This is a genomic window from Delftia sp. WY8, assembly GCF_018437695.1.
Taxonomy (GTDB): Bacteria; Pseudomonadota; Gammaproteobacteria; order Burkholderiales; family Burkholderiaceae_C; genus Comamonas; species Comamonas tsuruhatensis.
Genome location: NZ_CP049795.1, coordinates 1,075,357 through 1,186,437 on the forward strand (window position 1 = coordinate 1,075,357; position 111,081 = coordinate 1,186,437).

Annotated in this window: 110 protein-coding genes and 4 tRNA genes (2 of these 114 cut by a window edge); 72 read left to right on the forward strand and 42 right to left on the reverse strand. The window is 66.3% G+C overall.

Translation table 11 applies throughout. The features are described 5' to 3' along the window. The 4 genes from G4D77_RS04820 to hemN all read right to left on the reverse strand — a co-directional run. Nucleotides 1-2,221 carry the 5' portion of a bifunctional diguanylate cyclase/phosphodiesterase gene (locus G4D77_RS04820; protein ID WP_154834742.1) on the reverse strand. 266 nt of this gene lie to the left of the window's left edge, so only the first 2,221 of its 2,487 coding nucleotides appear in the window; the start codon lies at nucleotides 2,219-2,221; its stop codon lies beyond the left edge, outside the window. After that, a complete protein-coding gene (locus G4D77_RS04825) occupies nucleotides 2,218-3,462 on the reverse strand; it encodes a cyclic di-GMP phosphodiesterase (protein ID WP_016453077.1) in 1,245 nt (414 codons plus the stop codon). The genes G4D77_RS04820 and G4D77_RS04825 overlap by 4 nt, the downstream gene beginning before the upstream one ends. 173 nt (nucleotides 3,463-3,635) lie before the next feature. Continuing rightward, a complete protein-coding gene (locus tag G4D77_RS04830; RefSeq protein WP_017406349.1) occupies nucleotides 3,636-4,361 on the reverse strand; it encodes a sulfite exporter TauE/SafE family protein in 726 nt (241 codons plus the stop codon). 5 nt (nucleotides 4,362-4,366) lie between these two features. Further along, a complete protein-coding gene (gene hemN / locus G4D77_RS04835; RefSeq protein ID WP_016445206.1) occupies nucleotides 4,367-5,749 on the reverse strand; it encodes an oxygen-independent coproporphyrinogen III oxidase in 1,383 nt (460 codons plus the stop codon). Nucleotides 5,750-5,910: 161 nt separating this feature from the next. Here hemN and fnr point away from each other — a divergent pair, with 161 nt between their 5' ends. Beyond that, on the forward strand, nucleotides 5,911-6,630 hold the full coding sequence (gene fnr / locus G4D77_RS04840) for a fumarate/nitrate reduction transcriptional regulator Fnr (protein ID WP_016445205.1): 720 nt from the start codon (nucleotides 5,911-5,913) through the stop codon (nucleotides 6,628-6,630). An 81-nt stretch (nucleotides 6,631-6,711) separates the two neighbouring features. On the opposite strand, the gene G4D77_RS04845 is transcribed toward fnr, so the two are convergent. From G4D77_RS04845 to G4D77_RS04885, 9 genes are all read right to left on the reverse strand, one after another. Beyond that, nucleotides 6,712-6,999 carry a hypothetical protein gene (locus tag G4D77_RS04845; protein WP_016445204.1) on the reverse strand — a complete coding sequence of 96 codons (288 nt, stop codon included), beginning with the start codon at nucleotides 6,997-6,999 and terminating at the stop codon, nucleotides 6,712-6,714. A gap of 181 nt (nucleotides 7,000-7,180) precedes the next feature. Further along, entirely contained in the window at nucleotides 7,181-7,495 is a 315-nt protein-coding gene (locus G4D77_RS04850; protein WP_016445203.1) for a FixH family protein, read from the reverse strand. 57 nt (nucleotides 7,496-7,552) lie between these two features. Continuing rightward, nucleotides 7,553-9,007: a cytochrome c oxidase accessory protein CcoG gene (gene ccoG / locus G4D77_RS04855; protein ID WP_046239793.1), complete on the reverse strand. Its 1,455-nt coding sequence runs from the start codon at nucleotides 9,005-9,007 to the stop codon at nucleotides 7,553-7,555. Nucleotides 9,008-9,084: 77 nt separating this feature from the next. Beyond that, complete coding sequence (gene ccoP / locus G4D77_RS04860; protein ID WP_154834743.1) at nucleotides 9,085-10,002, reverse strand: cytochrome-c oxidase, cbb3-type subunit III; 918 nt, start codon at nucleotides 10,000-10,002, stop codon at nucleotides 9,085-9,087. A gap of 27 nt (nucleotides 10,003-10,029) precedes the next feature. After that, complete coding sequence (locus tag G4D77_RS04865; protein ID WP_016445200.1) at nucleotides 10,030-10,167, reverse strand: cbb3-type cytochrome oxidase subunit 3; 138 nt, start codon at nucleotides 10,165-10,167, stop codon at nucleotides 10,030-10,032. An 11-nt stretch (nucleotides 10,168-10,178) separates the two neighbouring features. Then, complete coding sequence (gene ccoO, locus G4D77_RS04870) at nucleotides 10,179-10,811, reverse strand: cytochrome-c oxidase, cbb3-type subunit II (RefSeq protein ID WP_016445199.1); 633 nt, start codon at nucleotides 10,809-10,811, stop codon at nucleotides 10,179-10,181. A gap of 19 nt (nucleotides 10,812-10,830) precedes the next feature. Further along, the gene (ccoN, locus tag G4D77_RS04875) at nucleotides 10,831-12,267 is read right to left on the reverse strand and encodes a cytochrome-c oxidase, cbb3-type subunit I (RefSeq protein ID WP_016445198.1); all 1,437 of its coding nucleotides are present in this window, start codon (nucleotides 12,265-12,267) and stop codon (nucleotides 10,831-10,833) included. 63 nt (nucleotides 12,268-12,330) lie between these two features. Further along, entirely contained in the window at nucleotides 12,331-12,468 is a 138-nt protein-coding gene (gene ccoS, locus G4D77_RS04880) for a cbb3-type cytochrome oxidase assembly protein CcoS (protein ID WP_013803228.1), read from the reverse strand. A gap of 2 nt (nucleotides 12,469-12,470) precedes the next feature. Further along, nucleotides 12,471-14,906, reverse strand: a complete 2,436-nt coding sequence (locus tag G4D77_RS04885; RefSeq protein WP_047327124.1) for a heavy metal translocating P-type ATPase — start codon at nucleotides 14,904-14,906, stop codon at nucleotides 12,471-12,473. 116 nt (nucleotides 14,907-15,022) lie between these two features. Between G4D77_RS04885 and G4D77_RS04890 the strand changes: the two genes are divergently transcribed. After that, nucleotides 15,023-15,466, forward strand: a complete 444-nt coding sequence (locus G4D77_RS04890) for a universal stress protein (protein WP_016445196.1) — start codon at nucleotides 15,023-15,025, stop codon at nucleotides 15,464-15,466. A 108-nt stretch (nucleotides 15,467-15,574) separates the two neighbouring features. Here G4D77_RS04890 and G4D77_RS04895 read toward each other — a convergent pair whose 3' ends face one another. The 4 genes from G4D77_RS04895 to G4D77_RS04910 form a co-directional block, all read right to left on the reverse strand. Beyond that, nucleotides 15,575-17,128 carry a malonate--CoA ligase gene (locus G4D77_RS04895; protein ID WP_061287663.1) on the reverse strand — a complete coding sequence of 518 codons (1,554 nt, stop codon included), beginning with the start codon at nucleotides 17,126-17,128 and terminating at the stop codon, nucleotides 15,575-15,577. A 43-nt stretch (nucleotides 17,129-17,171) separates the two neighbouring features. Then, the gene (locus tag G4D77_RS04900; RefSeq protein ID WP_126311833.1) at nucleotides 17,172-18,359 is read right to left on the reverse strand and encodes a CaiB/BaiF CoA transferase family protein; all 1,188 of its coding nucleotides are present in this window, start codon (nucleotides 18,357-18,359) and stop codon (nucleotides 17,172-17,174) included. 163 nt (nucleotides 18,360-18,522) lie between these two features. After that, nucleotides 18,523-19,491 carry a Bug family tripartite tricarboxylate transporter substrate binding protein gene (locus G4D77_RS04905; protein ID WP_154834744.1) on the reverse strand — a complete coding sequence of 323 codons (969 nt, stop codon included), beginning with the start codon at nucleotides 19,489-19,491 and terminating at the stop codon, nucleotides 18,523-18,525. A gap of 182 nt (nucleotides 19,492-19,673) precedes the next feature. Beyond that, nucleotides 19,674-20,423: an enoyl-CoA hydratase/isomerase family protein gene (locus G4D77_RS04910; protein WP_017405751.1), complete on the reverse strand. Its 750-nt coding sequence runs from the start codon at nucleotides 20,421-20,423 to the stop codon at nucleotides 19,674-19,676. 39 nt (nucleotides 20,424-20,462) lie between these two features. Between G4D77_RS04910 and G4D77_RS04915 the strand changes: the two genes are divergently transcribed. Then, nucleotides 20,463-21,179 (forward strand): GntR family transcriptional regulator, encoded by a 717-nt coding sequence (locus G4D77_RS04915; RefSeq protein ID WP_016453084.1) that lies wholly within the window; start codon nucleotides 20,463-20,465, stop codon nucleotides 21,177-21,179. Between the two features lie 12 nt (nucleotides 21,180-21,191). Here the strand turns inward: G4D77_RS04915 and G4D77_RS04920 are convergent, their stop codons facing one another. The 9 genes from G4D77_RS04920 to G4D77_RS04960 form a co-directional block, all read right to left on the reverse strand. Beyond that, nucleotides 21,192-22,346: an esterase-like activity of phytase family protein gene (locus G4D77_RS04920; protein ID WP_043789635.1), complete on the reverse strand. Its 1,155-nt coding sequence runs from the start codon at nucleotides 22,344-22,346 to the stop codon at nucleotides 21,192-21,194. Between the two features lie 116 nt (nucleotides 22,347-22,462). Beyond that, entirely contained in the window at nucleotides 22,463-23,461 is a 999-nt protein-coding gene (locus tag G4D77_RS04925) for a Bug family tripartite tricarboxylate transporter substrate binding protein (RefSeq protein WP_026062480.1), read from the reverse strand. A 96-nt stretch (nucleotides 23,462-23,557) separates the two neighbouring features. Further along, the gene (locus G4D77_RS04930; protein WP_016445189.1) at nucleotides 23,558-25,003 is read right to left on the reverse strand and encodes a malonyl-CoA decarboxylase; all 1,446 of its coding nucleotides are present in this window, start codon (nucleotides 25,001-25,003) and stop codon (nucleotides 23,558-23,560) included. A 209-nt stretch (nucleotides 25,004-25,212) separates the two neighbouring features. Beyond that, a complete protein-coding gene (gene lgt / locus G4D77_RS04935; protein WP_227740793.1) occupies nucleotides 25,213-26,064 on the reverse strand; it encodes a prolipoprotein diacylglyceryl transferase in 852 nt (283 codons plus the stop codon). 61 nt (nucleotides 26,065-26,125) lie between these two features. Then, nucleotides 26,126-26,590 carry a MarR family winged helix-turn-helix transcriptional regulator gene (locus tag G4D77_RS04940; protein ID WP_016445187.1) on the reverse strand — a complete coding sequence of 155 codons (465 nt, stop codon included), beginning with the start codon at nucleotides 26,588-26,590 and terminating at the stop codon, nucleotides 26,126-26,128. A 109-nt stretch (nucleotides 26,591-26,699) separates the two neighbouring features. Then, nucleotides 26,700-28,490, reverse strand: a complete 1,791-nt coding sequence (locus G4D77_RS04945) for an acyl-CoA dehydrogenase (RefSeq protein WP_154834745.1) — start codon at nucleotides 28,488-28,490, stop codon at nucleotides 26,700-26,702. Then, a complete protein-coding gene (locus G4D77_RS04950; RefSeq protein WP_047327120.1) occupies nucleotides 28,487-29,857 on the reverse strand; it encodes a spinster family MFS transporter in 1,371 nt (456 codons plus the stop codon). Before G4D77_RS04950 ends, G4D77_RS04945 begins: the two co-directional genes overlap by 4 nt. Before the next feature lie 106 nt (nucleotides 29,858-29,963). Then, nucleotides 29,964-32,135, reverse strand: a complete 2,172-nt coding sequence (locus tag G4D77_RS04955) for an acetate--CoA ligase family protein (RefSeq protein ID WP_154834746.1) — start codon at nucleotides 32,133-32,135, stop codon at nucleotides 29,964-29,966. Between the two features lie 164 nt (nucleotides 32,136-32,299). Then, nucleotides 32,300-33,142: a p-hydroxycinnamoyl CoA hydratase/lyase gene (locus tag G4D77_RS04960; RefSeq protein ID WP_061287666.1), complete on the reverse strand. Its 843-nt coding sequence runs from the start codon at nucleotides 33,140-33,142 to the stop codon at nucleotides 32,300-32,302. A gap of 265 nt (nucleotides 33,143-33,407) precedes the next feature. Here G4D77_RS04960 and bfr point away from each other — a divergent pair, with 265 nt between their 5' ends. Continuing rightward, entirely contained in the window at nucleotides 33,408-33,884 is a 477-nt protein-coding gene (bfr, locus tag G4D77_RS04965) for a bacterioferritin (RefSeq protein WP_016445182.1), read from the forward strand. A 312-nt stretch (nucleotides 33,885-34,196) separates the two neighbouring features. Here the strand turns inward: bfr and ilvD are convergent, their stop codons facing one another. Then, on the reverse strand, nucleotides 34,197-36,056 hold the full coding sequence (gene ilvD / locus G4D77_RS04970) for a dihydroxy-acid dehydratase (RefSeq protein ID WP_016445181.1): 1,860 nt from the start codon (nucleotides 36,054-36,056) through the stop codon (nucleotides 34,197-34,199). A 189-nt stretch (nucleotides 36,057-36,245) separates the two neighbouring features. Beyond that, nucleotides 36,246-36,488, reverse strand: coding sequence for a TIGR04438 family Trp-rich protein (locus G4D77_RS04975; RefSeq protein ID WP_016445180.1), 243 nt, complete (start codon nucleotides 36,486-36,488; stop codon nucleotides 36,246-36,248). Between the two features lie 107 nt (nucleotides 36,489-36,595). On the opposite strand from G4D77_RS04975, the gene G4D77_RS04980 reads away from it, so the two are divergent. Beyond that, nucleotides 36,596-36,901: a c-type cytochrome gene (locus G4D77_RS04980; protein WP_047327118.1), complete on the forward strand. Its 306-nt coding sequence runs from the start codon at nucleotides 36,596-36,598 to the stop codon at nucleotides 36,899-36,901. Between the two features lie 106 nt (nucleotides 36,902-37,007). On the opposite strand, the gene G4D77_RS04985 is transcribed toward G4D77_RS04980, so the two are convergent. Both G4D77_RS04985 and acs read right to left on the reverse strand, forming a co-directional pair. After that, on the reverse strand, nucleotides 37,008-37,490 hold the full coding sequence (locus tag G4D77_RS04985) for a hypothetical protein (RefSeq protein WP_016445178.1): 483 nt from the start codon (nucleotides 37,488-37,490) through the stop codon (nucleotides 37,008-37,010). 175 nt (nucleotides 37,491-37,665) lie between these two features. Continuing rightward, entirely contained in the window at nucleotides 37,666-39,666 is a 2,001-nt protein-coding gene (gene acs, locus G4D77_RS04990) for an acetate--CoA ligase (RefSeq protein WP_074922968.1), read from the reverse strand. A gap of 231 nt (nucleotides 39,667-39,897) precedes the next feature. Here acs and G4D77_RS04995 point away from each other — a divergent pair, with 231 nt between their 5' ends. The 4 genes from G4D77_RS04995 to proX all read left to right on the forward strand — a co-directional run bounded on the left by G4D77_RS04995 (nucleotide 39,898) and on the right by proX (nucleotide 44,878). After that, nucleotides 39,898-40,506: a TIGR00645 family protein gene (locus tag G4D77_RS04995; RefSeq protein ID WP_016445176.1), complete on the forward strand. Its 609-nt coding sequence runs from the start codon at nucleotides 39,898-39,900 to the stop codon at nucleotides 40,504-40,506. A gap of 696 nt (nucleotides 40,507-41,202) precedes the next feature. After that, the gene (gene proV / locus G4D77_RS05000; RefSeq protein ID WP_154836389.1) at nucleotides 41,203-42,525 is read left to right on the forward strand and encodes a glycine betaine/L-proline ABC transporter ATP-binding protein ProV; all 1,323 of its coding nucleotides are present in this window, start codon (nucleotides 41,203-41,205) and stop codon (nucleotides 42,523-42,525) included. Continuing rightward, nucleotides 42,522-43,721, forward strand: a complete 1,200-nt coding sequence (gene proW / locus G4D77_RS05005; protein WP_154834748.1) for a glycine betaine/L-proline ABC transporter permease ProW — start codon at nucleotides 42,522-42,524, stop codon at nucleotides 43,719-43,721. Before proV ends, proW begins: the two co-directional genes overlap by 4 nt. Nucleotides 43,722-43,831: 110 nt before the next feature. Further along, nucleotides 43,832-44,878 (forward strand): glycine betaine/L-proline ABC transporter substrate-binding protein ProX, encoded by a 1,047-nt coding sequence (gene proX, locus G4D77_RS05010; RefSeq protein ID WP_061287668.1) that lies wholly within the window; start codon nucleotides 43,832-43,834, stop codon nucleotides 44,876-44,878. 44 nt (nucleotides 44,879-44,922) lie between these two features. Here the strand turns inward: proX and G4D77_RS05015 are convergent, their stop codons facing one another. The 3 genes from G4D77_RS05015 to ptsP are packed head-to-tail and all read right to left on the reverse strand — an operon-like array spanning nucleotide 44,923 to nucleotide 50,206. Further along, on the reverse strand, nucleotides 44,923-46,677 hold the full coding sequence (locus G4D77_RS05015) for a PTS fructose transporter subunit IIC (RefSeq protein ID WP_154834749.1): 1,755 nt from the start codon (nucleotides 46,675-46,677) through the stop codon (nucleotides 44,923-44,925). A 23-nt stretch (nucleotides 46,678-46,700) separates the two neighbouring features. Continuing rightward, entirely contained in the window at nucleotides 46,701-47,666 is a 966-nt protein-coding gene (locus G4D77_RS05020; RefSeq protein WP_154834750.1) for a 1-phosphofructokinase family hexose kinase, read from the reverse strand. Further along, nucleotides 47,663-50,206 carry a phosphoenolpyruvate--protein phosphotransferase gene (gene ptsP / locus G4D77_RS05025; RefSeq protein WP_154834751.1) on the reverse strand — a complete coding sequence of 848 codons (2,544 nt, stop codon included), beginning with the start codon at nucleotides 50,204-50,206 and terminating at the stop codon, nucleotides 47,663-47,665. The genes G4D77_RS05020 and ptsP overlap by 4 nt, the downstream gene beginning before the upstream one ends. 135 nt (nucleotides 50,207-50,341) lie before the next feature. Between ptsP and G4D77_RS05030 the strand changes: the two genes are divergently transcribed. From G4D77_RS05030 to G4D77_RS05050, 5 genes are all read left to right on the forward strand, one after another. After that, complete coding sequence (locus G4D77_RS05030) at nucleotides 50,342-51,328, forward strand: LacI family DNA-binding transcriptional regulator (RefSeq protein ID WP_017407260.1); 987 nt, start codon at nucleotides 50,342-50,344, stop codon at nucleotides 51,326-51,328. Between the two features lie 128 nt (nucleotides 51,329-51,456). After that, nucleotides 51,457-52,143, forward strand: a complete 687-nt coding sequence (locus tag G4D77_RS05035) for a DUF3334 family protein (protein ID WP_016445168.1) — start codon at nucleotides 51,457-51,459, stop codon at nucleotides 52,141-52,143. Between the two features lie 116 nt (nucleotides 52,144-52,259). Further along, nucleotides 52,260-52,769, forward strand: a complete 510-nt coding sequence (locus G4D77_RS05040) for a MarR family winged helix-turn-helix transcriptional regulator (RefSeq protein WP_047217614.1) — start codon at nucleotides 52,260-52,262, stop codon at nucleotides 52,767-52,769. A gap of 1 nt (nucleotide 52,770) precedes the next feature. After that, nucleotides 52,771-53,997 carry a multidrug effflux MFS transporter gene (locus G4D77_RS05045; protein ID WP_154834752.1) on the forward strand — a complete coding sequence of 409 codons (1,227 nt, stop codon included), beginning with the start codon at nucleotides 52,771-52,773 and terminating at the stop codon, nucleotides 53,995-53,997. Nucleotides 53,998-54,111: 114 nt separating this feature from the next. Next, nucleotides 54,112-55,011 carry an alpha/beta hydrolase gene (locus tag G4D77_RS05050; protein WP_016453096.1) on the forward strand — a complete coding sequence of 300 codons (900 nt, stop codon included), beginning with the start codon at nucleotides 54,112-54,114 and terminating at the stop codon, nucleotides 55,009-55,011. Between the two features lie 64 nt (nucleotides 55,012-55,075). Here the strand turns inward: G4D77_RS05050 and fumC are convergent, their stop codons facing one another. Then, complete coding sequence (gene fumC / locus G4D77_RS05055) at nucleotides 55,076-56,467, reverse strand: class II fumarate hydratase (protein WP_016445164.1); 1,392 nt, start codon at nucleotides 56,465-56,467, stop codon at nucleotides 55,076-55,078. A gap of 313 nt (nucleotides 56,468-56,780) precedes the next feature. Here fumC and G4D77_RS05060 point away from each other — a divergent pair, with 313 nt between their 5' ends. The 4 genes from G4D77_RS05060 to murI all read left to right on the forward strand — a co-directional run bounded on the left by G4D77_RS05060 (nucleotide 56,781) and on the right by murI (nucleotide 60,600). Beyond that, on the forward strand, nucleotides 56,781-58,334 hold the full coding sequence (locus G4D77_RS05060) for a fumarate hydratase (RefSeq protein WP_013803260.1): 1,554 nt from the start codon (nucleotides 56,781-56,783) through the stop codon (nucleotides 58,332-58,334). 100 nt (nucleotides 58,335-58,434) lie between these two features. Continuing rightward, entirely contained in the window at nucleotides 58,435-59,067 is a 633-nt protein-coding gene (locus G4D77_RS05065) for a class I SAM-dependent methyltransferase (protein WP_154834753.1), read from the forward strand. After that, nucleotides 59,064-59,651: a GNAT family N-acetyltransferase gene (locus G4D77_RS05070; RefSeq protein WP_154834754.1), complete on the forward strand. Its 588-nt coding sequence runs from the start codon at nucleotides 59,064-59,066 to the stop codon at nucleotides 59,649-59,651. Before G4D77_RS05065 ends, G4D77_RS05070 begins: the two co-directional genes overlap by 4 nt. A 58-nt stretch (nucleotides 59,652-59,709) precedes the next feature. Beyond that, on the forward strand, nucleotides 59,710-60,600 hold the full coding sequence (gene murI, locus G4D77_RS05075) for a glutamate racemase (protein WP_016453100.1): 891 nt from the start codon (nucleotides 59,710-59,712) through the stop codon (nucleotides 60,598-60,600). A 1-nt stretch (nucleotide 60,601) separates the two neighbouring features. On the opposite strand, the gene G4D77_RS05080 is transcribed toward murI, so the two are convergent. From G4D77_RS05080 to G4D77_RS05115, 8 genes are all read right to left on the reverse strand, one after another. Beyond that, nucleotides 60,602-61,213 carry a M48 metallopeptidase family protein gene (locus G4D77_RS05080; RefSeq protein ID WP_017407253.1) on the reverse strand — a complete coding sequence of 204 codons (612 nt, stop codon included), beginning with the start codon at nucleotides 61,211-61,213 and terminating at the stop codon, nucleotides 60,602-60,604. Nucleotides 61,214-61,245: 32 nt separating this feature from the next. Further along, entirely contained in the window at nucleotides 61,246-61,872 is a 627-nt protein-coding gene (locus G4D77_RS05085) for a DUF6806 family protein (protein ID WP_013803265.1), read from the reverse strand. A 328-nt stretch (nucleotides 61,873-62,200) separates the two neighbouring features. Further along, nucleotides 62,201-62,291: transfer RNA gene (locus tag G4D77_RS05090), tRNA-Leu, on the reverse strand. 99 nt (nucleotides 62,292-62,390) lie between these two features. Further along, nucleotides 62,391-62,466 (reverse strand) — tRNA-Gly (locus G4D77_RS05095). A gap of 139 nt (nucleotides 62,467-62,605) precedes the next feature. Further along, nucleotides 62,606-63,370: a metalloprotease LoiP gene (gene loiP / locus G4D77_RS05100; protein ID WP_154834755.1), complete on the reverse strand. Its 765-nt coding sequence runs from the start codon at nucleotides 63,368-63,370 to the stop codon at nucleotides 62,606-62,608. A 383-nt stretch (nucleotides 63,371-63,753) separates the two neighbouring features. Continuing rightward, nucleotides 63,754-63,827 (reverse strand) — tRNA-Cys (locus G4D77_RS05105). A 43-nt stretch (nucleotides 63,828-63,870) separates the two neighbouring features. Continuing rightward, nucleotides 63,871-63,946 (reverse strand) — tRNA-Gly (locus G4D77_RS05110). Between the two features lie 665 nt (nucleotides 63,947-64,611). Beyond that, entirely contained in the window at nucleotides 64,612-64,767 is a 156-nt protein-coding gene (locus G4D77_RS05115) for a hypothetical protein (protein WP_023103941.1), read from the reverse strand. Nucleotides 64,768-64,796: 29 nt separating this feature from the next. On the opposite strand from G4D77_RS05115, the gene G4D77_RS05120 reads away from it, so the two are divergent. The 54 genes from G4D77_RS05120 to G4D77_RS05385 form a co-directional block, all read left to right on the forward strand. Beyond that, nucleotides 64,797-65,549 carry a hypothetical protein gene (locus tag G4D77_RS05120; RefSeq protein WP_023103940.1) on the forward strand — a complete coding sequence of 251 codons (753 nt, stop codon included), beginning with the start codon at nucleotides 64,797-64,799 and terminating at the stop codon, nucleotides 65,547-65,549. Nucleotides 65,550-65,667: 118 nt separating this feature from the next. Beyond that, on the forward strand, nucleotides 65,668-65,880 hold the full coding sequence (locus tag G4D77_RS05125; protein WP_023103939.1) for an AlpA family transcriptional regulator: 213 nt from the start codon (nucleotides 65,668-65,670) through the stop codon (nucleotides 65,878-65,880). 42 nt (nucleotides 65,881-65,922) lie between these two features. After that, entirely contained in the window at nucleotides 65,923-66,798 is an 876-nt protein-coding gene (locus G4D77_RS05130) for a ParA family protein (RefSeq protein ID WP_128730078.1), read from the forward strand. After that, entirely contained in the window at nucleotides 66,782-67,030 is a 249-nt protein-coding gene (locus G4D77_RS05135; RefSeq protein WP_019726333.1) for a hypothetical protein, read from the forward strand. The genes G4D77_RS05130 and G4D77_RS05135 overlap by 17 nt, the downstream gene beginning before the upstream one ends. Continuing rightward, entirely contained in the window at nucleotides 67,023-68,681 is a 1,659-nt protein-coding gene (locus tag G4D77_RS05140; protein WP_023835742.1) for a ParB family protein, read from the forward strand. Before G4D77_RS05135 ends, G4D77_RS05140 begins: the two co-directional genes overlap by 8 nt. Before the next feature lie 15 nt (nucleotides 68,682-68,696). After that, entirely contained in the window at nucleotides 68,697-69,257 is a 561-nt protein-coding gene (locus G4D77_RS05145) for a DUF2857 domain-containing protein (protein ID WP_023093474.1), read from the forward strand. 3 nt (nucleotides 69,258-69,260) lie between these two features. Continuing rightward, the gene (locus G4D77_RS05150) at nucleotides 69,261-70,493 is read left to right on the forward strand and encodes an STY4528 family pathogenicity island replication protein (RefSeq protein WP_028690964.1); all 1,233 of its coding nucleotides are present in this window, start codon (nucleotides 69,261-69,263) and stop codon (nucleotides 70,491-70,493) included. A 318-nt stretch (nucleotides 70,494-70,811) separates the two neighbouring features. Beyond that, nucleotides 70,812-71,591: a PFL_4669 family integrating conjugative element protein gene (locus G4D77_RS05155; protein ID WP_023103934.1), complete on the forward strand. Its 780-nt coding sequence runs from the start codon at nucleotides 70,812-70,814 to the stop codon at nucleotides 71,589-71,591. Continuing rightward, entirely contained in the window at nucleotides 71,588-72,115 is a 528-nt protein-coding gene (locus G4D77_RS05160) for a DUF3158 family protein (protein ID WP_128730080.1), read from the forward strand. Before G4D77_RS05155 ends, G4D77_RS05160 begins: the two co-directional genes overlap by 4 nt. A gap of 73 nt (nucleotides 72,116-72,188) precedes the next feature. Further along, nucleotides 72,189-72,629, forward strand: coding sequence for a single-stranded DNA-binding protein (locus tag G4D77_RS05165; RefSeq protein WP_028690961.1), 441 nt, complete (start codon nucleotides 72,189-72,191; stop codon nucleotides 72,627-72,629). Between the two features lie 281 nt (nucleotides 72,630-72,910). Further along, nucleotides 72,911-74,923, forward strand: a complete 2,013-nt coding sequence (locus tag G4D77_RS05170) for a DNA topoisomerase III (protein WP_023103931.1) — start codon at nucleotides 72,911-72,913, stop codon at nucleotides 74,921-74,923. A 519-nt stretch (nucleotides 74,924-75,442) separates the two neighbouring features. Continuing rightward, nucleotides 75,443-77,050, forward strand: a complete 1,608-nt coding sequence (locus G4D77_RS05175; protein WP_207997089.1) for a DNA cytosine methyltransferase — start codon at nucleotides 75,443-75,445, stop codon at nucleotides 77,048-77,050. A gap of 242 nt (nucleotides 77,051-77,292) precedes the next feature. Next, the gene (locus tag G4D77_RS05180) at nucleotides 77,293-77,850 is read left to right on the forward strand and encodes a hypothetical protein (RefSeq protein WP_023103929.1); all 558 of its coding nucleotides are present in this window, start codon (nucleotides 77,293-77,295) and stop codon (nucleotides 77,848-77,850) included. 330 nt (nucleotides 77,851-78,180) lie between these two features. Next, nucleotides 78,181-78,393 (forward strand): hypothetical protein, encoded by a 213-nt coding sequence (locus tag G4D77_RS05185; protein WP_003290186.1) that lies wholly within the window; start codon nucleotides 78,181-78,183, stop codon nucleotides 78,391-78,393. A 21-nt stretch (nucleotides 78,394-78,414) separates the two neighbouring features. After that, entirely contained in the window at nucleotides 78,415-78,807 is a 393-nt protein-coding gene (locus tag G4D77_RS05190) for a hypothetical protein (protein WP_023103928.1), read from the forward strand. 173 nt (nucleotides 78,808-78,980) lie between these two features. Next, nucleotides 78,981-79,667: a hypothetical protein gene (locus tag G4D77_RS05195; RefSeq protein WP_017512402.1), complete on the forward strand. Its 687-nt coding sequence runs from the start codon at nucleotides 78,981-78,983 to the stop codon at nucleotides 79,665-79,667. Between the two features lie 80 nt (nucleotides 79,668-79,747). Then, nucleotides 79,748-80,485 (forward strand): DUF5983 family protein, encoded by a 738-nt coding sequence (locus G4D77_RS05200; RefSeq protein WP_017512403.1) that lies wholly within the window; start codon nucleotides 79,748-79,750, stop codon nucleotides 80,483-80,485. 97 nt (nucleotides 80,486-80,582) lie between these two features. Further along, nucleotides 80,583-80,861, forward strand: coding sequence for a hypothetical protein (locus G4D77_RS05205; RefSeq protein ID WP_009459701.1), 279 nt, complete (start codon nucleotides 80,583-80,585; stop codon nucleotides 80,859-80,861). A gap of 289 nt (nucleotides 80,862-81,150) precedes the next feature. Beyond that, a complete protein-coding gene (locus tag G4D77_RS05210; protein ID WP_023103925.1) occupies nucleotides 81,151-81,963 on the forward strand; it encodes a hypothetical protein in 813 nt (270 codons plus the stop codon). 124 nt (nucleotides 81,964-82,087) lie between these two features. Beyond that, nucleotides 82,088-82,441: a DUF3085 domain-containing protein gene (locus G4D77_RS05215; protein ID WP_009459699.1), complete on the forward strand. Its 354-nt coding sequence runs from the start codon at nucleotides 82,088-82,090 to the stop codon at nucleotides 82,439-82,441. A 368-nt stretch (nucleotides 82,442-82,809) separates the two neighbouring features. Next, entirely contained in the window at nucleotides 82,810-83,727 is a 918-nt protein-coding gene (locus G4D77_RS05220; protein WP_128730085.1) for a DUF3577 domain-containing protein, read from the forward strand. 57 nt (nucleotides 83,728-83,784) lie between these two features. After that, nucleotides 83,785-84,474: a DUF3275 family protein gene (locus tag G4D77_RS05225; protein WP_023103923.1), complete on the forward strand. Its 690-nt coding sequence runs from the start codon at nucleotides 83,785-83,787 to the stop codon at nucleotides 84,472-84,474. Between the two features lie 94 nt (nucleotides 84,475-84,568). Beyond that, nucleotides 84,569-84,892, forward strand: a complete 324-nt coding sequence (locus G4D77_RS05230) for a hypothetical protein (protein WP_023103922.1) — start codon at nucleotides 84,569-84,571, stop codon at nucleotides 84,890-84,892. 101 nt (nucleotides 84,893-84,993) lie between these two features. Beyond that, complete coding sequence (locus G4D77_RS05235; protein WP_023103921.1) at nucleotides 84,994-85,401, forward strand: hypothetical protein; 408 nt, start codon at nucleotides 84,994-84,996, stop codon at nucleotides 85,399-85,401. A gap of 16 nt (nucleotides 85,402-85,417) precedes the next feature. Then, complete coding sequence (locus tag G4D77_RS05240) at nucleotides 85,418-85,678, forward strand: hypothetical protein (protein WP_023103920.1); 261 nt, start codon at nucleotides 85,418-85,420, stop codon at nucleotides 85,676-85,678. A gap of 80 nt (nucleotides 85,679-85,758) precedes the next feature. Further along, nucleotides 85,759-86,406: a hypothetical protein gene (locus tag G4D77_RS05245; RefSeq protein WP_023103919.1), complete on the forward strand. Its 648-nt coding sequence runs from the start codon at nucleotides 85,759-85,761 to the stop codon at nucleotides 86,404-86,406. A gap of 62 nt (nucleotides 86,407-86,468) precedes the next feature. After that, nucleotides 86,469-87,578, forward strand: a complete 1,110-nt coding sequence (locus G4D77_RS05250; protein ID WP_023103918.1) for a DUF6094 domain-containing protein — start codon at nucleotides 86,469-86,471, stop codon at nucleotides 87,576-87,578. A gap of 50 nt (nucleotides 87,579-87,628) precedes the next feature. Continuing rightward, complete coding sequence (locus G4D77_RS05255; RefSeq protein ID WP_023103917.1) at nucleotides 87,629-87,949, forward strand: hypothetical protein; 321 nt, start codon at nucleotides 87,629-87,631, stop codon at nucleotides 87,947-87,949. A 90-nt stretch (nucleotides 87,950-88,039) separates the two neighbouring features. After that, nucleotides 88,040-88,345, forward strand: coding sequence for a hypothetical protein (locus G4D77_RS05260; protein ID WP_207997090.1), 306 nt, complete (start codon nucleotides 88,040-88,042; stop codon nucleotides 88,343-88,345). A gap of 135 nt (nucleotides 88,346-88,480) precedes the next feature. Beyond that, nucleotides 88,481-90,760: a helicase-related protein gene (locus G4D77_RS05265; protein ID WP_049323496.1), complete on the forward strand. Its 2,280-nt coding sequence runs from the start codon at nucleotides 88,481-88,483 to the stop codon at nucleotides 90,758-90,760. Nucleotides 90,761-90,873: 113 nt separating this feature from the next. Further along, on the forward strand, nucleotides 90,874-91,743 hold the full coding sequence (locus G4D77_RS05270) for a hypothetical protein (protein WP_028690957.1): 870 nt from the start codon (nucleotides 90,874-90,876) through the stop codon (nucleotides 91,741-91,743). A gap of 160 nt (nucleotides 91,744-91,903) precedes the next feature. Continuing rightward, nucleotides 91,904-92,503: a PFGI-1 class ICE element type IV pilus protein PilL2 gene (gene pilL2, locus G4D77_RS05275; protein ID WP_023103913.1), complete on the forward strand. Its 600-nt coding sequence runs from the start codon at nucleotides 91,904-91,906 to the stop codon at nucleotides 92,501-92,503. Beyond that, the gene (locus G4D77_RS05280) at nucleotides 92,500-93,141 is read left to right on the forward strand and encodes a hypothetical protein (RefSeq protein WP_023103912.1); all 642 of its coding nucleotides are present in this window, start codon (nucleotides 92,500-92,502) and stop codon (nucleotides 93,139-93,141) included. Before pilL2 ends, G4D77_RS05280 begins: the two co-directional genes overlap by 4 nt. A gap of 14 nt (nucleotides 93,142-93,155) precedes the next feature. Next, nucleotides 93,156-93,881 carry a TIGR03759 family integrating conjugative element protein gene (locus G4D77_RS05285; protein WP_213757910.1) on the forward strand — a complete coding sequence of 242 codons (726 nt, stop codon included), beginning with the start codon at nucleotides 93,156-93,158 and terminating at the stop codon, nucleotides 93,879-93,881. Continuing rightward, entirely contained in the window at nucleotides 93,863-94,468 is a 606-nt protein-coding gene (locus G4D77_RS05290) for a transglycosylase SLT domain-containing protein (protein ID WP_028690955.1), read from the forward strand. The genes G4D77_RS05285 and G4D77_RS05290 overlap by 19 nt, the downstream gene beginning before the upstream one ends. Beyond that, nucleotides 94,465-95,004, forward strand: a complete 540-nt coding sequence (locus G4D77_RS05295) for an integrating conjugative element protein (RefSeq protein ID WP_017515759.1) — start codon at nucleotides 94,465-94,467, stop codon at nucleotides 95,002-95,004. Before G4D77_RS05290 ends, G4D77_RS05295 begins: the two co-directional genes overlap by 4 nt. 4 nt (nucleotides 95,005-95,008) lie before the next feature. Then, on the forward strand, nucleotides 95,009-97,198 hold the full coding sequence (gene traD / locus G4D77_RS05300) for a type IV conjugative transfer system coupling protein TraD (protein ID WP_023103909.1): 2,190 nt from the start codon (nucleotides 95,009-95,011) through the stop codon (nucleotides 97,196-97,198). Beyond that, nucleotides 97,195-97,944, forward strand: a complete 750-nt coding sequence (locus G4D77_RS05305) for a TIGR03747 family integrating conjugative element membrane protein (RefSeq protein WP_023103908.1) — start codon at nucleotides 97,195-97,197, stop codon at nucleotides 97,942-97,944. Before traD ends, G4D77_RS05305 begins: the two co-directional genes overlap by 4 nt. Before the next feature lie 98 nt (nucleotides 97,945-98,042). Further along, nucleotides 98,043-98,426, forward strand: a complete 384-nt coding sequence (locus tag G4D77_RS05310; protein WP_023465080.1) for an integrative conjugative element protein, RAQPRD family — start codon at nucleotides 98,043-98,045, stop codon at nucleotides 98,424-98,426. Then, nucleotides 98,423-98,656: a TIGR03758 family integrating conjugative element protein gene (locus G4D77_RS05315; protein ID WP_009459672.1), complete on the forward strand. Its 234-nt coding sequence runs from the start codon at nucleotides 98,423-98,425 to the stop codon at nucleotides 98,654-98,656. Before G4D77_RS05310 ends, G4D77_RS05315 begins: the two co-directional genes overlap by 4 nt. Nucleotides 98,657-98,672: 16 nt before the next feature. Continuing rightward, nucleotides 98,673-99,032, forward strand: a complete 360-nt coding sequence (locus G4D77_RS05320) for a TIGR03745 family integrating conjugative element membrane protein (protein WP_023103906.1) — start codon at nucleotides 98,673-98,675, stop codon at nucleotides 99,030-99,032. Nucleotides 99,033-99,044: 12 nt separating this feature from the next. Next, nucleotides 99,045-99,443, forward strand: a complete 399-nt coding sequence (locus tag G4D77_RS05325; RefSeq protein ID WP_023103905.1) for a TIGR03750 family conjugal transfer protein — start codon at nucleotides 99,045-99,047, stop codon at nucleotides 99,441-99,443. Then, the gene (locus tag G4D77_RS05330) at nucleotides 99,440-100,129 is read left to right on the forward strand and encodes a PFL_4703 family integrating conjugative element protein (protein ID WP_023835765.1); all 690 of its coding nucleotides are present in this window, start codon (nucleotides 99,440-99,442) and stop codon (nucleotides 100,127-100,129) included. The genes G4D77_RS05325 and G4D77_RS05330 overlap by 4 nt, the downstream gene beginning before the upstream one ends. After that, on the forward strand, nucleotides 100,126-101,052 hold the full coding sequence (locus G4D77_RS05335) for a TIGR03749 family integrating conjugative element protein (RefSeq protein ID WP_128730091.1): 927 nt from the start codon (nucleotides 100,126-100,128) through the stop codon (nucleotides 101,050-101,052). Before G4D77_RS05330 ends, G4D77_RS05335 begins: the two co-directional genes overlap by 4 nt. Beyond that, nucleotides 101,042-102,472, forward strand: coding sequence for a TIGR03752 family integrating conjugative element protein (locus tag G4D77_RS05340; RefSeq protein ID WP_023464783.1), 1,431 nt, complete (start codon nucleotides 101,042-101,044; stop codon nucleotides 102,470-102,472). Before G4D77_RS05335 ends, G4D77_RS05340 begins: the two co-directional genes overlap by 11 nt. Continuing rightward, the gene (locus G4D77_RS05345) at nucleotides 102,453-102,893 is read left to right on the forward strand and encodes a TIGR03751 family conjugal transfer lipoprotein (protein WP_023103901.1); all 441 of its coding nucleotides are present in this window, start codon (nucleotides 102,453-102,455) and stop codon (nucleotides 102,891-102,893) included. The genes G4D77_RS05340 and G4D77_RS05345 overlap by 20 nt, the downstream gene beginning before the upstream one ends. Further along, nucleotides 102,893-105,760 (forward strand): conjugative transfer ATPase, encoded by a 2,868-nt coding sequence (locus tag G4D77_RS05350; RefSeq protein ID WP_023103900.1) that lies wholly within the window; start codon nucleotides 102,893-102,895, stop codon nucleotides 105,758-105,760. Before G4D77_RS05345 ends, G4D77_RS05350 begins: the two co-directional genes overlap by 1 nt. A 13-nt stretch (nucleotides 105,761-105,773) precedes the next feature. Then, nucleotides 105,774-106,538 (forward strand): DsbA family protein, encoded by a 765-nt coding sequence (locus G4D77_RS05355; protein ID WP_023103899.1) that lies wholly within the window; start codon nucleotides 105,774-105,776, stop codon nucleotides 106,536-106,538. Between the two features lie 178 nt (nucleotides 106,539-106,716). Continuing rightward, nucleotides 106,717-107,211, forward strand: coding sequence for a RadC family protein (gene radC / locus G4D77_RS05360; RefSeq protein WP_023103898.1), 495 nt, complete (start codon nucleotides 106,717-106,719; stop codon nucleotides 107,209-107,211). A 161-nt stretch (nucleotides 107,212-107,372) separates the two neighbouring features. Further along, on the forward strand, nucleotides 107,373-107,819 hold the full coding sequence (locus G4D77_RS05365; RefSeq protein ID WP_017514119.1) for a TIGR03757 family integrating conjugative element protein: 447 nt from the start codon (nucleotides 107,373-107,375) through the stop codon (nucleotides 107,817-107,819). After that, on the forward strand, nucleotides 107,816-108,763 hold the full coding sequence (locus G4D77_RS05370; RefSeq protein WP_023103897.1) for a TIGR03756 family integrating conjugative element protein: 948 nt from the start codon (nucleotides 107,816-107,818) through the stop codon (nucleotides 108,761-108,763). The genes G4D77_RS05365 and G4D77_RS05370 overlap by 4 nt, the downstream gene beginning before the upstream one ends. 9 nt (nucleotides 108,764-108,772) lie before the next feature. Then, nucleotides 108,773-110,167 carry an integrating conjugative element protein gene (locus tag G4D77_RS05375; protein ID WP_128730093.1) on the forward strand — a complete coding sequence of 465 codons (1,395 nt, stop codon included), beginning with the start codon at nucleotides 108,773-108,775 and terminating at the stop codon, nucleotides 110,165-110,167. Continuing rightward, nucleotides 110,164-110,520, forward strand: coding sequence for a hypothetical protein (locus G4D77_RS05380; protein WP_017516006.1), 357 nt, complete (start codon nucleotides 110,164-110,166; stop codon nucleotides 110,518-110,520). The genes G4D77_RS05375 and G4D77_RS05380 overlap by 4 nt, the downstream gene beginning before the upstream one ends. 15 nt (nucleotides 110,521-110,535) lie before the next feature. Continuing rightward, nucleotides 110,536-111,081, forward strand: partial view of a conjugal transfer protein TraG N-terminal domain-containing protein gene (locus tag G4D77_RS05385; RefSeq protein ID WP_023103895.1) — the start only. It continues 975 nt past the right edge of the window; 546 of the gene's 1,521 nt are visible here — the first part of the coding sequence; its start codon is at nucleotides 110,536-110,538; its stop codon lies off the right edge, out of view.

Consider the following 111,081-nt stretch of genomic DNA (forward strand, 5'->3'; position numbering starts at 1 on the left):
CGATGGCCTGGTCGCCCTCGTCGCTGGGCAGGCCGCGCACGAAGCTCTGGTCGATCTTGATCTTGGAGATGGGCAGCTTCTTCAGATAGGCCAGGTTGGAGTAGCCGGTGCCGAAGTCGTCGATGACCATGCCCACGCCCAGATCGGCGATCTGGCATACGCGCAGCGCCATGTCCTGTGCATCCTGCAGCAGGATGCTTTCGGTCAGCTCCAGCTCCAGCAGATGGGGTTCCAGGCCGTAGCGGCGCAGCAGCTCGGTCACGCGCTCGACAAAGCCCGACTGGCGAAATTCCAGCGCCGAGACGTTGACCGACACCTTGATCGGCATGCCCTGCTTCTGCCAGCGCGCAGCCTCCTGCACCGCCTGCTCCATGACCCAGGCGCCCAGCGTGACGATGTAGCCCGACTCCTCGGCCAGCGGGATGAAGACACCGGGCGAGACCACGCCGAATTCGGGGTCGGTCCAGCGCAGCAGCGCCTCGGCCGCGACGATGCGGTCGCTGTCGATGTGCACCTGGGGCTGGAAGTACACGGCCATGCGGCCATGCTCCAGCGCCTGGCGCATGGCATGCTCCAGCTTCATGCGCGACAGCAGGCCCGCGCTCATTTGCGGCTGGTAGAAGCTGAAATGGCCCCGGCCCCGCTCCTTGACGCGGTACATGGCCGTGTCGGCCTGGCGGATCAGCTCGTCCAGCGTGAGGCCGTCGGCCGGGTACTGGGCCACGCCGATGCTGCACTGCACGGAAAAACCCAGGCCGTCGAGCAGGAAGGGCCGCTCCATCTCCTGCAGGATGCGCCTGGCCACCGCTGCAGCCAGCTCGGCGTTGCAGCCGTGCAGGTAGAGCACGAACTCGTCGCCGCCCAGGCGGCACAGGATGTCTACCGGCCGCATGCAGTCGCTCAGGCGCTGCGCGACCAGCTTGAGCACTCGGTCGCCGAACTGGTGGCCCAGCGAGTCGTTGATGATCTTGAAGCGGTCCAGGTCGATGAACAGGATGCTGAACACCGTGCCGCCTGCGCGTGCGGCCTCGATGGCCGCATCCACGCGCTCCGTGAGATTGAGCCGGTTGGGCAGGCCGGTGAGCGCGTCGCTGTAGGCCAGCTGTTCGATGCGCTGCTGTGCCACGCGCTGCTGGGTGAGGTCGCGCATGAAGCCGATGCTCTGCACCACGTCGCCCTGCGCATTGCGCAGCGGAACCCAGGACAGGCGCACGGCGCAGCGCGCACCGCCGGCCTGGCGCAGCCACAGGTCGCCCTCCCAGAAGCCGCCTTGATGCCACTGTATGCGGGCCAGGTCGCCCAGCGTGTCGGATGGGTCTTCGGCGGCTTCGAACAGCGATTCCACCGTGCGGCCCTGCACGGGCATGCCGCCCAGCAAGCGTTCGCAGGCCGGGTTGGTACGTGCCACGTCCATGTGGCCATCGGCGATGAAGATGCCGTCCAGGCTGGACTCGAAGACCCGCGCAGCCAGCTCCAGGCCCGCCTGGGTCTGGGCCTCGGCCGTGATGTCGCGGAAGGAGAAAATGCGCCCCATGGGCAGGCCCCGGCGCAGCTGGGGCACGGCGCGGCGCTCCAGGATGCGGCCGTCGCGCAGGTCCAGTACGTCGGACGCTTCCATCAGGGGCTGGGCCGACAGCAGCTTCAACTGCTGCGCGTAGGACTCGGCATCGCGCACCTGGCCGGCCAGGTGATCAAGGATGGCCGCGTCGTTGCGGCGCACCAGCAACGCCTCGGGAATTCCCCAGAGCGTGGCGAATCGGTGGTTGAAGGCGCGGATGCGGCCATCGGGATCGCACACCAGGATGGCGTCGGCCGCCGACTCCAGCGTGGCGCGCAACTCGCCCAGCAGGCTTTCGAATTCGGCCTCGTGCAGCGCCTGCTCGCGCCTGTCCAGCATGCTGACCAGGAGCACCTCGCCGTCGAGCGCGCGCACGCGCATCTCCACGGGCGCCAGCTGGCCGTCGGCACGGCGCACCTCGGAAATGAACTGGGCGCCGGCCTGCCAGTTGAAAGGGTCGCTCCAGAACGCCTGCTGCTGCGGCGTGGCGGCCAGCACCTGCACGGGCAATCCCACGGCGGCATCGGTCTCATAGCCGGTGACGGATTCGCTGGCGGCGTTGGCGCGCAGCACCTTCAGGCTGCGGGCATCGATCAGCCACAGCGCCTCCTGCAGTGCATCGAGCAGGCGGGGCCAGGCGCGGTTGAGCGCTTGCTTGTTCAAGACGCCACCTTCGGCGGATCCAATTCCACCGCCCGTTCAAAGTAATAGCAGACACGCCGGCGCGGCGACAGATAGTCCAGCGCGTCGCGCGGCAACTGCGCAGGAGCCACGCCCCGGCGTATGCCCAGCGCGGGAAACAGCTCCAGCGCCAGCACGGGCGCCTGGGCGGCCGGCACGCTGGCGTCATGGACCATCACCGAAGGCTTGAGCGGCCGTGATGCATTGACGGACATGACCATGGCATGGCGCCCATCGGTCAGCTCCACCACCGAGCCCGGCGGGAACACGCCCATCATGCGGATGAAGCCATTGAGCACGGGCGCGGCGAACTTGTCGCGCAGCCGGCTGAACAGCATGGACAGCGCCTCGTGCGGCGTGTGCGGCGTCTGCGCATCGCCGGGATTGCACAGGCGGTCATAGGTGTTGACCAGGGCCAGGATCTGGCCCGTGAGCTCCATGTCCTCGGCCACCAGGCTCAGCGGGAATCCCGTGCCGTCGGCCCATTCATGGTGCTGTGCGATGGCGGTGGTGACCTGGGCCGACAGGCCCATGCGCATGGCGATGGCGACCGATTCACCCACATGGCGCTCGTAGCGGTCGCGCAGCGCGTCGGGCACGGAAGACTCCAGGGCCAGGCCGTGCATGCCTTCGGCGCCGGCCACCGGCTTGCCGGCATCGTGCAGCAGCGCCGCCAGGCCCAGGTCGCGCAGCAGCGCAGCCTCCAGGCCCAGGGCGCGGCCCAGCAGCAGGCCGAGCACGGTCACGTTGACGGCATGCACGCTCTGGTTGCTGCCCACGCCATCGGACAGGAGGTGAATCGCCACGTCCTGCGGGCCGGCCAGTTCGGCCAGGCAGCCGTCGACCAGGGCTTCGGTGGGCATGCGCGCCTGCTCGGGCGCGCTGGCAAGGGTGGTTTCGATGGCCACATAGCCACGCTCCACCTTCTGAAAGCGCGCATTGCAGTCCTCCAGCCGGCCGCGCCAGTTGGGCACGGACAGCAGCAGCGGCGCTGCGGGTGAGGGTTCCTCGGCGGGCTCGGCTGCAGCGGCCGCCACAGCGGGCAGCGGCTGCGGCGGCGGAGTGCGCACCTCGGCCGGCCAGGCGTCGCTTTTGTGCGGAACGCAGCGCACCGCCTCCAGGCCCAGGGATTTCAGGGTCTGGATCTGTGCGCTGGAGGTGATCTTGAAGCTGCTGACCGGAAAGGGATGGTTCAGCCATCCAACATCGAGCTGGACAAACATGCCCGGACGGAGGTCTCGGATATCGATGAGGACGGAATGGTTCACGCGCGGCAACGGCCCCGAGGCTGAAGGAATCGGCAAATGTAAGCCGATGATTCGGGCATTATCTCCAGTTCTGAGGGCCTTGCAGGCAATCCGCGACCCTCAGGACCAAGTCTGTCCCCCGCTGTTGTTCATCGGCACCAGAGACTGGGCTTGTAGATCAGGTCCATCCACAGCGCCCACACGGCCACGCCCACCAGCATCAGGCCGGCCAGCCGCGTGCCCCATTCGGCACGCAGGCCGTTCAGGCGCTGGCGGCCCAGCCGCCACAGCCAGGGGCCGGCCACCAGCCACAGCCCGCTGCCCACGCCAAAGGCCGCCATGGCCGATGCGCCCTGCAAGGGGCCACCGCTGAGCGCGGCGACCAGCACGGCCGAATACAGCAGTCCGCAGGGCATAAGCGCCCAGGCATAGCCCGCCGCCAGCGTGCCGCCAGGGGCGGACACCCAGGGCTGCACGCGCCGCCAGGCGGCGCGGCCCGCAGACTCCAGCCAGGCGGGCTGGCGGGCCTGCACCATCATGGCCAGGCCCCAGGCCATCACGGCGACATGGGTCAGCGTCCAGAACGGCTGCAGCGCCGTGGTCTGGCTGGTGAGCCAGGACAGGCTTTCCATGGCCAGCGCCGAGGCAGCGCCCAGGCTGGCATAGCCGGCCAGCCGCCCGCCATGGAACAGCGCCGTGCGCAGCCACAGCCGGCTTTGCAGTCCATGGACGGCGACCACCTGCCCACCACCCTGTACCGTGCCCTGCCCCGCCCCGCCCGTGACCACGCCGCAGGGCGCGGCGCACATGGCAAGGCAATGGGGCCCGCCGACGAGCCCCATGATCAAAGCGGTCCAGAGCAGCGACAACAGCATGGGGCCTAGATGATCCTCGAAAACCGCGCCCGGTTTTTGTCGGCCTGCAGATATCGGTCAAACAGCATGGCCACGCCACGCACGAAGTACCAGCCCATGGGCGTGACCTGGAATCCCTCGTCGCTGATCTGCACCAGCCCCTTGGCCTGCAGGTCCTGAAGCGCCGCCAGCTCGGGGGCGAAGTACTCGCGAAAGCCCAGCAGCCAGGCCTGCTCCATGGGCTCGAACAGCACGGCGCCCTGGCACATGATGGCCATGATGACGGCGCGCCGCACCAGATCATCGCGCGACAGTGCCAGGCCGCGCACCACGGGCAGGTGGCCGGCGTCGATGGCGTCGTAGTACTCCTCCAGCGTCTTGGCGTTCTGGCTGTAGCTGGCCCCCACCTTGCCGATGGCCGACACGCCCAGCGCAATCAGGTCGCAGTCGGGCTGGGTGCTGTAGCCCTGGAAGTTGCGATGCAGCCGGCCCTGGCGCTTGGCCACGGCCAGCGCGTCCTCGGGCAAGGCGAAGTGGTCCATGCCGACGTAGACATAGCCGCCGTCCATGAAGGCCGCGATGGAGCGCGAGAGCATGGCCAGCTTGTCGGCGCCCTGGGGCAGGTCCTCGGCCGCGATGCGCCGCTGCGGCTTGAAGCGCTCGGGCAGGTGGGCATAGGCATAGAGCGCGATACGGTCGGGCCGCAGCGCATTGACCTGGGCCAGCGTGCGCTCGAAGGACTCGGGCGTCTGCTTGGGCAGGCCGTAGATCAGGTCCACGTTGATGGAGGCAAAGCCCAGCTGCCGTGCCGCTGCCACCAGCGCGAACACCTGCTCGGCCGGCTGCACGCGGTGCACGGCGATCTGCACCTGTTCGTCGAAGTCCTGCACGCCGAAGCTCAGGCGGTTGAAGCCCAGCTCCTTGAGCACGGCCAGGCGTTCGACGCTGACGGTGCGCGGATCGACCTCGATGGAGTATTCGCCGCCCGGCTCCAGCTTGAAATGCTCGCGCAGCAGGGCCATCAGCGTGCGCAGCTCATCGTCCGAGAAGAAGGTGGGCGTGCCGCCGCCCAGGTGCAACTGGCTGACGGCCTGGCCCTTGCCGCAATGGGCCGTGTGCAAGGCCATCTCGCGCGCCAGGTAGTCCAGGTAGACGGCAGCGCGATCGTGGTGGCGCGTCACGATCTTGTTGCAGGCGCAGTAGTAGCACAGCGACTCGCAGAACGGCACATGCACATACAGCGACAAAGGCATGGCTCGCGCTGCGGTACTCGATTTGCGGTGTTCAAGTGCCAGGATATAGTCTTCAGCACCGAAAGCCTCCACGAAACGATCGGCCGTGGGGAACGAGGTGTATCGGGGCCCCGGTACGTCGAAGCGACGCAGCAGCTCTGGGGTGACAGCGGTCATGGGTTTTTTCCTCTAATGTCGTCCACTGTGCCGCAGCCCATTGGCCGCGTCCTTGACTCATATCAAGAGTTGTTCGCGGCAGTGCTGCGACAATTTGATCCAACTCATCGCCATCCACGAGGTCACCGCCGGCGCACTGCTGCGCCGCTGATGTTTACTCCATGAACCTTCAGACCATCAAAGCATCCTGTTCCAATTGCAACCTGCGCGAGCTGTGCATGCCCATGGGCCTGGATGCCGAGCAGATGCAGCGCATCGACGACATCGTGGCCACGCGCCGCAAGGTCAAGCGCGGCGGCCTGCTGTTTCGCAACGGTGAGTCCTTCACCTCGCTGTACGCCATCCGCACGGGCTTCTTCAAGACCTGCGTGGCCACCGAGGACGGGCGCGACCAGGTCACGGGCTTTCAGATGGCCGGCGAGATCATCGGCCTGGATGGCATCGTCAACGACCACCACACCTGCGATGCGGTCGCGCTGGAAGACGCCGAGGTCTGCGTCATGCCCTTCGACAAGCTGGAGGACCTGTCGCGCGAGGTCACGGCCCTGCAAAACCATGTGCACAAGGTCATGAGCCGCGAGATCGTGCGCGAGCACGGCGTGATGCTGCTGCTGGGCAGCATGCGTGCCGAGGAGCGCCTGGCCGCCTTCGTGCTCAACCTGGTGCAGCGCCTGCACGCCCGGGGCTTTTCCAAGTCGGAACTGGTGCTGCGCATGACGCGCGAGGAAATCGGCAGCTACCTGGGCCTGAAGCTGGAGACGGTGAGCCGCACCTTCTCGAAGTTTGCCGAAGAAAACATCATCGAGGTGCGCCAGCGCCATCTGCGCATCCTGGACACGGACGCGCTCAAGCGCATCGTCAACAGCCAGCAGTGCCAGTGAGGCCGCAAGGCCCCGCCCCCCGGCAATGAACAAGGCCCGCGATCGCGGGCCTTGTTCATTGCCATTGCAGTGCACGCAGGTTCAATCGCGCCCCAGGCCCTGCATGGCCAGATTTGGGTCCGGCTCGGAGACCACGCCGTCGTTGAGATCGTGCGTGGAGCGTCCCAGCATGGTGGTCATGAGGCTGGACAGCATGGTCACGCCCCAGAAGGCGAAGAAGGCCAGCGTGTAGATTCCCTGCCGCGACCAGCCCAGGTCGCCGAGCCAGTGCAGCTCCAGCGGGTCCACGAAGGCGAATACCAGCATCTCCATCACGGCGGCGGCCAGAAAGGCCGGCCAGGCAATCCACATCCAGCGTTGGGCCAACATCAGCGATCTCCTTGAGCTGTCGAGGGGTGGCTTTCATTGTGCGCGCCGCCCGCGCACCGTGCCAAGCCCTGCGCACCCTGCACTGCCTGTAGGAAACCCTTGGCCCTCGCGCATGCTGGAGATGCCATCCACCATGCAAAAAGGCCGCGACTGCGGCCTTGTGCACGGCATTTTCCTGCGTTCAGCGGTCCGTGGGATGGTCCTGCGCGGGCGTGGCCGCGTGGTTGCGGCCGGTGACCGCGGGCGCCAGGCTCTTGGGCACTTCGCGCACGCCATCGGCACGCTCGTTGATGGTGATGCCATTGCGGTAATAGTCAGGATCGATCACGGGATCGGCGCCATTGATCGCAATGACGGCCGTGACCACGCCAGCCACCACGACGGCGGCCGGGCCGGCCACCACGAGCCAGACATGGGCGAACTTCCACCAGGGCTTGCCGGCGTCCGGATGCGAAGGGGCCGTGGCGGGCGCGGAGACTGCGGGACTGGAAGACATGGATAACCTCTTTCTTTCAAACAGCCGGCGCAGCCTGGGCGGCGCCGGCCAGACATATCACCGGGGCACCAGGAAGACGGCCTTTTCGGACGCGCGTCCCGCGCCTGAATGCACGGCATCGATATCGAAGAATACGGTGTGCGAGCCCGGCTCGGCGGAACCGTAGGGAATCTGCAGCCGCGCCGCAATGCCGCGCGTCTCGGCAGGGCCGACCTCTACCTCCTGCTCGGACGCCAGCTCCAGCCCGTCGAGGCCATGGGCGCTGATGCGGTAGCGCTGGGCCTGCTCGGTGGCATTCATGATCTGCAGGCGGTAGACATTTTCCAGCTTGCCGCCCGCGACGATGCGCGACAGCGATGCCCGGTCGCGTATCACGTCGACCTTGACCGACTGGCGCAGCGCCAGGCTCACGATCATGGCCATGCTCAGGCCGATCAGCACGGCCGAGTAGACCAGTACGCGCGGACGGAAGATGCGGCGCAGCACCTGGGCCCGCCGCCACATGCCGGCCATGGCGTTCTGCGTGGTCAGCCGGATGAGGCCGCGCGGATACTCCATCTTGTCCATGATGGAATTGCAGGCGTCTATGCACAGACCGCAGCCTATGCATTCGTACTGCAGGCCGTTGCGGATGTCGATGCCCACGGGGCAGACCTGCACGCACATCTTGCAGTCGATGCAGTCGCCCAGGCCCTGGGCCTTGTAGTCAACCTTCTTGGTGCGCGGCGCGCGCGGCTCGCCCCGGCCCGTGTCGTAGCTGACGATCATGGTGTCGCGGTCGAACATGGCGCTCTGAAAGCGCGCATAGGGGCACATGTACTTGCAGACCTGCTCGCGCATGTAGCCGGCGTTGCCATAGGTGGCGAAGCCGTAGAACAGCACCCAGAAGACCTGCCAGCTGCCCTGCAGCGCCAGCAGCTCGCCGCCCAGCTCGCGGATGGGCACGAAGTAGCCCACGAAGGTGAAGCCGGTCCACAGGGCAATGGCAATCCACAGCAACTGCTTGAGCGACTTCTTCCAGAGCTTTTCAAAAGTCCAGCCGTTCTTGTCCAGGCGCATGCGCGCGCTGCGGTCGCCCTCGACCTTGCGCTCCACCCACATGAAGATTTCGGTGTAGACCGTCTGCGGGCAGGAAAAGCCGCACCACAGGCGACCGGCCACGGCCGTGAACAGGAACAGCGCCAGCGCCGAGATGATCAGCAGGCCCGCCAGGTAGATGAAATCCTGCGGGTACAGCACCAGCCCGAACAGGTAAAAGCGCCGCGCACCCAGGTCGAACAGCACCATCTGGCGCTGCCCCCATTCCAGCCAGGGCAGGCCATAGAAAACCAGTTGGGTGAGAAACACCAGAGCCCATCGCCAGCGTGCGAAGACACCGCTGATGGAGCGCGGGTAGACCTTCTTCTCGGACTCGAACATCGACACCAGCTGGCCCGGGTCCGGGTCGGCAGGCGTGATCGGAATGACTTTGCGGGGAGGCTTCCCGGCATCATCCCCGTTCTCGGGCTTCATGGTGGGTTCCTTGGTTTTTTGGAATATCTGAAAACTCAAAAGGCAAAAAGGCGGCGCCGCAGCGCCGCCCCCTGTCCTTATTGACGGACTGCGCCGTCTTTGTGCGACATGCCCCAGACATAGGAGGCAAGCACCGCGATCTGCGCCTCGGTCAGCTTGTCCTTCTGGGCAGGCATCTCGTTGTGCTTGCCGTTGTTGATCATGGCCGTGATGGCGGCCTCGCCCCAGCCGTGCAGCCAGATGTCATCGGTCAGGTTGGGCGCGCCCAGGGCCTGGTTGCCCTTGCCGTCCATGCCATGGCAGGCGGCGCAGGCCGTGAACTTGGACTTGCCCAGCGAAGCCTTGAGCGAGTCGTGCGGGCTGCCCGACAGGCTCAGCACATAGTGCGAGAGGTTGCGCACATCGTCGGGCGTGCCGACGGCAGCGGCCATGGGCGGCATGATGCCGATGCGGCCCGCCGTGATGGTTTCCCTGATCTTGTCGGGCGTGCCGCCATGCAGCCAGTCGCCATCGGTCAGGTTGGGGAAGCTCTTGCCGCCGCGTGCATCCGAGCCGTGGCACTGCGCGCAGTTGTTCATGAACAGGCGCTCGCCGATGGCCATGGCCTGGGGGTCCTTGGCCATGTCTTCGGTGCTCATGCTCGTGAACTTGGCGTACAGCGGCTCCAGGTCCGCGCGGGCCTTGGCCATCTCGTTTTCATAGGCGCCCAGCTGCGTCCAGCCCAGCTTGCCCGCGAACGAGCCCAGGCCCGGATAGGCCGCCAGGTAGGAGAAGCCGAACACCGAGGTGATGATGAACAGCCACATCCACCACTTGGGCATGGGGTTGTTCAGCTCGCGCAGGTCCTCGTCCCAGACGTGGCCCGTGGTGTTGTCGGCCGAGGGGACCACCTTCTTGCGTGCGGTGAGATACAGCAGCAGCAGGCAGCCGATGATGCCGCCCAGCGTGATCGCCGTGACATAGATCGACCAGAAGTTGTTTACGAAATCGCTCATGGGAAGTTCTCGTTCTGGTGGAGGGACTCAGTCTTGCTCGAACGGCAGCTGGGCGGCCTCTTCGAAACGGGCCTGGTTGCGGCGGGCGAACGCCCACCACCAGATACCGATGAAGCAGGCCAGAGAGGCCAGCGTGGCCACGATGCGCATGGTGGTGATGTCCATGTCGCTCTCCTTTACTTGACCGAACGGCCCAGCACCTGCAGGTAGGCGATGACGGCGTCCATTTCCGTCTTGCCCTTGACCTGCTCGGCGGCGCCGCTGATTTCCTCGTCGCTGTAGGGCACGCCCACCTTGCGCAGCGCGCTCATGTGCTGGGCGACCACGGTGTCATCCACCTTGTTCTTCTCCAGCCAGGAGTAGGCAGGCATGTTGGACTCGGGCACCACGTCGCGCGGGTTGTTCAGGTGGATGCGGTGCCATTCGTCGCTGTACTTGCCGCCCACGCGGTGCAGGTCGGGACCCGTGCGCTTGGAACCCCACTGGAAGGGGTGGTCGTAGACGAACTCGCCAGCCACCGAGTAGTGGCCGTAGCGCATGGTCTCGGCGCGGAAGGGGCGGATCATCTGCGAGTGGCAGTTGTAGCAGCCCTCGCGCAGATAGACGTCGCGGCCCATCAGCTGCAGCGGCGTGTAGGGCTTGAGGCCCGCCACCGCTTCCGTGGTCGACTTCTGGAAGAACAGCGGAACGATTTCCACCAGGCCGCCGACGGCGACCACCAGCAGGGTCAGCACGATCAGCAGGAAATTGTTGGTTTCCACCTTCTCGTGGGAAAAGCTCTTGGGAGCGCTATGGTTGTGATCGGACATGAGTAATGCTCCTAGACGCTCAGGCGTGGGCCACGACGGCAGGCACGGCCACCTTCACGGAACGGCCGGAGATCGCGGTCTTCCAGGTGTTCCACAGCATGACCAGCATGCCGCCCAGGTACAGCAGGCCACCGGCCACGCGGATCACGTAGAACGGATAGCTGGCCTTGACGCTTTCGACGAAGGTGTAGGTCAGCGTGCCATCGGGATTGACGGCGCGCCACATCAGGCCCTGCATCACACCGGCGATCCACATCGCGGCGATGTACAGCACGATGCCGATGGTGGCCATCCAGAAGTGCAGCTCGATGGCGCCCACCGAGTGCATCTTGGTCTTGCCGAACAGGCGCGGGATCAGGTAGTACAGCGAGCCCATGGTGATCAGGCCCACCCAGCCCAGGGCGCCCGAGTGAACGTGGCCCACGGTCCAGTCCGTGTAGTGCGACAGCGCGTTGACGGTCTTGATGGACATCATCGGACCCTCGAACGTGGACATGCCGTAGAACGACAGCGACACGATCAGGAAGCGCAGGATGGGGTCGTCGCGCAGCTTGTGCCATGCGCCCGACAGCGTCATCACGCCGTTGATCATGCCGCCCCAGCTGGGAGCCAGCAGGATCAGCGAGAACACCATGCCCACGGACTGCGTCCAGTCGGGCAGCGCGGTGTAGTGCAGGTGGTGAGGACCCGCCCACATGTAGGTGAAGATCAGCGCCCAGAAGTGGACGATGGACAGGCGGTAGCTGTAGACCGGACGGCCAGCCTGCTTGGGAATGAAGTAATACATCATGCCCAGGAAGCCTGCGGTCAGGAAGAAGCCCACGGCGTTATGGCCGTACCACCACTGCACCATGGCGTCCTGCACGCCGGCGTAAGCCGAGTAGCTCTTCATCCAGCCGGCCGGAATGGCCGCGCTGTTGACGATGTGCAGCAGCGCCACGGCGATGATGAAGGCGCCGAAGAACCAGTTGGCCACATAGATGTGACGGACCTTGCGGATGCCGATGGTTCCGAAGAACACGATGGCATACGAGACCCAGGTCACGGCGATCAGCAGGTCGATCGGCCACTCCAGCTCGGCGTACTCCTTGCCCTGGGTGTAGCCCAGCGGCAGGCTGATCGCGGCGGCGAGAATGACGATCTGCCAGCCCCAGAAGGTCAGGCTGGCCAGCTTGGGCATGAACAGCCGCGTCTGGCAGGTGCGCTGCACCACGTAGTAGCTGGTTGCGAACAGCGCCGATCCGCCAAAGGCAAAGATCACGGCGTTCGTGTGCAGCGGACGCAGGCGTCCGTAGCTCAGCCATGGAATGCCGAAGTTGAGTTCCGGCCAGGCCAGCTGCGAGGCGATCAACACCCCGACAGCCATGCCCACCACTCCCCAGACGACGGCCATGATAGAGAACTGCCTTACGACGGTATCGTCGTAATAGACAGCGTTGTTATTTGAACTATCCATCGTGCACCCCTTAGATTGCTATCAAAGTGTTACTTTCTTCGCTGTCGGGCGTGTTGACCCACGTCAATCGTCCCGAAGAATGCGTTCGCCCTCTTGTTCCACGCTCTCGAATTGCCCGCGATAGACGGCCCACCACAGGGCCGCGAGGATGGCGAGCACAAGCACCACCGACAGCGGGATCAGTAAATAGAGAATGTCCATAGTCAGAACCTCCCCACCGTTGCGGTGGAGCCCGTCGGCATGGTGACGGACGCTGCGGGCGCAGCAGGCGTGCCCGTGTGATTCGTCAAGGCCAGTGGAAGGCTGCGCGCAAGGCGCGCGGCGTTGAGCACCACCAGCAGCGAGCTCAGTGCCATTCCCAGGCCGGCCACCCAGGCAGGCATAAAGCCCGCCAGGGCCAGTGGAATCGACACCGCGTTGTAAGCGGCAGCCCAGGCCATGTTCTGCCGCACCACCTGCAGTGTGCGGCGCGACAACAGACATGCCTGGAGCACCAGTTCCAGGCTGTCGCCCAGAACAACGAAATCTGCGCGCGATTGTGCCAGCGGCACTGCTCTACCAAAAGCAAAAGAGACATGCGCTCCAGCTAAAACTGGGCCGTCGTTGAGGCCGTCGCCCACCATGGCCACATGGTGGCCGGCTGCCTGCGCCTGCTGCAGCCGCTCCAGCTTATCCTGCGGGCTGCAGCCGCCGTGGGCCTGGGTGATGCCCACGCGCGCCGCCATGGCGCGTGCGGCGTCCTCGCGGTCGCCGGACAGCAGCATCACGGCGATGCCCTGCTTCCCGAGCGCCTGCACGACGGCGGCGGCTTCGGGCCGCACGTCCTCGCTGAGTACAAAGCGCGCCAGCGTATGCCAGCCCTGTTCGGTCTGCTCGGCCAGCAACACGCCCTGCACGGGCTGCTCGCCCGCCACGCCCGCATGCAGGGCCGATCCCAGGCGCAGATGGCGGCGTCCTCCCGGGCCCTGCACCCAGGCGTCCAGGCCCAGGCCTGCCACTTCCTGCATGGTGTCCAGCTTCCAGTGCGTCGCGGCATGGGCGCCAGCCTGCGCGATGGCGCGCGAGGCCGGGTGCATGGACTGGCGCGCCAGCAGCGCCGCCAGCGCCAGCACCTCGTCGGCATCCTCGCCGCGCGCAGGCTCGAACGAGGACAGCGCCAGGCCGTCGCGTGTGAGCGTGCCGGTCTTGTCGAACACCAGGGTGTCCACAGCGGCCAGCGCTTCCAGGCCCTGCAGGTTGCGCACCAGCACGCCGCTGCGCGCCAGCGTGCCGGCGGCCGTGAGCATGGCCACGGGCGTGGCCAGCGACAGCGCGCAGGGGCAGGTGACGATGAGCACGGCCACGGCCACCATCATGGCCTTGCCGGGATCGGTGGGCCACCACCAGATGGCAGCGCCCAGCGCGGCCAGCAGCACCACGACCAGGAAGGGCCGCGCCACCTTGTCGGCCAGCTGGGCCAGGCGCGGCTTTTGCAGCGAGGCGCTTTCCATCAGGCCCACGATCTGGGCGAAGCGCGTGTCGGCCCCCACGCCGTCCACGCGCACATCGACCACGGCGTCCAGGTTGTAGCTGCCGGCCGTGACGCTGTCGCCCTCGGCACGCAGCACGGGCGTGGACTCGCCCGTGAGCAGGGCCTCGTCGGCATGGGTGCGGCCGCGCACGATGGTGCCGTCGGCCGGGAAGGCCTCGCCGCTGAGCACGCGCACCAGGTCGCCGGCACGCAGGCGGCGCGTGGCCACGCGCTCGAAGTGGCCGGCCGCGTTCTCGCGCAGCACGGCATCCGGCAGGCGGTTCATCACGGCTTCCAGCGCGCCGGCCGTGCGGTCGCGCAGCCGCAGCTCCAGCCAGCGGCCGGACAGCAGGAAGAAGACGAACATGGTCAGCGAGTCGTAGAAGACTTCCTCGCCGAAGGGCCCCGAAGGATCGAAGGTGCCCAGTGAGCTGATCACGAAGGTGATCAGCATGCCCAGCGCCACGGGCAGGTCCATGCTCACGCGGCGCTGGCGTATGTCGCGCAGCGCGCTGGAGAAAAAGGGTCCGCAGCAAAACAGCACCACGGGCAGCGAGATGACCCAGGAGGCCCAGCGCAGCAGCGTCTCCATCTCCTGCGACAGGTCGCCGGGGCGGGCCACGTAGGCGGGCCACGCATACATCATCACCTGCATCATGCAAAAGCCGGCCACCAGCCAGCGCCACAGCGCACGGCGGCTTTCGGCCTGGCGGCGCTCGCGCGCAAAGGCATCGCGCGCAGGAAGCGCCTGGTAGCCGGCGCGCCGCACGGCCTCCATCCACTGGGATGGAAGCACCTGCTCGTGGCGCCAGGTGACTCGCGCGCGGCGCGTGGCTGCGCTGACTTCGGCCTTCTCCACCCCGGGCACGGCCCGCAGCGCATCCTCGATGGTCAGCGCGCATGCGGCACAGTGCATGCCCTCCAGAACGACGTGCGAATCCCAGGCAGGGAAATCGGTGGGTTCTTTGGAAGGGTCGGCGGGAGTTGCGGGGCCTGCGGGCCGTCCGAACGAACTCCACTCCTGCGGATCATCCAGCAGCCGGGCCGTGGCCTGCTGCGAGGGCGAGAGACCTGAATCAGGCGCCGCCACCGCCGCCTCGCTGGATGGGGCTGCAATGGTGTGGGGCATGGTTCTTAGCGTAATCGGGGGGCATGATAAGCGTATTGACATTAATCAACCGTTAACTCATGGTTGGGTCTATGCTGACTTCGTCCCACCCATCAGCACACACGAAAGGAGCACGCATGTACAACCGCATCCTGATCGCCACCGACGGTTCCGAGCTTTCCGACAAGGCCGTGGACAGCGGCCTGGGCCTTGCCGCCTTGTGCGGCGCCAGCGTGATCGTCGTCAAGGTGGTCCAGCACTATCCGCGCAGCTACTTCGAAGGCGGCGAAACCGTGGATCTCAAGCAGATCGAACGCATCGAAGGCCAGTGGACGGCCAACGCGCAGACCGTGCTGGATGCCATCCACGCCAAGGGCCAGGCGCTCAAGGTCCACGTGACCACGGAGATCGTCAAGTCCGACCTGGTGGCCGAAAGCGTGATCGACGTGGCCAAGCGCCGCGACTGCGACCTCATCGTCATGGCCTCGCACGGCCGCAAGGGCCTGCAGCGCCTGCTGCTGGGCAGCGAGACGCAGCACGTGCTCACGCACACCCACATTCCCGTGCTGGTACTGCGCTGAAGGGTAGCGGCAGCTTCGGCTTTCGCTGCACAAAAAAAGGCATCGGCGGCGCCGATGCCTTTTGCTTTTTCAATCAGGCCAGGGCGCGACCCGCGCCTTGGCGACCACTCAGGCGAACAACTGCTTGTGCTGGTCGCGCAGGAGATTCTTCTGCACCTTGCCCATGGTGTTGCGCGGCAGCTCCTGCACCACGAAGCAGCGCTTGGGAATCTTGAAATTGGCCAGCTGGCCCTTGAGCGCATCGACCACCGCCTGGGGCTCGAGCGAAGCGCCAGGACGCGGCACCACCACCACCACGCCCACCTCGCCGAAGTCGGGGTGCGGCACGCCGACCAGGGCGCTTTCGGCCACGCCGGGCAGCTCGTTGATGAAGCCTTCGATCTCGGCCGGATAGACGTTGTAGCCGCCCGAGATGATCAGGTCCTTGCTGCGGCCCACGATGCTGACATAGCCCCGCTCGTCGAGCTTGCCCACGTCGCCCGTGCGGAACCAGCCATCGGCCGTGAACTCCTCGGCCGTCTTCTCGGGCATGCGCCAGTAGCCCTTGAACACGTTGGGGCCGCGCACCTGGATGTTGCCGATCTCGCCCACGGCCACGGGCTGGCCTGCGTCGTCCACGATGCGCACGCCCACGCCGGGCAGCGCAAAGCCCACGGTGCCGGCGCGGCGCTCGGACTGGCCGCCGTTGCGGTCATCGGCACGGTAGGGGTTGGAGGTCAGCATGATGGTCTCGCTCATGCCGTAGCGCTCCAGGATGACGTGGCCGGTGCGCTCCTGCCAGTCGCGGTGCGTCTCCACCAGCATGGGTGCCGAGCCCGAGATGAACAGCCGCATGTGGGCCGCCGCCTCGCGCGTGAGCCGCGCATCGGCCAGCATGCGCACGTAGAGCGTGGGCACGCCCATGAAGACGGTGGCGTCACGCATGCGCGAGATCACCGTGCCGGGTTCGAACCTGGCCAGCCAGATCATGGGACTGCCGTTGAGCAGCGCACCATGGATGGCCACGAACAGGCCATGCACATGGAAGATGGGCAGCGCGTGGATGAGCACGTCGCCGTCCTGCCAGCCCCAGTAGTCCTTGAGGGTCTCGGCGTTGGACAGCATGTTGCCGTGCGTGAGCATCGCCCCCTTGCTGCGGCCCGTGGTGCCGCTGGTGTAGAGGATGGCGGCCAGGTCGTCCTCGCCGCGCTCCACCACCTCTTGCTCGTCGCCATGGTGGGCGGCGCGCTCCAGCAGCGTGCCGCTGCGGTCGTCGCCCAGGGTGTAGACATGGGCCACGCCCGAGGTGAAGGCGATCTTGGACACCCAGCCGAAATTGGCCGGCGTGCAGACCACGACGGCGGGCTCGGCATTGCCCACGAAGTACTCGATCTCGGCGGCCTGGTAGGCGGTGTTCAGCGGCAGAAAGACATGGCCGCTGCGCAGCGTGGCCAGGTAGAGCATCAGCGCTTCCACCGATTTGTCCACCTGCACGGCGATGCGGCTGGCGGGCGGCAGCTGCAGCGACTGCAGCAGGTTGGCCATGCGCGCGCTGCCACGGTCCAGGTCGGCCCAGCTGTAGAACAGGCTGGCGCCGTCAGCGCCTATGGCCTCTACGGCCCACTTTTGCAGATCCTGGGGAAAGGCGGCGCGCAAGGCAGCGAACAGATTGCGGTTGGTCATGGCTGTGAAGAAGAAGGAAGAATCCGCTGGGGACCGGGAAATCTCAGGCACGTTCATGGATTGGCGAAGGCGGCGCCACGGACAGCTCGCGCAGGATGCGCTCGCGGTCCGCGTCCAGCGCGGGCGGCTGCCTGCGCACCAGGGGCTGGCCGAGCGAGGCCTGCAAGGGATTGCCCGCCACGCGCAGCGTCTGGCCGCTGGGGGTCTGCACCTGGGCCAGCATGCCGCGCTCGCGCACCTGGGGGTGCTCGACGATGTCGGCCACGCTGTTGTACTCCCCCGCCGGGATGCCATTATCAGTGAGCAACCCCAGCCAATGCGCCCTGGGACTGTCCCGCAGGCGCGCCTGCAGCGCGGCCTTGAGCTCGGCCTGGTGCTCGCAGCGCAGGGCATTGCCGGCAAAGCGCGCGTCCTCGGCCAGTTCGGGCAATTGCAGCAGGCCGCAGAGCTTGCGAAACAGCGCATCGCTGCCCACGGCGATGACGAACCAGCCGTCCTGCGCCGCGAACACATCGAAGGGCGCCATGGAGGGATGCCGCGTGCCGATTGGCCCCGGCACGCTGCCCAGCGCGCCCAGGCGGGCCACGGGGTTCTCCAGCAAGGCCACCTGGCAGTCGAGCATGGAGACATCGACGCGCTCGCCCTGCCCCGTGCGCGAGCGGCGCATCAAGGCCGCCTGTGTGCCGATGACCGCGTACAGGCCCGCGCCCAGGTCGCCGATGGACACGCCCACGCGGCAGGGCCCGGCGTCCGGGTGGCCGGTCACGCTCATCATGCCGCTCATGGCCTGCACCACCATGTCGTAGGCGGGAAAGCCGCTGTAGGGACCCGTCTGGCCAAAGCCAGAGACCGAGGTCATCACCAGCCGGGGATGGCGTGCATGCAGGGTCTCCCAGCCATAGCCGAGCTTGTCCATGGTGCCGGGGCGAAAGTTCTCGACCAGCACATCGGCGCCTTGCAGCAGGCGCTCGAAGACCTCGCGGTCCTGGGGCTGCTTGAGGTCCAGCGCAATCGACTCCTTGTTGCGATTGACCGAGAGGAAATAGGCCGAGCCCCCGTCCACGAACGGCCCGATGCCGCGCGCATCGTCGCCCGTGCCGGGCTGCTCCACCTTGATCACGCGCGCGCCCAGGTCGGCCAGCATCTGCGTGCACATGGGGCCGGCCAGCACGCGCGTGAGGTCGATGACGGTAAGGCCTTGCAGCGGCAGGCCCGTGGCTTGTTCATTCATAGGGATTTCCATATCGTTATCTATTGCTTGACGCGACACCCACAACCCGTGGGACCGGCGGGGCCCAAGACCAGGACACCGAGGAAGGGCCGCTCCCGCACCGAGGGTGTCGTCGCCCCCGCGAAGCGAGAGGGGGAAGGCACGTGGCGCCTCAGGGGGGGTCTCACTGCAGCCCGGCGCCGGAACGCTGGGTCAGGGCCTTGGACTCCTGCCCTTCCTTCAGGGCCCAGGCACGGAATTCCTCTAGGGATGCCGAGGGCGCGGCCAGATTGCCCTGCTTGGCCAGCCTGGCCTTCACATCGGGGTCTTCCAGCGCCTTGGTGCTGGCATCGAACAGCTTCTTCGCCACGTCCTCGGGCAGACCCGCCGGGGCGAACAGGCCGAACCAGAACGTGTAGTCAAAGCCCGGCACGCCGGACTCCTTCATGCCCGGCAGATCGGGGAACAGCGGCGAGCGTTCGGCCGTGCTCACGGCCAGCATGCGCAGCTTGCCCGCCTGGGCGAGCGGCAGCACGGAGGGCGGCGTGCCGAAGGTCAGGTCCACATCGCCAGCGGCCACGGCCTGTATCGATGGCGCCCCGCCCTTGAACGGCACATGCAGCATGCGCAGGCCGCCGCTGGCGCCCGCGAACGACAGCGTGGCCAGGTGCGTGATCACGCCTGCGCCCGAGGAGGAATAGCTGAGCTTGTCGGGCTGGCTGCGCGCCAGCGCCACCAGATCGCCCACGCTCTGGCCCGGAAAATCCTTGCGCACGGCCAGCAGCATGGGGGCCGAACTCCAGCGCGTGATGCCCGTGAAATTGCGCGCGCCTTCATAGCGCGCGCTCTTGTAGAGCAGCTGGTCCGAGCCATAGATGTTGGCGCTGCCCAGCAGCAGCGTGTAGCCGTCGGGCGCTGCACGCGCCACATGCTCGGAGGCCAGCGTGGTGCCGGCGCCCGGGCGGTTGTCCACCAGCAGGGGCTGGCCCAGGATCTTGCCGACCTTGTCGGCCACGATGCGCGCCACCGCGTCGGCGCCGCCGCCGGGAGGAAATCCCACGACCAGCGTGACGGGCCGGGTGGGATAGGACTGGGCCATCGCGCCACCGGCCAATCCGGCCAGCAGCAACGACAGTGCAAAACGCTTGAACATGGCTTGTCTCCTCTTTATTGATACCCCCTGAGTCGCTGCGCGCCTTCCCCCAAAGGGGGACGACACCCTCGGTGCGGGAGCGGTCCTTCCTCGGAGTTCCCGGGTTGGGCCGCGCCGGTTCCGTGGGCTGTGGGCGGTAGGCAGCACCACGGGCAATCTGCGTGTATGCGGGAGGATGCGGTTCAGCGCCCCTTGAACTCCGGGCTGCGTTTCTCGCGCCAGGCCCGGCCGCCCTCCTGCAGGTCTTCGGAGGCGATGCTGCGCTGCACCTCGCGCGTGATCTCGGCCACGTCATGGCGGCCGCGCGCAATCAGGTTCAGGTGCTTTTTCATGCCGAACAAAGGGATGGGCGCCATGGCGGCCAGCGTGCCGGTGAGCTGGGCCACGGCCGCGTCGAAGGCGGCGGGTTCGGCCAGATGGGTGAGGAATCCGCAGGCCTTCATCTCCGGGGCCTGGATGCGCTCGCAGGTCAGGAACAGCCGCTTGGCCGTGTCCAGGCCCAGGCGCGAGACATAGCGCTCCAGCCCGCCCGCGTAGAAATGCAGGCCCAGGCGCGCGGCCGGCATGAACATTTCGGCCGCCGTGCTGCCCACGCGAAAGTCGCAGGCCAGGGCCATGTCGGTGGCACCGCCGTAGACGCCGCCGTGGATGGCGGCCACGGTCACGGCGCGGCATTGCTCGATGGCGTCCACCATCTCGCCGAAGCTGCTGCCCTCGGTCTGGCTGCCTTGGATCTCTGATATATCATAGCCACTGCAAAAGTACTTGCCCTCGCTGCGCAGCACCACCACGCGCACATCGTCGCGGCGGTTGATAAGCTCCACATGCGCGACCAGCGTGCCCAGGTCTTCGGGGGCCAGCTTGTTGGCCGCTTCGGGGCGCTGCAGCGTGATGGTGGCCAGGTGATCCTGGATGTCGAGTCTGGGTGTCATATGTATCAGTCAGTCAATCAGATATATTTGAATTAGAAAATGCTTCCAGCCAAGCAGCCATTGGAGAAAACCCCGGCCACGTCCAGCCTGCAGGAGCGTATACGGCAATCGCTGGAAGACGAGCTGCGCTCAGGCGCCATGCAGCCCGGCGATGCCATCGACGAACCGGCCCTGTGCGAGCGCTTCGGCGCCTCGCGCACGCCCGTGCGCGAGGCGCTGCTGCTGCTGGTGGCCAAGGGGCTGGTGGAGATCGTTCCGCGCTCGGGCATCTATGTGCGGCGCCTGGATGCGCGCGAGCTGGTGGCCATGATGGAAGGCCTGGCCGAGCTGGAAGGCGTGCTGGCCCGGCTGGCCGCCACGCGCATCCATGCGCAGCTGCGCGAGCGGCTGCAGGCGGCGCTGGCGCACACCGCCGCCTGCGCCCAGGCGCAGGATGCCCAAGGCTATGTGCAGGCCAACATGCAGTTGCACGAACTGATATACGAGGCCAGCGGCAACGACTTCATCGTGGAACAGACCCGGCTGCTGCGGCTGCGCATCACGCCCTACCGGGGCCGCATGTTCGAGAAGCCGGGCCGGCTGGCGCGCTCGCAGCAGGAGCACGTGGCCGTGGTGTCTGCGATCTGCGCGGGCCAGGCGGAGGTGGCCGCCGAGGCCATGCGCCAGCACATCTGCGCAGGCGGCAGCGCCTTCACCGACATGGTGCTGGGCGCGCCCGCAAGCGCAGGCTATGAACGCCCGCGCAAGCCGAGATAGCCCGAAGAGGGCTCAGGGCCGCACTTCGAAGGCCAGGAACTGCGTGACCTGGTTGTCCGCGAAGTTGTTGTCGGCCACCAGCACCAGGGTGCGGTTGCCGTTGGCCAGGCGCGGGCCCCAGGAGATGCCTTCGATGTTGTCCAGCTTGACGCCCTGGTAGGTCACGGGCATCTCCAGCAGCAGCTCGCGCTTCATGGGCTTGTAGCTGGCGCCCACCAGGCTCTTGAAGCTGCGCACATCGGTGGTGTCCGGCTCGATGGTGGCGCGCGTCAGGCGGATGGTGTTGCCTACGCCGTCGGCAAAGGCGCGCTCGATGGCGATGAACTCGTGGTTGGAGACCGCCAGCAGCTCGGGCAGGCCGTTGTCCGGCGGAAAGCTGCCGCTGGCGGCCTTGTCCAGCGGAATCTTCGGCAGCTGGTAGACGTACTGCGCGCCGGACTTGCCCGTGGCCGGATCGAGCTTGAGGACGCGGACCACGCTGCCCGCCGCCAGCGTGGTGAGGGGGCCGTCTTCCACCAGCGCATCCTCGTTGGCCGTGAACACGCTGCCGTCGGGCGTGACGGCCAGGGCCTCGAACAGCTTGTTGTTGCGCCCTCCGCTGGTGGTGTTGTCCACGTAGTTGAAGGCCGCAGGCGTCTCGAAGTCGCGCACGAAGCTGCCGTCCACCCTGATCTCGCGCACGAAGGGCTGGAACAGGCTGGCGGGGTCGGTGCTGAAGTTGCCCTCGCTGGACACGTAGAGATTGCCGTTGGGCGCCACGCGGATGCCTTCGGGGTCCACGGTGCGGCGCGTGCCGGGCAGGGGCTGGCCGTCACGGCCCTTGAGCGTGACCATCTTGCGGATGGTCACGGCCTGGATGGCCTTGTCATCGAACTGAATGCCCAGGTTGTAGAAGCGCGGCGTGCCGCGCTCGCCGCCGCGCTCATCGGAGATGGCCCAGTAGCTGCCATCGGGCGCGCGGTCCAGGCCGGAGATGCCGCCGAACTCCACGCCGTCGAACAGTGTCTTGGTCTTGATGCTGTAGTCGCCGATCAGGCGCAGCGAGCCGATGGTCTCGGGGCCGTCGTCGCTGCCGCCGCAGCCTGCCAGGCCCGTGGCCGTGCCGAAAGCCAGGACCAGCGCGAGCAGCACGGATGCGGGCGAGCGGACCTTGTCTGCCTTGTTCATATTCCCTCCCAGGATGGATCTCAGAAGGGATGGACCGTAGCCAAGGCCCGTGACAGGGTGGTGACATGCACGCGCATGCCGCCGCCCTGCCCCCGCCCTGACCGGCCCCTCGTCCGCTACTCCAGCTTGGCGCCCGAGGCCTTGACCACCTGGGCCCAGCGCGCGATCTCGCCATGCACCATGGCCGCGAACTGCTGCTGGTTCATGCCGCCGTAGTCGGCGCCGTTGCGCGCCCAAATGGACTTGATCTCTTCGGCCGAGCCTATGCGCTGCACCTGGTCGATGACCTGGGCCTGCACCGCCTGCGGCGTGCCTTTGGGCGCCCACAGGCCGTACCAGGTGGTGACCGTGTAGTCGGGCAGGCCGGACTCGGCCGCGCAGGGCACGTCCGGGAAGGCGGGGTTGCGCTTGTCGCCCGAGACCATCAGCGCACGGATGCGTCCGCTCTTGATGTGCTGGGCCGAGGAGCCCAGGCCGTCGAACATCATGTCCACATTGCCGGCGATCAGGTCCTGCAGCGCCGGGCCTGCGCCTCGATAGGGAATGTGAGTGATGAAGGTATTGGTCTGCAGCTTGAACAGCTCTCCGGCCAGATGGTGCGATGTGCCCGCGCCCGCCGAGGCGTAGTTGAGCTTGCCCGGCCGCTTGCGCAGGTCGGCCAGCAGCTCCTGCACGGTCTTGCCCGGCACGTTGCGCGGGTTGACCACCAGCACCTGGGGCACGCTGGCCAGCAGGGCCAGCGCGACGAAGTCGCGCTCCAGGTCATAGTCCAGGCGGGGGTACATGGACGGCGCAATCACATGGTGGGTGCCGCCCATGAAGAAGTTGTAGCCGTCCGGCGCCAGCTTGGCCGCGTAGCTGGCGCCCAGGGTGCCGCCTGCGCCGCCACGGTTGTCGATCACCAGGGTCTTGCCCGCGCTCTTGGCGAACTGGGCCGAGAACGGGCGGGCAAAGGCATCGGTGCCCCCGCCGGCCGGAAACGGCACGACCAGGTTCACGGGTTTGGACGGCCAGTCCGTCGCGGCGCGGGCTGCCATGGGCAGGGCCAGCGCGGCCATCGAGGCCCCGGCCGCGCGCAACACCGCGCGCCGTCCCGTGGGGTGGGAAGCTTGCATGACTTGTCTCCTTGTCGCCTCTTTGAGGCTGTCTTCGTTGTCAGGCGCAGCAATCCCTGTGCAAGAAAAGGAGCACGGCCTGCGCCGCGCCCCTTTTCATTTGCACAGGGCTTCGATGTCCGAGGACACCGGTATGCGGCCCTGCGCCAGCAGGCCGCGATGCTTGTCCAGGCGCTTGAGGTCGTAGAGATAGTTGACCATCAGGCCCAGCGACTGCTTGAGTCCCTTGGCCGACAGGTCGGCCGCCCAGTTGAGCCGCTCCACGCGCGCGCCGTTGCCCAGGTGAAAGCGCGCCACCGGGTCCAGCGGCCGGCCCTTGGCCGTCTCGCGCCCCAGATAGTGGGCAGCGCAGAACAGCAGGGCGCGGCGCACGGGCGCGTCGGGCTTGAGATCCTGCGGCGCATCCAGCGCCGCCAGCAGGTGCTCGGCCCCCATGCCGCCCGCCTTGAGCTCGAAGGCCTTGCGCTGGCGCTCGTCCATCTTCTCCAGGATGGCGTCGCCGTGCTTGGCGATCCAGGCGCGCAGGCCCGGAATGGGCGACAGCGTGGCGAAATGGCGCAGCCGGGGGAATTCGCCCGTCAGCGTCTCCACCACATGCTTGATCAGCGAGTCGCCGAAGCTCACGCCGCGCAGGCCGGTCTGGGTGTTGCTGATGGAGTAGAAGATGGCCGTGGTGGCGCGGCCCAGGTCGGAGGCTGCGGCGGTCTCGTCCAGCAGTGGGGCAATGCTGTCGGACATCTTGTCCACCAGCGCCACCTCCACGAAGATCAGCGGCACGGTGGGCATGCGGGGGTGAAAGAAGCCGTAGCAGCGGCGGTCGCTGTCCAGGCGGTTCTTGAGATCGGCCCAGCTGCGGATGTCGTGCACGGCCTCGTACTGGATGAGCTTTTCGATCAGCGAGGCCGGCGAGTCCCAGCTCAGGCGGCGCAGCTCCAGCAGGGCCACGTCGAACCAGGTGGAAAACAGATGCTCCAGCTCGGCATCCAGCGCGGAAAAGCGCTGCTGCTCCGCCTTGGGCAGGGCCAGCAGTTCGGCACGCAGGTCCACCAGAAAGCCCATGCCGCCCTGGGGCTGGGCAAACCGCTGCAGCAGCCGCGTGCGCGGCGACATCAGCGCGCGGCGCAGATCCATTTCGGCATGGCCGCGCTCGGCGTCGCTGGTGGCCGTGTCATAGCGCTTGCGTGCGGTCATCAAGGCGTCGGTGTCGGGGCCGAACTGCTCGACGATCAGCGCCCAGAAATCCTGGCGCGCCGGCAGTTCGGCCTGGGCATACCAGTCCATCAGCTGCTGCGCGTGGCGGCCGCCCTCGACATCGCTGAGCGCTGCGTCGGCGGCGGCCTGCAGGTCTTCCATGAGCTTGCGCAGCTCGCGCGGGGACAGCACTTCCTGGCCTCGGCGCAGGGTGGCCTGCAGGCGCTGGGCCGTGCCACGCGGCGCGGGAGCCTTGGCTGCATCGCCTTCGGCCTTTTTTGCAGGCGCAGCGGCCTCGGTGCTGCGAAAGCGGGACACATTGCGGGCAATCCAGTCGGTAGCCAGACCCATTCAGACACTCCTCCATATCAAGCGGTCACGGGACTGTCATGCCGCCAACGGGCCAATGACAATCCCTTGCTGCTCACATTATGGGAGTCTGTACGCCAGCGCGTGTACGCCGATGTCGCGTTCTTGTCTTCGGGCAATCCCCAGCACGCGCGCGCCACGCCAAAAAGAAAGCGGGCCCAGGGCCCGCTTCGCATTGTGTCCAGCCAGGTTCAGGCCGGCTTGCCCGCATGGGCATGGGCCGGATAGGCCGGACGCCCCGCCGCCCAGAGCCACATGGCAATGCCGCCGATCACCATGGGCACGCACAGCCACTGGCCCATGCTCATTCCCAGCGACAGCAGGCCCAGGAAGTCGTCAGGCTCGCGGAAGTACTCGGCAATGAAGCGGAAGGCACCATAGCCGGTCAGGAAGACCGCCGCCACCTGGCCCGGCTTGTGCTCCTTGCGTGCATACAGCCACAGCAGCACGAACAGCAGCAGGCCTTCGAGCAGGAACTGGTAGACCTGCGAAGGATGGCGCGGCAGCATGGAGCCGCTTTGCGGGAAGACCATGGCCCAGGGCAGCTCGGGACTGGCAAAGCGGCCCCACAGTTCGCCATTGATGAAGTTGCCGACACGGCCCGCCGCCAGGCCCGTGGGCACGCAGGGCGCGACGAAGTCGGCCACCTCCAGCCACGAGCGTGCGCGCGAGCGCGCGAACCAGACCATGGAGCCGATGACGCCGATCAGCCCGCCATGAAAGCTCATGCCGCCCTGCCAGACGTAGAAGATTTCCAGCGGATGGCTGAGGTAGTAGCCGGGCTTGTAGAACAGGCAATAGCCGAGCCGCCCGCCGACGACCACGCCGAGCACGCCCAGGAAAAGAATGTCTTCCACGTCCTTGCGCGTCCAGGCGCGGTCGCCCTGCATGCGCACGAAGGGCGGGTGGCGCAGCCTGCGCGTGCCCAGCCAGAGGAAGAGGCCGAAGGCGGCCAGATAGGTCAGGCCGTACCAGTGCACGGCGAGGGGCCCGATCTGCAGGGCCACGGGATCGATCTGCGGGTACATCAGCATGGTCGGCATTGTGCCGCAGCGCCGCATGGCCGGCGCCGGCCAGGGGTTGGAAAGATGGCGTCCCGCCCGCTCAGCCTTGCGGGCCTTCCTGGATGGCCGTGAGCTTGTCCAGGGCAGACAGCAGATGGCGCTGCTCGGTGGCGGTGAGCAATTGCTCCAGTTCGTCTTCCAGCTGCACCACCACGCCTTCGGCCCGCGCCTGCAGTGCGCTGCCGTCGTCCGTCAGGTGCAGCTGCTGCAGCCGGCGGTCGCGCGGATCGGGCTGGCGCCCGATGAGGCCGCGCTGCACCAGGCGCTCGACCACGGGCACCAGGTTGGAGGGCGAGATGTCCAGCGCCTCGCCCAGCTGGCGCAGGTAGATGCCCGGGTTGGCGTGGATGAGCACCAGGATGGAGAACTCGCTGGGCTTGAGGTCCAGTTCGGCCACGCGCCGCGCAAACAGCTTGTGGATGTGGATTTCCGCGCGCGTGAGGCGGTAGCCCAGAAAGCGCTGCAGGCGCGACTGGTCGACGGCGGGTTCGAAGGAGCTGTCCATGGACACGGATCCGGAAGAGGAAGAAGGCGCAACGAAGCAAGGCCGCACCGGCGCCTGCGGTTCTGCAGGGCCGGTGCGGCGTTCCATCATAAAAGCCCCGGCAGCCCGCTCAAGCCACGGCGGCTGGCAGCGGCGTACAGGCAGCGGCCTCGGTGCGGCGCAGCCAGTGCTCCGCATCCAGCAGGCCATGCGCAAAGAACCAGGCCGCGCTGTCCGCCTTGGAGCGGCGCAGCGCCGGATCGGCCAGCGGCAGGCTGACGCGCGCCGCGCGCGCCCAGGCAAAGGCCATGCACAGCGTGCCGACCAGTCGCAAGTAGTCCTCGGCACAACGCGCCAGCAATTGCCTGTCGCCGGCAGCGCCGGTACACAGCTCGCCCGTCAGCGCTTGCATGCGCTCGGCCCAGCTGCGCAGCGCGCCTGCAAAGCCGGTCTCCATGCCCGCGGCGTCGCAGGCATCGGCCTCTTCACGCAGCACCTTCAGCAGCGGCGCCAGCACGGCACCGCCGCTGGAGGCCACCTTGCGCTGCAGCAGGTCCAGCGCCTGGATCTGGTTCGTGCCTTCGTAGATCATGGCGATGCGGGCATCGCGCAGCGTCTGCTCGATGCGGTACTCGTGCACATAGCCGTAGCCGCCGAAGACCTGCAGCGCCTCGCTGGCCAGCGCAAAGCCCCGCTCGGTGAAAAAGGACTTGACCACGGGCGTGAGCAGCGAGGCCAGCGCATGGGCCTGGGCGCGCTCCTCGGCATCCGGCGCCTGTTCGGCCAGGTCCAGCTGGTGCGCCACCCAGCCTGCAATGGCGCGCATGCCTTCGGTCCAGACGCGCAGGTCGGCCAGCATGCGCTGCACGGCCGGCTGCAGGGCGATGGGGTCGGCGGGGCCCTGCGCATCGGCAGGCCGGGGCTGGGCGCGCATCTGGCGGCGCTCGGCCGCATAGGCGCGCGCCAGCTGCCAGGCCATCTCGGCATGGCCCAGGCCCTGCAGGCCCACGTGCAGGCGGGCCGAGTTCATCATCACGAACATGGCAGCCAGGCCCTGGTGGGGCTGGCCCACCAGCCAGGCCTGCGCGCCCTCGAAGCGCATGGCGCAGGTGGCGCTGCCCTTGATGCCCATCTTCTTTTCGATGCCATCGCAGTGGATGGCGTTGGGCAGAAAGCTGCCGTCGTCCCGGGGAATGCCGCGCGGCGCCAGGAACAGCGACAGGCCGCGCGTTCCCTCAGGCGCATCGGGCAGGCGCGCCAGCACCAGGTGGACGATGTTCTCGCTCATGTCCTGGTCGCCGCCCGAGATGAAGATCTTGCTGCCGTCCAGGCTGTAGCTGCCATCGCTCCGGGGCCTGGCCTGGCTGCGCAGCAGGCCCAGGTCGGAGCCGGCCTGGGGCTCGGTCAGGCACATGGTGGCCAGCCAGCGGCCGCTGACGATGTGGGGCAGGTAGGTGGCGCGCAGGTGCTCGTCGCCATGCGCGTGCAGGCAGGCATAGGCGCCGTGCAGGATGCCCGGATACATGGTCCAGCCATGGTTGGCCGAGGCCAGCATTTCGTGCAGCGCGGCGTCCAGCAGCTGGGGCAGGCCCTGGCCGCCAGCGTCGGGGGCGCAGGCCAGTGCGGGCCAGCCTGCCTCCACGAAGGCTGCATAGGCGGCGGGAAAGCCGTCGGGCGTGCGCACCCTGCCCTCTTGCAAGCGGCAGCCCTGCAGGTCGGCCGGGCCGTTGAGCGGGGCCAGCACGTCGGCGCAAAAGCGCCCGGCCGCCTCGACCACCATATCGGCCGTCTCCTGGTCCAGGGCTTCATGGGCCGGCATGCGGCGCCAGTCGCCCTCGGCGCCCAGCCAGTGCTGCTGGACGAAGCGGATGTCCTGCAGCGGCGGCTGGTAGTGCGAGCAATGTGATGCCTGCGCGCTCATGCCCGGCCCTCCGTGGCAGCGACCAGGCGGCGGTAGGGACCGATGGCGCTGGCCAGGCACAGCACGGACAGCAGCGCGGCCAGTGCGGACACCAGGCCCAGCGACAGGCCCACGAGCTTTTCGTCATGGAAGACGAAGTCCGTGAAAAAGGCCACGAGGAAGGGACCGAGGCCCAGCCCGATCAGGTTGATCAGCAGCAGGTAGATGGAAGTCACCTGGCCGCGCAGCTGGTTGGGCGTGACCGCCTGCAGGATCGGCGGCGCCAGCGCCACCGGCATGCCCAGGAAGAAGGTGGTGGCCGCCACGGCCACCAGGGCCACCGTGGGCGTGGGCGCAAAGGCCAGCACCAAGCCGGTGATGACGAGCACGCCGGTGGCCACCAGCGAGATGACGATCGATCCCACCTGCTTGCCGCGCGCCGTGAGGTAGTCGGCCAGGAAGCCGCTGAGCAGCATGCCGCCAATGCCGAAGGTCAGGATGATGACGCCGTAGGCCGGGCCGATCTCGCCGGGCGTCCAGCCCCACTGGCGGATGAAGGTGGCCGGCAGCCAGGCCGTGACGCCGAAGGTGATCATGGCCGTGATGCCCGGCGCCAGCAGCAGCGGCAGGAAGGCGCGCTTGTTGCGCAACACATGGGACAGGTCGGGCGCCGGTCCCGCGGGCGCGGCCACTTTGGCGGACGCGGCCCGGGCCTGCAGGCCCCGGCGCAGCGGCTCGCGCACGGTGTACATCAGCGCCACCAGCGGAATGCCGGGCAGGGCCACGAAGATGAAGGCCGCCTGCCAGGGCTTGAAGCTGCCCAGCAGCGGGAACACCACCTCGCCGGCCTGGCTGGTGGCCTGGATGACCAGGCCGCCCACGATGAAGGCCGTGGCCGAGCCGATGTACACGCCCGAGGTGTAGATGCTCATGGCGCGTGCGCGGCGCTCGGGCGGGAAGTAGTCGGCCAGCATGGAATAGGCCGCCGGCGACAGTGCCGCCTCGCCCACGCCCACGAACATGCGCGCCACGAACAGCGAGACGAAGCCCGTGACATAGCCGCCCGCCGCCGTGGCCACCACCCAGATCGCCATGCCGATGACGATGAGGTTGCGGCGGTTCCAGCGGTCGGCCAGGCGCCCCAGGAAGATGCCGACGAAGGTGTAGAAGATGGCGAAGGCAAAGCCGTGGACGATGCTGAAGACCCAGTCCGACAGCTGCAGATCCTTCTTGATGGGCTGCACCAGCAGGCCCAGGATCTGCCGATCCACGAAGGACAGGGTGTAGGCCAGCAGCAGGATGATGGTGACGTAGTAGGCATAGCCGAGTCCGTTCGACTCGGTCGGCGCGGGCGTGGACACGCGGCCCGGCGGGTAAGGCAGGCTCATGGAGACCTCCTGTGGAGGAAGGGAAAGCGGAAAAAAGAAAGCGGGAAAGCGAGACAGGGCTGCGCATGAAAAGGGCCGGCGCACCGCGCCGGCCCTTGCGCGGGCATCAGCCCGCGCTGTGCTCGACCAGCATCAGCGCATCGAGCGCCACCACGCCCTGCCCTTCGGGCAGCACGATGACCGGGTTGAGGTCGATCTCGCGGATGGCCGGCGTGCCGCGCAGCACCTGGCCCAGGCGCACGATGAGTTCGGCCAGCGCCTGGCGGTCCAGCGCCGGGGCGCCACGGTAGCCGTGCAGCAGCGGCGCGCCCTGCAGGCGGTCCAGCTCGCGCAGCACCTCGCTGGTGGACAGGTCGGCGTCCAGCAGGCGCGCGTCGCGCATGATCTCGGCCGTCACGCCGCCCAGGCCCGCCAGGATCACGGGGCCCCACTGCGGATCGTTGCGCGCGCCGATGATCATCTCCAGGCCACGCCGGCCCATGGCCTCGACCAGCACGCCGTCCAGCGCAATGGCGCTGTCATAGGCGGCCACATTCGCATGCAGCCGGCTCCAGGCCTCGCCCATGGCCTGCGCATCGGCAATGTTCAGGATCACGCCGCCTGCATCGCTCTTGTGGCTGAGGTCGGCCGACTGCGCCTTGAGCGCCACGGGCCAGCCGATCTCCGCCGCAATCGCCACGGCCTGCTCGGCCGAGGTGGCCAGGCGGCCCTTCGCAAACGGCACGCCGGCCTGGGCCAGCACGGCCTTGGATTCGTACTCGGGCACCACCGTGCGGCCTGCGGGCAGAGCCAGTGCGACGGGCTGGGCATCGGTGCACTCGAAACTGCGCTCGCTGAAGGCGGTCAGGCGCTGCACGGCGCGCAGGGCACGCTCGGTGCTGGGGAAATACGGCACGCCCAGCGCACGCATCTCGGCGATGAACTCGGCAGGCACGGCCGCGCCCTCGTCCAGGCCCGCCACGATGACGGGCTTGGCCGGCCGCAGCTCGCGCACGGCGCGCAGCACGGGCGGCATCTTGATGCCGCAGGTCACCGGGTCGCCCTGGATAAGGCCGACGATGATGGTGGAAAAGCGCGCATCGCCAAACAGCGCATCCAGCGTGCGGAAATACAGGTCCGGCTCGACCAGGCCCTGGGCCGTGAGGTCCAGCGGGTTGCTCACGCCCACGAACTCGGGCAGCGCAGCCCGCAGCGCGGGCGAGTCGTCGTCGCCGATGGCGGGCAGCGCCAGGCCCAGCTCCTCGGCCCAGTCCAGCGTCAACGCCTTGAAGGCACCGGACTCGCCCAGCACGGCAACTCCAGCTGCAGCTGCTGCACCGGCTGCACCAGCCGATGGCAGCACCGGGCAGCGGATGGCGATCTCGGCGATGTCGCCCAGCTCCTCCAGCGTCTCGGCAAACACGGCGCCTGCGCGTTCCAGCTTGGTGCGCATCAGCGCATAGTCGCCGGCCATGGCGCCGGTGTGCGTGGCGGCCGAGGCGCGCGCCGCGCTGCTCTTGCCCGGATGCAGCAGCACCACCGACTTGCCCAGGCTGCGCGCACGGGCCACGGTGGCCAGAATGCGCCCGGGCTGGCGGAACTGCTCGACGATCATGGCGACCACGCGCGTGGAAGGCTGCTCCAGCAGGAAGTCCACATAGTCCTCGGCATGGCTGGCGGCCTCGTTGCCCGTGGAGATGGCGTGCGACAGCGGCAGCGCGCGGCTGGCCAGCGTGGTGCACAGCACGGTCATCATGGCGCCGCTTTGCGAGACCACGCCAATGGCGGGCCGCGCGGCATCGACCTGCTGCGCGTCGATATTCACCTCGACAAAGGTCAGCGGCACGCGCTGCAGGTAGTTGATGCAGCCCAGGCAGTTGGGGCCCTCCACCACCATGCCGGCCTCGGCGGCGATGCGTGCGATCTCGCGCTGCTCGGCCATGCCGCGCTCGCCTGCCTCGGCAAAGCCGGCCGAGAAAATCACCACCGCGCCCACGCGCCGCGCCGCCAGCGCGCGCACCGTGTCCAGCACAAAGGGCTGGGGGATGGCCAGCACGGCCACGTCAACGCCCTCGGGCAGCTGGTCCACCGAAGCCAGGCAGGCCCGGCCGGCGATCTCGCTGCGCTTGGGATTGATCAGGTGGATGTCGCCAGCGAAGCCGTTGCGCTCCAGATTGCCCAGCACCGATGCGCCCAGCGCACCCGGCGTGGCCGAGGCGCCGACAATGGCGATGGAACGCGGCCTCAGCAGCCTGCCGATGTCGGGCCGCACGGCGGCCGCCTTCTCTGTCGTTGTCATTCTTGTCTCCAATGATTAAAGCTGGGAGGCCTACCGCGCGTGGTGGACGCTGCCCAAGCGAGGGACACCGAGGAAGGGCCTAAGCCGGCCGCGCCGCCCCGCACTGAGGGTGTCGTCCCCCTCCCTCGCGAAGCGAGTTAGAGAGGGGGAAGGCGCGAAGCGCCTCAGGGGGTGACTTGCTTGCTCAAGTCGTAGGTTCCGAGACCTGGCTTGTAGGTCTTGTCGTCCAGGAACTGGCGCATGCCTTCCTTGCGGCCTTCGTTGTCGAAGCTGTTGGCGGCTTCCTGGGCACGCACCAGATAGTCCTCGGCGTTGTCGTAGCTCATGTCGCGCACGCGGCGGATGGCGTCCTTGGTGGCCTTCAGGGCGATGGGGTTCTTCTGCAGCAGGGCCTCGGCCACTTCGGTGACGCGGGCCTGCAGGCGGTCGGCCGGCAGGGATTCGTTGACCAGGCCCCACTCGGCCGCCGTGCGGCCGTCGATGTTCTCGCCGAGCATGGCGTGGTACATGGCGCGGCGAAAGGACAGCAGCTCCACCGCCACCTTGGAGGCGCCGCCGCCGGGCAGGATGCCCCAGTTGATTTCGGACAGGCCGAACTTGGCGTCATCCGAGGCAAAGGCCAGGTCGCAGGCGAACAGCGGGCCGTAGCCGCCGCCGAAGCACCAGCCGTTGACCATGGCGATGGTCGGCTTCTGGAACCAGCGCAGGCGGCGCCACCAGCCATAGCTCTCGCGCTGGGCCTTGCGGGTGCCGGCCAGGCCCGTGGCCTCGGTCTCGCGGAAGTATTCCTTCAGGTCCATGCCGGCAGTCCAGGCCGTGCCCTCACCGGCCAGAACGACCACGCCCACGTCGTCACGGAACTCCAGGTCGTCGAGCACGCGCATCATCTGGCGGTTGAGCTGGGGGCTCATGGCATTGCGCTTTTCGGGGCGGTTGAATTTCACCCAGGCCACGCGGCCTGTGACGGTGCAGGACACGGTCTGTTCTTCGGTACGTTCGGTGCTCATTGCGCTTCCTTGTGCAAAAGGGAAATGGGAGGTTGGACACCGATGCTTCGGATCCATAATCGTTATGATAAATAACTATTATTCGACATAGCAATACAGCGTTTACCCTAGGCCCCGCCTCCACCCAGACCGGTGGCGATGCGAATGCTTCTGCGTCGCGCATGCATGCAATGCGCGGCCCGCGGGGAATTGCGGCAGGCGTTTTGGCCGATCCGGGGGTTCACGCGATACTTGCGGTGTTCAACACAGTCAGGAGAAGAAGAACATGCAAGGCCAGCCAGAAGTCATCGAATGCCTCATAGAGCTGCTGCGCGGCGAACTTTCCGCACGCGACCAGTACTTCATCCACTCGCGCCAGTACGAGGACCAGGGCCTGCTGCGCCTGTTCGAGCGCATCGGCCATGAGATGGAAGAGGAAACCCAGCACGCCGACGCCATCCTGCGCCGCATCCTGTTCCTGGGCGGCCGCCCCGACATGCGCCCGCATGAGTTCACGCCCGGCGAGACCGTAGAAGAGATGCTGCGCAAGGACCTGGCCACCGAATACCGCGTGCGTGACAGCCTGCGCTCGGCCATGGCCCTGTGCGAGCGCCACGGCGACTACAACAGCCGCGACCTGCTGCTGGCCCAGCTGCGCGACACCGAAGAAGACCACGCCTACTGGCTGGAGAAGCAACTGGGCCTGATCGAGAAGATCGGCCTGCCCAACTACCTGCAAAGCAAGATGGGCGAACCGGCCTGAATGAAGCTCCCCCTGAGGCGCTTCGCGCCTTCTCCCTCTCTCGCTTCGCGGGAGGGGGACGACAGCCTCGCGGCGGGGCGGCCCTTGCTCGCTGTCCCTTGTTTTGGCCGCGCCAGTTTTTCAGGCACTTCCCATAAATGAGAGTGGGCTGTTTGCTCCACGATGAAACGGCAAGCCGGTCGCCCCACGATGAAACAAGAGCCCTCAAGGGCCTGAGAGAAGAGAAAAGAAAAGGGATGGAAAGCCGCAAGGCCTTCCATCCCTTTTCATTTCCATCGGGTGCGCACCGCCGGGCGGCGGTGCAGCCCGGTGTCAGTCGTCCAGCAGCGACAGGTCGCGCACGGCGCCCTTGTCGGCCGACATCACCAGCTTGGCATAGGCCTTGAGCGCGGCCGAGACCTTGCGCGGGCGCGGCTGGGCGGGCTTCCAGCCCTTGGCATCCTGCTCGGCGCGGCGGCGGGCCAGTTCCTCGTCGGAGACCAGCACGTTGATGCTGCGGTTGGGAATGTCGATGCGGATGCGGTCGCCGTTCTTCACCAGACCGATGGCGCCGCCAGCGGCAGCTTCGGGAGAGCAGTGGCCGATGGACAGGCCCGAGGTGCCGCCCGAGAAGCGCCCGTCCGTCAGCAGCGCGCAGGCCTTGCCCAGGCCCTTGGACTTGATGTAGCTGGTCGGGTACAGCATTTCCTGCATGCCGGGGCCGCCCTTGGGGCCTTCGTAGCGCACGATGACGATGTCACCGGCCTTGACCTTGTCGTCCAGGATGTTCTGCACGGCCTCGTCCTGCGACTCGGTCACGTGGGCCGTGCCCTCGAACACATGGATGCTTTCGTCCACGCCGGCCGACTTGACCACGCAGCCGTCCAGGGCGATGTTGCCCGTCAGCACGGCCAGGCCGCCCTCCTTGGAGAAGGCGTGCTCGTAGGACCGGATGCAGCCTTCGGCACGGTCCAGGTCCAGGCTGGGCCAGCGCGTGTTCTGGCTGAAGGCCACCTGGGTGGGGATGCCGGCCGGTCCTGCCAGGTAGAAGTGCCGCACGGCTTCGTCCTGGGTGGTGGTGATGTCCCACTGCGCCAGGCCTTCGCCCAGGGTCTTGGCGTGCACGGTGGGCACGTCGGTGTGCAGCTTTCCGGCGCGAGCCAGCTCGCCCAGGATGGCGAAGATGCCGCCGGCGCGGTGCACATCCTCGATGTGGTACTTCTGCGTGTTGGGCGCGACCTTGCACAGCTGGGGCACCTGGCGCGAGAGGCGGTCGATGTCGGCCATGGTGAAGTCGATCTCGGCTTCACGGGCAATGGCCAGCAGGTGCAGGATGGTGTTGGTGGAGCCGCCCATGGCGATGTCCAGCGTCATCGCGTTCTCGAAGGCCTTGAAGCCCACCGAGCGCGGCAGCACGGATGCGTCTTCCTGCTCGTAGTACTCGCGGGCCAGCTCGACGATGCGGCGGCCGGCGCGCTTGAACAGTTCCTCGCGGTCGGCATGCGTGGCCAACACCGTGCCGTTGCCGGGCAGGGACAGGCCCAGGGCCTCGGTCAGGCAGTTCATGGAGTTGGCGGTGAACATGCCCGAGCACGAACCGCAGGTGGGGCAGGCCGAGCGCTCGACCTGGGCGACCTGCTCATCGGTGTAGTTGGAGTCGGCCGCGATCACCATGGCATCGACCAGGTCCAGCTTCTTGAACTCCAGCGTGTGCGTGGTGGGATTGGCCAGCTTGGTCTTGCCCGCTTCCATGGGGCCGCCCGAGACGAAGATCACGGGAATGTTCAGCCGCATGGCGGCCATCAGCATGCCGGGGGTGATCTTGTCGCAGTTGGAGATGCACACCAGCGCGTCGGCGCAGTGGGCGTTGACCATGTACTCCACCGAGTCCGCGATGATGTCGCGGCTGGGCAGCGAGTACAACATGCCGTCGTGGCCCATGGCGATGCCGTCGTCCACGGCGATGGTGTTGAATTCCTTGGCCACGCCGCCTGCGGCCTCGATCTCGCGCGCCACCAGCTGGCCCAGGTCCTTGAGGTGGACGTGGCCGGGCACGAACTGCGTGAAGGAATTGGCGATGGCGATGATGGGCTTGTCGAAGTCGCCATCCTTCATGCCGGTGGCACGCCACAGGGCGCGCGCACCAGCCATGTTGCGGCCGCCGGTGGAAGTCTTGGAACGGTATGCGGGCATGGGCAATCCAGTTGTCTGTCGTCTCGGTCCGTCCCTGGTCCTGTGGGGAAGGCCAGGGTCTGGGCGAAGATTATGGCGCAGCACCCGCCGCACCGCTGGGGCGCAGGAATGCCCCGGCCGGCGTGGACCGCCCCTTTGCAGACCCCAGGCATCGCCTGCGACGAAGCCTGCTGCGCAATTCAGATCCGATCAGCGGCGCGAACGCGTGCCCGTACCCATGGCTTCCTTGTTCTTTTCGATGCGCTTCAGGCGCCGCTGCTCGATCTTGTCGGCCGCGCGCCGCTTGGTGTAGCCCGACATGTCCGCCCAGGCCCACCAGGCCGCCGTCAAGCCATAGGCGCCCAGGATGACGTACCACGACCAGGTGGCGACAGGTTCGATATCGGCCAGCTTGAGCAGGGTGAGCAGGACCGCAATTCCCAACAGATACATCACTTCTCCTTCGCCACAAAGCGCTTCACACGAGGTAACGCATCACGCATGCGCGCCCACTACAATGGTTCGCATAATTATTCCCGACAACACCCCAGGAACTCATGATGAAGCAGACATTGATTGCATTTGCCCTGACCGTCGCCGTCGTGGCCCCCGCCATGGCCGACCAGGCACTTGCCACCTCCAAGAACTGCATGGCATGCCACGCAGTGGACAAGAAGCTGGTGGGCCCCTCCTACAAGGATGTGGCCGCCAAGTACGCCGGCCAGAAGGACGCCGTGGACAAGCTGGCAGGCAAGATCATGAAGGGCGGCAGCGGCGTCTGGGGCCCGGTTCCCATGCCCGCCAACCCCCAGGTCAACGAAGCCGATGCCAAGAAGCTGGCCGCCTGGGTGATGTCGCTGAAGTAGGCTCCGCCTTTCCTTCGGGGCCCCGCCTCAGGGCCCGCAAAAAAACCGCGCAACGCAAGTCGCGCGGTTTTTTCATGGTCCGCCGGTGAATCCGGGCCCGGCCCCCTTACCTGTAGTCCGCAGCGCCCGTGCCGGGCTGCTGGTGCAGGCGTACCTGCTGCTCCAGCTGCCCCACATAGGCGGCCGTGCTGTTGTCCGACTCCTGGGCGCGCTGCACCAGATGGGCCTCCAGCGCATCCAGCCGCGCCATCAGCACCTCCTTGTCACGCGCATGCAGGTCTTCCAGCACGGTGCGCAGCTCGGTGAAGCGCGAGGCCTCGGCCTTGTCGGCCAGGTCGCGCTGGGCCTGCATTTCCTTGGCGTGTCGGCGCGCCTCCATCAGCACCGAGCCCTGCAGCCACAGCACATAGGCGACGAAGAACACGCCCAGCAGGCAGGTCAGCGCCAGCATCAGCACGCCCAGCGGCGCCTGGACATCGGTGACGCCCAGTGACACGACGGATGGCGCGGCCAGCGTGTTCCAGTTGAATGCCGCCAGCAGCGCAATCAGGGCCACGGTGATCAGCAGCGACAGGGTTCTCAGATTCATGGTGAAAGGCCTCCCTCGGCAGTGGTGAAAGCAACAGCTTCGGTTGTACCGCAACCATCATGCCTGAGCTGTCGGCCCACACAAAATAGGACTGCAAGACAGGGCGCCGCCCGCAGTCCGGCCAAGAAAAAACCGGAGCCAGGGCTCCGGTTCTTCACGGCGGTCGTGTCGGACCTCAGTTCGTCTCGGCCAGTTGGTCGAGGATGGCCGGGTTCTCCAGCGTGCTCGTGTCCTGCGTGATGGCCTCGCCCTTGGCAATCGAGCGCAGCAGGCGGCGCATGATCTTGCCGCTGCGCGTCTTGGGCAGGTTGTCGCCGAAGCGGATGTCCTTGGGCTTGGCGATGGGGCCGATTTCCTTGGCCACCCAGTCGCGCAGCTCCTTGGCGATCTGCTTGGCTTCCTCGCCCGTGGGGCGTGCCCGCTTCAGTACCACGAAGGCGCAGATGGCCTCGCCGGTCAGGTCGTCGGGGCGGCCCACGACGGCGGCCTCGGCCACCAGATCCGTCTTGGCGACCAAGGCCGATTCGATCTCCATCGTGCCCATGCGGTGGCCGGAGACATTGAGCACGTCGTCGATGCGGCCGGTGATGCGGAAGTAGCCCCGGTCCTCGCTGCGCACGGCGCCGTCGCCTGCCAGATAGGTCTGCCCGCCTAGTTCGGCCGGGAAATAGCTCTTCTTGAAGCGCTCGGGGTCGCCCCAGATGGTGCGGATCATGCTGGGCCAGGGCTTGGTGACCACCAGCAGGCCGCCTGCGCCGTTGGGCAGTTCGTGGCCGGTCTCGTCGACGATGGCGGCCATGATGCCCGGCAGCGGCAGCGTGCACGAACCCGGCACCAGCGGCGTGGCGCCAGGCATGGGTGCGATCACGTGGCCGCCGTTCTCGGTCTGCCAGAAGGTGTCCACGATGGGGCAGCGCTCGCCGCCCACATGCTTGTGGTACCACATCCAGGCCTCGGGATTGATGGGCTCGCCCACGCTGCCCAGCAGGCGCAGGCTGGACAGGTTCCAGTTCTTCGGATGCACGGCGGCATCGCTGTCGGCGGCCTTGATCAGCGAGCGGATGGCCGTGGGCGCCGTGTAGAAGATGGTGCAGCCGTGGCGCTCGATCATCTGCCAGAAGCGGCCCGCATTGGGGAAGGTGGGCACGCCCTCGAACACGATCTGCGTGGCGCCAGCGGCCAGCGGGCCGTAGGCCACGTAGGTGTGGCCCGTGATCCAGCCGATGTCGGCCGTGCACCAGAACACGTCGCTGGGCTTGAGGTCGAAGGTCCACTCCATGGTCTGCTTGGCCCACAGCACGTAGCCGCCCGTGCAGTGCTGCACGCCCTTGGGCTTACCGGTGGAGCCGCTGGTGTAGAGGATGAACAGCGGGTGCTCGGAATCCACGGCCACGGGCGCGCACTCCGTGCTCTGGCCGGCCAGGATCTCGCTGAAGGTCTTGTCGCGGCCCGCCGTCATGGCACAGGCCGTGGCCGTGCGCTCGTAGACGAAGACATGGCGCACGGCCTCGCAGCCGCCCAGCGCCAGCGCATCGTCCACGATGGCCTTGAGCGGCAGTTCCTTGCCGCCGCGCATCTGGTAGTTGGCGGTGATCACGGCCACGGCGCCCACGTCGACGATGCGTTCCTGCACCGCCTTGGCCGAGAAGCCGCCGAACACCACGCTGTGCGTGGCGCCGATGCGCGCGCAGGCCTGCATGGCCACCACGCCCTCGATGGTCATGGGCATGTAGATCAGGACGCGATCACCCTTTTGCACGCCCTGGGCCTTGAGCGCGTTGGCGAACTGCGAGACGCGCTCCAGCAGCTCGCGGTAGCTGACCTTGGTGACCTCGCCGCCATCGGCCTCGAAGATGATGGCCGTCTTGTGCTCGACGGCCGTGCCCATGTGCTTGTCCAGGCAGTTGGCGCTGGCATTGAGTTCGCCATCGGCGAACCAGCGGAAGAAGGGGGGATTGCTGTCGTCCAGCACCTGGGTGAAGGGCTTGGACCAGACCACGTTCTCGCGCGCCAGGCGGGCCCAGAAGCCCTGGTAGTCGTTCTCTGCCTCGGCGCACAGCGCCTTGTACTGCTCCATGCCGGAGATGCGGGCCTTGGCGGCAAAGTCTGCCGGCGGCGGGAAGACCCGGTTCTCCACCAGTACCGATTCAATGGGGGATGCTGTTGCGGTGCTCATGCTTGCTTGTCTCCTGGGCTGGCCAAATAAAAATTGTGGTGTGACTGTCGGGGGCCGGTCTTACATGCCACTGACTGAAACACCCTTGGGCGCGTCTACCTGGGGATTCCCCGCAGTTCCTGGCTGTCACCGGCAATGGCCTGTTTCGCCGCTAAAATCGCGCGCCCGTTTTCCACGGCCATTGTCCCCTCCCATCCACGCCCCCACGCAAGACAAGCGCGACCGACCACCATGGCCCGCCAGCAAAACTCCAACCGAGCCCCCGGCTCCCCCCTGCGTCCCCTGCCCTCCCTGATCTTCGCCAGCCGCTGGCTGCAGCTGCCGCTGTACCTGGGCCTGATCGCCGCCCAGGGCGTCTATGTCTGGCACTTCCTGCTGGAGCTGTGGCACCTGATCGAGGCCGCCTTCGGCAACCAGGAAGCGCTGCAGGCGCTGATCACCAGCATCGGCTACAAGCACGATGCGCCCATCGGCGCGCTCAACGAAACCATCATCATGCTGGTGGTGCTGGCGCTGATCGACGTGGTGATGATCTCCAACCTGCTGATCATGGTCATCGTGGGCGGCTACGAAACCTTCGTCAGCCGCCTGGGCCTGGACAGCCACCCCGACCAGCCCGAGTGGCTGGGCCATGTGAACGCCTCCATCCTCAAGGTCAAGCTGGCCCTGTCCATCATCGGTATCAGCTCCATCCACCTGCTCAAGACCTTCATCAACGCAGGCAGCTACGACGTCAAGGTGCTGATGTGGCAGACCATCATCCACGTCACCTTCCTGGCCAGCGCCCTGGCCATCGCCTACACCGACAAGCTGATCAACAGCACGGCCGGCAACCACTGAGCCGGCGACATCCCACACCGAAGCCCCGCAGCGCCAGCCGCTGCGGGGCTTTTTTCATGGGCGGGCGCAGGCACGCTTTTTGCCGCAGATCGGGCCTGAAGCTTTCCTCAAGCTGACGCTTGACCGATTTTATTCATCGATGACAGCATATGCCTTGTGAATCATGATCTCTATGCTCTCATTAAGTGAGCAAATACTGACCGAATTGCAGCCCTCAAGGGCTTGAAACAGCCCGAAACAGGCCTTTTCCGGCTCATGCGTTTTGACGCAGTAAAACCTGTTTTATATAATTTCGGCTTCTTTACAACCTGCCAAGCAGGTCATCGGCACCGTCTTCACGGCCTGCCGATCCCTCCGGCGGATCGTTGTGCTCCCGGCACAGCCCCGTCAACCGGGCCGAAACTCGGTCCTGATGTTGTGGGGCATCGCGCTGGCTGATCTTCAGCCACGATGCCCGCCTGAGACACCGCGCGCGCTTGCCGCCGGCTGCTCTCGACCTCTGGCTCTTGCGCACCGCTTCGCGTGCCATCCGAGCCGTCTCGGGTGCTTTCGCACCTGTTTGAATTCCAGCAACGGGGGACGGCCGTCCCCTGCAGCGAACGGCATCAGGGCTTCATTTTTGGCTTGCGCGCCAGCGTCTTCGCCCGTCGAGGACGCTGGACTGTGTTCCATCTCACCCAAAAGGAGAACGCCACAGTGGCCAAGCAGATCATCATCGATCATGTGTTCAAGGTTTTCGGGGACGACCCCAGGACCGCACTCGAGCTCGTCCAACAAGGCCTGAGCAAACAGGAGATCCTGGAGCGCACGGGCCAGTCCATCGGCGTGTTCGACGCCGACTTCACCATCGAGGCCGGCGAGATCTTCGTCGTCATGGGCCTGTCGGGCTCGGGCAAGTCCACCCTGGTGCGCATGCTCAACCGCCTGATCGAGCCCACGGCCGGGCGCATCGTGGTCGATGGCCAGGACATCAATGCCCTGAGCGAGCGCGATCTGCGCGCGCTGCGCCGCAAGGACATCTCCATGGTGTTCCAGTCCTTTGCGCTGATGCCGCACATGACGGTGCTGGACAACACGGCCTTCGGCCTGGAGCTGGCCGGCGCCGACAAGGCCGAGCGCCAGAAGCAGGCCCAGGCCGCGCTGGAGCAGGTGGGCCTGGGCGCCTGGGGCGCAAGCTATCCCGACGAGCTGTCGGGCGGCATGCAGCAGCGCGTGGGCCTGGCCCGGGCGCTGGCGTCCGATCCGTCCATCCTGCTGATGGACGAGGCCTTCTCGGCCCTGGACCCCATCATCCGCACCGAGATGCAGTCCGAGCTGCTGCGCCTGCAGCAGATCCAGCGCCGCACCATCGTCTTCATCTCGCATGACCTGGACGAGGCCATGCGCATCGGCGACCGCATCGCCATCATGAAGGACGGCCAGGTGATCCAGGTCGGCACGCCCGACGAGATCCTGCGCAGCCCCGCCGACGACTATGTGCGCAGCTTCGTGCGCGGCGTGGACGCGGCCTCGGTCTTCAAGGCCGGGGACATTGCGCGCCAGGCCCTGACCGTGGTGTCGGAGCACAGCGACCGCGGCTGCCGCGCCGCCCAGCGCCTGCTGGAAGACTCCGACCGCGACTACGCCTATGTGGTCAACGCGCGCCGCCGCTTCCTGGGCGTGGTGTCCTCGCAATCGCTGCGCGACGCACTGCATGGCCGCCCCGGCATGCTGGGCTTGAGCCACGCCTTTCTGCCCAACGTGGAGCCGCTGTCCGCAGGCACGCCGGTGGCCGAGCTGTTCGGCCCCGTGGCCGCTGCGCCCTGCGCGCTGCCGGTGACCAGCGACGACGGCCAGTTCATGGGCGTGGTCAGCCGCACCACCATGCTGCGCTTCCTGGACCGCGACACGCCGCCCGTGCCGCCGCCGCAGGAGATCGTGCCGCCCGTCACGCTCAACCCGCATTTCCCGGCCTCCAACGCCCCCACCGTCGCGCCGACCGTGGAGCCGATCGAACAACAACAAGGAGATGCCGCATGAGCGACGCCAACAACAGCCTGAACCCGAACACCGCCGCTGCCGCCACCGATCCCTGGGCCGATGCGAGCGCAGCCCCTGCTTCCACCGACTCCCCAGCCTCTGCAGCCTCTACAAGCGCCGATCCCTGGGCCACCGCCGCCACGCCGGCACCCGATGCCCCGGCCGATCCCTGGGGCGCCGCCAGCGGCGGTGATGCTGCAGGCGGTGACTGGCTGGGCGCCTCGGCCGGCTCGGGCGTTCCCGAAGACGCCCATGCCAGCCTCTGGCACCAACTGACCACGGACGGCCTGCCCGTGCAGGGCTGGATCAACAGCGGCCTGGAATGGGTGGTCCACCATTTCCGCCCCTTCTTCCAGGCCGTGCGCACGCCCATCGACGGCACGCTGTCGGGCATCACCGATGCCATGCTGGCCCTGCCCTGGCCGCTGCTGATCCTGATCCTGACCCTGGTGGCCTGGCAGTTCGCGGGCCGCGCCATGGCCATTGGCGCCGCCGTTTCGCTGGTGGTCGTCGCCATGCTGGGCATCTGGCCCGAGGCCATGGTGACGCTGTCGCTGGTGCTGACCTCGCTGGTGTTCTGCATGGTCATCGGGCTGCCCGTGGGCATCCTGCTGGCCTCCAGCGACCGTGCCCAGCGCTGGACGCGGCCGCTGCTCGACGCCATGCAGACCACGCCGGCCTTCGTCTACCTGGTGCCCGTGGTGATGCTGTTCGGCATCGGCAACGTGCCCGGCGTGATCGTGACCATCATCTTCGCGCTGCCGCCGCTGATCCGCCTGACCAACCTGGGTATCCGCCAGGTGCGCCCCGACCTGATCGAGGCCAGCCGCGCGTACGGCGCCTCGCCCTGGCAGCTGCTGTGGAAGGTGCAGCTGCCGCTGGCCATGCCGTCCATCATGGCCGGCGTGAACCAGGCGCTGATGCTGTCGCTGTCGATGGTGGTGATCGCCTCCATGATCGCCGTGGGCGGCCTGGGCCAGATGGTGCTGCGCGGCATCGGCCGCCTGGACATGGGCCTGGCCACCGTGGGCGGCCTGGGCATCGTGCTGCTGGCCATCGTGCTGGACCGCATCACCCAGGCCATGGGACAGACCACCCGTGGCGGCGCGCGCTGGTGGCACAGCGGCCCCGCCGGCTGCATTGCCCGCCTGCTGGGCGCCGGCAGCAAGCCAGTTCATCGCGGCAGCACCAGCTGAACGCCTTGCCTGCGGCGCGGACGGGCCTTCTGCCGCGCCGCCTTCCCGAAAAACGGCCAGCCCCGCTGGCCGCCCGCTCCCCTTTCATCACACAACGGAGGAACCCGAGGATGATCCAAGCCCTGAACCCCAACCGACTGCAGGCCAACGCACTGCGCCACTGGCTGCGCGCCGGCGCCATCGCCACAGGCATTGCGCTGGCCTGCGCCAGCGCATGGTCGGCCGACGAACAGCCCGGAAAGGGCGTGAAGGTGTTGCCACTGAAGAGCTCCATCGCCGAAGAGAGCTTCCAGACCCTCATCGTCATGAAGGCCCTGGAGAAGCTGGGCTACGACGTGCAGCCCTTCCAGGAGGTCGAGTACCCCACGGCCCACGTGGCGATTGCCAATGGCGATGCCACTTTCCTGGCCACGCATTGGAACCCGCTGCACGCCGACTACTACAAGAACGCGGGCGGCGACGCCAAGCTGTTCCGCAAGGGCGTGTACTCGGACAACGCCGCCCAGGGCTACCTGATGGACAAGAAGACGGCCGACCAATACAAGATCACCAACCTCGGCCAGCTCAAGGACCCCAAGATCGCCAAGCTGTTCGACTCGGACGGCGACGGCAAGGCCGACCTCACCGGCTGCACGCCGGGCTGGGGCTGCGAGGCCGTGATCGAGCACCACCTGACGGCCTACAAGCTGCGCGACACCGTGACCCACAAGCAGGGCACCTACTCGGCGCTGATCGCCGACACCATCTCGCGCTACAAGGCCGGCAAGCCCATCCTCTACTACACCTGGACGCCCTACTGGGTGAGCAACGTGCTCAAGCCCGGCAAGGACGTGGTGTGGCTGGAGGTGCCGTTCTCCTCGCTGCCCGGCGAGCAGGCCAAGCTGGACACCAAGCTGCCCAACGGCAAGAACTACGGCTTCGTGGTGAACAAGCAGCAGATCATCGCCAACAAGGCCTTCACCGACAAGCATCCCGATGCCGCCAAGTTGTTCGAACTGATGCAGGTCCCCGTGGGTGACATCAGCGCACAGAACCACATGATGAGCCAGGGCCAGAGCAAGCCTTCGGACATCAACCGCCATGTGGACGGCTGGATCAAGGCCCACCAGAAGACCTTCGACGGCTGGCTGGAACAGGCCCGCGCCGCAGCCCGCTGAACGCTGCGGGGGAGCCGCGCCAGGCGCTCCCCCGGCTTCCTGCTTCAAAGGCCCGCTTCGGCGGGCCTTTTGAACATGCGCAGGGCGATGGCCGTGACCACCACGCCTGCCACCAGCGCCACCGCATACATGGCTACATGGGTCACGGCATTGGGAATGGGCGCGACGAAGATGCCGCCATGCGGCACCTTCAGTTCCACCCCCGCCAGCATGGACACGGCACCGGCCACGGCCGAGCCCAGTACCAGGGCCGGGATCGTGCGCAGCGGATCGCGGGCCGCATAGGGAATGGCCCCCTCGGTGACAAAGGCCAGGCCCAGCACGCCGGCCGAGGCGGCGCTGCCGCGCTCCTCGCGCGTGAAGCGGTCGGCAAACAGGCGCGTGGCCAGGGCCAGCCCCAGCGGCGGCGTCATGCCGGCGATCATGGCTGCAGCCATGGGCGTGTAGACCTGGCTGGCGATCATTCCCGTGGAAAACGCATAGGCGGCCTTGTTCACCGGCCCGCCCATGTCAAAGGCCATCATCGCGCCCAGCAACAGGCCCAGCAGCAAGGCACTGGCGCCCTGCATGCCGCGCAGCCAGGCGCTCAGCCACTGCAGCAGCTCGGCCACGGGCGCACCGACCAGATAGAACATCAGCAGCCCCGTGAACAGGCTGCCCAGCACGGGCAGGATGAGCATGGGCAGCAGGCCCTTGAGCGCCTGCGGCAGCCGGATGTGCGCCGCCATGAAGGCCACGCCGTAGCCTGCAATGAAGCCGGCCGCAATGCCGCCGATGAATCCCGCCCCCATGCTGGACGCGATCATCCCGCCGATCATGCCCGGCGCAATGCCGGGCCGGTCGGCAATGGAATAGGCGATATAGCCGGCCAGCGCCGGCACCATCAGCGCAAAGCCGCCCTTGGCGCCGATCTGGAACAGCGTCCATCCCAGCGTGCCCTGGTGGGCATCGTCATGGACATAGATGCCGCCCAGCGCAAAGGCCATGGCGATCAGAATGCCGCCCGCCGTGACGAAGGGCAGCATGAAGGACACGCCGGTCATCAGGTGGCGATAGGCACCACCCTGGGTCCGGGCCGGCGTGGGCGCGGCGCCGCCTGCCGCAGCAGCGCCCACGGCGACACCATGCACGGCGGCTTCGGCCAGCGCCTTGGCGATCAGCCCCGAGCCGTCGCGTATGGCCGGCTTGGTGCCGCTGCGCAGCAGCGGCTTGCCCGCGAAGCGCGAAAGATCGACCTCGCGGTCGGCGGCGATGATGACCAGGTCGGCCTCGGCAATCTCCTGCGGCGTCAGCGCATCGAGCGCGCCCACCGAGCCTTGCGTCTCCACGCGCATGGCGTGGCCCAGCGCAGCCGCGCCGCGCTGCAGCCCCTCGGCCGCCATGAAGGTATGGGCGATGCCCGTGGGGCAGGAGGTGACGGCCACGATCCGCTTGCCCGTGCGCTTGCCCAGGCTCTCGCCCATGCGCTGTGCTGCGGGACTGGCGGCAGCGCAGCGTGCAAGCACGCCGGCCGGATCATCAAGCGCCTCGCGCAGGCTGCAGCGCTCGACGGTGGCCTGCACGAAGCGGGAGGCATCGGCGGCGGTATCTGCATCGTCATGGGTGCCGGCATCCCCCACGATCAGCAATTGCCCGGCCTGCGCGGCCGCATCGGCCGCATGCGGCCCGATCACGCCGCCGCTGGCGCGCACTTCCACAGCCAAGGGACGCTGTCCGGCCGCATGGCGCAGGGCTTCGGCGGCCAGCAGCGCTTCGGCGTCGTGCCCGGCGGCTGCGATCACCACAAAAAGAGGGTTCATGAGAGCTCCTGAAGAATGGGGGATCAGGGCCACTGGCATGGCTCCAGCAGCACGCTGGCAGCCAGGGCCTGGACGCGGTTGGCATCGACTTCGCGCGCGGGCGCGGCCTGCAGCCAGGCCAGCGCGCTGGCCGTGGACAGGCGTGCGGTGTCCGCCAGATCCAGTCCGCGCAGTCGCGCGGCCACCATGCCCGCGACCATGGCATCGCCCGCGCCCACGGAGCTGCCGCGTGCCCGCTGCGGCGGCCGCGCGATCACCGCGCCTTGCGCGGTGGCGAACAGCGCGCCCTCCTCGCCCATGGACACCACGGCCAATCCCAGCCCCCTGTCCAGCAGGCGGCGCGCGGCGGCCAGCAGCGCGTCGCGGCCGTCCAGGCGCTGGCCTGTGGCGGCCTGCAACTCCTCCCGGTTGGGCTTGATGGCCCAGGGCATGGCCGCATGGGGGGCCGTGGCCAGGGCGGCGGCCAGGGGGGCCTCGCTGGTGTCCAGCAGCACGTCGGCACCGGCGGCCACGGCCTGGGCCTGGAGCCGGGCCCAACTGTCCGCAGGCAGGCCGGCCGGCAGGCTGCCCGACAGCACCACGGCCAGGCCGGGCCGCAGATACCGGGCCAGCGTGGACATGACGGTGTCCAGATGCGCTTCGGCCAAGGCCAGGCCCGGCAGGTTGATGTCCGTGGTCTGGCGTCCGCCGTCGGCCACCAGCTTGATGTTGGTGCGCGTCTGGCCCGGCACGCGCAGGCAGGCGTCGGCAATGCCGCGCTGCGCGAACAAGGCCTCGAACATGCCGGCGTTGTCACTGCCCAGCACGCCCAGCGCGGCCGTGGGAGCGCCCAGGCCCGCCAAGGCGGCGGCAACATTGATGCCCTTGCCGCCCGGCGCCTGCACGCTGCCCAATGCGCGCTGCACCTGGCCGGGCAGCAGCGCATCCAGGGTCACAAGCTGGTCTATGGCCGGGTTCAGGGTCACGGTGATGGCTTGCGGGGCGTTCATGCCGTCACCTCCTTGGCCAGTGCCCGCACCTGCGCGGCATCCTCGCAGCCGAGCGCCCTGTCTGCGAGCGCCTGCAACTGCCGCAGGCTGGCCGCACGCAAGCCGGCCTTGACACCAGCGATGTCGTTGGGGGTCATGGACAGCTCGCCCACCCCCAGCCCGGCCAGCAGCAGCGCACCGAACGGGTCGCCGGCCAGTCCGCCGCAGACGCCCACGGGGCGCGCGCAGGTGGCAGCGCCCTGCACGGTGGCGCGCACCATCCGCAGCACGGCCGGATGCAGGCTGTCCGCCTCGGCCGCCAGTTGCGGGTTCTGGCGGTCCATGGCCAGCACGTACTGGGTCAGGTCGTTGGTGCCTATGGAGAAGAAATCGGCATGGCGGGCCAGTGCGTCGGCCTGCACGGCGGCAGCGGGCACCTCGATCATGATGCCCAGCGGCAGGACCGGGGCGTCCAGTTCGGCGCGCAGCCGCTCGCAGGCCGCGCGCAGCGCCAGCAGTTCCTGCACGCTGGTGACCATGGGAAACATCACGGACAGCCTTGCGCCATCGCGGGCCGCCCGGTACAGGGCGCGCATCTGGGGCTCCAGCAGGTCGGGGCGGCGCAGCAGCAGCCGCGCGCCGCGCACGCCCAGGAAGGGGTTGTCCTCGCGCGGCAACTCCAGGTGGGCGACCTGCTTGTCGCCGCCGATGTCCAGCGCGCGAACGATCAGCGGCCGGCCCTCCAGCGCCTGCGCCATGGCGCGGTAGGTTTCGTACTGCTCGTCCTCGCCGGGCGTGCTGCCGCGCTCCAGGAACAGGAATTCCGTGCGCATCAGGCCCACGCCCTCGGCGCCCTGGGACAGGGCCAGCGGCACCTGCCCGGGCAGGTTGACGTTGGCGCAGACTTCGATGCGCACGCCATCGGTGGTGATGGCAGGCAGGCTGCGCTGCGCGGACACGCGTTCCTGCAGTGCCTGCTGCTCGGCCATGTGGGCACGCGCCGAAGCCAGGTCCTGCTCCGAGGGATCAAGGTAGATGCGGCCGTTGGCGCCATCGACGATGGCCAGGGCCCCATCGGCCATGCCCAGCACGCCGCCGCCTGCCGCCACGGCGGCCGGCAGCCCCAGCGTGCGCGCAAGTATGGCCGTGTGCGAGGTGGGACTGCCCTGCGCCGTGACCAGCGCGGCCACGCGCGCCGTGTCCAGCTGGGCGGTTTCCGAGGGCGAAAGATCGGCCGCGACCAGGATGCAGCCGCCTTCCGGCAGGCCATCCGGCCCCGCCGCTGCCAGCGAGGGCTGCAGTTGCACCAGCACGCGCCGGCCCACGTCGCGCAGGTCGGCGGCACGCGCGGCCAGCGCGGGGTTGTCCAGCGCCTGGAGACGGGCAGCGCCCTCCTCCACGGCCTGGTCCCAGGCCCAGGCCACGCCGTGGCCCTGGACCATGAACTGGCAGGCGCGCGTGAGGAGACCGGTGTCGCCCAGCCACTCGGCCTGCGCGCTGAAGATGGCCGCATCGCCTTCGCCCAGGCGGCGGCGGGTGTCGTCATGCAGGGCGCGCAGCTGGCCCTGTGTCTCGGCCAGCGCCGCATGCAGCCGCGCACCGCCCACGCTGAGCGGCTCGGGCAGGTCGGGGATCTCGGCGGCCTCCACACGCCACTGGTGGATGCGGGCCACGGCCAGCCCCGGGCTGGCGCCCAGGCCCACAAAGGCAGGCCGCGCCAGCGGCGGCAGCCAGCCCGTGGCGGGCGATTCGGCCGCCTTGCGCGCAGCGGCGTCGGCATCGGCACGTTCCTGGGCCACCAGGGCCTGGGCCACGGCGCACAGGCGCTGGACCGCGGCCCTGGCGTCGAGCCCCTCTGCCGAGACGGTGACCTTGTCGCCTTCGCGCAGTCCCAGCTGCAGCAGGCTGGCCATCTGCCGCGCATCGGCCACCTCGCCGCCATGGCGCACCTGCATGCGCGAGGCAAAGCCGCGCGCCGCCTCCGCCCAGCGCGTGGCAGGCCGTGCATGCAGGCCGTTGGGATAGGCAATGGTCCATTCGCACGCCTCGGCCAGGTCCACTGCCGCCGGGCGGGCGGCAGGCGGCGCCGGGTCCGTCTGCCCCTGGAGTGCATCGATGACCTGCTGCGCATCGCCGGTGGTGAACAGCGCCTGCAGCCGGGGTGTCTGCAGCAGGCCGGCCAGGCGGCGCAGCAAGGTGATGTGGGCATCGGAGCGTGCCGCCACCGCCACGACCAGATGCACGTTCTGGCCGGCATTCCAATCCAGGCCCTCGCGCACCTGGAGCACGGCCACCGCGTCGCGCAGCACCAGGGCCCGGTCTTCGGCGCGGCCGTGGGGAATGGCCACGCCGTGGCCCAGAAAGGTTTCGGCCTGGGCCTCGCGCGCCTGCATGCCGGCGGCATAGCCAGGGGCCACGCAGCCGCTGTCCTGGAGCAGCCGGGCGGCCTGGTCAATGGCGTCGGCCTTGTCGCGCACCCTGGCGCCCAGGCGCACGGCGATCTGCAGGCCCGCAGAAGCGGTGGGGGCAACCGCCGGGAGGGATGAATGGGCATTGTTCATGGCGCGGATTGTGGGAACGTTCCCAACCATCAGTCAATCTGCACTGCAACATAACCTGGCCACCATCCGGCCATACCACGGCATTTCTTTGGAGTTATCCTCTGCGGCACATCACAACCAACGGGAACGATTGCATTGAGCATCAGCATCAACGATGTGGCCCGTGCGGCCGGGGTTTCCAAATCGACGGTGTCGCGCGCGCTGGCGGGCGGCTCGGTCAGCGAAGAAGTCCGGGCGCGGGTCGCGGCCGCCGTGCAGGCCACGGGCTACCGGCCCAATCTGATGGCACGCCGGCTGCGCGCGCGCGACGCAGGGCCCATGGGCGTGCTGGTGGCCGACATACGCAACCCGTTTTTCACGGCCCTGATCCGCGCGGTCGAGGCCGAGGCCTATCGCCAGGGCCGGCGCGTGCTGTTGTGCAATACCGACGAAGACCCGCAGCGCGAAGCCATGTACCTGCAGCTCATGCAGGAAGAGCGCATCGCGGGGCTGATCTTTGCGCCCACCCAGGCCAGCCTGCACAAGCTCGAGCGCATGCAGCTGGAGTTTCCCGTTGTCCTGGTGGACCGGGCGGGCGCCCCGGCCTTCCATGACAGCGTGGTGCTGGACAACGCCCAGGCCTGCGCCACCCTGGTCAGGCATCTGGTGGAACAGGGCCGCCGCCGCATTGCAGGCGTCTTCGGCAGCACCAGCAGCACGGCGCGCGAGCGCTGCGACGGCTATCTGGCCGCCATGCGCGATGCAGGCCTGGAGCCCGACTTGCGCCAATTGCCCCCGACCAGCGATGCCGCCGAGGCCGAAGTCACGCAATGGCTGCGCCAGCCGCAGCGGCCCGACGCCTTCGTGGCCAGCAACGGCCTGCTGCTGGAAGGCTGCCTGCGCGCGATACGCGCAGCCGGCCTGCGCATACCCGGCGATGTGGCGCTCGCCGGTTTCGACAACGAGCGCTGGACAGAACTGGTGGCCCCCGCCATCACCGTCATCGAGCAGCCGATCGACGCCATGGGCCGAACGGCCTTCAGCCTGCTGATGGAGCGGCTGCATGCGCCCGAGCTGCCCGTGCGCAAGGTGGTCATGCAGGGGCGCTGCATCGTGCGCGAGTCCACGCAGGCGATTCGCTGAGCGCGGCTTTCGGGGCCGCCTGCCAAGCCCCGCCCCAGGAGGGGGCACATTGGACTTTCAATGTTACAAACAGTCGCAAACAACGGACTTGCACCCATAATCGCTCACAATTTTGTCCCGTTGACCTCATGAACCAGCCCCAACATCCCATCGTCCATGGCACGGAAGACGTGCTGATCAGCCTCTGCAACTCCGTCTCGCGCGTGCTCCAGGTGGCCACGCAGTGCCAGATCCAGTATTCGGGCATGGTGCAGCGCATCACCAAGACCAGCCTCAAGCCCGACATCGGCTGCTTTGTCCTGGTGGACGGCGGCTTTTCGGGCCTGGTGATCATCAACTTCTCGGCCGCCGCCGCCATGGAGCTGTACCGCAGCTACATGCTGAGCATGGGCATGGGTGAAGAGGACCTTGCCAGCTCCTACACCTCCGACGATGTCAGCAACGTCATGGGCGAGCTGATGAACCAGGTGGTGGGCGACTTCACCAGCAAGGTCCAGCGCGAGCTTCAGACCTACATCACCCAGAGCCAGCCCAAGATGATCCGCCTGAACAAGCAGGTCAACCTCAGCGTGGACGCCAACCTCGACTCCCCCGAGGCGCGCCGCGTGACCTTCTACACGGGCAACAACAACATCTTCTATCTCGAGCTGGCCATGGACCGCACGGAGTTCATCAAGGTGGTGGATTTCGAACCGCAGGAGCGCCCCGACCCGGACGCCCTCATGGCGCAGGCCAACGCCAGCGCCCCCGCCGCAGCGCCTGAACCGGCCGGCAGCACGGACACCGACGAACTGCTCAAGTCCCTGGGCATGTAGGCCCCGCCTCCCCTGCGGGGGCCAAAACCCTGACGCCTGCGGATGTATCAGGCGGCTCCGGGAAACGATATCGTTGACATGCAGATAATTGGAATGCCAACTATTTGAATGCCACGATGTCTTCCCTTCCCGACCAGTCCCCGCCCGCGCAAGCCGATGCCGCCAGCGTGCAGCGGCATTTCATGTTCACGCTGGGCCAGGTCAACAAGCAATGGCGCCGCACGCTGGACAGGCTGCTGGCGCCCATGGGCCTGACCCAGGCGCTGTGGATGCCGCTGATGCATCTGGCGCGTTCGCCTGAAGCCATGCGCCAGAAGGATCTGGCCCATTCCCTGGCGCTGGACAGCTCCTCGGTCGTGCGCCTGGTGGACGGCCTGGCCGCCCAGGGCTGGATAGAGCGCGTGGACGACAGCGACCGCCGCGTCAGGAAAATCCAGCTCACGCCAGCCGGCCATGCCCAGGTCGAAGCCGTGCAGGGCCTGCTGCAGCAGGCCCGCGCCCAGGTGCTGGGCGCCGTGCCGCCCGAGGAACTGGACGCGGCCTACGCCACGCTGCAGCGCCTGCTGGAGGCCATGGCCGCCGAGCCCGCCTGCGACACGGACCTGCCCGACGAGCAGGCTGCCTGAGATGGCTGCCGAGCACTCTTCGCTGCCACCCGCCCAGGACCATACAGCGGCCAGCCGCAAGGCGCCGCTGTGGCTGCTGGTGGTCGTGACCATCGTCGGCACGCTGGCCATGCACATGTTCCTGCCCGCCCTGCCCGATGCGGCACGCCAGCTCCAGGCCGGCGCCAGCCAGATGCAGCTGACCATCACGGTCTACATCCTGGGCCTGGGCGTGGGCCAGCTGATCTATGGCCCGCTGTCGGACAGCCTGGGGCGCCGCCCCATGCTGCTGGCCGGACTCATCCTCTATGCGCTGGCCAGCCTGGCGGCCTTTCTCGCCCCGTCCGCCCCCTGGCTGATCGGCGCGCGGCTGCTCCAGGCGCTGGGCGGCTGCGCGGGCCTGGCCCTGGGCCGCGCCATTGCGCGCGATTCGAGCACGCCCGAGAACGCCGTGGGCAGCCTGGCGCTGCTCAACCTGATGATGATGATCGGCCCCGGCATCGCGCCGGCCATCGGCTCGGCCATCGACGACGCCCTGGGCTGGCGCGCCATCTTCGGCACGCTGGCCGTGGTCGGCGGCGTGACGGCCTTCGGCATCTGGAAGCTGCTGCCCGAAACCGGCCAGCCCACGGGCCGCCTGCACCTGGGCACCATCCGCGACGACTACCGCAGCCTGCTGCGCTCGCCGGCCTTCGTGGGCTTTGCCATGGGCGGCGGCTGCGCCACCACGTCCATCTATGCCTTCCTGGCGGCGGCGCCCTTCGTGTTCATCGAGCAGCTGCATTCCACCAAGCATGAGGTGGCCATCTACCTGGGCCTGCTCATGGGCGGCATGGCCGTGGGCAATGCGCTGGCCCGCCAGCTGATACGCCACTGGCCCCTGGAGCGGCTGATGCTCAACGGCAATCTGCTGAGCCTGGCCAGCGCGGCCATGCTGCTGTTGCTGGCCCTGTTCAACCAGCTCACGCCGGCCATTGTGGTGGGGCTGATGGTGCTGTTCGCGCTGGGTTCGGGCCTGACCAGCCCTGCGGCGCTGGCCAGCGCGCTGAGCGTGCATCCGCGCCTCACGGGCTCGGCCGCCGGTGTCTACGGCAGCACGCAAATGGCCGTGGGCGGCCTGTGCACCTTGGGCGCCAGCCTGGGCAGCAACCCCGCGCTGTCGGCCGCGCTGGCCCTGGTCGTGGCGTGCGTGGTGGGGCAGTTGGGCTTTCGCAGCGCGCTGCGCCACGCGCAGCGTGCGCCCGGCTGAGCACCATGGTCCCCGAGGCGACGGCCCGGCCGCGCGGAGCGCAGGCGGGGCCAGGGCCTCGATTACATTGGCGCAGCCGTGGGCCCTTGCCACGGACCACAGGAGACAAAAAACATGCGCCAACTTTCCTTTTCCATCGTCCTGCGCCAGGCCGCCTCCGGCACGCTGGCGGCCGCCGCGCTGCTGGCCGGCCCGGCCGCCCAGGCCGGCTCCATCGAGGCCGCCGAGTTCAAGAGCGCCACGCTGCAGCGCAGCTGGACCTACAACGTCTACCTGCCCACGGGCTACGACGCCCAGTCTAGGCTGCGCTACCCCGTCATGTACCTGCTGCACGGCAACGACGGCCAGCGCAACGACTGGCCCGTCAAGGGCAATCTGCTGCGCACGGTGGACCAGCTGATCCAGAACGGGGAGATCCCGCCCGCCATCATCGTCATGCCCGACGCGGGAACGACCTGGTACGTGGACCTCAAGGAGCCCATGGAGACGGCCTTCTTCCAGGACCTCGTCCCCCATGTCGAGAAGAAGTACCGCACCCTCACCAGCCGCGATGGCCGCGTCATCGGCGGCCTGTCCATGGGCGGCTACGGCGCGCTGCGCTACGTGCTCAAGTACCCCGAGAAATTCCAGGCCGCCGCCCTGCTGAGCCCCGCCATCTACAACCCCGAGCCGCCCGCCGATTCCTCGGCACGCTCGGTCAAGGTCTTTGCCGAACCCAATACCGGCGGCCAGTACAGCACCACGGTCTGGAAGAGCTACAACTACCCTGTGCTGTGGGACAGCTTTCTCGCCCGCAAGATCAGCGTGCCCATGTACATCAATTCGGGCGACGACGATGAATTCATGATCGAGTCCGACGCCGCCCAGCTCTACGCCCAGCTGCGCAGGAACAAGCAGCCTGCCGAGCTGCGCATCGTCAACGGCAAGCATGAATGGCCGGTCTGGGAAAGCACCATCGGCGACGCGCTCAAGTACGTGTTCCGCACCGTGCGCCGCCCGCAGGCGGACAACTGAGCCAGGCCATGAAGCAAAAAAAGGGGAGCCGGCCGGCTCCCCTTTTTGATGGCATCAGCAGGTCCTACAGATTGCCGACCATCTTGGCAGGGATCACCCACGCGTCGAACTGTTCGCCGGTCAGGTGGCCGGAAGCCACGGCGGCTTCGCGCAAGCTGGAGCCTTCCTTGTGCGCCTTCTTGGCGATGTAGGCCGCCTTGTCGTAGCCGATGTGCGGGTTCAGCGCCGTCACCAGCATCAGCGAGCGCTGCACCAGCTCGGTGATGCGCTCGCGGTTGGGTTCGATGCCAACGGCGCAGTGGTCGTTGAAGCTCTTCATGCCATCGGCCAGCAGGCGCACGCTCTGCAGGAAGTTGTGCGAAACCATGGGGCGGAACACGTTCAGCTCGAAGTTGCCCGAGGCGCCGCCGAAGTTGATGGCCACGTCGTTGCCGAAGACCTGGGCCGCCAGCATGGTCACCGCCTCGCTCTGCGTGGGGTTGACCTTGCCGGGCATGATGGACGAGCCGGGCTCGTTCTCGGGGATGGAGATCTCGCCCAGGCCGCTGCGCGGGCCGGAGGCCAGCCAGCGCACGTCGTTGGCGATCTTCATCATGCTGGCGGCCAGCGTCTTGAGCGCGCCGTGGGCGTGGACCAGGCCGTCGCACGAGGCCAGGGCCTCGAACTTGCTGGGCGCCGTCACGAACGGGTAGCCGGTGAGCTGGGACAGCTCGGCCGCCACGCCCTCGGCATAGCCCTTGGGTGCATTCAGGCCCGTGCCCACGGCCGTGCCGCCCAGCGCCAGCTCGTACAGGTGCGGTAGCGCGGCGCGCACATGCTTTTCGCCATGGGCCAGCTGGGCCACCCAGCCCGAGATTTCCTGGCCCAGCGTCAGCGGCGTGGCGTCCTGCAGATGGGTGCGGCCGATCTTGACGATGTCGGCATAGGCCTCGCTCTTGGCCTGCAGCGTGTTGCGCAGCAGGGCAATGGCGGGCAGCAGCTTTTGCTCGATGGCCGTGACGGCAGCCACGTGCATGGCGGTCGGGAATACGTCGTTGCTCGACTGGCTCTTGTTCACGTCGTCATTGGGGTGGACCAGGCGCGATTCGCCCCGCTCGCCACCGAGGATTTCGCTGGCGCGGTTGGCCAGCACCTCGTTGACGTTCATGTTGGTCTGCGTGCCCGAGCCGGTCTGCCAAACTACCAGCGGGAACTCGTCCGGGTGCTTGCCGGCGATCACCTCGTCGGCGGCGGCCAGGATGGCCCGGGTCTTCTTCTCGTCGAGCAGGCCCAGCTTGTGGTTGACGGTGGCCGAGGCCTTCTTGACCTGGGCCAGCGCGTGGATGATCTCGCGCGGCTGCTGCTCGCCGCTGATGTCGAAGTTCTGCAGCGAACGCTGCGTCTGCGCGCCCCAAAGCTTGTCTGCGGGGACGGCTATGGGTCCGAAAGTGTCTTTTTCCTGGCGGGTCGCGGTCATTGGTGTGGACTCCTTGGTGAAAACAACGCGGCGCAGTTGGCTGGAGGCAGGTCGGCGGGCCGCGCGCTGCGTGGCTCGGGGATGTCTGGCTGGCGGGGCCGCAATGGCAAAAACCCGCCCATGGTAACTCCGCAAATGGGAACCTCTCGCATCCATCCCCCACTGAGGTGTCGCCGAGGCGGGCTTGTCCAGGCAAACCCCTCGACTCTTGTACAAGACTGCACCCCTCGCGTGCACTTTCCGCCGCGCAGCGCCGATAATCGCCCCCGGGATTCCCCTCCCCTGTTCCCCCGATCAAAAAGACACCCCACCGATGACCACCACGATCCGCCAGCAGGACCTGATCGATTCGATCGCAGGCGCCCTGCAGTACATCAGCTACTACCACCCCGCCGACTACATCGCCCACCTGGCCCGCGCCTACGAGCGCGAGCAGAGCCCGGCGGCCAAGGACGCGATGGCCCAGATCCTGACCAACTCCAAGATGTCGGCCACCGGCCACCGCCCGATCTGCCAGGACACCGGCATCGTCAACGTGTTCCTGAAGGTGGGCATGGACGTGCGCTGGGAAGGCTTCACGGGCGGCCTGGAAGACGCCATCAACGAAGGCGTGCGCCGCGGCTACAACCACCCCGACAACACGCTGCGTGCCTCGGTCGTGGCCGATCCGCTGTTCGCGCGCAAGAACACCAAGGACAACACGCCTGCCGTCATCAACGTGCAGATCGTGCCCGGCGACAAGCTGGACGTGACCGTGGCCGCCAAGGGCGGCGGCTCGGAGAACAAGTCCAAGATGATCATGATGAACCCCAGCGACAACCTGGTGGACTGGGTTCTCAAGACCGTTCCGACCATGGGCGCGGGCTGGTGCCCGCCGGGCATGCTGGGCATCGGCATCGGCGGCACCGCCGAGAAGGCCGTGCTGCTGGCCAAGGAAAGCCTGATGGAAGACCTGGACATGTACGAGCTGCAGGCCAAGGCCGCGCGCGGCGAGAAGCTCGACCAGGTCGAGGAACTGCGCCTGGAGCTGTACGAGAAGGTCAACGCCCTGGGCATTGGCGCGCAAGGCCTGGGCGGCCTGGCCACCGTGCTGGACATCAAGATCAAGATGTACCCCACGCATGCGGCCTCCAAGCCCGTGGCCATGATCCCCAACTGCGCGGCCACGCGCCACGCGCACTTCGTGATGGACGGCTCCGGCGCGGTCTACATGGACGCGCCCTCGCTGGACCTGTGGCCCAAGATCGACTGGGAGCCCGACTACAACAAGTCGCGCCGCGTGGACCTCAACGCCCTGACCAAGGAAGAAGTGGCCAGCTGGAAGCCCGGCGACACACTGCTGCTCAACGGCAAGATGCTCACGGGCCGCGATGCCGCCCACAAGCGCATCCAGGACATGCTGGCCAAGGGCGAGAAGCTGCCCGTGGACTTCACCAACCGCGTGATCTACTACGTCGGCCCCGTGGACCCGGTCAAGGACGAAGCCGTGGGCCCCGCAGGCCCGACCACGGCCACCCGCATGGACAAGTTCACCGACATGATGCTGGAGCAGACCGGCCTGATCGCCATGATCGGCAAGGCCGAGCGCGGCCCGGTGGCCATCGAGTCCATCAAGAACCACAAATCGGCCTACCTGATGGCCGTGGGCGGCGCCGCCTACCTGGTGTCCAAGGCCATCAAGAACGCCAAGGTCGTGGGCTTCGAGGACCTGGGCATGGAAGCCATCTACGAATTCGACGTGGTGGACATGCCCGTGACCGTGGCCGTGGATGCCGGCGGCACCAGCGCCCACATCACCGGCCCTGCCGAATGGCAAAAGCGCATCGCATCCGGCGAGTTCAAGACCATTGAGATTGCCTCGGCCTGACGCCGGCGCCAAGCGCAAAGAGGCCGCCTTCGGGCGGTCTTTTCATTGGCGCGGGCATTTGTGACAGACTGCCCGCTGCCTGCAACACTGCCCATTCAACATGACCACCGCGCTCGTCCTCATCGCCCTGCTGGCCGTGACCAGCCTGGCGTGGCGCCTGTCCTCCCGCCGCCATGTCCTGCCCTGCCCGTCCTGGCTGCGCTGGATGGTCGAGCTTGACAACCCCTTCGCGGCCAGCAACAAGGCCGCCTTCATCGTCGGGCAACTGCAGATCCAGCCAGGCATGAAAGTGCTGGACGCGGGCTGCGGCCCGGGCCGCGTCACCCTGCCGTTGGCACGTGCCGTCGGTGCGCAGGGACAGGTGCTTGCCGTGGACCTGCAGCCGGCCATGCTCGAACAGGTGGCGGCCAAGGCGCGCGCGCAGGGGCTGGAGAATGTGCGCACCCAGGCGGCGGCGCTGGGCCAGGGGCAGCTGGCAGCCGAGCAGCACGACCGCGCCGTGATGGCCGCCGTGCTGGGAGAGATTCCGGACCGCCAGGCCGCGCTGGCCGACGTGTTTCAGAGCCTGCGCCCCGGCGGCCTGCTGGCCGTGGCCGAGCTGGTCTTCGACCCGCATTTCCAGCGCCGCACCAGCGTGGAAAAGCTGGCAGGCAAGGCAGGCTTCATCCCCCACTCCTTCCACGGCCATGCGGCCGCCTATCTGCTGGTGCTGCAGCGCCCTCTCCAACCATGACCACCACACATTCTCCTGTAGCGACCCTGCGGACACCGCGCCTGATACTGCGCCAGTGGCAGGCCGGCGACCGGCAACCCTTTGCCGCGCTGAATGCCGACCCACAGGTCATGGAGCACTTTCCGGCACTGCTCAGCCGTGAACAAAGCGATGCCATGGCAGACAGGATCCAGGCACTGATCGAGGAACGCGGCTGGGGCTTCTGGGCGGCAGAGCACCTTGCCAGTGGCGAGTTCATGGGCTTCATCGGGCTGCACACTCCCGCCGCGTCTTTGCCGTTCCCGCCCTGCGTGGAAATCGGCTGGCGGCTCGCCCGGCCTTTCTGGGGCCAGGGCCTGGCCAGCGAAGGCGCGCGGGCGGCGCTGGAGCACGGCTTCGGCGCGTTGCATCGGGAGTCCATCGTCTCGTTCACCGCGCTGTCCAACCTGCGTTCGCAGGCCGTGATGCAGCGCCTGGGCATGGAGCGCGACGCCCATGACTTCGACCATCCGGAGGTGCCGGTAGGCCATGCGCTGCGCAGGCATTGCCTGTACCGCCTGACACATGCCCAATGGCTGCAGCAGCAAGCCATGGCCCGAGCATGAACGCGCCCGAGCGGGCATACTGGGCGCCGCCTCCAAAAGCCTTTATCCGCATCTCCACATGACCTCCCCGGCCTCTCCCATCGGCGTCTTCGACAGCGGCATCGGCGGCCTCAGCGTGCTGCAGGCGCTGCGCCATGAGCTGCCGCATGAGCGCTTCATCTACCTGGCCGACAGCGGCTATGCTCCGTATGGCGATGCACGCGGCGACGCCTTCGTGCAGCAGCGCACGCGCACCATTGCGCGCCACCTGTGCGAGCAGCACCAGATCAAGGTACTGGTGATCGCCTGCAATACGGCCACGGCCGCTGCCGTGGACATGCTGCGCGCTGAAATGCCCGAACTGCCCCTGATCGGTGTGGAGCCCGCCATCAAGCCCGCTTCGCTATCGAGCCAGACCGGCCACGTGGGCGTGATGGCCACGCGCGGCACGGTGAGCAGTGCGCGCTTTGCCCGGTTGGTGGCCGACCATGGCCAGCGCGTGCAATTTCATGTCCAGCCCTGCGACGGACTGGCCAAGGCCATCGAGGAAAGCACGGAGCAGCCCGTTCCCGCCGACCCCATGGCCACCGAGGTCGCGCGCCTGTGCGCCAGGTATGTGAATGCCCTGGGCAGCTTCGGACAGAAGACGGGCGAGATGGATTCCCTGGTGCTGGGCTGCACCCACTACATATTCGCCCGCGAGCAGTTGCGCACGCTGCTGGGGCCGGACATCCAGTTCATCGACACCGGTGCCCCGGTGGCACGCCAGACGCGGCGCGTACTGGAACGACTGGGCACCCTGGCCAGCGAATCAGGCCCCTTGCCCGCGGCAGAGGGCCAGGTCCAGCTGATGACCACGGGATCGCTGCAGGCCCTGCAGGCTGCGGCATCGCGCTGGCTGGATCTGCCCGCGCAATGCTGCTCGTCCGTTCAGGTCGGCGAATCCAGCGCCATCCCCACGGCCGCTTGAATCACGGCTGCGCCTGCCACAGGCGCCGGCCCGAGTGGTCCATCCAGCTCAGGTACAGCCGCAGCTCGAACTCCAGCTGGTGGTAGTCGGGCTCCATGTGGGTGCACAGCTGGTAGAAGGCCTTGTCGTGGTCGGGCTCGCGCAGATGGGCCAGCTCGTGGACGACGATCATGCGCAAAAAAGCCTCGGGCGCTTGCTTGAACAGTGCGCCGATGCGGATCTCATGCCGGGCATTGAGGCGGCTTCCCTGCACCACGGTGCGGCGCGTGTGCAGCCCCAGGGCGTTGTGGACCACATGGATGCGGCCGTCGTAGGCCACCTTGTTCAGCGTGCCGGCGTTGCGCAGGTGCCGGCCCTTGAGGGCATCCACGTAGTCATAGAGGCTCTTGTCCGTGCGCACGGCATGGGCCTCGGGATGCTTGCGCAGCAGCCAGGCCTCGGCCTTGTCATCGGCCAGCCAGCCACGCACCTGTGACTGCAGCGCGGCCGGGTAGGCGGACAGGTAGGGAAGCGGCAGTGCACCGCCAGCCACCTCGCGCCGCTGCTCGCGCTGGCGGCGCACGGTCTCGGTGACTGCTCCGGAATACTTGGGCGTGCTGGCCTGTGCCGCCATGGCTGTACGCTGCGCGGGGCAGCGCCTTGCGCTCAATGCAGGTGGCGGGGCCGGCGGTTGCCGCCGTGGCCCGAACCCGATCCGCCCATGCCGCGCGGCGGCTTGCCGATCTCCAGCGAGCTGACCAGGGCGTCGAAGCGCTGGGAGAACAGCTTGTCGATCTCCTGCACCACGCCACCCAGCTCGGAGCCGTCGAAATGGCGCTCCATCAGGTTGACCACGTCCTGCACCAGCAGGTCGCGCTGCACTTGCATGATGGCCGCGGGCGTCGGGCCCACGAAGAGCATGACGAAGTCGTCGCGCGACTCGGCCTCTTCGGACTCCTCTTCCTCGTCGAACTCGGTGTCGTAGAAGGTCACCTCGATGGCAGCGCCCTGCTCGGCCAGCTCGTTGATGCCCATGCACATGTCGTCCAGCGACTGGCGGAAGTCCTCATCGCCGCGCACCGTCCAGCACACCTGGAGCAGGCGCTCCTTGGTATCGAACTGGATGCCAGGCTCTTCTTCGTAGACGCTGCCAGCGCCATCGGCCAGGGAGCGGGCACCCGCATACTTCCACAGCGGGCCCAGCGCTTCCTGCAACTGCTCGTAGGTCGTGTCGGGGCGCAGCAGCACCTGGCCGTGCACGTGGATTTCAAATGGAGCGTTGTAATTCGACATGTTCTCGTCTGGGATGAGTTTGGCCACACCTGTCACGCCGCACCATGTGCCACGATCAATGTCAACGGAACGCATGCAGGCATCGCCATCACTGTCTGCCCGAGCCGCGCCATCCAGGCAAGCAGCCCGGGGCCTGATGAAGGGATTCTCGCACGTAATGCAGCCGGCAAGGACTTGGCGGCGCATGGCCACAATGCGGTGCTGCAAGAGCACGAAGCCAGCAACATGCACTGCGCAGCACCGCGAAACATTGCGCAACCGCAGCATTCGCCTCAACGCAAAATTGCTACAAAGATTGCAGCATCAGAACGTTGCTGCACATAGCTCATGGTGCCCCGAGCCGGGATCGAACCGGCACGCCCCTGTTCGGAAGCGGCGGATTTTAAGTCCGCAGTGTCTACCAATTTCACCATCGGGGCCCTGCGCCGCAGCGTCACAGGCCAACGCAAGCTGCTCATGCCTGCGAACTGCAGCACCAACGAAAAAGGGAAGCGTTACCGCTTCCCTTTTTTCTGAATTGGAGCGGGAAAACGGGTTCGAACCGTCGACCTCAACCTTGGCAAGGTTGCGCTCTACCAACTGAGCTATTCCCGCATATCTGTCAAGCTGTGCGCCTCACAGAGCAGACTTGAATTCTAGCGCAGATTTCCGGCACTCCGGACCAAGTCCGGAAAAAATCCACGTCGAAGCGGATCGATGCCCACCCGCACAGCAGCCCGCTCCATGCCGTCGCTTACTTGCCGTCGATGCGCTCCTGCATGCGCTTGGCGCGCTGTTCAGACGGGGGGTGAGAGCTCAGGATGGAGCTGCCGCCACTGCCACCGCTGAGCTTGGCCAGCTTCTGGAACGATGTGACCAGGCCCTGGCGACTCATCTTCTTTTCCGTGAGCAGGTCAAAGGAATAGTCATCAGCCGCCGACTCCTGGGACTGGGAGAACTGGGCATTGATGAACTTCTCACCCAGATCTCCGGCCTGCGAGCGCGACAGCGAGGCCAGCGCCGAATTGCCGCTATTGGCTGCAATCGAGCGCGCAGCCGATGCCGCATAGGCCGTTTGCATGCGCTTCTTGCTATGACCCAGAGCCACATGCCCGATCTCATGGCCAATCACGCCACGCAATTCATCGTCGTTCATCAGATCCATCAGGCCGCTGTAGACGCGAATGCAGCCATTGGCCATAGCCCAGGCATTCACGTCCTGCGTCATATAGACCTTGTAGACAGCCTTCTTCCCATTGACAGCCTGCGGCATGCCGGCAATCACCTTGTTCAGCCGCAGCGTGTACTTGCTCTTTGCATCTGCCACCTTGTTCTGGGCATCCATGGCTGCGCAGGAATCATTGGACAGCGTGACCACGTCGTCATCCGTGAGCGTCATGGCCTTCATGGCCGTGGAGCCCGAATCCAGCAACCCGCCCACATCGGCAGACTCCATGGTTTTACAGCCCGCCAGCACCACGCCGCTGGCAACAATCGCCGTCAATAACTTGATCTTCATAATCCCTCCCGATAAATGAAGCGCGCATCATATCCACGACGCGCCAATTCAATCTACCGGCAATGGCAACCCATTTGCAATTTCTTGCAATTTCTCAATGGATAAGCAATGCCAAATTTCAACAACGACTGCTCATTCAAAACAAATGGAAACAACTAAATTCACCAAATCAGCAATGAATGACCAAAACAGGCATGCAGCCATGCTATCGATCCACAGAGCGTGAAGCACTGCCACGGCACTGAATCGGAAGAGAAGAAGATGCGCCAGCCAAGTCGAGGCCCCTGCGGAGACATGGCACCAAGGACGAACAACGATCCGTGATGCAGAAAAAGAAAAAGGCCCCGAAGGGCCTTTTGAACACTGTGTCTGCAATGAATTTTTGGAGGCGCGAACCAGAGTCGAACTGGTCTAACCGGATTTGCAATCCGGGGCATAACCGCTTTGCTATCGCGCCAAGATCACTATCAAACATGCAGCATTGCTGCAGTTTCTAAAACTGGAGCGGGAAAACGGGTTCGAACCGTCGACCTCAACCTTGGCAAGGTTGCGCTCTACCAACTGAGCTATTCCCGCAAAAATTCAAGCAACCAACCGTCACCTGAATCGGATGTGCACTAGGCACATCCAAAACTGGAGCGGGAAACGAGACGTGTACTAGGACAGTAAGTCGTTGTTTCCCAATCACTTTCTTCGTTGGGCTGGCCAGCGAAGACCTCAATTGTAGCCTTGTTTTTCGTCCTCGGCAACAAATTCGTCCAAAGAGTTCCACAGACGTCCAAAGAGCTGCACTCAGCACACCAGACCCACGATCGGTACATCGTCGTAGGCAACTCCCTCGAACTCATCATCCACGCCCGGTCGTCTGCCCCGCATCCATCACCGCGAAGACGATCAGGCAGATGGTTCTGGTGATGGCACAGCTCGGATGCCACCTAGGAACGCCTGCACCACAACTCACAGGCGACCTTCTGGTCAAGCTCCTTTGAAAGAACGCGCACGCTGGCCACCGCGTTTCCGCACACGATTCTTTGTCGATATATCAGGATGACGGGACAAGCATGACAGGTGCGGGTTTGCTGCGTCCGGCTGGACATTCGAGGACGATTGCGGCCCCCTCACGTTTCCTGAGACCGCTGGCATATCAGGTCATACCTAGACGGTTTTGCAGAAACCGTAACTTCTCACGACCCTGATAGCGTGAGCGTCACTGTCGAGCCTACGTCCCGATGCTCGACCTTCTAATCGATGAATTTTTGCACATCGAGCACACGACGACTACCAGTTGCGCGAACTGGTGAGAAGTATTCAAACCACATGACGAAGCGGCCTTCGGTGCCCACTTCCTGCACAGACGACAGGCCGACCATGAGGTCGGTAACAAAGGAGTCGGTCATGTAGTTCTTCTCCTGGAAGGAGACGGAGCATGCACGAGAACAAGAATGATGCACCAACATCAAAGGTGTTCTATCGCCCGATCGAAGCGTCCATCCGCTGGGCCGGGTTGCTGCGATACGAGCAGGTGATCCTGGCTTCGATTTCGTCGCCAAGGCGCCTGCCGCAGTCGTTGGACTGCCCACGTTGTGCCGAGCTGCGGCTTTGCACCGAACGTATCTTCGACGGCATCCTCAATGGAGAACTGCCCTTCGGGCAGAACGGCATCACGACGCGCGATTCAACGCTGATCGACTCCCCTGATCTGACGGTGCGCCACGTCGATCTGAAGCGCTGGATGCGCCAACACTATCCCGAGCAGCGACCGGGCTTCCTCTTCTCCCGAAGCGAGCGCATCGCCCATCCCTTCATCTCGGTGGAAACTGGGCAGGCGATGCTAGTCGAGCGCCTGGCCCTGAAGTCCACCTTGGACCAGTACAAACGCCAACTGCATGAGTTGCAGGAAAAGCACGGAGCGCTTCTCAAGCAGATGGTGCCCTCTGCTGGCACACAGCGCCTGATCAGTGATCGCGCCGAAGCCACCTACCTGAACATTATCGGCAGCATGCTGGACCTGATGCTCGGCCAGTCGCCTTCGGGCGTGCCGTACTCCAGCTTCAAGACGCAGGAGGCGGTGGTCAGCGCATTGGTCGCCCATCACAGCGGCGCCATGGGGATCGCGGAGCGGACGCTAAACGGCAAGTTCGCCACGGCCAGACGCCGGCTGCGTAGCGCGGCAGTCTGAGGTTTTCCACCTTGTATGTGCAATCGCGGAGATTGCATTTGCAATGTCTTTTCGCGTCCATGTCTATTGAATGGAGGTCACGCCAACAAACGCCACTGAGCGTTCAGGAGTGACCGCCATGTCGCAAACACCTGCACTGCCCGCAAGCGAGCGCCGCATCCTGCGGCTTGATGAAGTCGAAACCAAGTCGGGTTTCAAGCGCGCCCACATCTACAACCTGATGCGCAAAGGCCTTTTCCCGAAGGCGCTGCGCCTGGGCGTGCGCGCGGTCGGTTGGGACTCCATCGAGATCGATCAGTGGATCGCCGAGCGCGTCAACAACCGGGTCTGACCCGTTCTCCAGCGGACTTCCCATCCTCACACGGAGAACGCCATGCAGGTCGTATCCATCATTTCAACCAAAGGTGGCGTCGGCAAGACCACCACAGCCGCGAACCTCGGCGGGCTTGCCGCGGACGCGGGGCTGCGTGTACTGCTGCTCGACCTCGACGTGCAGCCCACCTTGTCCTCGTACTACGAGCTAGGCCACCGCGCACCTGGTGGCATCTACGAGTTGCTGGCCTTCAACGAGCGCGACCTCGGACTGCTTGTGTCCCGCACGATCATCGAGGGCCTGGACTTGGTGCTCTCCAACGACCACCGAGGCGAGCTGAACACTTTGCTGCTGCACGCGCCGGATGGGCGCCTGCGGTTGCGCCATCTCTTGCCGGTCCTGGCGCCTCTCTATGACCTGGTGCTGATCGACACTCAAGGCGCGCGCTCGGTGCTGCTGGAGATGGCGGTGCTCGCCTCCAACCTCGCGCTGTCGCCCGTGACCCCGGAAATCCTCGCGGCGCGCGAGCTGCGGCGCGGCACCATGCAGTTGCTCGAAGACATTGCGCCCTACCGGCACCTGGGCATCGAGCCTCCACCTCTGCATCTGCTCATCAATCGCGTCCACCCTGTGTCAGCCAATGCACGGCTGATCCAGCAGGCCCTGCGCGATCTTTTCCAGGACCACGCCGGCATCCGCGTGCTGGCCACCGACGTGCCGGCCATCGAGGCGTATCCGCGTGCAGCTACGCGCGGATTGCCAGTGCATCGGGTCGAATACCGCCAGCCGCCGGGCAGAGTCGCCCTCGCCGCGCTCGACACCATGCGCGGCCTCGCAGACGAACTATTTCCGCAATGGCGGCACCGATTTGCCATGGTGTCCGGCCGTCCGCCACACCCTCTTGATGCCGGGAGGTCCCATGGCGAACGCACATGAGCTAGCCCGAGGCCACAAGCGGCTTCGCGCCCTGATCGAGTTCGCGGTTGGCGAAGGTTGGCACGTCAAACGCACGCCTGGCGGCCACCTCAAGTTCACCAAGCCTGGCTGCGCCGCGATCTACACCAGCTCGACGGCAAGCGACCACCGGGCGACCCTGAATGCCCGTGCGCAAATCCGCCGCGCCGAGCGCGAGGCCCGATACCAAGCGCAGGGAGGCGGCCATGGCTGAGATCACCTCCCAGCAGATGGCTGGCAAGCTGCTCGCGGCCGGGTTCGAGCGCAGCGGCCCGTCAGCCTCGACCTTGAGCGACCCGATCGCCGACACCCCCATGGTCGTGACCCTAGATCAGTTGCGCCCCTACGACCACGATCCCAGGAAAAAACGCAACCCGGCCTACGAGGAAATCAAGGCGTCCATCCGCGAGCGCGGTCTGGACGCAGCGCCGGCCATCACTCGCCGACCAGGTGAGTCCCACTACATCATCCGCAACGGTGGAAATACTCGGCTGGCGATCCTGCGCGAACTATGGTCAGAGACCAAGGACGAGCGGTTTTTCCGTGTATCGTGCCTGTTCCGGCCGTGGCCCAGCCGCGGCGAAGTCGTCATGTTGACCGGCCACTTGGCCGAGAACGAATTGCGCGGGGGCCTCACGTTCATCGAGCGCGCCCTCGGCGTCGAGAAGGCGCGCGAGTTCTACGAGCAAGAAAGCGGCACCACCTTGAGCCAGTCCGAGCTGGCCCGCCGCCTCGCCGCCGATGGCTTCCCGGTACAACAGTCGCACATCAGCCGCATGAACGACGCGGTGCAGTATCTCCTGCCCGCGATCCCCACCGTGCTCTATGGCGGTCTCGGTCGCCATCAGGTCGAACGCCTGTCGGTCATGCGCAAAGCCTGCATGCTCGCGTGGGAGCGCTACGCCAAGGGTCGCCCACTGGTTCAGGACTTCGACGAATTTTTCCAGGAAGTGCTGTCGCAATTCGACGTCCAGGCCGACGAGTTCTCCGCGCAGCGTGTACAGGACGAGCTGATCGGCCAGATGGCCGAGATGCTGGGTGTCGATTACGACGTGCTCGCCCTGGACATGACCGAATCCGAGAGCCGGCAGCGCGCCTTGGTCAGCGACCCAACGCCGCCATCGACGCCGCCTGCGTTGCCGGAGCCGGGAACCATCGCGCGCCCACCTGCCAACACTGCGCCACCCATCGCAGGGGCTGCATCCGCAGCGCCGCCTGCAGGCCGACCTGCGGCAACGCCTTCGACGCGCGAGAGCGACACGGATGCCAGCCAGGCAAGTCCGGCCAACCCTGCGGTGGGTGGCGATCTGCTTCGGGAGCACATCGTCTCGCCGGCACCGACGACCGAACGGCTCCAGTCCATTCAGCGCATGGTCGCCGACCAGTTGGGTGATGCGCTGCCGCTCGACTTCTCGGCGAGTGTCTTGCAGTCCATCCCTGTGCAGGCTGGCGGGCTCTATCCGATCTCCGATGTCTGGTACATCGATCCCGGCGTGGACACAGCCGAGCGCCTGCGCATCCACATCGCACAGTTCGCCCGCGAAATCGCGGGCGAGGCAGACCTGGACGAGTGCATTGATGACCGTGCAGAGGGTATCGGTTTCGTCTGCCGGGCCCGCACCCAAAGCTCGGCACCGCTGGGCCGTGCCGTCCTCGCGCTGTTAGCGTGCCTGGCCGGTCAGCGGCCCGCCGACGTCGGCCTGCACGACGGGCAAATCGTCATCGAACTGCCGGCGCTGCTGCACGGCCAGGGTGATGCGGCCCAGCGATTGAGCGATACCTCGCTGGTCAAGCTGTTCCGGCTGCTGCGGCTGGCCCGGCGCCTGCTCGACCTTGAAGCCGGCGCTGCAGGCGTTGGAATGTGAGCGAGGGAGGCCAGCATGTCCGCACCACACCCACTCAACCAGGCCGTCATCGCCCAGGCCCTCTATGACCTGCGCAATGGGCAACTGCGCCGGTGCAAACTGATGGGGTTTGGCGAGGAAGAACTGGACGCCCTCAAGCATCCCGCGCTGATCAGCGTGCTCGCCAACGCTAACGTCTCCTGGTGCTCGGTGACGGTCAACCGCGAAGTGCTCCGGCGACTGCTCAAGCAGGCGCAGGACGTGGAGAAGGAAATCGCCACGGTCGATCGCATGCTCAGGCTGGGCGCGAGCACCGAGATGGTCAGTCGGTTCTATGGCCTGACCCACCAGGAGGTGGCGCTTCGCCGCGAAATCCTCGGCCTGCCGAAGCGCAAGGGCCGCCACCCCGTGCTGGACGAGAAACAGGACACGGAGCTGTGGCGGCAATGGAAGGCCGTGACCGGCAGCAGGAATGTCGATCTCGAAGACGAAACCTCCATCCTCGACGCTACCATGGACTTGGCCGAAGGCATGTCGCTGCCTCTGTCGGTGGTCTGGGCCTCGATCAAGAGCTGGGTCGATCAGGGATTGGGTTGAGCCATGGCCGTGGACGACACCGCACCACGCCGTGGCCCCGTCGCACTCGCGGATCTGTTCGATGCTGCCCTGAAAGACCTCGCGCCCAAGCCCAGCCCCAGTGCGCCAGCACCCGTGCCTACGCCGACGCCCGCCACGTCAGGCGATGCCTTCCTCTTCAGCGGCAACCGGCACGAGACCGTGCCGCGGCGGCTGTTCCTCGACCGTCGCCTGACGCCGCTGGAGCGCAACGCCTGGCAGGTGTTCCGGCTGATGCTCAACGACGACGGCATGACAGCCTTCCCGACGTATGAGCAGCTTCGACCCTGGCTGGCGTCGATGCCCTGCGCCGGGCAGGCCTCGCATGAAACCGTGGCCCGAGCGTTGACGCTGTTGCGCCTCACCCGATGGTTGAGCCTGGTACGGCGACGGCGTGACCCCAAGACCGGCCGCATCCTCGGCAACCTCTACGTTCTGCACGATGAACCACTGACGCCCTTCGAGGCCATGCAGCTCGACGCCGACTACCTGGCACTGGTCAGCCAGTCCCTCGGCCATTCGGCCAAGGCTGTCCAGATGGTCGGTCTGAACACCCTCAAGGAGATCGCGGAAGATCCGATGCTCTCCGGACGCACACTGCCGTCGCGGCTACAGGTCCTGGCCGAACGCCTCGCCAGCCAAGGCATCACGGCCGCCGAAAGTTATCCACAGGAGGATGCCGCCCACGATTCCGAAGAAGGAGCATCGAGCCTTCTTCGGAATGCGGACGACCCGTCTTCGGAATCCGAAGCAGGGGCGAAACCCGCGCCAGACGCCTCTCTTCGGAATCCGAAGCAGGCCCGTACAGTACGTAGTAGTCGTATTAATGAAGTACGTACTACCGCGCAGGCGCGCGCGCTGGGCGATCTGCAATGGCCCAAGCGCTTCACGGAACTGAAGGCAGAGCAGCAGACAGGTGCCAGGGTGGCATTGCAGCAGGTCGATGCCGCGCTGAGACAGGCCGTGCTGGACGACTGGGCCGCACGATGCAGCAGTCATGGCATCCGCAATCCTGCGGGGTATCTGTTCGGCATCATCCAGCGCGCCATCCATGGCGAGTTCAATGCCTGGGCCAAGAAAGACGCGCCATCGGCACCCGTCCCGCCAAACGAGCGGCCACCAGCAGCACCGCCACCTCAGCCGCAGGGTAAGCCAGTGCCGCCGGAAGTCGCCAAGCAGCACATCGAGCGGCTACGCAATCTGCTCGCCAGCAAGTGAGCCGGCATGCAAGTCGGTGAAAGTAGATGCCCATGGCCGCCAATAGAGCTATCCCCTGGGGATAGTTCCGCTGCTGGGCACAACGCCAAGTTGTCGCAGGCCTGGGATCGACCATCTGCCGCAGCATCGGTGTTGCCTACCCTGATCCCGGCGTGCAGCGTTCGTTGACGCTCCATGGAGCTATCCCCTGGGGATAGCTCGCGCCGCATGCAACCGCCGCGCCCTAAACCGGGGCCCGCCGGGATTCGGATTCTTGACTGACTGCCTTCCGCTTCCTGCCGAAGCTGGCCGCTCCTTTTCCAACAACGAGCGGACACCATGGCAACCAATGAACCTCTGCAACTGAATCTCGGCTCCCTGCGCAGCGCGATGTCGCTGACCCTGCACACCCATCACGCTTCCCGCATCTGGCACGGCCGCGCCGCCGCCGAGGGGCGACCGGGCATCGTCGGCCTGAACGGCTACATCGCCCAGATGAACAAGATGCGGCGGGGCTCGGAGCAGGACGACCCGTACTCGGACTGGTGGATGCTGCGCATCGAGGACAAGCTCGACCAGACCAAGGTCACGCTGCAATCGCTGCGCGAGCAGGTGGACCAGGCGCTGGCGAGCGTGCCACCGGCGCTCAGCCTGGGCGAAAACCTCAACGTGCAGCCGGTCAAGCTCCCGCTCTTCGTCAACGCGCAGCTCGGCTTTGCCGCGGTCTATCTCCTGGCCGACTACGACGACATCGCCCGCAAGCTGATCCTCGCCCACCACACCGCGCTCATCGACCGCAGCACCTTGGAACGCTGGCTCAACGAGGGCGCGCATGCGCTGCGCAGCCTGTTCTCGCTGGCCCAGCAGTATCGCTACTCGGGCTGCACCCGCGACGATTTCGCGGCGAAGAACGCCGCTGCGCGAGTCGCGCTGGAGAAGTACGGCGAACTGCCGCAGGAGGTGCTGGAGGGGACACGCCGCTCGAAGTTTGCGCCACCCGTCGTGCGCCGTGGCCTGCAACAGCGTGGCGACGGTCCTGCCACAGCGCCTCCGCCCAGCGACGAAGCCGCCACCGCAGAGCCGCCCGAAGCGCCAGCCGGCGAGGACGAGCCCGCATGAACGATCTGAACCAACCGACCCGCTACTTCCGGGGCCTGCAACAGGGTGCCTTCATGAGGCTGGAACACGCGGCCTATCTAAAAGGCCTTTTAAAGCCTTTTAAGGGTAAAGGGGACTTCGAGGCCTGGGCCAGCCAGTGCTTCGCCATGCGCGACGAGTTGATTGCCTTGGCACAGCGACAGGTGCTGGAACAGGCATGCGGGCACCCCTTCCACCTGCTGCCCATCGAACTGGCCCAACAGACCACTGGCGCAGGAACCGTCTTCTTGCGCTGGCGCAGACACGACAGGTCGGCCATGGGCGTGGCGCTGTGGCGGGAGCTGATCGCCAGCAGCAGCACGCCCGTCAACCTGCTGGCCGACCTGCACGCGATCGAACTGCAGCGCATCACGTTGAACATGCAGATCAGCCTGCTGCACACCTTGGGCAGGCAGGCGCAGGAATGCGCCATCAAGGCCGCCGAGGCGGACGACGCCTACCTGCACCGGCTCACGTCCGTTCCTGCCGCAATGCGCGATCGGTGATTGCGCCGGGCATCCCAGCACGCGCCCGGCGCCGACGAGGCACGGGTATTTCAACCACCACGGAGATCACACCATGAGCACGCATTTTTCTGGCGAAGGCAACATCGGCTCGCCACCGGAGTACCGCGAATTCCCCAACGGCAATGACGAACCCAGCCGCTTGCTGCGCCTGAACGTCTATTTCGACAACCCCGTACCCAAGAAGGATGGCACCTTCGAGGACCGCGGCGGCTTCTGGGCGCCGGTGGAAATCTGGCACCGCGACGCCGAGCACTGGAAGGACCTGTACCAGAAAGGTATGCGCGTGCTGGTCATCGGCCGCATGGAGCGCGAGCCTTGGACGGACAACGAAGATCAGCCGCGCGAGACCTGGCAGATCAACGCGCGCAGCGTCGGCATCCTGCCGTACCGCATCGAGTCCGTGGCCCTCAGTCCGAAGCCGCAGGAGGCAGAACCGAAGCCACAGGCTGCCCAGGAATCGACCGCGCCGAAGGAGGCGAAGCGCAGGAAGTGAACCGGCATGGAGGGCGGCCGCCGTAGTGCTTCGCCGCCCTCCATGCACCCCGCAAGCTATCCCCTGGGGATAGCTCCATCAACGTCCATCGACTTCCACGCTCCCGCAAATCGCGGCTACTGGTCCGCACACCTGCGGCCACGCGCCATCCCCGCCCGAGCCATTCCATCGGCGTGAAAGCGGTCGCCGGCGCATGCGGCTTGTTTGCTGCTACCCCAGGTGGCGCTCGGCATCCTCGATTCCAGCAACTCCATGAACAACGGGAATCGGGATGGACGGACATGCGGCTGTTCTTGTGCGAGAAGCCCTCCCAGGGCAAAGACATTGGCCGAATTCTCGGTGCCACGCAGCGCGGTGAAGGCTGCCTCAACGGTTCCGGCGTCACCGTCACCTGGTGCATCGGCCATCTCGTCGAAGCGGCAGCCCCCGAGGTCTATGACGCGGCGCTCAAGCGCTGGTCGCTGGAGCAGTTGCCCATCATTCCTCAGCACTGGCGGGTCGAGGTCAAACCTAAAACCGCCACGCAGTTCAAAGTCGTCAAGGCGCTTCTGGCTAAGGCGACCCAGCTTGTCATCGCCACAGATGCCGACCGCGAGGGCGAGTTGATCGCCCGCGAGATCATCGACCTGTGCGGCTACCGCGGTCCCATCGAACGGCTGTGGTTGTCGGCGCTCAACGATGCGTCCATCCGTGCGGCACTCGGCAAGCTCCGGCCATCGGCCGAGACGCTGCCGATGTACTACTCGGCGCTGGCGCGCTCTCGGGCGGATTGGCTCGTCGGCATGAACCTCAGCCGCTTGTTCACGGTGCTGGGACGGCAGGCCGGCTACGACGGCGTGCTGTCGGTAGGCCGCGTCCAGACCCCCACGCTCAAACTGGTCGTGGACCGCGACCGCGAGATCACCGCCTTCGTGTCCGTGCCGTACTGGGCCATCGACGTGTCCCTGTCCGCCGGTGGCCAGACTTTCGCCGCGCAGTGGGTTCCCCCGAAAGCATGCACCGACGACGCCGGCCGCTGCCTGCAGCAGCCCATCGCGCAGCACGCCGCGCAGCAGATCCGCGCCGCGGACAGCGCCCAGGTGGTGGCGGTCGAAACCGAGCGCGTGCGGGAAGGCCCGCCGCTGCCGTTCGACCTGGGGACCTTGCAGGAGGTGTGTTCCAGGCAGCTTGGGCTCGATGTGCAGGAGACCTTAGACATTGCTCAGGCCCTATACGAGACGCACAAGGCCACGACGTACCCGCGCTCCGATTCGGGCTACCTGCCCGAAAGCATGTTCGCCGAGGTGCCAACGGTCCTCGACAGCCTGGTCAAGACCGATCCCTTGCTGCGACCGATCATGGACCAGCTCGACCGCACTCAACGCTCACGCGCCTGGAACGACGCGAAGGTGTCTGCTCACCACGGCATCATCCCGACGCTCGAACCGGCGAACCTCTCGACCATGAGTGAGAAGGAACTGGCAGTGTATCGGCTGATCCGGGCACATTACCTGGCGCAATTCCTTCCTCACCACGAGTTCGACCGCAATGTGGCGAACCTCTCCTGCGGCCAGCAGACGCTGGCGGCCACCGGCAAGCAGGTCGTCGTCAAGGGGTGGCGCCTGGTGCTGGCCGAACCGCAATCCGAGGAGGATGGCGACCCTGCGGCGCGCAGCCAGGTACTGCCCGCGCTGCGCGAGGGCCTGGCATGTCAGGTGGCCGACGTCGATCTGAAGGCGCTCAAGACGCTGCCCCCTCGGCCCTATACGCAGGGCGAGTTGGTCAAGTCCATGAAGGGCGTCGCCAAACTGGTCTCGGACCCGCGCCTGAAACAGAAGCTCAAGGATACGGTCGGCATCGGCACCGAAGCGACGCGGGCCAACATCATCAGTGGCCTGCTGACGCGGGGCTACCTCGTGAAGAAGGGCCGCGCCATCCGTGCCTCGGATGCGGCCTTCACCCTGATCGACGCGGTGCCCACAGCGATTGCCGACCCAGGGACAACCGCCGTCTGGGAACAGGCGCTGGACATGATCGAAGCTGGACAGCTCACGCTGGACGTATTCATCGGCAAGCAGGCTGCATGGATCTCACAGTTGATCGCGCAGTACGGCAGCACGTCCCTGTCCATCAAGGTTCCCCACGGACCGCCTTGCCCACAGTGCGGCGCACCGACGCGCCAGCGCACCGGCAAGAGCGGCCCATTCTGGTCGTGCAGTCGCTACCCCGACTGCAAAGGCACGCTGCCGGTCGAATCCGGCACGTCCAAGCGTGGTGCCTCGCGCCCGCGCCGCAGCGGCCGCAAAGGCTCCTGACCGACCCCGTTCCCCGTGAACCGTGCCCGCCATCGGCGGCGCGGCCTGTGTTCCGCACGCCCTGCGGGACGCCCAGCGCGCAACGCCTTCTTGTCCGTGTGCGCGTCCCGCTTGGTCATCCCCGGCCGCGGGACCTGAAGGTAGCTTCTCCGCGAACCGCCTCCTGCGCGTTCTGCTGATCTGCATTTCTCCCGCCTCTGCGAAGGGTCCCCCGGTGGCTTGCCAAGCTGCGCGAGCCACCCGGAGACCCTTCGTGGTCAGCGGTATTCGGTGCCGGTGCCCGCCGGCGCAAAAACGGGCTCCCTTTGTGCGCGGATGTGCGCCAGACGATGCCGGCGCGAACCACGACATGCGCCGGGTGTGATTGCTGATGAGCAGACGGTTCTAGCGACGACCGGGCCTGCACCAGCCCACGGGTGGTTCTGTCCTCCCGAGCCGAAGGCCGCAGGGCCTTCGGCGCCTTTCTCCTGCCTATCAACGTCCCGGCCCGCCCCGGGCCACACGAACAGGAGACCCGACATGAACCCGCAACCTTGCACCCTTCGCGGTGCGCCCCAGGCCGCGCCACTGCTGTACGGCAGCGTGTGCAGCGGCATCGAGGCCGTGAGCCTCGCATGGCAACCCCTCGGCCTCAAAGCCGCGTGGTTCGCCGAGATCGAGCCGTTCCCGAGCGCCGTGCTCGCCCACCGTTACCCCCATGTGCCCAACCTGGGCGACATGACCGCGATCGCCCGTCAGGTGCGCGCCGGCACCGTGCCGGCGCCCGACATCCTGGTCGGCGGCACGCCGTGCCAGTCGTTCAGCGTTGCCGGCGCGCGCCAGGGGCTGAACGACCCGCGCGGCGCCTTGACCCTTGCCTATGTGGAGCTTGCAAATGCCATCGACCAAACCCGCCACCAAGACCGCCGCCCGCCGGCAACGCTCGTCTGGGAAAACGTCCCCGGCGTCCTCAACGACCGCAGCAATGCCTTCGGGCATTTCCTGGGCGCACTGGCCGGAGAAAGCCGTGCGCTCCAGCCGCCAGGGGAAAAATGGGCGCACGCTGGTTGTGTGTCTGGACCCCGCCGCCGCATCGCCTGGCGCGTGCTCGACGCTCAATATTTCGGTGTCGCCCAACGCCGCAAGCGCGTGTTTCTTGTGGCATGTGGTGGTGATGACCTCGATCCCTCCGAAGTACTTTTTGAGCGCACAGGCCTGCGCGGGGATTCTTCTGCGGGCCGCGCGCCGTGGCAAGAAGCTGCCCGCGCTGCTGGACCGGGTGCTGCAGCAGCAGGCGGATACGCAGGATTCGCTGGACTGAACCAGCCCTACGGCAAGGTCACGACGACGTTCGGATTCAGCGGCGGCATTGGCCCCGTCGATGTTGCGGCATGCCTGATGGCCGCGGGTCCCAAGCACGACATCCGCACCGAGACGTTCATGGTGCAGTCCATCGCCGGCAGCATCGCCCACACCCTCGACACCGCCAACAACGGCAAGGGCAGCAGCGAGGACGGTACGGGAAAGGGCGTGCCGATCATCGCCTTCACCGCCCAGGGCAGCGGCGCGGACGCCACGATCGACCTGACGCCGACGCTGCGTGCCGGCGGGCATCGCAACAGCCATGCGAACGCAGGCGTCGTGCCCGCCATCGCCTTCGCGCAGAACAACCGCGGCGAAGTGCGCTTCGAGTCGGGCCATGGACAGGTGTCTTGCACCGTCCTGTCCAACGGCAAGCCGGGCTACGGTGTGCCGATGGTGGCCTGCGTTGCCCTGCGGGGACGGACGCAGGGTCTTGCTGCCGAACTGGGCGGAAGCGTTGCGGCGGCGTTGCGTACCAGCGGCGGCGGCGCAGACAAGCCCCATGTCCTGGCCCCCGACTTCGAGGCACATTTCCGCTACGACTGGAATGAATCCGGTGCAGAGGACTGGTCGCAATGGCGGGTGCGGCGGCTGATGCCCATGGAGTGCGAGCGGCTGCAGGGCATGCCCGACGACTACACGCTGATCCCGTATCGCGGCAAGCCTGCCGCAGACGCTCCGCGCTACAAGGCGATTGGCAACTCCATGGCCGTCCCGTGCATGGCTTGGCTGGGCAACCGGCTGGTGCAGTGCCTGCACAAGACGGACTCGACCGCTTCGGATTGATCGACGACGCAGCCTGCCGGCCGCGCCATTCTCCCCCTGCATTGCCGATGTATCGGCAGCAGCCCGCAGCCAGGGTGTCAAGGCTGCCGTGGGTTCCGCCCACGCCACCCACCAGTTCGCTTCGGCATCTCACCGGCGAACGCTGCCCACCGGGGCATCGATGCCTCCTTTCTCCAACCCACGGGATGGTCGCCACGTCCCGTCAGGGGCATGTCGCCACCCGGTCGATTTCAGGACTTCCCATGGACACCATCACCAAGCAAGACCGCATCACGCTGAAGAACCTCAAGGTCGCCGACTTCGCCAGCGAGGAAACGCTGTGCTTCACCGCGACCATCGTGTTCGACGGCACTCCCATCGCCGAGGCCCGCAACGACGGGCATGGCGGCTCGACATTCCTCCGCGCGCTCAACGGCAAGACGACGCTGCTGGCTCAGGCCGAAGCCTTTGCCAAGGGCTTGCCGCCTGCGCCGCTCGATCTAGGCCAGGAGGGTGAAGACCCTCATTACATCGACATGACGCTCGACTTCCTGGTCGATGAACTGGCCGATGCCATGCACGCGGAGCGCAAGGTGCGAGCCGCCTTCAACCGCGACATCGGCAACAAGGTGCTGTTCATCAAGGACGGCAAACTGCTGTTCATCAAAGGCATCAAGCTCAAGGCTATCGCCGACCGCAAGGCGTACTTCGCTTCGCTGCGCACCAGGCAGGCCCAGCCCATCGTCATCCTCGCCGAGCTTCCGCCCGAGCGGGCATTCGACCTGTGGAAGCAGCATGTCCTGGGCGACAAGCCCGATTGACCCAGCGCCACCGCACCCTCCTGACAGCCCCGTACTCGATGCGGGGCTTTTCTTTTCCTGTGCTCATCAATCGGGGCTGGGCCGAATGCCGTTTTCCAACTGACGCGGCGCAGCCCTCGCACGAAGCTGCCTGCATGTTCGCTGATTCGTCAGCACATGCCAGCAGCCAGGGTTCCAGGCTGCCGCGGGTCTCTCCCGCGTCACCCACCAGTCCGCATCGCATCAATTCTGCGGATGAGCGTCCCCGTGACGCTGATGCTTTTTATCAACCGCGTGCGGGAGCTGCCATCCCGTGAGGGACAAGGCCCCGCTTTTCCAAGGAGCCCGTCCATGTCCCAGCAAGCCTCTTTCGGCCAGTTGGCCCTGACCTACTGCGGCAAGTTCCTGCCGCTCGAAGTCTTGCAAAGCGCCGCCGGCCACTACATCGGCACGCGCGATACCGAAGGTCCCGTTTCGCGGGAATCCCGCGAGTACTTCCGCAGCTATGCCGCGGCTCAACGCGCCCTCGAAAGAGGCGGCTGGTCCCAGCTCGCCATTCCCTGATCCAACTGGAGAAATCACGTCATGAACCAGCTACTGCCGCGGGAAGTCGTCGATCAGATCATGCGGGAAGAGCAGCATTTCGCTGCCGCGCCCCAAGCCTTCTTCGAGGCCTGGAAGCGCGGTGTCGAGATTGCTGGTCCCGAGTGGTTCGGCGACGGCACCCGTGAAGGCCTGAACCAGGCCAACACCAAGTGGGATTTGCGTCCCGACATGCTGCGGCTCAACGATGCCCTCGGCGTCCTGAGCAGCGGCGAACGCATGTTCCTGTCCGCCATGGTCAGCTTCTACAACGCGCGCGAGGGCGGTGCCATGCTCAAGCGCTGCCGCTTCCACGGGCTGTCGGACTTCGACGGTCTCGATCTGGAACGCCGCAAGGTCATCGCCGACCTGCTGGTGAACTACAGCGGTTGGTGAGCCGGTCTCCGGCACGCCACTGTCCTCTCGATCCCCCCGTGAGGGACATGCGCCCATAAGGCCATGTCCCTCAATTTTTCTTCCCCATCGCCCGACGCCAACGGCCTTGGGCTATTCCCTGCGGATGCCATCGTCCGCATGGGCTGGCTCCGCTCTTCTCGAAAGGAGCCAGCATGGCAAACAACTACTACGAAGGCACGGGCGTTCTCGTGCTCAACCGCGTTACTCCCGTCATCAAGGCACTGTTCGGTGCTTTCGCGCTCGACGAAAACCATCCCGGCAATGGGCAGGCCTACATCGCCCAGATCGCCGAAACCAATGATCCACGCTGGACAGATGTGCTGGACGGTCTGGAAAATCTGGCCACACAACTCGGCATCCCCATGCCCGACGACGAAGAGTTGTCGATTCCGCCTCTGCTTGAACGGCTGGCCGCGCACTTCGGTGCTGACCAGGACGGGGAGCTGGAGAACCTGATCGAGCACCACCAATTCGAGGACGGCGCCGACCTGGAAGCCCTGCTTCTGATCGCTACCCGCTTCGATGACGGCCATAACCTGACCGCCATCCAGTTTGAGGGCTGCTGGTATTGCAGCAAGCCAAGGCTATTCGAGTTCGGCGGCAACGGCTGCTACCTGAGCCGTGAGGTCCAGGTCTTCAGAACGTCCTCGCAGGCGCTTCAACTCGGCGATCAACTGCGCAACACCATCCTGGCCGCCGACATCGAAGAGGCCTCAGCGTTGATCGCGCTGGAGGCCGCCAACCTGCTTGCCGGCATCACCGATGAGCAATTTCGCCTAAATGTGCGCCATCGCATCGCCGAACGGCTGGTTCAGACGCCAACGATCAGCGCCGACTGACGCATTTTCCACTTTCAACCCGCCGGGTCCAATTCCCGGTGGCGGAGATTGGCCCCAATATTCAAATCTGGAGAGTTCCCATGTCCCAGAAACCCAATCCCTTTCTCCGCGGCTACTGGAATCTGAAAATCGTCCGCACGCTGTGCATCGGCTACGACGACGGAAGCCCGCATGTCTGGCGAATCATCCACGCGAGTCAAAAGCACTTTTCCGACGAGGAACTGATTTCATCCTCGTGCATCGTCACCAGCGATTTCGCCGTGGTCAGGAATGGTCCCGAACCCGTGAGTGCCGAGGTGCTGGCCGAATGCGATACCGCAGAAGGTGTCAGCGGCGAAGGTGTAATCGGTGCCGTGGTCTATGCCATCCATGGCGACGACTTCGACGGTCGCCCCATCCACGTCGGCGACGCCTATTCGGCAGAGGCAGCGCGGGAAGTCGTACAGCGCCTGAGTTTCGAGACCGGCTACTACAGCCGGTGCTGGGAAATCAGCAGCGCACACATCAGCCAAGAAACCGGCCAATACCTCGCCAACCTGGCAGACCTCGCTACGCCGGAGGCATTCCTGTTCATCGCGTTCCGGGTTCCGTACAGCCCGGCGATCGGCATCAAGCTGATCTCCACTCCCTGGACGGACAAGAACCTGGACCACGCCGAGGGCATCAGTGCGGAGCAGCTTCGCCAGGAGCACCGAAGCAAGGGTATGCCGGATGACCTGGCGAACGTCATTGAACTGGCTGGCCAGGCCGACGTGCGCATCCTGATTCTCGACGCCGACGCACCCGTGCTGTTGGGCCTGCCGTTGGCCGAATCCTAGCAGCCGCTCGACGCAACATCCTTCCTCTTTGTTCTCCCCCATACCGGCCCGTCTCCCTCCCGGAGCCGGGCTGGTCCATTTTCATAGGAGCAACCTCATGTTCCCCGACCTCATCTCGCGCACGCCAGACTTCGAGCACCAGCTCGGCGCCTGCGTCAATGCCATGGGCCAGGACGACGCCATCGGCCAGATCCTGGTATTCGAGCGCATGAGCGGCACGCTGCACATGCGCCATATCGCCAGCGCCGACCTGGTGGACACCGACATTGACGACTACGAAATGGTCGTCTTCGACGGTGGCAACACCAGCGGCGATACATGGAAGCATGTCTTCTTCCCACGTCAGCGCGAGCACTACTTCGTGTACGAAGCCTGACCCAACCAAGCCCCTTTTCGAGGGGCTTTTTCTTGTCCGCAGCGCAGGAAAGCGGGTGCGACGCTGTGCGATTTCTTGCAGGCAGGCCGCCCATTCCAGAGCCATCCTTGCTCCATGTTCGTCGGCGTTGCCGACACATGCCCTGGCAGCCGAGACCTTCAAGGCTGCAAGTGCGGGAAACCGTGCTGGTCGTTTCTTCCTATGGACGTACCCCGTCCGTTCACGCCACCCACAAGGGACCTCTCCCTTGCGGGCGGGGAATCCCTTGTTCTTCCTCAAGGAGATTCCCATGGACCGTTCCCTCATCAAATCCATGATGCCTTCGCTTGTCGCGGGCCATGTCCCTCGCAACGTGCGTTCGTTCAAATACCGCGTATTCGATGATCAGCCGCAGTCCTCGACGTTGGGCTTCGCCATTGACCCTCAGCCCTTCAACGGCAAGGTAGTCTCCGCGACCGACGATGCCATCGTCGTCAAGCTCAAGCCTTCCGAGTTCGCCGTGCTCGATCCCAACCTGGTGACCACCGTTCCCAGCGAGGGCGCCAAGGTCCATGTCCAACCCTACGCCCGGCGACGTTTCGACGGGCTTCGCGCGGACACCCCGGAAGTCGTCACCGAGAAGACTTCGGATGGCACGCCTTACACCATCACGAGGCATATCCTTGGCAAAGCACCCGCCAAGCTGCCCATTCCCGAGCCGCAGTGCATGGAGCTGGGCCAACTCATCGAGCAGTTGGAGGAGATGCCCGCGCCCGACGGGTTCCGGTGCATCACCCACATGCTGGTCGATGCAGGTGCCCGCGACTTCGCCTGGGTCGATCCCAAGCCCTCCAGGATCATCGAGACCCCGCCGGCGATCAGCTTCACGGTCTCAACCACCAAGTTCGAGGGTCAGGTGACGATCCTCTACGACCGTGGCGGCGACACCTACGTGGTGGAGCTGCACCGCGACGGTGAGTTGGTCGATAGGCACGACGAGGTGTATTTCGACATGCTCGGTGAAGTGCTGGAGCGGCTCATCGACGACGGGCGCTGGCGCCTGATCGACGTGAGCGTGATCGACGCCAAAGCCTTTCGGCAACGTCAGGCGGTTCCAGCCTGACGTGCCAGACAGGAAGCCTAGCGGCACGACTGATCAGTCCACAGCCTACCGGCGACTGCCCCACAAGCCTTCCATCCGTTTCGGTGGAGGGCTTTTTTCTTCATCCATACAGGAGATTTCAACCATGTCACTGCGATTCAGAGGCTCCGACCTGCGCCCCGTGCTTGCCGAAGCCATCGCCAACCAATGCCGCGTCGCCCTGGCCAAGGACCAGGGCGTGTACTTCCTCGCCGAGCGCGGAGAGCGCCGCCCCGATGGCCGCGTGAAGCTGCTGGCCTATGCCGTCGGCTGCAACCCGGATACCGACCCGTTCGATGACTGGTGGGAACTGGCACGCGCCGAGCTTGGCGGCGACGACTTCGGCGAGTTCTTCGACCCGAAAGACAGCGTTTTCACTCGCATTCTGCAAAGCTCAGATGATCTGGAGCTGTCCGCCACCGCTACGTATCTGTCGCTGGCGGCGGTGGAATCGGCGTAGTCCAAAAATGTCCGCATACCCCTTGAAGCCCCCATTTCGGGGGCTTTCTTTTGGGCGGAACTGGGCAGCCTGGAAAAAATGGGAAGCGCCCGGATGCCGATTGATTGCTGTCGCGCGCGCGAGGCCCGGCCATGCTGACCCCATGCCTGCTGACGTTGTCAGCGACATGCCAAGCAACCATCGGTCTTCAAGGTTGCGTCGCAGTTCCCACTGCGTGACCGAGCCAGCTCGCACCGCATCCATCCGCGAGCGGCCACCAGTCTCTGGTGGCGGATGCTTTCGCCTTATCGACCCACCGCGGGGTTACGCACCTTTCCCCGCATGCGTGGGGCTGGTGTGTCTCCGCTTCTTCCCTATGGAGATTCACCATGAACACCACGTCCAACGAGAAATCGTATTTCGACCTCCACACCTCGGGCATCGGCTACATCCAGCGTGTCCGTGAAGTGCCTGTCCGGGGCGGCCGCCGTGCGCAGCCTTTCCTGGCATGCACCGTTGCCGCGCTGGTCGGCCCCGCCAGGGACCCCAGCTACCGCTACTTCGACGTCAAGGTCTCGGGTGCCGAGGCCAAGAACCTCGTCCAGCGCTACATCGGCGTTGACGATCCCAAGCAGCGCCCGCTGGTGCGCTTCCGCCTCGGCGACCTGTGGGGCGATGCGTACATCCGCGACAAGGGCGAGCGCAAGGGTGAAGCCGCCGCGTCCCTCAAGGCGCGACTGCTCAAGGCCGAGCCGCTTGACCGGGCCGAACTGGCTTCCATCAAGCAGCACGAGCTGATCACCCGCGGCATCGGCTACCTCAGCCGTCCGAAGGACGTCACCCCCAAGGATGGCGATCCGTTCCTGTCGTGCTGCGTCGCGGCTCTGGCCGGGCCTGTCGGTGAACCGGACTATCGGTACTTCGACACCATCGTCGCCACCCCTGAAGCCGAGCACCTGGTTCGCCGGTGCGTGCAGGCCATCGAAGGGGACCGCAAGGTGCTGATCGCCTTCAAGTTGAACGACATGAAGATCGATCCGTACATCCGCACCAAGGGTGAGCGCGCCGGGGAGCCGGGAGCGAGCCTGGAATCGACGCTGATCCACATCGGTCTGATCAAGATCGACGGCACCCAGGTCTATCCGACGAGCCAGGCGCAAGCCGAGGAGTCGCAGGCCGAGGACGCACCCGCGCCCGAAGCCGAGGACGCCGCCGACACCGCTGCCGACCAGCCTATCGAGCCCGCCGAGCGCGAGCCCGCAGGTGAAGTCGAAGAGCAGGAGCCGGCATTGGCTGCTTCGTTCTGATCCGGCATGGCCCCTCACGGGGCCTTGCCTTTTTCCTATTCCTCAAGGAGAAGCATCATGGCAGTCACATCGGCACCCGAGAAATCGGCCACTCCCATCATCGTCCCGGGCCAGCTCGCGCTGCGCACCATTCATGGCCGCAACGGAAAGTTCAATGTTGGCAAGCTCGAATGCCAACTCGGAAAATTCACGATTAAAGACGCGGAGTTGGAGCAATACCCCGAGGGCAAGTATCAAGGGGAGTTCGTCCTTCGCTACATCTTCCTCAAAGGCTATCCGATCAGCGACGGCAGCATGCGTTTCGAGATGCGCGCCAACCTGGACGGTATGACACTTTTCGGCATCGACAAGCTGAGCAAGGCCGAAGCACATAGCTTCGCCCCGCAGGAAGTCGATCCGCTCGATGAAGATCAAGGGACACAGCCTGCGACAACGCCGGCCAAACCCGCCAAGGCATCCAGGTCCGCCAAACCTGCACCCGTGCAGACGTCCGCGGACCCGCTGGTCGATACCACGCCCTTCGGCGTGGACGCGCCGCCTGCTGCGGCTGCTGCCCCCGGCAGCACCGAGGATGGCGACGCCGCGCTGTTCGGCCTGTTGTGGCCGCTGGGCGAGTCTGTGAAGCTGGATTCGACCATCGACCGCCGCGCCCTGCGCGCCCAGATCGCCCGCCTGGGCGAACTGGGCTACGCGCTGGACTTCAAGACGCAGGAGTGGAGCCGCCAGGCCGAACTGCAACCTGCGTGATTGCAGACACCGCATCCGCGGTGTTCTTCATCCACCCGCTGGGGTTCCTTCCCCATGCGGGGGTGGCCTCGGCTTTCTTCTGGAGGTCTCCATCATGTCCACCATCACTTGCGATACACCCCGTTCCGCGCTGGACGAAACCGCGTGGCGCGCCGTTTGCAAGACGGCCGCCGAGCATGCCCAACGTGGTTGCGGCCTGTCCTGGGATCACTGGGTCACGCTTTTCAGCTCGGAGATCGACGCGCAAGCCAGTCGATTGCCGGAAAGCCAGCGCGTTCATGCGCTGGAAATCGCGACCCAGGAATGGGACTACGCAACACCTGCCGAACGGCAGGAAACCCAGGACTGGCTCGCTGAAAACGGCTGCTGTTCGCATGGGATCACGCTGGGTTGCTGCCCGGCCGGTTGCGGTTCCTAGCCCGCACTGCATTCCATCGCCGCACACGCGGCATTCCATCACCCGCTGGGGGTTCTTCCCCACGGGGAGGCCTCTGGCTCTACTTCTTCAGGAGGCCTCTCATGGGCTGGTATTTCTCTCCCCAATCGCGGTCTGAACTGATCGCCGAACTGATCGCACCGCAGGAGACCGAGCGCGCCAGCGTGAAGGTCATCGCCCACACGCTGCGCGGCAACGTCCTCTGGTCCGTCGCGGAAGTGACGGCCAGGGCCGAAGGCGTGCATCGTGATCTCGCACCGGGCCAGTCCCTGCGCTACATCCGCTGCGATCTTCTGGAGCGCAGCGGCAACCAGTGGGGCTACAAGCCGCTGGACGAGTCCATGCACCCGTACTACTACTCGTGCCCGCTGTCCTATCTGGACCTCGCACCGGAGCAGTCCGCCGACTGGCGTGCAGGCGTTCGCGCCTACCACGCGCGGCGTCGTACACCCACGGTTGCCACGGCACCCGCCGCGGCACTATTGGCCTGAGCCAGGAGGAACCAACATGGACCCGATCCTGGCTGCGCTCCCCGCCTCGCTGTTAAAGCTCGTTGAAGGCAGTTTGTCCAACGACGAAGTTTCCTCCGACGAGGAAATGCTGGCGTACTTCATCGACAACGGCCTCACCGAGGAGCAGGCACGGCAGGCGCTGACCTATCGCGACCAGTACCTCAACAACATCTACCTGGACGGCTTCACGCCGATCACCGCGGTGGACGAGGCGCTTCACTTCAACCCGCACACCCGGCAGTTCGAGCCGGACTGAGCGGTTTTCTTCCCCCCCCCCCCCGGGGCAGTACCTGCCCCGACAGGCGGTGCTGTTCCCGCTCATCCGAGGACACCACCATGCCCGCAAACACTTCTTCCACGCTGTACCGCATCGACGAATGCCCGGACGTGATGGCCGACGCCTGCGTTGGCGATGACCAGGGCAACCTGATCTTCCTGTCCATCTGGGCACGCGACACCGCCGTCCAGCAATTCCTCGCTCGCCTGACCCTCGGGCGCGACGAGCAGGGACTGGACCAGTTCCACGTCATCACCGACCAGGGCGGCAGCGTCCCGGTGTTCATCGGCAACGTCGATCGCCTGGAAAAGCGCATGACCCGCGCCTACCGGCGAACGCTGTTCGGTTCGCTGTCCAACGTGTGGCTGTTCGACCGGCGCTGCGTCAAGCCCGACAAGGCCAACGCCAGCGCATTGGCACTGCTGCCGCGCGACAGCGCCCACCGGCTTGACCGCCTGTGGATGCTGGTGCGGGACACCTGCCCGTTGCCGCTACTCGACCACTGGCGCGAGACCGTGCTGGAACTGCTGCAAAGCCGCGAGATGCTGGCCCGCCTTCCGTTCGCCCTCGGGCCGCTGGAAGGCCATCGGCTCGCCATCGACGTGCCGGCGCTGACCCTGGCGCTGGGCTCCCTGATCCGCAGTGACGCGCTCACCGCCTATCCCTATCCGACCAAGATTTGGACGCCGGAAGCGGTAGCGGCTTGACCCCCTCGGAGGCACGTCTCGGCGTGCTTCCGTCTTTCATCCCCGCCAACCAGGAGACTTCCATGGCCCTCATGTTCCCGCGGCTCGCCCGCAATTTCGCCAAGAACGGGTACTACCCGACCGACGAACCCACGCTCGAAAGAGCCCTCAACGCACTGATGCCCAGCGACGGGCCGATGTGCATCCTCGATCCCTGCGCCGGCGAAGGCGTGGCGATCGCCGAAGCCGCCTATGCCCTCGGGCGTGACCAGGCCAAGGCATTCGCGGTCGAGTTCGACGCGGAGCGGGCACGCCATGCCCGAGGCTTGGTCGATCACTGCCTGCACGCGGACCTGATGGACACGATGGTCTCCAAACAGTCCTTCGGGTTGCTCTGGCTCAACCCGCCGTATGGCGACCTGTCCAAGGACGTCAACGGCAACATCGGCTATCAAGGTCAGGGACGTGCCCGCCTCGAAAAGCTGTTCTATCAGCGTTCGCTGTCGCTGCTGCAGTACGGCGGCATGCTGGTCTTCATCGTCCCCGGCTACGTGCTCGACGCGGAGCTGGTTGGTTGGCTGACACGCCACTACACCGATCTGCGGATCTACCGAGCGGTGGAAACGCAGTTCAAGCAGGTGGTGATCTTTGGCCGAAGGGTGCGCCAGCGCGAGCAGGCCCCCGATGGCGTCAAGGCCGTGCGCAACCTGCTGCTGCAGGTTGGGCTTGGCGAAGTCGAAGCCGAGGAACTTCCGAGCGAGTGGCCGTTCCTGCCATACATCGTCCCCGCCAGTCCGGCCGAGCCGGAGCATTTCTTCCGCGTGACGATGGAGCCTGAACAGTTCGCCGACGAGGTTGGCAGGCTGCAAGGCCTCTGGCCGTCGCTGGACACGCACTTGGGGGCCGCGCAGCAGTCGCTGCGTCCACCGGCGCGAGCCTTGTCCCACTGGCATCTCGCCCTGGCCTTGGCCGCGGGCGCGATCTCCGGCGTTGTGCGCTCCCAGACGGGGCGCGTGCTCGTCGTCAAAGGTGACACCCACAAGGACAAAACGCTCCAGCGGGAATTCACCGAACGCGAAGACGGCTCCATCGCCGAGACCCGCATCCTCACCGACAAGTTTGTGCCCGTCATCCGCGCGTGGGACATGACGCCTGGCTCCGCGACACGGGGCGAGGTGTTGACCATCCGCTGATCCACCGGACGCGCTGCCGTCCTGCTGTACCACATCGAAGGAGAAACACCATGTTCCCGAATCCGTTCAAGCGGCCAGCGCCGCACAAGCAACCGTTGTTCGCACCGAGTACGTTGAAGTTGAGCGAGAAGGTGCATTGGCTGGCCCGAAGAGGCCTGATCGACCCCTTAGCCTATGTCCAGCGCCATGTGCGCGGGGACTGGGGCGAGATCGATGAGGCCACACGCCAAGCCAACGACGTGGCGATCCAACAGGACAACCTGATGATCTCGCAGTTCAGGATCACGCCGGACCTGGCGCTAATCGTCAAGACCAGCGAGGACCACCAGACCACGGTGATCCAGCTTCCCGAAGAGCGGGACCTGATCTGACGTCCCCACATCGTCATCCTCATTCTCCTGACGGAGCCACTTCACTCCGGCAGGGGTGTCGTTGCTCAATGACTCATCAAGGAGGAGCCCATGGCATCACATCGCATCGAAACCTACTGTCAGAACCTGGCGTTCCCCATCGGGGCGCTTATCTTCAGCAAAGGCATTGACCGCCTGGTCCGCTCGGGTCGCCTCGACCCGATCCCGTACTTCAGGCGCCACACCCGTGGCGACTGGGGCGACGTCAACGTCCAGCAATGGCAGGCCAACAGCACCGCGCTTCAATCAGGCGCATCGCTGGCATCGCACTACGTGATCCATCCGGGGCTGGCCATTCGCATCGTTACCGACGCGGAGCGCCACGTCACCGTCATCGTTCTGCCGTCCGAGGACTGAGCACGGTTCAGCCGCTGGCCACCCAGGCCAGCACCTTCAACCACCGTCGGCCACGCGTCGATTTACTTCCCACCACGGGGCATGCCACTGCCCCGCTGGGGGTGGTGCATGCCCCTTTTTCTTTGGAGCATCACCATGTCCCTCGATCTCGAAACCAATGCCGCTGAAGCCGCGCCCGTACAGGGCGAACTGCTCGACGCGGAATCTTCCCCTCTGACCCTGAGCCTTCAGGATTTCGTCGGCGAGTTCGGCGACGAACTGCTCGACGCCCTCAACAGCGCCAACCCGCCGGTCTATACCGGCCAACCGCAAGCACATCGCCAGCTCATCGTCGCCAGCCTCAAGCGCAAGCTGTTCCAGGCCCAGGCCGAAGTCGTCCACGCCGCCGCGGAGCTGCTGATTGACCGTGGCGAGCGCGCCGCGATCGTCAATGGCGAGATGGGCTGCGGCAAGACGACCGTCGGCATCGCCACGGCCGCTGTGCTCAACGCCGAAGGCTACCGCCGGACCTTGGTTCTCTCGCCCCCGCACCTTGTTTACAAGTGGCGGCGCGAGATCCAGGAGACAGTAGCGGGCGCGAAGGTCTGGGTGCTCAACGGCCCCGATACCTTGGTCAAGCTCATCAAGCTGCGCGAGCAGTTGGGTGTGCAGCCGACCGGCCAGGAGTTCTTTGTCCTGGGGCGCGTCAGGATGCGGATGGGGTTCCACTGGAAGCCTGTCTTCACCCAGCGGCGCACCCGCCACGGCGACGTGGCGGCCTGCCCGGACTGCGGCACGGTCATCACCGACCTCGACGGCGAGCCGGTCAACCCGGTCGCGCTCGAAGCCGAGGAGTACCGCAGGAAGTGCAGCCATTGCGCAGCGCCCCTGTGGACGCTGATCCGCCCACGCAGCCTGTCCGGCAGCGACCAGTCCTCGGCCGTGCTGAAAGCCTTGAAGCGCATCCCGACCATCGGGGCAGTCACCGCGCAGAAGCTGATGCAGAAGTTCGGAGACGGCTTCCTGGCCTCGATGCTCGGCGACAACATCCATGAGTTCATCAACCTCATGGACGGCAACGGCGAGCTGGTGTTTTCCGACCGTCAGGCCACCCGCATGGAACGTGCGATGGCCAACATGGAGTTCGGCTTTGGCGAAGGCGGCTACCAGCCGTCCGAGTTCATCAAACGCTACCTGCCGCAAGGCACGTTCGACCTGCTCATCGCCGATGAGGCGCACGAGTACAAGAACGGCGGCAGTGCCCAAGGCCAGGCCATGGGCGTGCTGGCAGCGAAGGCTCGCAAGACCTTGCTGCTGACTGGCACGCTGATGGGCGGCTACGGGGACGACCTGTTCTACCTGCTGTTCCGAGCCCTTCCGGGGCGGATGATCGAAGACGGCTACCGCCCGACCACGAGCGGCAGCATGACCTCGGCCGCGATGGCGTTCATGCGCGATCACGGGGTCTTGAAGGACATCTACTCCGAGAGCACCGGCACGGCGCACAAGACGGCCAAGGGCACCAAGGTATCGGTGCGCACGGTCAAGGCCCCGGGCTTCGGCCCCAAGGGCGTCTTGCGCTGCATCCTGCCGTTCACGATCTTCCTCAAGCTCAAGGACATCGGCGGCAACGTCCTGCCGCCGTATGACGAGGAGTTCCGCGAAGTCGCGATGGACACGGCGCAAGCCGCGGCCTACCGCGATCTGGCGGGTCGGCTGACCGCGGAGCTGAAACAGGCTCTTGCACGACGCGATACGACCTTGCTGGGTGTGGTGCTCAACGTGCTACTGGCCTGGCCAGATTGCTGCTTCCGGTCGGAGACCGTGGTGCATCCGCGCACGCGCAACACCTTGGCGTTCGTCCCGGCTCAGTTCAATGAGTTCGAGATCAGCCCCAAGGAGCGTGAGCTGATCGACATCTGCAAAGAGGAGAAGGCGCAGGGCCGCAAGGTGCTGGCCTACACGGTCTATACCGGCACGCGCGACACGACCAGCCGGTTGAAGGTGCTGCTGGAGCAGGAAGGCTTCAAGGTGGCGGTGCTGCGCGCAAGCGTGGATGCCAGCCGCCGCGAGGACTGGATCGCCGAACAACTGGACCGTGGCATCGATGTGCTCATCACCAACCCCGAGCTGGTTAAAACGGGACTGGACCTGTTGGAGTTTCCGACGATCGTGTTCATGCAGTCGGGCTACAACGTGTACTCGCTGCAGCAGGCGGCACGCCGCTCCTGGCGCATCGGGCAGAAGCAACCCGTGCGCGTGATCTACCTTGGCTACGCCGGCTCCTCGCAGATGACCTGCCTCGAACTGATGGCCAAGAAGATCATGGTCTCGCAGTCCACCTCGGGCGACGTGCCCGAATCAGGGTTGGACGTCCTGAACCAGGATGGTGATTCGGTCGAGGTCGCACTGGCCCGGCAACTGGTCGCCGCCTGATCCCCACGCCAACGCTGGCCTAACGCCGCCGGCTTTCCGCTGTTCCCACCTTGCAGCCACGTCCACGGTCTCCGTGGGCGTGGCTGCGCTTTTTCGATCCCAAGGAGATTTCCATGAACACCAATACCCAAGCAACGACCAAAGTCGTCAGTGCTCGCCTCACGCTGGACGTGACTTACCTGCTCAACGGCGAGGCCGAATCGGAAATGCTGGCACGGCTGCGCAGCATGTGCGAATACGCCATCGATGAGGGTCTGCTGACCGGCGAGACCGCCGCGGAAGTGGATAAGTGGTCGATCGATGTGTCCGAGCAGCCCTCGGAAGCTGAGAGTGACACCCTGGTAACCGAGATCGCCTCCTTCATGCGGCAGCGCATCGAAGACGGCAATCTGAACGCTGAAGACATCCCCGTGCGCCTGGCGCGCTACGGCCTGATGGCTCCCGAGGCATTCGCCGACGAGATGCGCGAGCGCATGGGTATGGCCGACGAAGAACCCGAGAGTCAGGCTGTCATCCCTCCGACCGAGCCTGCTGAAGGCGGCGAGATCGAGATGCAAGTCGCTGTCGCCTGCGTCGATGCTTCCGGCACCCCCAACATGCCGGTCTTCAAGGTCAGAACCACCCAGGAGGAATACGACCAGGGTGCTCACTACCACAAAGCCAAGGATCTGGCCGAAGAAGCCCGGTACGAAGGGCCGTTCGTCTGCTTCGACGCTGCCGAATATGGCCCCATCCTGTCGGCCGCCCGCGAACTGGGTCTTGTCCCGCAGGTCGTCGTGGTCGATATGACCGACGGCCAGATCCACTCCATCCGCTGCGACACCGGCGAGATCAAAGTCGTCTGCTACGACACCAGCGATACCGACGAGTACTCGGTGGCGATGGCGGACCGGCCGCTCGGCGAGAACGGCCAACTCGTGCGCTGCTGGGCGCATGCCCAACTGGCACAGGTCGATCCTGGCCTGAAGCTGGCTCGGGGTTGATTCGGCAGGGTCCGACCTGCGCTCTCATTGGCCCCTTCGGGGGCCTTTTTCTTTGGAGGGAGGCTGTCGGAAAATCGGACGGGGCGTGATTCGCATTGTTTGCTGCCGCGCACGACCCCAGCGGCGATGGTGAGGGCTCGATGTTTCAGGACGCCGAGCTATGTGCCCCTCTCCACCCTGGTTTCACCATCCCGAACGCCGCCTGCTGACGGGATTTCTCGGCCTGCTTTGGTCGGTACTGGCTGGCGGCTGCGCGACAACGACTGCGCCGCACGCACCCGATGCCTTCGAGGAAGTCTCGATCGCGCCCGAACCCGAAGCGCCCGAGTACATCCCCGTTGTGCGCTATGGGCGCTACACGTTGGTCGAGCTGGCCCCCACGGCGGCGCAGCGCGACCTGCTGTTGCAGACCATCGATGTTTCGATGCCGGCGGATGCCCGCGTCACGGTCGGCGATGGGCTGCGGCACGTGCTCAAGCGCAGCGGCTACAGCCTGTGTCAAACGGCACATGCCGTGATCGAGTTGTATGCGCTGCCGCTGCCGGCGGCGCACCTGCATCTCGGTCCCATGACCTTGCGCGACGCGCTGATCACCCTAGCTGGTCCGGCCTGGGAACTGCACGCGGATGACCGCGCACGACAAATTTGCTTCGAGCGGCCCGGCGACAGCATGGCCGTCGAATCCATGCCTGAACCGGCCGCCGCCGATGCGGTGCAGACCTTCCCACTGATGCCCTCCATTCCAGGCGGCCAGCCATGAACACTCCCCAATCTTCGCGGCGCCCGGCTGCCGCCGTGGTGGCGCAAAGCCTGCTCTGGCTCTGGCTGCTCGGTCTCAGCGTCATCGTGGCCCTCGGCTACCAGGCGATGAGCGACCAGGCCGACGAGGAACGGCTCGACTCCCGTTTGCAACGCCTCGAAGCGCAGGCGGTGGCCTTGGCCGAGACCATCGGAACCATCCAGCAGCGTCCGCAGGTCGCAACGGCGGCGGACCTCAAAGACACCCGCCAAATCCTGGAAGCACGCGCTTCCCAAGTTGAGAAGACATTGAGCAGCTACGCAGCAGCCGACGACCTTCAGGCGCTGCGCGCGGAGATCGAGCAGATCAAGACGCGTCAGACCGCCGCGCGTGCAGCAACACCCGCCCAGCCGCGCACATCGAGCAAGCCCGCCGCCAAGCCTGAACCGCCGCCACTGCCGTTCCGCATCGTCGGCGCCGAACTGCGCGCCGGCCAGCTCAGTGTGTCCGTCGCGCCGAGCAGCGGGGACTTCACGCCCGACCAGCTTCAGGTGCTGTTGCCCGGTGATGCGGTCGGTCCATGGCGCTTGCAGGCAATCGATGGCAGCGCTGCGGTGTTCCAAGCCGGCGAACAGATCCGTCGCGTGGCGATTCCCTGATCGGAGCACACGACATGAAGCCGTCGATCATCCTTTCCGCACTCCTACTGGCTTCAGTCCAGTGGCCCGCGTGGGCGCAACAGCCAGCCACAGCTCCAGCCCGCAATGCGCAGAGCCAGGAGCGCCCGCTGGCCGCCCGCGTCCTGGACGACCGAGTAGCAAGCAACTGGGGGCTCCAACCCCAGGAATGGGCGCGTTACCGCGAGCTGATGGATGGGCCGCTGGGCATCTACTCGCCAAACCTGGACCCGCTGTCTGCCCTAGGCATCGAGGCACGCACCGACGATGAACGGCGGCGCTATGCAGAGCTGCAGGTGCAAGTCGAGGCACGCCGCGTCGAGAAGCTGCTCGCCTACCAACGTGCCTACGACGAAGCCTGGCAGCGCCTGAACCCCGGCATGCAGCGCGTGAACCTGCCCGACGACGGGCCGGGCACCGGCACCGCGCGCGGCAGCGGTCGCATGGCGGTGTTCGTCAAGGACGGCTGCGCGGCCTGTGGGCAGCTCGTGCAGCGGCTGCAATCCTCGGGTGCCGAGTTCGACCTGTATATGGTGGGCAGCCGCCAGGACGACGCACGCATCCGCGACTGGGCCAAGCGCGCGCAGATCGACCCGGCGCGCGTGCGCAGCGGCAGCATTACCCTCAACCACGACGGCGGCCGCTGGCTGTCGCTGGGCCTGCCCGGTGACTTGCCCGCGGCTGTGCGCGAGGTGAACGGCCAATGGCAGCGCCAGCCGTAGCGGCCACCTCCTTCTCGCAGCTCTTGTGCGCACTGGTGCTCGCTACCGGCCTGTGCGCCTGCGCCGTCCATGCCCAGGAGATTCCGCCACCTGCCTACCAGCTCGCCGCCCAGCAGGCGGGCATCCCCTCGACCGTGCTCTACGCCGTGGCCTTGCAGGAGAGCGGCGTTCGACGCAACGGGCGCATCGTGCCGTGGCCGTGGTCCCTCAATGTCGCCGGCCAGTCGCGCCGCTTCGCCACGCGCGCCGACGCCTGCTCGGGCTTGCAACAGGCAATGCGTACCACGCCCCACACGCGCATCGATGCAGGCCTGGTCCAGATCAACCTCGGCTACCACAAGCATCGCTTCACCAGCGCGTGCGACCTGCTGGACCCGTATCGAAACCTCGCCATCGCCGCTGAAATCCTGAACGAGCAGCACACGTCCGGCGAAGACTGGCTGCTCGCGATCGGCCGCTACCACCGTCCTGCGGGCGGCGAGCCCGCCGCCCGCTACCGGCGCAGCGTGTCGCGCCATCTCGCGCGTGTGCAGGGCGCACATCCAAACGCCGCGGTGCTCGCCGCGCGCCAGGAGACTTCCCCATGACGAAATCCCATCTGGCCCTGCGGGGCCTGCTTGTGCTGCTGGCAGGTCTGCCGCTGGCATCGCGTGCCGGCGATCCGCTGATCGTGGTCGAAGATCGCGGTGGCACGTCGGCGCTGCCGTACTACGAGGCCCTCAACCTCCAGGCGCGCGCCGATGTCCCGGGCCGGCCGCCCATTCCGACGCCACAGGTTCCCGCCACACCCGCGGACGAGGCAGCGATGCTGCCGGTGCGTAGCGCCAAGCTCACGCCCGGCACCGTCGCGCGGCGCGTGATCGAAGCGCCCGGCCTGCGGCCGTTCGTGGTCATCGGCGACGACGACGCCTCCCGGGCCTGGCTGCAGCGCCGCGGCGTTGCTTTGCGCGAACGCGGCGCGGTCGGCCTCGTGGTCAATGTCGAGACCGCGCAGGGCCTGGCACGGCTGCGTGCCCTGGTGCCGGGCGTGCCGCTCGCGCCCGTAGCCGGAGACGACCTGGCCGATCGCCTGGGGCTGCGGCACTACCCGGCGCTGATCACGGCCACCGGCATCGAGCAATGAAGCCATGTCGGGGAAACAGCCGGTCGAGGTTCTGCTACGCCCAGCGGTGGAGCTATACACCGTCGCGGCGTGTGCAGGCGCCGCGTTTCTGTGCCTGGTGGCCCCATGGTCGCTCGCGCTGAGCCCGTCGATGGGCGTCGGCAGCGCGCTGGCTTTCGGCGCTTACGGCGCGATCCGCTATCGCGATGCCCGCGTGATCCTGCGCTACCGACGCAACATCCGCCGCCTGTCGCGCTACGTGATGACGAGCAAGGACGTGCCCGTCAGCCAGCAGCGGCTTTTCATCGGGCGCGGGTTCCTGTGGGAACAAAAACACACCCATAGGCTGATGCAGACGTACCGGCCGGAGTTCCGCCGATACGTCGAGCCGACGCCTGCCTACCGGCTGGCACGGCGACTGGAGGAGCGGCTGGAGTTCGCGCCGTTCCCGCTATCCCGGCTGTCCGCGCTCACGGGCTGGGATGCTCCTTTCAACCCGGTGCGTCCGCTGCCGCCTGTGGGCGGCCTGCCACGCCTGCACGGCATCGAACCGGACGAGGTGGACGTCAGCCTTCCGCTCGGCGAGCGTGTCGGGCACTCGCTGGTGCTGGGCACCACGCGCGTGGGCAAGACGCGACTGGCCGAGTTGTTCGTGACCCAGGACATCCGCCGCAAGAGCGCTGCCGGCGAGCACGAAGTCGTGATCGTCATCGACCCCAAAGGGGATGCGGACCTCTTGAAGCGCATGTATGTCGAGGCCAAGCGCGCGGGCCGTGAAGGCGAGTTTTACATCTTCCACTTGGGCTGGCCGGAGATCAGCGCCCGCTACAACGCGGTGGGCCGATTCGGTCGCATCTCGGAAGTCGCCACCCGTATCGCAGGGCAACTCTCCGGTGAAGGCAATAGCGCGGCCTTCAGGGAGTTCGCGTGGCGCTTCGTCAACATCATTGCTCGTGCCCTGGTGGAACTGGGACAGCGCCCGGACTACATGCTGATCCAGCGGCACGTCATCAACATCGACGCGCTGTTTATCGAGTACGCCCAGCACTACTTCGCCAAGACCGAGCCCAAGGCCTGGGAGGTGATCGTCCAGATCGAGGCCAAGCTCAACGAGAAGAACATCCCGCGCAACATGATCGGGCGCGAGAAGCGCGTGGTTGCGCTGGAGCAGTATCTCTCCCAGGCGCGCAACTACGACCCGGTGCTCGACGGACTGCGCTCGGCAGTTCGGTACGACAAGACCTACTTCGACAAGATCGTCGCGTCATTGCTGCCGTTGTTGGAAAAGCTAACCAGCGGCAAGATCGCGCAGCTCCTGGCACCGAACTATTCCGACCTGGCCGACCCGCGCCCGATCTTCGATTGGATGCAAGTCATCAGGAAGCGCGCCATCGTCTATGTGGGACTGGACGCGCTGTCCGACGCCGAGGTTGCCGCAGCGGTCGGCAACTCCATGTTCTCCGACCTGGTTTCGGTCGCGGGCCATATCTACAAGCACGGAATCGACGATGGCCTGCCAGACGCCTCGGCTGGCGCGCGCGTACCGATCAACGTCCATGCGGATGAATTCAATGAACTCATGGGTGACGAATTCGTGCCGCTTATCAACAAAGGCGGCGGCGCCGGGCTGCAAGTCACCGCGTACACGCAGACCCTCTCGGACATCGAGGCCCGCATCGGCAATCGCGCGAAAGCTGGCCAGGTGATCGGCAACTTCAACAACCTGTTCATGCTGCGCGTGCGCGAGACTGCCACTGCCGAACTGCTGACGCGGCAGTTGCCGAAGGTCGAGGTCTATACCACTACCATCGTCTCCGGGGCAACCGACAGTTCGGACATCCGCGGCGCGACGGATTTCACGTCGAACACCCAGGACCGCATCAGCATGTCCAGCGTGCCGATGATCGAGCCATCGCACGTAGTCGGCCTGCCAAAAGGCCAATGCTTCGCGCTGCTGCAGGGCGGCCAGCTTTGGAAGGTTCGCATGCCGCTGCCGCTACCAGACCCGGATGAAGTGATGCCGACGGACCTGCAACAACTGGCAGGGTACATGCGCCAGAGCTACAGCGAGGCTACGCAGTGGTGGGAGTTCACCAGTTCCCCGGCCTTGCAGGATGCGGCCTTGCCCGATGACCTGCTGGATGATGCTGCTCCAGCCGAGCCTGCTGCGGTGGCCACCGACACCGACCACAGTGGCGACGAGGCCGCGCCGTGAAGGACGCCGCCTCGACCGCGCAGCGGGAGCAGAATCAGCGCCAGGGCCTGATCGTCGGCACCATCACCTTGCCGTTTCGCTTGCTTGGAGTGCTGATCGGCTCGCTGCTGTTCTCGATCGTGGTGGAGTGCGTCGGCATGCACCTGTTCTGGAAGGACCAGGGCTGGCGCCATTCCCAGCAGATGTTGCAGTACGAGCTTGGGCATCTGTCCAACCACTTCACGCGCAGCGTGGTCGTGCAGGAGCCGGGGCGCACGGCGCACGAGTTGGTGGATACAGGCTACGAATGGGTGTTTGTTCGCTCCGGGCTGCTGGCGCGCATGAGCCAGACCGCCGAGCGCGTCCGCGCGCCCAGCCACGAGCAGGCGCGCAACTTCCGCTACTACATCAGCCAAGCCTATGTCTGGGCCGAGAGCTACCTGATCGCCGCGGCCTTCACGACGCTGACCTTCCTAGTGCGCCTGCTGGTCCTGGTGCTCACGCTGCCACTGATCTTCACGGCTGCTTTCGTCGGTCTGATTGACGGTCTGGTGCGACGTGACGTGCGCAGGTTCGGCGCGGGCCGCGAATCCGGGTTCATCTACCACCGCGCGAAAGCCAGCCTTATGCCCCTGGCCGTGCTGCCATGGATCACGTACCTGGCACTGCCGATCTCGGTGCATCCATTGCTGATCCTGTTGCCGAGCGCCGCCTTGCTGGGACTGGCCGTGAGCCTGACTGCGGGCAGCTTCAAGAAGTACCTCTAGCCGATCAATCCGGTCATCCGCAGGTTCCTATTGTTTGCGGCCTGAAACAGCCCTGATCTCCACGATCTAGCCATTGCTGATCACACAGGAATGGCGCGATGTTGGCTCCGATCTGGCTGCGCGCCGCGCATCGCGGCGTGCCCACTTTTCTCGTGACGGCCCTTGTGTTGGGCCAGTCCTCGATGGCCTTGGCCGAGTCCCCAGCGCAGCGTCAGGAGCTGGTCGCAGCGCTGCGCCAACTCGACGCGCTGGAGCGCACGGTCGCCGACAGCGCCGCGCATGCCCCCATCCAGCCGGGCGAGCGCTACCACTTCGACTACCCGAGGCTGCTGGCTGACCTGGCGCGCGTGCGCGCCGGCATCCAGGCCCATCTCACACCGTCGCGCGCCCAGCCGCGCGACCCGTCCGAATTGGCCGGCGACTACCGCACGGAGCGGGTCGTCCCGCCATCACCGCCGACGACCGCGGAGGGCAAGCCATGAACGGCGCCCAGGTCTCGGCATTTCAAGCCAACAGCGGCATCGCACCTTCAGCGATGGCGACCGTCCTGGTCGGCGTCGTGTTCGCGGTCCTGCTCGTCTGGGGCGTCTGGGCCATGCGAACGGCCTACGTGGGGTGGTCCGAGAGCCGCCTCAACCAGCGCCAGTTCCTCGGCGTCTGCATCCGATTCGTCGCGATGTACCTCGTCCTGACTTTCTTCCTCCTCTCCTGACCTGAAAGGCATGACCATGCAAAACCGCATCCTCAATTCCCGTCTTGCCCAGCGCGCCGCCGTGGCCCTGGGCGCCGCTGCGCTGCCCGTGCTGTCGTTCGCGCAGGGTCTGCCGCAATTGGAGAACCCGACCCGCGGCACGGGCAACGGCATCATGGAAACGATCCGCAACTACGGCTACGACATCATCATGCTCGTAGCCCTGCTGGTGGTGGCGTCGATGTTCATCGGCGTGTGCTACCACGCTTACGGGACCTACGCGGAAATCCACACAGGCCGCAAGACGTGGGGCCAGTTCGGCCTCACGGTCGCCATCGGCGCCGTCCTGCTCGTGATCGGCATCTGGCTGCTCACCGAAGCCACCGGCATCCTGTAAGGCGAGGCCGGTATGTCTGAGCAGCAGCACGTCCGTGCGGACGGGACCGTGACGTTCCTTCCGCACCGGCTCAACCGCCACCCCGTTGTCGTGCGCGGCCTCACCGCCGACGAGCTGTGGATCTGCTGCGGCTTGTCCGGCGCCGCCGGCCTGCTGGTCGGCGCGCCGCTGTCGTGGGTGTTCCGCACGATCGCGCTAGCTCCCACGTTCGTCGTCCTGGGCGTGGCCTTGGGCGTGTTCATCGGCGGCGGCATTCTTCGCCGCCTCAAACGCGGGCGTCCCGACACCTGGCTGTATCGGCAACTGCAATGGCGCATTGCGACACGTCATCCACTGATGGCGGGTTGGGTGGGCGGCCATGTGCTGATCTCGCGTTCCGGCTTCTGGACCACCCGAAGGAGCGCGCGATGAGCCGCTTCAAGAACGAGATCACCCACCTGCAGGCGCACATCAAGACGCTTCGCCTGGGGGCTGGCGCCCTGGTCATCGTCGCCCTGGTCATGGGTGGCGGCTGGTGGAGCGCTCCGCGCGATCTGACCATCCACGTTCCGCCTGACCTGCGCTCCGGCAGTACCAGGAAGTGGTGGGAAGTGCCGCCCGAATCGGTCTATGCGTTCACGTTCTACGTGTTCCAGACGCTCAACCGCTGGCCGACGAATGGCGAAGAGGACTACGCGCGCAACCTCCACACGCTCTCGCCGTATCTCACCCCGTCCTGCCAGGCCTTCCTTCGCGCGGACTACGACTACCGCCGCAGCACGGGCGAGCTGCGCCAGCGCGTGCGCGGGATTTATGAAATCCCCGGCCGCGGCTACGGCGACGACCCTACGGCGCGCGTGCGCGTGGTCTCCGACCGCGACTGGGTGGTGACGCTGGACATCACCGCCGACGAGTACTACGGCGCCGAGCAAGTCAAGCGCGCTCTGGTGCGCTATCCAGTGAAGGTCACGCGGGTGGACGTCGATCCTGCCCGCAACCCGTTCGGCCTGGCGCTCGACTGCTATGAGGGCGCGCCCCAGCGCATCAGCACGCCGGAGCCAACGCGCCCGGCGTCTGGCGGCCTGTCTCCGCAAGCGCCCCAAGGAGAAACCCCATGAAGCATCCTGTACTCACGCTGCTGGGGCTGTTGGCCGTGGCCGCCGCTCCTGCTGTCCAGGCAGTGGAGATCCTGCGCTGGGAACGTATGCCGTTGGCGGTGCCGCTGAAGGTCGGCCACGAGCGCATCGTGTTCATCGACCGCAACGTCCGCGTGGGCGTACCTGCGGGCGTCGGCGAGCGCCTACGGGTGCAGAGCGCGGGCGGCGCGGTGTACCTGCGTGCTAGTGAGCCGATCGAGCCCACGCGGCTGCAATTGCAGGACGCCGACACGGGCGCGCTGATCCTGCTGGACATTGCGGCGGAGCCAGCCAAGGACGGCGAAGCCGAGCTGGAACCAGTGCGCATCGTCGAGGGCAACAGCACCCCGGCGCGCTATGGCGATCAGCCCGGCGATGACAACGAAGCTCCGGCGCGCGCCCAGGACCAGGCCGGCGCGCGAGCGGCGCGACGCGAGACCCCGGTGTCGGTTGTCCTGACGCGCTTTGCCGCACAGAACCTCTACGCGCCGCTACGCACCGTGGAGCCGCTGCCGAGCGTCATGCGGGTGAACCTGCGCCGTGACCTCGACCTCGGCACGCTGATGCCGACGCTGCCCGTGCGCGCGGTCGCGCTCGCGTCATGGTGTCTGGAAGACCAGTGGGTGACCGCCGTGCGCCTGACCAACAGCAGCAGCGGCTGGATCACCCTGGACCCGCGCGTGCTGCAAGGCGATTTCCTCACCGCCACCTTCCAACACGAGGCGCTTGGCCCGCGCGGGACGCCCGAGGACACGACCGTTCTGTACCTGGTGACGCGCGGGCGTGGCCTTGCGCAATCGCTGCTACCAGCGGTCAACCGCTTCGACCCGGCCGTGCATCTCCCGCAACCGGAAGCCGGTTCCCAGGATGGCACCGACCGCAAGGAGGTCCGCCATGCGCAGTAATGGACTCCTGAAGTGGCTGATGATCCCGGTTGCCGTGCTGGTGCTGTTCGTCGCCATCCGGCTGTTCTCGGGAGGCAGCACTTCGGCACCACCGACCGCGGATGCCGGCGCCAAGCTCACGCCAGCGGAAATGAAGGCGCTGGGCATCGAGGGCGATACCCCGCGCGACACCGTGGCGACGCTCGTTGCCCAAGTGAAGCAGTTGCGCACCGAGCTTCAGACCGCGCTCTCGGACAACAAATCCCAGCGCGAAGAAAACCAGCGACTGCGCCAGCGCGAGAACTCCATTGACCAGCGCATCAATTCGGCCCTCGACTCCGAGCGCACCAACCTGCGTCGCGACCAAGAGCAGGCAGCCAGCGCGCGTCAGCAGACCGAAGGGCTGCTGGCCGACCTGCAACGGCGCCTGGACAGTATCGGCGGACGTGGCGGCGGCCATGCCGACCTGCCGGTGGGTCTGGGGCTGCGTGACGGCGACGAGGCCGGCATGGAAGGCGGCGTGCGCTGGGTCGAACCCGACGATGCGAGGAAAGCCGAGGGGCGCAACAGCAGTCGTGGCACGGGTAGCGGCATGAGCTTCCCGACGAGCTTCGGCCCCGCGCAGAGCACGTTGGAAACCACGGCGGAAACCGTGGCGAACGCGGGCGCACGCGCCGCAGGCGTGAAGAGCGCCAAGGCGGTCTATACCGTACCGACCAATTCGACGCTGATGGGGTCGGTGGCGATGACGGCGCTGATCGGCCGCGTGCCGATCGACGGAACCGTCAACGATCCGTACCCCTTCAAGGTGTTGGTCGGACAGGACAACCTGACCGCCAATGGCATCGACATTCCCGACGTGGCCGGTGCCGTGTTCAGCGGCACCGCATCGGGCGACTGGACGCTCTCGTGCGTGCGCGGCCAGGTACGCAGCATCACCTTCGTCTTCCACGACGGCACGATCCGCACCATCCCCGAAGACCGCGACGGCAACCAGCAAAACAACCAGCAGCAGAACTCTCAAAGTGGAGGCCTGGGCTGGATCAGCGACCCATACGGCATTCCCTGCGTCAGCGGGGAGCGGCGCAGCAACGCCCAGCAGTACCTTGGCTCGCAAGCCCTGATTACCGCCGCCGGTGCCGGCGTCGCCTCGCTGATCGACAGCGACAGCGGCCAGATGTCCTACGTCGGCGCCGACGGCTCCATCGGCAGCGTCGGTATCTCGGGCAATGAAGCCGTGGGCCGCATCCTGGCCGGTGGCGTGCGCGACATGGCCGACTGGGTGAACAAGCTGTACGGCCAGGCGTTCGCCGCTGTCTATGTCCAGCCCGGCGCGAAGGTCGCCGTCCACCTCGAAAAGCCGCTCGCCATCGACTTCGATCCCGAAGGCCGCAAGGTCGATCACCGCGCAGGAGAAAGCCATGCTCTCGAACTTGAATAAGGCCCTGGCGCTGGCCCTCGCCGTCGCGGTGCTCGGCGGCTGTGCCACCAGCAAGGAAAAGCTGCTCCCCCACGGCGACAGCACGATGATGGACATCTGGCAGCAGAACGCCGGTGACGGGGGTGGTGGCGCCGGCCAGGTGGCGCGCAGGCAATTGCTCGATGCACGCCAGAGCCTGCGCCGGACGCTGACCGAGGCCGACGTGGAGGCCGCGCCCACCGAGCAGATGCGCTACACGCGCACGGCGCGCAACGAGGTCTATCGCCAGTTCCACCGCCTGCCGAACCCCGATCTTGTCATGTATGTGTACCCGCACCTGGCGGGCACCGATCCCGTGCCGGTTCCGGGCTACACGACGGTCTTTCCCCTGTACCAGCGTGTGCAGTACGCCATGCCGGGCGAGCGCGTGGAGGACTACTGATGCGCTGGAAACTCCCCTGGCCGAAGCTGGCTGCATCCGATGGTGGCAATGACGAGCAGCCGGACGGCTGGCAGCGCCACGTCGAGGCGTTGCGCCAGGCCGGCATTGCCGAACCCGGAGCGACGGTCCAGGGCCGCAGGCCGGCGACCGTGGCGGACGAGCAGGCGATGTACGACGTTGCGCAGTCATTCGCGGAGCTGCTGCCGTGGGTGGAGTTCCTGCCGCCGTCGAAGTCCATGCTGCTGGAGGACGGGCAATCGGTCGCGGCCTTCTACGAACTGGTCCCGCTAGGCACCGAAGGTCGGGAACCGGGCTGGCTCGCTCATGCCCGCGATGCGCTCGAAAACGCGCTCCAGGACTCGTTCGATGAGCTGGATGAGAACCCGTGGGTGCTCCAGCTCTATGCACAGGACGAGCCCAGCTTCGACCAGTACATGCAGACGCTACGCGACTACGTGCAGCCGCGCGCCCGCAGCACGGCCTTCACCGAGTTCTACCTCCGCTTCTTTGGCCACCACCTGCGCGCGGTGGCCAAGCCCGGCGGACTGTTCGAGGATACGGTGGTCACGCGGTTGCGCTGGCGCGGCCAGACGCGGCGCGTGCGCATGGTGGTCTATCGCCGGGCCGCCGGGCAGGCGAACCGCCGCGGCCAGACACCCGAGCAAATGCTGAACATCGTCTGCGATCGCCTCTGCGGCGGCTTGGCGAACGCCGGCATCCAGGCCCGGCGCATGGTCGCGGCCGATGTTCACGACTGGCTGCTGCGTTGGTTCAACCCACGCCCCACGATGCTCGGGCCCGGCGCTGAGGAGCGAGAGCGCTTCTATGCGCTGGCCCGCTATCCCGACGAGGTGGAGGAAGGTGAGATTGAGCTGGCGAGTGGTCGGGACTTCAGTCAACGGCTGTTCTTCGGTCAGCCTCGCTCCGATGCCGAGCACGGCACCTGGTACTTTGACGGTATGCCGCATCGCGTACTGGTCACCGACCGGCTACGCATGCCGCCCGGTACGGGGCACCTGACCGGCGAAACCCGCAAGGGGGACGCTATCAACACGCTTTTCGATCAGATGCCCGAAGACACCACGATGTGTCTGACCATGGTGGCGACGCCCCAGGACATCCTCGAATCGCACCTGAATCACCTGGCGAAGAAGGCTGTCGGCGAAACACTGGCATCGGAACAAACGCTCAAGGATGTGCAGGAGGCACGCTCGCTCATCGGCAGCGCGCACAAGCTCTACCGCGGCACGCTGGCCTTCTATCTGCGCGGACGCGATGAAGCCGAACTTGACAGGCGCGGTCTGGATCTCGCCAACGTGATGCTCAACGCGGGGTTGCAGCCTGTGCGCGAGGACGATGAAGTCGCGCCGCTCAACAGCTACCTGCGCTGGCTACCGTGCTGCTACAACCCTGCGCAAGATCGACGGAACTGGTTCACCCAACTGATGTTCGCCCAGCATGTGGCGAATCTCTCGCCGGCGTGGGGTCGCAGCCAGGGTACGGGTCATCCGGGCAACACGTTCTTCAACCGCGGCGGCGGGCCGATCACGTTTGATCCACTGAACCGCTTGGACAGGCAGATGAACGCCCATCTGTTCCTGTTCGGCCCCACCGGCTCGGGCAAGAGCGCAACGCTCAACAACCTCTTGAACCAGGTCACGGCCATCTACCGGCCGCGGCTGTTCATCGTGGAAGCCGGCAACAGCTTTGGCTTGTTCAGCGACTTCGCAAAGCGCCTGGGTCTGACCGTGAACCGGGTCAAGCTGGCTCCTGGCTCGGGCATCAGCCTGGCGCCGTTCGCCGACGCTCGCCGGCTGATCGAAACGCCCAGCAACGTGCAGACGCTTGATGCCGATGCACTGGATGAAGAATTGCCAGCCGATTCCTCGGTCATGGAGGAGGACGAGCAGCGCGACGTGCTGGGTGAACTGGAGATCACGGCACGGCTGATGATCACAGGCGGCGAGGACAAGGAAGAAGCCCGGATGACGCGGGCCGATCGCTCGCTGATCCGCCAGTGCATCCTCGATGCCGCCGAGCACTGCGTGGCCGAGAAACGCACGGTGCTCACGCGCGACGTGCGCAACGCGCTGCGCACGCGCGGCCAGGACCCGACGCTGCCCGAGATGCGGCGCGTGCGGCTGCTGGAGATGGCGGACGCGATGGACATGTTCTGCCAAGGCACGGACGGCGAGATGTTCGATCGCGATGGCACGCCGTGGCCCGAGGCCGACATCACGCTGGTGGATCTCGCGACCTATGCCCGGGAGGGCTACAACGCGCAGCTCTCCATCGCCTACATCAGCCTGATCAGCACGGTGAACAACATCGCCGAGCGCGACCAGTACCTGGGCCGTCCGATCATCAATGTGACCGACGAAGGCCACATCATCACGAAGAACCCGCTGCTTGCGCCCTACGTTGTAAAAATTACAAAAATGTGGCGCAAGCTAGGGGCCTGGTTCTGGCTGGCTACACAAAATATCGACGATCTGCCGCGTGCCGCGGAGCCCATGCTCAACATGATTGAGTGGTGGATCTGCCTGTCGATGCCGCCCGATGAGGTCGAGAAGATTGCACGCTTCCGCGAACTCTCGCCCGCGCAGAAAGCGCTGATGCTCTCGGCGCGCAAAGAAGCGGGCAAGTTCACCGAGGGCGTCATCCTTTCCAAGAGCATGGAAGTGCTGTTCCGCGCCGTGCCGCCCAGCCTGTACTTGGCGTTGGCGCAGACCGAACCCGAAGAGAAGGCCGAGCGCTACCAGCTCATGCAGCACTACGGCTGCACCGAACTGGAAGCGGCCTTCAAGGTGGCCGAGAAGATCGACCAGGCGCGCGGCATCGAGTCGCCGGCCTTGGAACTGTCGTAAGACGGAGAACGCCATGGAACAGAAACGTCCTTCCATTCCGATGCAGGTCCAGGCGTTCCGCCGCCGCAACGGGCGGCCCCGCTGGCCCTGGGCATTGGCTGCTGTGCTGGTCGCGCTGCTGCTGATCTGGCTTGTGTCAAGGTCGCCCGGCGAATCCCCGCCGCAGCCGCCCACGCCGGTCAGCATGGCACCGGTGGCCGGGCCGCCCTGGCTAATGGGCAACCCCAAAGGCCGTTTCACGCTGACGCTCTATGCCGACCTGGAGTGCCCGTTCTGCCGGGAGTATTTCCCGCAGCTCAAGCGGTGGATCGGCAACAACACCGACGTGGCGCTGCAATGGCACCACCAGCCGCTGGCCGAGCACGAGCCGGCCGCGTCAGCCGAGGCACGCCTAGTGGAATGCGCTGCCGAAGCAGGTGGGCATGTCGCGTTCTGGCAGGCGATCGAATGGGTCTATGCCCACACGCGCAGCGACGGCCAGGGCTTGCCCGATGGCTTGCGGTACCCCGAATCGACGCCAGCCAGCGAGCAGTGCATGGCAAGCGAAAGGCCCAGTGCGGCTATCCGCGCCCAGGCTGCGGAAGCCACCAAGAGCGGCGTAACCGCCACGCCGTCGCTGCGCCTGCTCGATCGCCAAACGGGCCAGGCCATCCTGCTGCAGGGGCCGATCGAGGGCGATGCCTTGCTGTCAGCCATGGACATGCTGGCGGCTGAGGGTCCGACCAGCACACCCACATCCGAAATGCCTGCCGACGTCGTCGGCGACATGCCCAGGTAGCCCCGGTCTTCAAGGCTACGGCGCAGTCCTCTGCGCTGACCGCGACTCGTTCGCCTTGCATCCTGGCCGCGAACGGTCACCGCAATCGCGGTGATGGATGCATCTTTTCATTCTCATCCCCAGGAGGGCTTGCCCTCGGGGGCGCGCGCCCTCCGATCTCACCGTCTGGAGGTTCGCCATGTCTTTCGCCATCAATGACTCCTGTGTGGAGTCGCTTTCCGCCGTAGCTGCCCAGCACGAAGACTGGATCATCCAGCAGGCCATCGTGCTGCTGGAAAAACGGATCTTCAAAGCTGGACCATGCCTCAGCCAGCCGGCCGCCGTGCGGGACTATCTGCGCGTGAAACTGGTCGCTGAACCCAACGAGATATTCGCCGCTGTGTTCCTGGATAGCATGCACCAGGTGCTGGCCTACGAGCCATTGTTCAGGGGCACGATCAACTCGACTTCTGTTTATCCACGTGTCGTCGTACAGCGTGTGCTGGAGTTGAACGCCGCCGCGGTGATCTTCGCGCACCAGCACCCCTCGGGCATCTCCGAGCCGTCGAGCGCGGATCGTGTGCTGACCCAGCAACTGCAGGCCGCGCTGGCGCTCATCGATGTACGGGTACTGGATCACATCATCGTAGGCCAAGGTTCCCCGTTCTCCTTTGCGGAGTCAGGCCTGCTGTAACGGTCGCATTGCTTCATTGATCCTCGCGGAGGCTTCGGCCTCCGTTTTTTTATGGCCCGGGACAAGCAGGTATGCGGGCAGCCCGCGATGCGCATTGTTTGTTGGGGTGGCATCGGGTTCGCGTTTGACTATGGCCCTGATCAACTTTCGGGGCACGCGACATGCCGGCATCCTTTTCCACGTTCGCGTCGGGCTGGCGAACCCTTGGTCTCGTCGTGGCGCTGCCGGCGTCCCTGGCCGTGTTCAGCCCCGTCACCTTCGCAGCCGACGTACTGGTCGTCACCGACAGCCACCACCCGGTCAAGACCATGGGCGGCGAGCGGCTGATCGAGCTGGACGAAGCCCGCCGGATTGAAGCGGAGCTTTCTGCGGAACTGCCCGCCGCCCCCGAACAGGCGGCGGCCACCGTCAAGCGTCGGCTGAACCAAGGCGGCGCCGACCTACAGCGCCGCATCGCTTCCGCATACCAGGGCGTCACCGACGCATGGAGCCTGGGCATCACCAGCATCCCGGCTGTCGTGGTGGATCAGCGCTACGTGGTCTATGGCGAGCCGGATGTGGCCCGCGCTGTCGCGCGCATCGAGCAGCGTCGGAGGACCCAGCCATGACGAGGCCATTCGACCTTATGCGCCGCATGCGGGCTGGCGTGGCTTCCTTGCTGCTGCTCAGCGCCACGGGTAGCTACGCCTTGAACACCACCGCCATCGTTGCCTCGGTGGCCTCGCCCGATTGCTTGGAGTACCGGGTGGTGGGTATCTGCTACTGGCTCTACTGCACCTGGGGAGGCTGCACGGTGCGCACCTCTGTCAAGGTGCGCCACTACATCCCCGATGCGGTCGTCTCCAGCTACAGCAACACGGGCGAGAACCCGTGGGTCGAAGTCCGGGCGATGAGTACGGCCAACCCGTCCGCCCAAGCGGGCGGCGATGGAACGACGAACGAGGATCACGAAAACAATCTCGCGAAATTCAAGAACGCCGACGTGATCGGCCATCCCGGCGTCGAGGTGTTCAACCAGTTTGTTTCGTCCTCGGGCTACTTCTGCGAGGGCGCGGGAACGGCATTCATGCCGTATCTGCTCAGCACCTTGGACACGCTTGCCTGGCGCTACAACGTGCCCGAGATGGCCTACCCGGAGGCATTGATTCCCGGCATGCGCGAGGTCGGCGCACGCACCACGATGAACCTTTGGGGCAACGTGTATCCCCGCGGCGGCTTCCTGCACCAGACCGACGACCACAAATCGGGAGCCGTGGTGGCCCAGCGTGCGGGCGATGTCGTCACGCGCCGCGGGCAGTTGCACGTGTACCAGCCGCTGCTTGCCAATGCCCGCGATGGCTACTGGCCCGCCAGCGCGCTGATGGAGGGTGATGCCTCGACTGGCAAGTGGCAGGAACTCACGCCCGTCCTGTCCTCGTCCTGCACGGTTTTCCCACGCACCGGCTTCCTGACTCAGGCCCAGCAAGGCGACTACGCCTGGGCGCTGTGGCGGCCGTATGCCTGCTGCGAACGCCGTGGACAGGTGTTCCTTGGCAGCGTTGATTTCCTTTGAGGTGCCGCGATGAAGCGTTCCGACTCTATGCAGTTCTCCCCACCGGCTCGTGGCAAGAGGATCTGTTTGGCGCTTACCGGCGCGTTGGTTCTGGCAAGCGGCGTGGCCTGGGGCCAACTGGGCTACCAGACCAGCGGCAACGTCATCGGCGATGACGTCATGTACTCCATCGGCGGCGGCAGCGCCGTTTCGATGGGCCGCGCAGCCGGCATGCGCTCGCTCGGCGTGGGTGTCGGCTGGAACAGCAATCTGATCTGCGGCGACATGAGCATCCAGACCACGTTGAAGAATCAACTCAACGGTGTCACCAATGGCTTTCAGCAGATCATGTCCTCGGTGATCCAGAGTGCTACGAGTGCTGTGGCGTCCCTGCCGGCGTTGATCATCCAGCGTGCAGATCCAGGCCTCTACAACCTGCTCACCAACGGCGTTCTGCAAGCGCGGCTGGATTTCGACCGCTCGAAGCTGACGTGCCGCGCCATGGCCGAAAAGATGGCCGAAACGGCTGGCGGCCAACTCGGCTGGAGCCAGATGGCAGAGGGGTTGGCGCTGCGTGACGCTGTTTCGAGCACGGATGCCGTCTCGGCCATCGAGCAGGCCGAGACGCGCCGTGGCAACGATGGCGTGCCCTGGGTCGGGGGAAGCAATGCCGGCGGCTCCGGTCAGCCCGCGATCAAGGTGGTCGGTGACGTCACCCGCGCGGGCTACAACCTGGTCAATGGCCGCGGGGTGACCGACACGTCGGCAATCGCTCCGGCCAGTTGCACGAGCCTGTCGTGCCAAACCTGGACCACGCCGCAGGCGGCCATCGAGTGGGCAACACGGGTGCTCGGCGAGAAGGAGCAGCGCACCTGCGACGCCTGCACCAAGACGGAGACGGTGCCCGGCGTCGGGCTGACGCCCCTGATCCAGGAGGAGTACGACGCCAAGCTGCAGGCGCTCCAGGACCTGGTCTCCAAGGCGAAGAACACGACGCCCGAAAACCTGCGGGAGGCCGGCAGCGCGTCGCTGCCCATCACGCGCGGCGTGGTCGAGGCACTGCGCGACGAACCGGACCAGCACCTGCTGTCGCAGCGCCTGGCGTCCGAGGTTGCGCTGGCGTCGGTGCTGGAGAAGGCGCTACTGCTGCAACGCACGCTGCTGACCGGCAAGAAGGAGCCCAACGTGGCGGCCAACCAGCTCGCCGTGGAGGCGGTGAACCACGAGAGCGACACGCTCGATCGCGAGATTCGCAACCTTAAGACCGAGCTGGAGCTGCGCCGGGAGCTGGCGAACAACTCGCCCATGGCGATCATCCAGCGCCACAGCACGCGCGCGGCGGGCTCGCGTGGCATCTACGAAGGCGATCCGGTGCCTGACCGCCTCGATCAGTTGCAGAAGGGCAATCCGGGAGGCCGGCCATGAGCCTGATGCGTGCGGCCTGGCTGCGCCCGCGCTGGCTGTTCAACCGGCGCGCAGCGAAGGCGCTGCTGTGGACGATGGTACTCGCGGCCGTCGCCGTGGGTGCCAACATCGTTGGCATCTACCTCGTCGGAAGTGTCGCGGGCTGGGAGCGTTGGCTGGCGGCAGCAGCGGGCTACTTCCTGGTCTGGCGGCTGTGCCTGTATGGCGCGACGGCCTACGGCTGGGTCTGGATGCGTCGCCGGCTGCTTGCGCGTGAGGACGACGCGCAAGCGCGGCGCCGCCTGGTACGCAGCGAGATCGCCGGCGTCGTTGCCATCGTGGCGCTTGAAGCCAGCCTGTTGATGCAGGGCTGAGGGGAGGTCCGAGCCATGACGCTTTTCACAACCGACTACCTGGAGTACTACCTGACCTTGGTGTCCTGGATCGTCAACAACGGCATCTGGGCGGTACTGGTATCCAGCGGGGTATTCGCACTGCCCTTCGTGGCGATCATCGTGCAGGAATGGCTTAAGGCCCGTGCGGAAGGTGCCGACGAAGGCAACAAGGGCGTGCTCTCGGCCGCACGCATCGAGAACCGGGTGTTCGTCGCCATCGTGGTGGTGATGTTCGCCGGCATCCCCTTCATCGACGTGGACCTCAACACAATTCAGTACGACAGCTCGCGCTCGGCCCAGTGCCAGGTCAACGTGCCGCAGCCCACGGATACCGGCTGGTCCCAGTCCTTCAGCACCATCAACAACCAGAGTGCCAAGGTGCCGGTCTGGTGGGCCTTCATGCACGCGCTCTCGCGCGCCGTCACCAGCGCCTCGGTGGCGGCAATCCCGTGCGGGACAGACCTGCGACAGATGCGCATGGAGATCGACGCTACCCGCATCAATGACCCGGTTCTGGCTCAGGAAGTGGCCGATTTCACA

Excerpts from the sequence above, each read along its gene's own strand:
- G4D77_RS04825 (WP_016453077.1), bottom strand. The coding sequence starts at position 3,462 with ATGTTTGTCCAGCTCGATGTTGGATGGCTGAACCATCCCTTTCCGGTC.
- G4D77_RS04830 (WP_017406349.1), bottom strand. The coding sequence starts at position 4,361 with ATGCTGTTGTCGCTGCTCTGGACCGCTTTGATCATGGGGCTCGTCGGC.
- hemN (WP_016445206.1), bottom strand. The coding sequence starts at position 5,749 with ATGACCGCTGTCACCCCAGAGCTGCTGCGTCGCTTCGACGTACCGGGG.
- fnr (WP_016445205.1), top strand. The coding sequence starts at position 5,911 with ATGAACCTTCAGACCATCAAAGCATCCTGTTCCAATTGCAACCTGCGC.
- G4D77_RS04845 (WP_016445204.1), bottom strand. The coding sequence starts at position 6,999 with ATGTTGGCCCAACGCTGGATGTGGATTGCCTGGCCGGCCTTTCTGGCC.
- G4D77_RS04850 (WP_016445203.1), bottom strand. The coding sequence starts at position 7,495 with ATGTCTTCCAGTCCCGCAGTCTCCGCGCCCGCCACGGCCCCTTCGCAT.
- ccoG (WP_046239793.1), bottom strand. The coding sequence starts at position 9,007 with ATGAAGCCCGAGAACGGGGATGATGCCGGGAAGCCTCCCCGCAAAGTC.
- ccoP (WP_154834743.1), bottom strand. The coding sequence starts at position 10,002 with ATGAGCGATTTCGTAAACAACTTCTGGTCGATCTATGTCACGGCGATC.
- G4D77_RS04865 (WP_016445200.1), bottom strand. The coding sequence starts at position 10,167 with ATGGACATCACCACCATGCGCATCGTGGCCACGCTGGCCTCTCTGGCC.
- ccoO (WP_016445199.1), bottom strand. The coding sequence starts at position 10,811 with ATGTCCGATCACAACCATAGCGCTCCCAAGAGCTTTTCCCACGAGAAG.
- ccoN (WP_016445198.1), bottom strand. The coding sequence starts at position 12,267 with ATGGATAGTTCAAATAACAACGCTGTCTATTACGACGATACCGTCGTA.
- ccoS (WP_013803228.1), bottom strand. The coding sequence starts at position 12,468 with ATGGACATTCTCTATTTACTGATCCCGCTGTCGGTGGTGCTTGTGCTC.
- G4D77_RS04885 (WP_047327124.1), bottom strand. The coding sequence starts at position 14,906 with ATGCCCCACACCATTGCAGCCCCATCCAGCGAGGCGGCGGTGGCGGCG.
- G4D77_RS04890 (WP_016445196.1), top strand. The coding sequence starts at position 15,023 with ATGTACAACCGCATCCTGATCGCCACCGACGGTTCCGAGCTTTCCGAC.
- G4D77_RS04895 (WP_061287663.1), bottom strand. The coding sequence starts at position 17,128 with ATGACCAACCGCAATCTGTTCGCTGCCTTGCGCGCCGCCTTTCCCCAG.
- G4D77_RS04900 (WP_126311833.1), bottom strand. The coding sequence starts at position 18,359 with ATGAATGAACAAGCCACGGGCCTGCCGCTGCAAGGCCTTACCGTCATC.
- G4D77_RS04905 (WP_154834744.1), bottom strand. The coding sequence starts at position 19,491 with ATGTTCAAGCGTTTTGCACTGTCGTTGCTGCTGGCCGGATTGGCCGGT.
- G4D77_RS04910 (WP_017405751.1), bottom strand. The coding sequence starts at position 20,423 with ATGACACCCAGACTCGACATCCAGGATCACCTGGCCACCATCACGCTG.
- G4D77_RS04915 (WP_016453084.1), top strand. The coding sequence starts at position 20,463 with ATGCTTCCAGCCAAGCAGCCATTGGAGAAAACCCCGGCCACGTCCAGC.
- G4D77_RS04920 (WP_043789635.1), bottom strand. The coding sequence starts at position 22,346 with ATGAACAAGGCAGACAAGGTCCGCTCGCCCGCATCCGTGCTGCTCGCG.
- G4D77_RS04925 (WP_026062480.1), bottom strand. The coding sequence starts at position 23,461 with ATGCAAGCTTCCCACCCCACGGGACGGCGCGCGGTGTTGCGCGCGGCC.
- G4D77_RS04930 (WP_016445189.1), bottom strand. The coding sequence starts at position 25,003 with ATGGGTCTGGCTACCGACTGGATTGCCCGCAATGTGTCCCGCTTTCGC.
- lgt (WP_227740793.1), bottom strand. The coding sequence starts at position 26,064 with ATGCCGACCATGCTGATGTACCCGCAGATCGATCCCGTGGCCCTGCAG.
- G4D77_RS04940 (WP_016445187.1), bottom strand. The coding sequence starts at position 26,590 with ATGGACAGCTCCTTCGAACCCGCCGTCGACCAGTCGCGCCTGCAGCGC.
- G4D77_RS04945 (WP_154834745.1), bottom strand. The coding sequence starts at position 28,490 with ATGAGCGCGCAGGCATCACATTGCTCGCACTACCAGCCGCCGCTGCAG.
- G4D77_RS04950 (WP_047327120.1), bottom strand. The coding sequence starts at position 29,857 with ATGAGCCTGCCTTACCCGCCGGGCCGCGTGTCCACGCCCGCGCCGACC.
- G4D77_RS04955 (WP_154834746.1), bottom strand. The coding sequence starts at position 32,135 with ATGACAACGACAGAGAAGGCGGCCGCCGTGCGGCCCGACATCGGCAGG.
- G4D77_RS04960 (WP_061287666.1), bottom strand. The coding sequence starts at position 33,142 with ATGAGCACCGAACGTACCGAAGAACAGACCGTGTCCTGCACCGTCACA.
- bfr (WP_016445182.1), top strand. The coding sequence starts at position 33,408 with ATGCAAGGCCAGCCAGAAGTCATCGAATGCCTCATAGAGCTGCTGCGC.
- ilvD (WP_016445181.1), bottom strand. The coding sequence starts at position 36,056 with ATGCCCGCATACCGTTCCAAGACTTCCACCGGCGGCCGCAACATGGCT.
- G4D77_RS04975 (WP_016445180.1), bottom strand. The coding sequence starts at position 36,488 with ATGTATCTGTTGGGAATTGCGGTCCTGCTCACCCTGCTCAAGCTGGCC.
- G4D77_RS04980 (WP_047327118.1), top strand. The coding sequence starts at position 36,596 with ATGAAGCAGACATTGATTGCATTTGCCCTGACCGTCGCCGTCGTGGCC.
- G4D77_RS04985 (WP_016445178.1), bottom strand. The coding sequence starts at position 37,490 with ATGAATCTGAGAACCCTGTCGCTGCTGATCACCGTGGCCCTGATTGCG.
- acs (WP_074922968.1), bottom strand. The coding sequence starts at position 39,666 with ATGAGCACCGCAACAGCATCCCCCATTGAATCGGTACTGGTGGAGAAC.
- G4D77_RS04995 (WP_016445176.1), top strand. The coding sequence starts at position 39,898 with ATGGCCCGCCAGCAAAACTCCAACCGAGCCCCCGGCTCCCCCCTGCGT.
- proW (WP_154834748.1), top strand. The coding sequence starts at position 42,522 with ATGAGCGACGCCAACAACAGCCTGAACCCGAACACCGCCGCTGCCGCC.
- proX (WP_061287668.1), top strand. The coding sequence starts at position 43,832 with ATGATCCAAGCCCTGAACCCCAACCGACTGCAGGCCAACGCACTGCGC.
- G4D77_RS05015 (WP_154834749.1), bottom strand. The coding sequence starts at position 46,677 with ATGAACCCTCTTTTTGTGGTGATCGCAGCCGCCGGGCACGACGCCGAA.
- G4D77_RS05020 (WP_154834750.1), bottom strand. The coding sequence starts at position 47,666 with ATGAACGCCCCGCAAGCCATCACCGTGACCCTGAACCCGGCCATAGAC.
- ptsP (WP_154834751.1), bottom strand. The coding sequence starts at position 50,206 with ATGAACAATGCCCATTCATCCCTCCCGGCGGTTGCCCCCACCGCTTCT.
- G4D77_RS05035 (WP_016445168.1), top strand. The coding sequence starts at position 51,457 with ATGAACCAGCCCCAACATCCCATCGTCCATGGCACGGAAGACGTGCTG.
- G4D77_RS05040 (WP_047217614.1), top strand. The coding sequence starts at position 52,260 with ATGTCTTCCCTTCCCGACCAGTCCCCGCCCGCGCAAGCCGATGCCGCC.
- G4D77_RS05045 (WP_154834752.1), top strand. The coding sequence starts at position 52,771 with ATGGCTGCCGAGCACTCTTCGCTGCCACCCGCCCAGGACCATACAGCG.
- G4D77_RS05050 (WP_016453096.1), top strand. The coding sequence starts at position 54,112 with ATGCGCCAACTTTCCTTTTCCATCGTCCTGCGCCAGGCCGCCTCCGGC.
- fumC (WP_016445164.1), bottom strand. The coding sequence starts at position 56,467 with ATGACCGCGACCCGCCAGGAAAAAGACACTTTCGGACCCATAGCCGTC.
- G4D77_RS05060 (WP_013803260.1), top strand. The coding sequence starts at position 56,781 with ATGACCACCACGATCCGCCAGCAGGACCTGATCGATTCGATCGCAGGC.
- G4D77_RS05065 (WP_154834753.1), top strand. The coding sequence starts at position 58,435 with ATGACCACCGCGCTCGTCCTCATCGCCCTGCTGGCCGTGACCAGCCTG.
- G4D77_RS05070 (WP_154834754.1), top strand. The coding sequence starts at position 59,064 with ATGACCACCACACATTCTCCTGTAGCGACCCTGCGGACACCGCGCCTG.
- murI (WP_016453100.1), top strand. The coding sequence starts at position 59,710 with ATGACCTCCCCGGCCTCTCCCATCGGCGTCTTCGACAGCGGCATCGGC.
- G4D77_RS05080 (WP_017407253.1), bottom strand. The coding sequence starts at position 61,213 with ATGGCGGCACAGGCCAGCACGCCCAAGTATTCCGGAGCAGTCACCGAG.
- G4D77_RS05085 (WP_013803265.1), bottom strand. The coding sequence starts at position 61,872 with ATGTCGAATTACAACGCTCCATTTGAAATCCACGTGCACGGCCAGGTG.
- loiP (WP_154834755.1), bottom strand. The coding sequence starts at position 63,370 with ATGAAGATCAAGTTATTGACGGCGATTGTTGCCAGCGGCGTGGTGCTG.
- G4D77_RS05115 (WP_023103941.1), bottom strand. The coding sequence starts at position 64,767 with ATGACCGACTCCTTTGTTACCGACCTCATGGTCGGCCTGTCGTCTGTG.
- G4D77_RS05120 (WP_023103940.1), top strand. The coding sequence starts at position 64,797 with ATGCACGAGAACAAGAATGATGCACCAACATCAAAGGTGTTCTATCGC.
- G4D77_RS05125 (WP_023103939.1), top strand. The coding sequence starts at position 65,668 with ATGTCGCAAACACCTGCACTGCCCGCAAGCGAGCGCCGCATCCTGCGG.
- G4D77_RS05130 (WP_128730078.1), top strand. The coding sequence starts at position 65,923 with ATGCAGGTCGTATCCATCATTTCAACCAAAGGTGGCGTCGGCAAGACC.
- G4D77_RS05135 (WP_019726333.1), top strand. The coding sequence starts at position 66,782 with ATGGCGAACGCACATGAGCTAGCCCGAGGCCACAAGCGGCTTCGCGCC.
- G4D77_RS05140 (WP_023835742.1), top strand. The coding sequence starts at position 67,023 with ATGGCTGAGATCACCTCCCAGCAGATGGCTGGCAAGCTGCTCGCGGCC.
- G4D77_RS05145 (WP_023093474.1), top strand. The coding sequence starts at position 68,697 with ATGTCCGCACCACACCCACTCAACCAGGCCGTCATCGCCCAGGCCCTC.
- G4D77_RS05150 (WP_028690964.1), top strand. The coding sequence starts at position 69,261 with ATGGCCGTGGACGACACCGCACCACGCCGTGGCCCCGTCGCACTCGCG.
- G4D77_RS05155 (WP_023103934.1), top strand. The coding sequence starts at position 70,812 with ATGGCAACCAATGAACCTCTGCAACTGAATCTCGGCTCCCTGCGCAGC.
- G4D77_RS05160 (WP_128730080.1), top strand. The coding sequence starts at position 71,588 with ATGAACGATCTGAACCAACCGACCCGCTACTTCCGGGGCCTGCAACAG.
- G4D77_RS05165 (WP_028690961.1), top strand. The coding sequence starts at position 72,189 with ATGAGCACGCATTTTTCTGGCGAAGGCAACATCGGCTCGCCACCGGAG.
- G4D77_RS05170 (WP_023103931.1), top strand. The coding sequence starts at position 72,911 with ATGCGGCTGTTCTTGTGCGAGAAGCCCTCCCAGGGCAAAGACATTGGC.
- G4D77_RS05175 (WP_207997089.1), top strand. The coding sequence starts at position 75,443 with ATGAACCCGCAACCTTGCACCCTTCGCGGTGCGCCCCAGGCCGCGCCA.
- G4D77_RS05180 (WP_023103929.1), top strand. The coding sequence starts at position 77,293 with ATGGACACCATCACCAAGCAAGACCGCATCACGCTGAAGAACCTCAAG.
- G4D77_RS05185 (WP_003290186.1), top strand. The coding sequence starts at position 78,181 with ATGTCCCAGCAAGCCTCTTTCGGCCAGTTGGCCCTGACCTACTGCGGC.
- G4D77_RS05190 (WP_023103928.1), top strand. The coding sequence starts at position 78,415 with ATGAACCAGCTACTGCCGCGGGAAGTCGTCGATCAGATCATGCGGGAA.
- G4D77_RS05195 (WP_017512402.1), top strand. The coding sequence starts at position 78,981 with ATGGCAAACAACTACTACGAAGGCACGGGCGTTCTCGTGCTCAACCGC.
- G4D77_RS05200 (WP_017512403.1), top strand. The coding sequence starts at position 79,748 with ATGTCCCAGAAACCCAATCCCTTTCTCCGCGGCTACTGGAATCTGAAA.
- G4D77_RS05205 (WP_009459701.1), top strand. The coding sequence starts at position 80,583 with ATGTTCCCCGACCTCATCTCGCGCACGCCAGACTTCGAGCACCAGCTC.
- G4D77_RS05210 (WP_023103925.1), top strand. The coding sequence starts at position 81,151 with ATGGACCGTTCCCTCATCAAATCCATGATGCCTTCGCTTGTCGCGGGC.
- G4D77_RS05215 (WP_009459699.1), top strand. The coding sequence starts at position 82,088 with ATGTCACTGCGATTCAGAGGCTCCGACCTGCGCCCCGTGCTTGCCGAA.
- G4D77_RS05220 (WP_128730085.1), top strand. The coding sequence starts at position 82,810 with ATGAACACCACGTCCAACGAGAAATCGTATTTCGACCTCCACACCTCG.
- G4D77_RS05225 (WP_023103923.1), top strand. The coding sequence starts at position 83,785 with ATGGCAGTCACATCGGCACCCGAGAAATCGGCCACTCCCATCATCGTC.
- G4D77_RS05230 (WP_023103922.1), top strand. The coding sequence starts at position 84,569 with ATGTCCACCATCACTTGCGATACACCCCGTTCCGCGCTGGACGAAACC.
- G4D77_RS05235 (WP_023103921.1), top strand. The coding sequence starts at position 84,994 with ATGGGCTGGTATTTCTCTCCCCAATCGCGGTCTGAACTGATCGCCGAA.
- G4D77_RS05240 (WP_023103920.1), top strand. The coding sequence starts at position 85,418 with ATGGACCCGATCCTGGCTGCGCTCCCCGCCTCGCTGTTAAAGCTCGTT.
- G4D77_RS05245 (WP_023103919.1), top strand. The coding sequence starts at position 85,759 with ATGCCCGCAAACACTTCTTCCACGCTGTACCGCATCGACGAATGCCCG.
- G4D77_RS05250 (WP_023103918.1), top strand. The coding sequence starts at position 86,469 with ATGGCCCTCATGTTCCCGCGGCTCGCCCGCAATTTCGCCAAGAACGGG.
- G4D77_RS05255 (WP_023103917.1), top strand. The coding sequence starts at position 87,629 with ATGTTCCCGAATCCGTTCAAGCGGCCAGCGCCGCACAAGCAACCGTTG.
- G4D77_RS05260 (WP_207997090.1), top strand. The coding sequence starts at position 88,040 with ATGGCATCACATCGCATCGAAACCTACTGTCAGAACCTGGCGTTCCCC.
- G4D77_RS05265 (WP_049323496.1), top strand. The coding sequence starts at position 88,481 with ATGTCCCTCGATCTCGAAACCAATGCCGCTGAAGCCGCGCCCGTACAG.
- G4D77_RS05270 (WP_028690957.1), top strand. The coding sequence starts at position 90,874 with ATGAACACCAATACCCAAGCAACGACCAAAGTCGTCAGTGCTCGCCTC.
- pilL2 (WP_023103913.1), top strand. The coding sequence starts at position 91,904 with ATGTGCCCCTCTCCACCCTGGTTTCACCATCCCGAACGCCGCCTGCTG.
- G4D77_RS05280 (WP_023103912.1), top strand. The coding sequence starts at position 92,500 with ATGAACACTCCCCAATCTTCGCGGCGCCCGGCTGCCGCCGTGGTGGCG.
- G4D77_RS05285 (WP_213757910.1), top strand. The coding sequence starts at position 93,156 with ATGAAGCCGTCGATCATCCTTTCCGCACTCCTACTGGCTTCAGTCCAG.
- G4D77_RS05290 (WP_028690955.1), top strand. The coding sequence starts at position 93,863 with ATGGCAGCGCCAGCCGTAGCGGCCACCTCCTTCTCGCAGCTCTTGTGC.
- G4D77_RS05295 (WP_017515759.1), top strand. The coding sequence starts at position 94,465 with ATGACGAAATCCCATCTGGCCCTGCGGGGCCTGCTTGTGCTGCTGGCA.
- traD (WP_023103909.1), top strand. The coding sequence starts at position 95,009 with ATGTCGGGGAAACAGCCGGTCGAGGTTCTGCTACGCCCAGCGGTGGAG.
- G4D77_RS05310 (WP_023465080.1), top strand. The coding sequence starts at position 98,043 with ATGTTGGCTCCGATCTGGCTGCGCGCCGCGCATCGCGGCGTGCCCACT.
- G4D77_RS05315 (WP_009459672.1), top strand. The coding sequence starts at position 98,423 with ATGAACGGCGCCCAGGTCTCGGCATTTCAAGCCAACAGCGGCATCGCA.
- G4D77_RS05320 (WP_023103906.1), top strand. The coding sequence starts at position 98,673 with ATGCAAAACCGCATCCTCAATTCCCGTCTTGCCCAGCGCGCCGCCGTG.
- G4D77_RS05325 (WP_023103905.1), top strand. The coding sequence starts at position 99,045 with ATGTCTGAGCAGCAGCACGTCCGTGCGGACGGGACCGTGACGTTCCTT.
- G4D77_RS05330 (WP_023835765.1), top strand. The coding sequence starts at position 99,440 with ATGAGCCGCTTCAAGAACGAGATCACCCACCTGCAGGCGCACATCAAG.
- G4D77_RS05335 (WP_128730091.1), top strand. The coding sequence starts at position 100,126 with ATGAAGCATCCTGTACTCACGCTGCTGGGGCTGTTGGCCGTGGCCGCC.
- G4D77_RS05340 (WP_023464783.1), top strand. The coding sequence starts at position 101,042 with ATGCGCAGTAATGGACTCCTGAAGTGGCTGATGATCCCGGTTGCCGTG.
- G4D77_RS05345 (WP_023103901.1), top strand. The coding sequence starts at position 102,453 with ATGCTCTCGAACTTGAATAAGGCCCTGGCGCTGGCCCTCGCCGTCGCG.
- G4D77_RS05350 (WP_023103900.1), top strand. The coding sequence starts at position 102,893 with ATGCGCTGGAAACTCCCCTGGCCGAAGCTGGCTGCATCCGATGGTGGC.
- G4D77_RS05355 (WP_023103899.1), top strand. The coding sequence starts at position 105,774 with ATGGAACAGAAACGTCCTTCCATTCCGATGCAGGTCCAGGCGTTCCGC.
- radC (WP_023103898.1), top strand. The coding sequence starts at position 106,717 with ATGTCTTTCGCCATCAATGACTCCTGTGTGGAGTCGCTTTCCGCCGTA.
- G4D77_RS05365 (WP_017514119.1), top strand. The coding sequence starts at position 107,373 with ATGCCGGCATCCTTTTCCACGTTCGCGTCGGGCTGGCGAACCCTTGGT.
- G4D77_RS05370 (WP_023103897.1), top strand. The coding sequence starts at position 107,816 with ATGACGAGGCCATTCGACCTTATGCGCCGCATGCGGGCTGGCGTGGCT.
- G4D77_RS05375 (WP_128730093.1), top strand. The coding sequence starts at position 108,773 with ATGAAGCGTTCCGACTCTATGCAGTTCTCCCCACCGGCTCGTGGCAAG.
- G4D77_RS05380 (WP_017516006.1), top strand. The coding sequence starts at position 110,164 with ATGAGCCTGATGCGTGCGGCCTGGCTGCGCCCGCGCTGGCTGTTCAAC.